This is a genomic window from Paraburkholderia sp. GAS38 (assembly GCF_050434965.1).
Lineage (GTDB): Bacteria > Pseudomonadota > Gammaproteobacteria > Burkholderiales > Burkholderiaceae > Paraburkholderia > Paraburkholderia phenazinium_A.
In genome coordinates, this window is the sequence record NZ_JBNDJO010000001.1 from 574,577 (window position 1) to 689,919 (window position 115,343).

Below are 115,343 nucleotides of genomic sequence, written 5' to 3' on the forward strand. Positions count from 1 at the left end.
TCGATTCGAGACCCGGCCCGGCCAGCCCCACTTCGAGGTGCAGGATGCCCGGGACGATGTCGCGGCAGCCTTCGAGCTTTTCCTTGAGCTTGGCAGCGTTTTCCGCGCGGCTCGCGCCTTGTGCCGATTCCTTCAGTTTCCACATGACGATGTGTCGAATCATGGTGTTGCTGGCGGTGCCCGCCAGTCCGTAAAGAGAGAGTTAAGGTGCTTGCCCGGCTTGCCTCGCGGCGTCGTTCAATACCCACGCTCCAGAGCAGGGCATTGACAGACGCATGGATCAGGCAGGCTGAGGCAACTTCCAAGCCTATCAAACTTACGGACTGAGGGGGTCGTTATGTTGAGGCGAAACTGGGGGACTTGAAGCGATGGTGGCGAGACGGTGGCGGCGGTACCCGCACCGGTACCGCCGCTCAGGCGCTGAATCAGGACGACATCACCATGGGATCGTTTCGTTTTCCCAGCGCGTGAACGTCCCGGTGGGACCGTCCGGACCCAGCAGCGCGACGCGCACCGCTTCGCGAGCGCCCTCCTCGACCGTCTCCGTGCCCGAATAGCCGTTGAGATTCGTCCGGGTATAGCCCGGCGAAACCGCGTTGACCTTAATGCCCTCCGGCTCCAGTTCGAGCGCCATGGCGACGGTCAACGCATTAAGCGCCGTCTTCGACGCGGGGTAGACAGGGCCGAAGATCGCCCGGTAGGCGAAGGCCGGATCCGAGTTCGTCGTGAGCGAACCGACGCCACTCGACACGTTGACGATGCGGGCAGCCGGCGCTTCACGCAGCAGCGGCAGCATCGCCTGGTACACGGCCAGCACGCCGAACACGTTGGTGTCCCACACTGCGCGCATTTCATCGAGCGAGACGTTGCTTGGACGGGTCGTCTTCGAGTACGCCTCGACGGACTGACCGGGCTGCTTCCTGGTGTTCGAGATGGCCGCATTCTGGATCAGCACGTCGAGGCGGCCAAATTCGTTGCGCACGCGTTGCGCCGCGGCCGCGATCGAAGCCTGATCCGTCACATCGAGCTGGAGTGCGTGGGCCTGCGGCCCGACCTCGGTGGCCGCAGCCTCGCCGCGCACGAGATCGCGCGACCCGACCAGCACCGTGAAGCCGTGGCCCACGAGATCCTTGGCGATCTGAAGACCGATTCCCTGATTAGCCCCGGTGACGAGAGCGACGGGTTTGTCCTGCATGGCAATCTCCTGGTGGTGTTGCTCTGTGTTGCTCGGAAGCCGGTTTTGCTTCTCGCGTCAAAGCGGTGACACCGGCCGCTCAGCGACGCTCGGCCGCCCATGCTTGCGCGTCGGCGCCGGCCGGAATGTGCAGCGGCGATGACGGGTCGGTCGCCGCCCGCCACACGGCTTCGGCGACGTCCTGTGCCCGCGTGACCGGGGCAGACGTGTCCCCTAAGTGCGCCATGACCTGCTTGACGAGCTCGGCGTAGGCCTCGTGGTCGAAGCCGTGCATGTGGGCGCGCGCGTTGTCGCCGAAGCGGGTGTCGGGCGCACGGCCCGGCAGCACGAGGCGCACCCGCACGCCGAATGGCTCCATCTCCAGCGCCATCGACTCGGTGAACGCGTTCACGGCCGCCTTGCTCGCGCGGTACGCGGCGATCAGCGGCAGCGCCCTCAGCGTCACGCTCGACGTGACGTTCACCACGACGCCGGCCCCGCGCTGCCGAAACTGCGGCAACACCGCTTGCGTCAGCGCGATCGTGCCGAAGGTGTTGGTTTCGAACAGATCGCGCACCGTCGCAAGCGGCACGAGTTCGGCCGGCGACGCCGCGCCGAAACCCGCGTTGTTGACGAGGACGTCGATCGGGCCCGCGGCCTCGACCGCCTCGCGAATGCTCTGCGGATTCGTGACGTCGAGCGCCAGGACGCGCAGACGCTCTGAAGGCGGCAGCAGGTCGGCACGGGGCGTGCGCATCGTGGCGATGACCTGCCAGTCGCGAGCATGGAAGTAGCGGGCGATCTCAAGGCCAAATCCGGACGAGCAGCCGGAGATCAGGACGGTTGGCATAGGTACTCCTGTGGGGGTGGATTGCGTATGCCCCTACGATAGATCGCCGAGTCCGTACTTGCTACAATCAATCATCCGAATTTCATTTGCAGGAGTCCGGCGATGATCGATCCACTGGCCGAAGTGGTCACGCTGCTGCAGCCGGGTGCCCGGTTCTCCAAACTCGTTCTCGGAGCGGGCGCCTGGCGCGTCAGCCGCTCCGATGCCGGCGAGCCGTTCTATTGCGCGATCCTCGAGGGCGGCAGCCGCATAGCAATCGACGGACACGAGCCGATCGCGCTCCAGTCGGGTGACTTCGTCCTGATTCCCGCGGCTTATGGCGTCGCGATGTCCAGTCTCGAGCCGCCGCCAGCGGACGTCGAGACGGCGGCGCCCGTCGCGCTGGGCAACAACGAATTCAGAGTCGGCGCCCCGGACGGCCCGGCCGACGTGCGCATGATGGTGGGCCACTGCAGCTTCGGTTCGCCCGATGCGTCGCTGCTGGTCTCGCTGCTGCCGCAATTCGTGCATGTCCGCGGCGAACAGCGGCTCGCCACGCTTGTGCAACTCGTGCGGGACGAGTCGCGCGAACAGCGGCCCGCGCGCGAGGTCGTGCTCGCACGGCTGCTGGAAGTGCTGCTCATCGAGGCACTGCGCTCTACAACCGGAACCCACGCGTCGCCGGGCCTCGCGCGCGGGCTCGCCGACGGCCGCCTCGCGGCCGCGATCCGCGGGATGCACGCGCACCCGACCCGCGCGTGGACGGTTGCCGAACTGGCGAAGGAGGCTGCGCTGTCGCGCTCGACCTTTTTTGAGCGCTTCAGCCGAGCGGTCGGCATCGCGCCGATGGAATATTTGCTCACCTGGCGCATGGCCCTCGCGAAGGACCTGCTGCGCCGCAATGAAGGCCGTATCGCCGAGATTGCGCAGCGCGTCGGCTATAGCTCCGCCAGCACCTTCAGCGTCGCCTTCACGCGGCACGTCGGCCGGCCGCCGACGCAGTATGCGCGCGAGGAACAGACGGTTGCCCCCACCTGAAACGCAAGCACGCTTTCGCCACCTTTGATACGCTCACGCCTGCCTGACCATCCGCTTACAACGACCCCGTCACACATGAACATCGCTATCGAAGATCCCGCCCAGCCCGACATCATCGCCCTGCTCGAACATGGCGACGCAGAAGCCGCGAAGCTTTATCCGGCGGAGAGCAACCATCTCTTGCCGCTCGATTCGTTGCGCGAACCTGGCGTGCTGTTTCATGTCGCCCGTGACGCCGCCGGCGAAGCGCTGGCGACCGGCGCCGTGGTCCTGAAAGGCGATTGGGCCGAGATCAAGCGCATGTGGGTGGAGCCGCAGGCTCGTGGCCAGGGACTGTCCAAAGCCATCCTCGCGAAGCTCGAGCATCAGGCGCGTGCGCACGGCGTGCGCTGGCTGCGTCTGGAAACCGGCATCGACAGCCATTCGGCGCTCGGTCTCTACGGCCGGGCCGGCTTCGTTGCCCGCGAGCCGTTCGCGGACTACCGGCCCGATCCGTTGAGCGTTTTCATGGAGAAGGATCTGCTGCAACGCTAACGCAGACCGCTTCCAGCCCATCCGCGTACCCACCAGGGGTCCCGCTCAGCGTCCGAGGAAAACATCCCGGTAGGCGCCGTAGATCGACAGCATCGGCACAGCGGTCAGAAGCGGCGTCAGCACCAGGGCGCGCAGCGCCAGCGGCACCATCGGTGCGAACAGCACGGCCACCGTCATCGCGGCGAAGTACATCAGCGTCACAGGCCAGTTGCGTGCGGCACCGCTCAGGCTTGCGATCATCGCGTCATGCGGGGTCATGTCGTGCAGCATCACCAGTGCCGGCGCAAAGCAGGCCGAAGCAATCGCGACCGCAAAGATCGACGCGCCGAGCAGCGATTCAAGCGCGCCGCGCACGCCGTGGTCGCCACCGTAGCTGATCGACAGGTTATGCACGCCGCTAGATGTGACCGAGGCGTTCAACGAAACATGGAACGTCGCCAGCAGGATCACGTAACCGACGGCAACGATCGCCGCGCCGTACAACCCGATCACGCACAGCGCGTTGCTGCGCCGCGCCAGCGCCGCGAACGCTTCGCGCAGCGACACCGGCTGGTCCTTCGTGGCGCCGTCCTGAATCACCATCAGCCCACCCACGACGAGCGGCGCCAGCAGCACCGCCAGCGGACGCAACAGCGGCAGGAACACCAGCGCGGTCGCGAAATCGGCGCAGATCAGCAACACGCTGAGCCACAGCACCGGCTGCACGCCGGCGGCACGCAAGCCGCTCATCAACCAGTCGGCAATCCGCAGAGGATTGACTTCTCTTCCACCGGAAAAAGGCAGTGCCGGGACACGATGGAGACGGGTTTCCTTAGAAACGTCGCTCGGATAATCGATGTTCATGACGATTTCCTCTTTTAAAGCGAAAAGTGGTTATACGGACTACTAAGGGTTCAGATATCCGGTACTTCGGTATTCGGGTACTTCCCGTGCTTCTTCAGGACGTCTGCTGGCGGTCGAGACTCGCCGAGACGACGTCGATTTGCCGCTTCACGTAGCGCGCCATGCCGCGCCAGGTAATCCGCGTCAGCCAGATGCAGAGCGCAAGACCGAGCAGACCGATGGGCAACATCACGATCGCGTAGGTGTACTTGCCGTCCGATCCCGCCACCCGGATCACGTTGTGACCGTCGTTGATGGCAACCTTGCCGTCGGCGATGTCCACCGTGTCCTGGCCGCTATGCGCCGTCAGGTGATGGGTCTTGCCCTGCTCGTCCTGCTCTAGCTTGACGTTGTCGCCGTCGTCGCTCGAGATGTCCCAGACGCCCGACTTGGGATCGGTGCTGGAACGCACGAACGATACTTTCTCGTCGTCGTCTTTCAACTCCAGCGTCACCACTTCGTCGCGAGCGATGCTCCACGTACCGTCGTCGCCCCTCTTCAGCAGATGCCGGGCAGCGTCGGACGAACTCTCGAAGCGGAAGTTGTCGCCGTCGTTATGAATCTCGATCGAGCCGGAGCGCGTCACCAGCTCCAGCTTGCTGTCGTCCTGCAGATTGAAGACGAAACGGTCGCCCACGATCTTCAGGCTCTTCAGATTGCCCGGCGTGTCGTCGTCGCCATCGTCGTCCGCATCCTTCGTCTCCGACGCGCCGGCCGCGGCAGCATTGGCGGGTGCGCTGGCGTTGGTGTCGATGTTGAACGACACCGTGCCATGTCCGGGCTTGCCGAAGAAGTGATGGCCGCTCAAGGCGAGCACCCCAACCAGCCCGGCGATGGTCAACCCCGTGGACACAACGTAGCCGACGGTGAGAATGACCAGGTACACCATGAACGGCACCAGCAGCAGAACGTTCAGCAGGCCCAGCGCGGAAATCGACATGATCACGCGAACCAGGTTGCTGAACGACCGGCGGTCTTGCCACTGACGGTAATTCGCCTGCGCCTTCAGTTCGCGAGCGAGCTTGACCGGGTCGCCGAGGGCCGCGACCACCTCTTCTTCGCGCCGCCCGGCGGCAAGCGCGTCGCCGATGTACTCGCGATAGTCCGCAATGATTTCATCGACCGCATGCTTCGGCAGACTGCTCAACTCCTGCCGTAGCGCTTCAATGAATACTTCCTGCTTCATGGGTTTTCCCCTGGGTTCATTTTTATGCCGGATTGTCCAAGCACGCCGTTGACCTCATCCACGAAACTGCGCCATTCGTCTTCCATCTCCAGCAGACTGCGGCGACCGGTTCCGGTCAGCGAGTAGTATTTGCGCGGCGGCCCGGAGCTCGATTCGACGAGGTAGGTCGACACCCATGCCTCGGCCTGCAGCCGGCGCATCAAAGGGTAGATCGTGCCTTCGCTGATTTCCATGGTTTCAGCGAGCGTCGACACCAGCTCGTACGCGTAGCTATCCCCTCGGGCCAGGACAGCCAGTACGCACATATCGAGCGTTCCTTTTTTTAACTGCGTTTTCATCACATTCCACGGATTGTAGTGTGCGTTGCAAGGTACCGTGCTATGCACTGTCACCGGGCGGACTGATGGCCTCGGTGACCATGGCTGAAATGTAGCAGGGTCTACTGTTTTATGCAAGGTACCGTTTTATACATATCTCCGGATCGTGGTTTTAACCCTGACACAACGCGATCATGCCCCATCAACTCTCGCCCAGCGCCTCGATCGTCGCGTCCAGCAAGGCCCGCAGGCGCGCCACCCGGCGCAGGTCGCGGTGGTAGCCGAACCAGACGTCCCGGCCCGGCGGCGCTTCGCCCAGATCGATACGCCGCAGTCCGGCGGTCGCGTCGCCGAGCAGGCACGGCAGCACCGCAAAACCGCCGCCCTCGGCACACATCCGCGCCTGCGCGCCACGGTTGTTGCTGCCGAACGCGATCCGCGCGTTCGGCAGCATGCGTTTGGCCCACGCCACGTCGGGCAGCGTCCCGAACGCGCTGTCCATCGTGACGAGCGTGTGGCCCTCGCCGTCGCCTGCTTGCGGGGCGACGAGATCCTGACGTCCGTACAACGCGTACTCCATATGCATCAGCTTGCGCTGGATGACGCCGGCCTCGTCGAACGGTGTGATGCGGAACACCAGATCCGCCTCGCGGCGCGCCAGGTTGTAGCGGCGCGAATCCGTCACCAGTTCGATCGACACCCCCCGCTGCCCGGCCAAAAAACGCGCGAACACCGGCGTCAACACGTGGATCCCAAACCAGTCCGACGACGACACGCGCAGCAAGCCCGTCAACTGGGCGTCCTTGCCGGCCAGCGCGCGGGTGAAGCCAAGCGCCTCCTCTTCCATTCGCTCGGCATAGGCTAGTACCGCCGCGCCCTCGTCGGTCAGGACGAAGCCGTCGCGGGTGCGCTGGAACAGCGCTTGCCCCGTCGCCTCCTCGAGCGCGCGCAGACGCCGGCCCATCGTCGGCTGGGTCTGGCCGGCTTGCCGCGCCGCCGCGCCCAACGTGCCAGCCCGGGCAATGGCCAGGAAGATGCGCACGTCGCTCCAGTCCATCTCGCGCCCAATCATTTTCGTTTGATTCCCATGCATCGATGTTGATTTACATGCTGTTTCGCATGGACGAGTATGGACTTTTCGCAGCGCCGACTCAACCGGAACGGAGATCGCCATGTCCATGCACGCCCTCGTACTCAACCGTTACCAAGGTCCCCTCGAACTGACCGAACTCTCCCGGCCGCGCCCGTCGCAGGGTCAGGTGCTCGTGCGGATTGCGGCGAGCGGGCTGAATCCGCTCGATACCAAGATCCGCGCCGGCACTGCCGAGCACGCGAAGCATCCGTTGCCGCTGGTGTTAGGTATCGACATGGCGGGCGTAGTCGAAGCAGTCGGGCCTGGCGTTAGCACGTTCAAGGTCGGTGACGAGGTGTACGGCATGACCGGCGGCGTGGGCGGCATCCAGGGCTCGCTCGCCCAGTACGCAGCCGTCGACGCCGACCTGCTCGCCCTCAAACCGGCGAACCTGTCGATGCGCGAAGCCGCCGCCTTGCCGCTCGCCTTCATCACCGCCTACGCGGGCATCGTGGACCGGGCGCGGCTGCAGGCCGGGCAAACCGTGCTGGTCCAGGGCGGTGCCGGCGGTGTCGGACATGTCGCCGTGCAACTGGCGCGTGCGATCGGCGCGCAGGTGTTCGCCACGGCGAGCACGCGCGATCTGGATTTCGTGGCGAACCTGGGCGCCACGCCGATCGACCATCGGGCGCACACCGTCGAGCAGTATGTGGCGACGTCGACAGACGGCAAAGGCTTCGAACTGGTGGTGGATACGGTCGGCGGCGCGACCCTCGATGCGTCGTTCGCAGCGGTCCGGCACTTCGGCCATGTGGTGAGCGCGCTGGGCTGGGGCACCCATGCCCTCGCGCCGCTGTCGTTTCGAGAAGCGAGCTACTCGGGCGTGTTCACCCTGTATCCGCTGCTCACCGGCGAGCATCGCGCCCATCACGGCGCCATGCTGCGCGAGGCCACGCGGCTCGCGGAAGCGGGCAAGCTCGTGCCGCGTCTCGATCCGCGCCGCTTCGATCTGGGCTCGGCCGAACTCGCCTACGATGCCATCACGAGCGGCACCGCCCGCGGCAAAGTGGTGGTGGAGATAGCCTGAGCGGGGCTTGGAGAACGCACGGCGAGTGGTGGACTGGATCCCAAGGGCGTCAGCCGTACTATCCCGGCGCCACCCGGATCAGATAACCAGCCGCGAAACCTTGGTCCCTTCGAGCGAGATGCCCGCCATCAGTCCAGCGTTGGTCAGCACGAACGCGACCACCGGGCTCATCGCCGTGGAGGTATCGAGATTGCCGTTCGCGCCGATCTTCGCCAGCGCGACGGTGGCGTCCGCCCCGGCCGCCCAGCCCTGGCTTTGCATGAAGCGGTCGAGCGCCTGCTGCGTCAGGAAGGCAAAGATGATGGCCTTGGATTGCGCGCCGATCTGCAGGCCGAACGAGCCGGCGACGGTGCTGTAGTAACCGGTCGTCTGCCCGTCGACGCGCAGGCCGCCCTGCCCGTACTGCCCACCGAACCAGAAACCGGCCGCAAACACCGAAGGAAACACCAGCACACCGCGGGCTTTGCCAAGGATCTCCTGCGAACCATGCACCGAGCTCTGCAGACGGGCGAGCGTCGAATCGATACCGGCGTTGATCGTGTTGCGCTGTTGCGTGTAGTCCTCGGCGGTCTCACCTGAGCCGAGCGGCGTGGTGGTGCAGCCTGCCAGCGTCAGGCCGCTCGACGCGAGAAGCACACTGGTACCGGTAATGAATTGACGTCGGTGCATTGTTGCGTTCCTATGAAGAGAGGGTTGCGCGATAACGGGCACGAATCGCGTTAGTACGGCATTGAAGTCGGTTTTCGATCCCTCTGCAACCGTTTCATTGCACGCGTGTTCCGTCAATAGGTGGTCACACCAGCAAACAGAGCTTGCCGGTAGAATACCGCCCAACCCCAACCCAACCCAGTCCGTCTCGAGGTGCCCGCTATGCCCTTCCTTCGTCTGTTGTGGTCCGGCCGCTCTGCCCGTCTCCTCGCGGCGGGCTTGCTCGCGGCGCTCACGCTCGGTGGCTGTGCCGGGTGGTTCGGCCACGACCCGCTGCGGGTGAGCGTGGCCGGCATCGAACCGCTCGACAACCAGGGGATGGAGATGCGCTTCAACCTGAAGCTGCGAGTCCAGAATCCCAACGAAGACGCGCTGAACTTCGACGGCGTCTCGGTGGATCTGCAGTTGAACGGCAACGCGTTCGCCAGCGGCGTCAGCGATCAGCACGGCACGGTGCCGCGCTACGGCGAGACCGTCGTGAACGTACCGTTGACGGTGCCCGCGTTTGCGGTCCTGCATCAGGCCTACTCGGTCGCCGGCAGCGATACGCTGCCCGGCCAGTATCCCTACATCTTGCATGGACGGCTGGCCGGCGGCCTGACGGGGGGCACGCGCTTTCTCGATCAAGGTGTGCTGTCGCTGCCGTCACTCGGGATAGCCGGGCAGTGATGCCTCGCGAGACCCGCATTTGCCAATCAACCGAACGTCCACGATGAAACTGCATTACATTTTCGATCCGCTATGCGGCTGGTGCTATGCGGTCGCGCCGCTGGTCGAAGCGGCCCGCGCACTGTCCGGGCTCGCCGTCGCGTTCCACGCCGGCGGCATGCTCGCGGGCAGCAACCGGCGTCCCATCACGCCGCAATGGCGCGACTATGTGATGCCGCACGACGCGCGCATCGCGGCGCTCTCCGGTCAGCCGTTCGGTGAGGCGTATTTCGAAGGCCTGCTGCGCGATACCACCGCGATAATGGATTCCGAACCGCCGATCACAGCGATCCTCGCCGCCGAGGCGCTCGACACGCGCGGCCTCGACATGATTCACCGCCTGCAGCGGGCGCATTATGAGGAAGGCCTGCGCATTGCCGACCGTGATGTGCTGACCGGACAGGCGGCCCAACTCGGCCTCGATCCTGTGGCGTTCGCCGCTGAATTCGAGCGGGTCGCCGGCAAGGCGACGCATGACCATATCGCAGCGAGCCGCGCCTTGTTGGCGCGTACCGGTGCGCGTGGTTTTCCGACGTTTGCGGTGGAGCCCGCCAATGGGACGCTCGCGGTTATCGATGCCGGCCAGTTTATCGGCCACCCGGATCAATGGGCCGCGATGTTGCAGCGCCTGCTTCAGGACGAAGCAGACGCCGCGCGCAGCGTGACGCAGCAAGCGAATCCCGCAGCCGACTGCGCCGACGGTAGCTGCGCGCTGCCGGACTGAGCGGCGCTCAGACCACTTCGAACAAGCCCGCCGCGCCCTGCCCGCCGCCGATACACATCGTCACGACCACCAGCTTCGCGCCGCGCCGCTTGCCTTCAATCAGCGCATGTCCGGTCAGACGCGCACCCGACACGCCGTACGGATGGCCCACCGCAATCGCGCCGCCGTTCACGTTGAGCCTGTCGTGCGGGATGCCCAGCTTGTCGGCGCAGTACAGCACCTGCACAGCAAACGCTTCGTTCAGCTCCCACAGGTCGATATCGCCCACTTTCAGGCCGGCCTGCTTGAGCAGCTTCGGCACCGCGAACACCGGCCCAATGCCCATCTCGTCAGGCTCGCAACCCGCCACGGCGAAGCCGCGGAAAATCCCCAGCGGTTGCAGCCCTTCACGTTCGGCCACCTTGGCGTTCATCACCACACAGGCCGACGCGCCGTCCGAAAACTGGCTCGCGTTGCCGGCCGTGATCACGCCGCCCGGCAGCGCCGTGCGAATCTTCGACACGCCTTCGAGCGTCGTGTCGGCGCGGATGCCTTCGTCGGCGGCAATCGTCACTTCCTTCGTAAAGAGCCGGCCGCTGGCCTTGTCGGCGACGCCCGCGAGCACCGTCATCGGGACGATCTCGTCGTTGAACCGGCCGGCTTCCTGGGCGGCCGCCGCACGCTGCTGCGAACGCACGCCGTATTCGTCCTGGCGCTCCTTCGAAATCGAGTAGCGCTTGGCCACGGTCTCGGCGGTCTGCAACATCGACCAGTAGATTTCGGGCTTGTTCTGGTTCAGCCAGCCTTCGGTCATCATGTGGCGGTTCATCTCGTTCTGCACGCACGAGATCGACTCCACCCCGCCCGCGACGAACACCTCGCCCTCACCGGCAATCACCCGCTGCGCGGCCAAGGCGATCGTCTGCAGGCCCGATGAGCAGAAACGGTTGACCGTCATGCCCGGCACGCTGACGGGCAAGCCGCCGCGCAAAGCGATTTGCCGGGCGATGTTGCCGCCCGTCGCGCCTTCCGGATTCGCGCAACCCATGATCACGTCTTCGACGCGAGCCGGATCGAGTTTGGCCCGCTCGACCGCGGCTTGCGTCACATGGCCGCCGAGCGTCGCGCCGTGCGTCAGGTTGAAAGCGCCGCGCCACGATTTGGCAAGACCCGTGCGGGCGGTCGATACGATTACGGCGTCAGTCATGCATGTCTCCTGCTTCCAATGTTGAATGTAGGTCCGCGGCCTGCACGCGCTTGACACCCGCTGCGTGCAGATGGCGCCATGCGGCCTCGAGCGAACCGTTGAGATCGATGGCGCGCGACGCGTCTTCGATCAGCGCAACCTCAAATCCTGCTGCCCGTGCATCGAGCGCGGACCAGGCGACGCAATAGTCCGTCGCAAGGCCACAGCACCAGACGCGCTTCACGCCCACTTCGCGCAGATAGCCCCCGAGGCCCGTCGGCGTCTTGCGATCGGCTTCGAGAAAAGCCGAGTAGCTATCGACGCCGGCGTGGTGCCCCTTGCGAATCACCGCACGTGCATGAGCAATGTCGAGATCCCGATGCAAGGCCGCGCCCGGCGTGTCCTGCACGCAATGGGTGGGCCACAACACCTGCTCGCCATACGGCAGCGTGAGCATGTCGAACGGCGAGCGGCCCGCGTGATTGGCCGCAAACGAGATGTGCGCAGCCGGATGCCAGTCCTGCGTCAGCACGACGTGACTGAACTCACGCGCCAGCCGGTTGATGACCGGTACCACTTCATCGCCGTGCGCGACCGCTAATGCGCCGCCAGGCATGAAATCGTTCTGCACGTCGATGACGAGCAGAACGTCGTCGGCATCTTTCATCGCGGCACCTCGCGTTACCTCGTTCACTTTGCCGTCAGCGGGCTGTCGCTCGCGCGCAGCCCGCCTCACCTGAATCCAGCACTCAGCCGTTGAACCCGCGGCCTTTGCCGGCAAGCTCGGCAATACTCGGCGCGAGTTGCCACGCATCGCCGTTCGGACGCGCGGCATAACCGCGAATCGCCCGTTCGACGTTGTAGAGGCCCACCGTGTCCGCGTACAGCATCGGGCCACCGCGCCACAACGGGAAGCCGTAGCCGGTGAGATAGACCATGTCGATGTCCGACGCCTTCGACGCGATCCCCTCTTCGAGAATCTTCGCGCCTTCGTTGGCGAGCGCGAACACCAGGCGTTCGACGATTTCCGCGTCGCTAATCTTGCGGCGCTCGGCACCCGTCTCCTTCGAGAAGGAAACGATCATCTCGTCGACCAGCTTCGACGGATAGGCCGTGCGGTCGCCTGCCTTGTAGTCGTACCAGCCGCCGCCGGTCTTCTGCCCGAAGCGCCCCGTCTCGCACAGACGGTCGGCGATCTTCGAGTAGTGCATGTCCGGATGTTCCAGATAGCGGCGCTTGCGGATGGCCCAGCCAATATCGTTGCCCGCGAGATCGCTCATGCGGAACGGGCCCATGGCGAAGCCGAATTTCTCGATGGCCTTGTCGACCTGCGCCGGCAACGCGCCTTCTTCGAGCATGAAGAGCGCCTGGCGGATGTATTGCTCGATCATCCGGTTGCCGATGAAGCCGTCGCACACGCCCGACACCACCGCGGTCTTCTTGATCTTCTTCGCCAGTTGCATGACGGTGGCGAGCACGTCCTTCGCCGTTTCCTTGCCGCGCACCACTTCGAGCAGCTTCATCACGTTGGCCGGGCTGAAGAAGTGCATGCCGACCACGTCCTGCGGACGCTTCGTGAAGGCGGCGATCTTGTCCACGTCGAGCGTGGAGGTGTTCGATGCGAGGATCGCGCCGGCCTTCGCGACTTCATCCAGACGCTTGAACACCTGCTCCTTCACACCGAGTTCTTCGAACACGGCTTCGACGATCAGGTCGGCGTTTTTCAGGTCGTCGTAGGACAACGTGGGGGTGATCAGCGCCATGCGCTGTTCGAGCGCCTCGGGCTTCAGCTTGCCCTTCTTGACGGTGGCTTCGTAGTTCTTGCGAATCGTCGCGATGCCGCGGTCGAGCGCTTCCTGCTTCGTTTCGAGCAGCGTGACCGGCAGGCCCGCGTTGATGAAGTTCATCGCGATGCCGCCGCCCATCGTGCCGGCGCCGATCACGGCAACCTGTCTGATCTCGCGTGTAGCGGTGTCCGAGGGCACATCGGGAATCTTGCTGGCTGCACGCTCGCCGAAGAACGCATGACGCAGCGCGCGGCTCTCCGGCGTCTGCACCAGTGCCATAAAGCATTCGCGTTCGAACGCGAGGCCCTTGTCGAAACCGTTCTTGACACCCGCTTCGACCGCGTCGATGCACTTGTGCGGCGCCGGGAAATTCTTCGCAATGCCCGCGACGCTATTGCGCGCGAACTGGATGAAGCCTTCGGCATTCGCATGCTCGATCTTGCGATCGCGCACCTTCGGATGCGGACCGGCCTGCGCACCGACCTTGCGTGCAAAGGCGAGCGCGGCTTCCGCCAGACTGCCGTCCACCACTTCGTCGAACAGGCCCGAGCCGGCCAGTTTCTCCGACATCACCGGCGCACCGGACACGATCATATTGAGCGACGCTTCGAGGCCAATGGCGCGCGGCAGACGCTGCGTGCCGCCCGCGCCCGGCAGGATGCCGAGCTTCACTTCCGGCAGCGCGATCTGCGCACCGGGCGAGGCGATCCGGTAATGCGCGCCGAGCGCGAGTTCCAGGCCACCGCCCATGGCGACGCTATGGATCGCCGCGACGACCGGCTTCGCGCTGCCTTCTACGGCCTTGATGACCGTATGCAGTGTCGGTTCCTGCGTCGCTTTGGGAGTATTGAATTCGGTGATGTCCGCGCCGCCCGAGAAGGCCTTGCCGGCGCCCGTCAGCACGATGGCCTTGATGGCCGGATCGTTCTGCGCGCGCTCGAGCCCTTCGACGATGCCGGCTCGCGTCGACAGACCGAGCCCATTGACCGGGGGATTGTTTAGCGTAATGACGGCGACGCCGTCATGAGTCGTGTAGTCCACTGCCATCTGCCTGCCTCCATGCGGTAAGGCAGCGCATCGCGCGCTGCCTGTGCCGGTTCATTGTCCGACATTCCGGGTCAGCAAGCAGAATACACAAAAAAAGCACGCTCGTTCAATTTATTGGGGGAGCGGGTTTGCCCTGGTGTGATGACGGGCCCCGGTTCGATCTCCGGGTCCGACCTTTGGGTCGGATGCTTGACTCAGACCGCGCCCTGCAGCGCCGAGGGCAACACGTGATCGCGATAGATCTCACGCAGCCTGAGTTTCTGCAGCTTGCCGGTGGCCGTGTGCGGCAACTCGTCGACGAACACCACGTCGTCGGGTATCCACCATTTCGCCACCTTGCCGTCGTAGAAGGCAATCAGCTCGTCGCGCGTCACCTCGGCGCCCTTGCGCTTGACCACCACCAGCAAGGGCCGCTCGGTCCACTTGGGATGCGAACACGCAATGCATGCCGCCTCGGCCACCGCCGGATGCGCGATCGCGACGTTCTCGATGTCGATCGAGCTGATCCATTCGCCGCCGGACTTGATCACGTCCTTGCTGCGGTCGGTGATGTGCAGGAAGCTGTCCGGGTCGATGGTCGCGACGTCGCCGGTCGGAAACCAGCCGTCGACGAGCGGCGAGGCGTCCTTGCGGAAATACCGGTCGATCACCCACGGGCCGCGTACATGCAGATCGCCGAACGCGACGCCGTCCCACGGCAGTTCGCCGCCGTCCGGACCGACGATCTTCATATCGACACCGTAGATCACGTGGCCCTGCTTCTCGCGCAGCTTGCGCTGCTCGTCAGGCGAGCGCTGCGACTGCTCCCATGTGAGTTTCGACAGCGTGCCGAGCGGCGACATCTCCGTCATCCCCCATGCATGGATCACCTCGACGCCGTAGTCGTCCTGGAAAGCGCGCAGCATGGCCGGCGGGCACGCCGAGCCGCCGATCACCGTGCGATTGAGCGAAGAAAAGCGCACGCCGGCCTGCTTCATGTAGGTGAGCAGGCCGAGCCAGACGGTCGGCACGCCGGCCGAATAGGTGACGCGTTCGGCCTCCATCAATTCGTAGAGCGACTTGCCGTCGAGGTCCTTGCCGGGGAAGACCAGCTTGGCGCCCGTCAACGGCGCCGCGTGCGGAATGCCCCAGGCGTTCACATGGAACATCGGCACCACCGGCAGCACGGAGTCGCGCGCCGACAGGCTCATCGCGTCCGGCAACGACGCGCCGTAGGCATGCAACACCGTCGAGCGATGCGAGTACAGCGCGCCCTTCGGATTGCCCGTGGTTCCGGACGTATAGCAAAGGTAAGAGGCCGCGCGTTCGTCGACCGGCGGCCATTCGTACGCGCCGTTCTGCGCCGCCAGCAGCGTCTCGTAGCTGAGCACCGGCGTCTGCATCGGCGGCAGGTGGGCGTCGTCGGTCAGCGCGATCCAGCCGCGTACCTTCGGACACTGCGGCGCGAGCGTATCGACCAGCGCGGCGAACGTGATGTCGAACAGCACGTAGCTGTCGTCGGCGTGATTGACGATGTAAGCGATCTGCTCGGGAAAGAGCCGCGGATTGATCGTATGGCACACGGAACCGAAGCCGGTCGTGCCGTAGTACGCCTCCAGATGGCGGTAGCCGCACCACGCGAGCGTCGCGACCCGCTCGCCCGGCTGCACGCCGAGCGCAATCAGGGCCTGCGCCAGTTGCTTCGCGCGTTTTTCGCAGTCGCGGTAGGTATAGCGATGCACGTCGCCTTCGATGCGCCGCGAGACGATTTCCGTGTCGCCGAAATGCCGCGCGGCATGCGCGAGCAGCGAAGACACGGTGAGCGGCATGTCCATCATCTGGCCCAGCAACGGCGTCGTCATAAGCAGCAGTCTCCTGGCGGTATTTCCGCCATCTCTCTCAGGTTCGATGCCGCGCGGCGCCGGGCCGGCGGCGCAAGCAACCGGCCAGCCAGCAGCGCCGCGGGCGCCGACTTACAATATCGGTTAATCCAGAGGCGCTCAACATGTCGTTTTCCCCAAGCATTTCCGGCCTGTCCGGGTCGATGGCGGCGCTCGCCGAGGCCCTCGGCACCCCGCGCGAAGGCACCTTCGCCCAGCTCGGCAACGTGTTTATGACCCGTCTGCCGGCGCAGCCGCTCAGCGCGCCCTATGTGGTCGGCTTTTCTGCCGGGACCGCCGCGCTGCTCGGTTTCGACGCCAGTCTGGCGCACGATCCCGCCTTCGCCGAGTTCTTCTCCGGCAATACCACACGTGACTGGCCCGCCGAGGCGATGCCGTATGCCTCGGTGTATTCGGGCCATCAGTTCGGCGTATGGGCCGGCCAGCTCGGCGACGGCCGTGCGCTGGGCCTGGGCGAAGTCGCGCACGACGGCGCCCGTTACGAGCTGCAGCTCAAGGGCGCGGGACGCACGCCCTATTCCCGCATGGGCGACGGCCGCGCGGTGCTGCGCTCGTCGATCCGCGAGTATCTGTGTTCGGAAGCCATGCATCACCTCGGCATTCCGACGACCCGCGCGCTGTGCGTGATCGGCTCCGACCAGCCGGTGCGGCGCGAGGAAATCGAAACCGCGGCGGTCGTCACGCGCGTCGCGCCCAGCTTCATCCGCTTCGGCCACTTCGAGCATTTCTATTCCAACGACCGCGTCGATGCGCTGCAAGCGCTCGCCGATCACGTGATCGAGCGCTTCTACCCGCACTGCAAGGAAGCGGACGATCCGTATCTCGCGCTGCTGAACGAAGCGGTTTTGTCCACGGCGGATCTGCTCGCGCAATGGCAGGCGGTCGGCTTCTGCCACGGCGTGATGAACACGGACAACATGTCGATCCTCGGCCTCACGATCGACTACGGCCCGTTCGGCTTCCTCGACGGCTTCGATGCGGGCTACATCTGCAATCACTCCGATTCGCAGGGCCGCTACGCCTACCGGATGCAGCCGCAGATTGCCTACTGGAACCTCTTCTGCCTCGCCCAGGGGCTGTTGCCGCTGCTCGGCCAGCAGCACGACGAAAGCGTGCGCGGCGAGGCAGCGGTGAAGGACGCGCAGGGTGTGCTCGAAGGCTTCAAGGACCGCTTTGCGCCGGCGCTCGAACAGCGCATGCGCGCCAAGCTCGGCCTGCAAACCGAACGCCCGGGCGACGACGTCCTGGCCAACCGCCTGTTCGAAGTGATGCAGGCAAACCGCGCGGATTTCACGCTGACCTTCCGCAACCTGGCGCGTGTATCGAAGCACGATGCGAGCGGCGACGCACCGGTCCGCGACCTGTTTCTGGACCGTGCCGCGTTCGATGTCTGGGTGAACGACTACCGCGCGCGGCTGTCCGAAGAAACACTCGACGATGCCGAACGCGCCATTGCAATGAACCGCGTGAACCCCAAATTCATTCTTCGCAATCACCTGGCCGAAACGGCGATTCGCCGCGCCAGGGAGAAGGACTTTTCGGAAGTCGAGCGGCTGGCGGCGGTGCTGCGCCGTCCCTTCGACGAACAACCGGAACACGAGGCGTATGCCGCGCTGCCGCCCGACTGGGCGAGTTCGCTGGAAGTCAGTTGTTCGTCATAAGGCATGCGGCCGCGCCTCTAACAAAGCTGGATAAAGACAGAACCCCGAGACAGGAACCGACCATGAACCCAGACGACACCCAAACCCCCGCGCCCGCCGTGCAGAAAGACGATGCCGAATGGCGCCAGCAGTTGTCCGATGTCGAGTACCAGGTGACCCGCCACGCCGCCACCGAGCGCCCGTTCACCGGCCGTTATCACGACCACTGGGACCGCGGCATCTATGACTGCGTCTGCTGCGGCACGCCGCTGTTCGAATCGGACACCAAGTTCGACGCGGGCTGCGGCTGGCCGAGCTACTTCAAGCCGATCAACGGCGAAGTGATCGCCGAGAAAACCGACCGCTCGCACGGCATGCTGCGCATCGAGGTGCAATGCAAGCATTGCGGCGCGCATCTCGGCCACGTCTTCGAAGACGGTCCGGCGCCGACCGGACTGCGCTACTGCATCAATTCGGCTGCGCTACAATTCGAGCCCAAGTAACGCAACGCGGGCAGCGCGGGTCCGGCGGCGTGGCTGGGCGGCGCGTGGCCGTCCGGCGATGCACACGCCAATCCGAACCCTTCAGCCCGCCTGCGAACCGGCCACCCGGCGCCGGCCGCCAGCCGGCCGCCGCGACGGTTACACACAGCACGCGTAGCATGGGCGCGAAGCGCCCTTCACTTTGCGCTCAACTTTCGCTCATTTCTCCAGATCCCCGCCCAGATAATGAAATTCCTGTTCGATCTGTTCCCGATCATCCTGTTTTTCGTCGCGTTCAAGCTGTGGGGCATTTTCACGGCCACGGCGGTGGCGATCGTCGCCACGCTGGTGCAGATCGCCTGGGTGGCGTTCCGGCACCGCAAAGTGGACCCGATGCTGTGGGTGAGCCTCGGGGTCGTCACGGTGTTCGGCGGCGCCACGCTGGTGCTGCACAACGACACCTTCATCAAATGGAAGCCGACCGTGCTGTACTGGGCGTTTTCGGTCGCGCTGATCGTTTCGCAACTGGCGTTCAACAAGAACCTGATCGAGGCGATGATGGGCAAGCAGATCACGCTGCCGCATCGCATCTGGAGCCAGCTCAGCATCATCTGGGCGGTGTTCTTCGTGCTGCTGGGCATTCTCAACCTGTTCGTGGCCTACCACTTCTCGACCGACGCCTGGGTGAACTTCAAGCTGTTCGGCGCGACCGGCTGCCTCGTGGTGTTCATTGTCGGCCAGAGCCTGTGGCTGTCGAAGTACATGAAGGAAGAAGAGTGACATGAGCGACGACACCTTCCTGCACGCCAACCCCGCCGAGCGCCTCGCGCTGATCGAAGCGCGTCTCGCCGCGGCGCTCGCGCCGATTGCGTCGATCAGCGTGCGCGATGACAGCGCGCAACATGCGGGGCACGCGGGCGCCTCCGCAGGCGGTCATTTCAGCGTCACGATTGTTGCGGTTGCATTCGCCGGAAAGGCACGCGTAGCAAGGCACCGCTTGGTGTATGATGCGCTGGCCGATGCCATGCAGCGCGGCATTCACGCCCTTGCCATCACGGCGTACACGCCCGAAGAATTCGATTTGCTGTCCCGTTAGGAAACTTCCGATGACCTTGAAGAAAACCCGCCTCTGGGTATTGCTGGCCGCTTTTGCGGCTGCGCCTGCGTTTGCACAGAACATCGCCGTCGTGAACGGCACGCCGATCCCGAAGGCACGCGTCGACGCGCTCGTCGAGCAACTCGTCCATCAGGGCCAGCAGGACTCGCCGCAGTTGCAGGCGGCCGTGCGCGAAGAGCTGATCAACCGCGAAATCCTGATGCAGGAAGCGGCTCGCCGCGGCATCCCGAACCGTCCGGACGTCAAGGCGCAAGTCGCCGTGGCTCAGCAGACCGTCGTGCTGCGCGCGCTGATCGAAGACTTCGTAAAGAACAACCAGCCGACCGACGCGGAAGTCAAAGCACGCTATGACACGCTTGTGAAGGACGCGGGCGGCAAGGAATATCACCTGCACCACATCCTCGTCGACAACGAGCAGCAGGCCCAGGACCTGATCGCCAAGATCAAGGCCGGCGCCTCGTTCGAAGACCTCGCCAAGCAATACTCGAAGGACCCGGGATCGGGCAAGAACGGTGGCGACCTGGACTGGTCGGATCCGAAGGCGTATGTGCCTGAGTTTGCCGCTGCGGCCGAGAAGCTGCAGAAAGGCCAGATGACCGACACGCCGGTGCATACGCAATTCGGCTGGCACATCATCCGTCTCGACGACACGCGCGACATCACGCCGCCGCCGCTCGAGCAGGTGCGTGCGCAGATCGTCCAGCAGATCCAGCAGGAAAAGCTGCAGGCGTTTGAAGAAAACCTGCGGAAGAACGCGAAGGTTCAGTAAGCACCTTCAGTAAGGACAGTTAGACGCTGGGGTTCGCTCTGGCGTTGCTGTTGACTGACGGGCCGGGTGACTTCACCTTCGCCTCGCCCGCAAACGACAAAGCCGCCCTCGGGCGGCTTTGTCGTTTCTAACGGCTTGGCTTAACGCATCAACCCAACCAGCGTCGCGCGTTCTGGAACACGCGCAGCCACGGGCTGCCGTCGTTGGCGCTCCAGCCTTCCGGATGCCAGCTCATCTGCACTGTGCGATGGACGCGCTCCGTGTGCGGCATCAGAACGGTGAAGCGGCCATCGGGCGTCGTCACCGAGGTAATGCCGTCCGGCGAGCCGTTCGGATTGAACGGATAGTGCTCGGTGGCCTGACCGCGGTGATCGACGAAGCGCATCGCGACCGCCACCTTCGAGGCGTCGCCTTGCTGCGAAAAGTCGGCGAAACCTTCGCCGTGAGCAACGGCCACCGGAATCCGCGAGCCTTCCATACCCGTAAAGAACAGCGACGGCGACTGCTGCACTTCGACCAGCGAGAAGCGCGCTTCGAATTTCTCCGACTTGTTGCGCGTGAACTTCGGCCAGGCCTCTGCGCCCGGGATCATCGACGCGAGGCTGCTCATCATCTGGCAGCCGTTGCAGATGCCCAGCGCGAACGTATCGCTACGACCGAAGAACGCAGCGAACATATCCGCCAGTTGTGCGTTGAAGCGGATCGTTTTCGCCCAGCCCTCGCCTGCCCCCAGCACGTCGCCGTACGAGAAGCCGCCGCACGCCACCGCACCGGCGAAGTCCGCGAGCGTGGCGCGACCGGCCAGCAGGTCGCTCATATGCACGTCGTACGCGTCGAAACCGGCGCGATCGAACGCGTACGCGGTTTCGAGGTGCGAGTTGACGCCCTGCTCACGCAGGATCGCCACACGCGGACGCGCGCCCTTGCCGATGAACGGCGCAGCCACGTCTTCAGCCGGATTGAAGCTCAGTTGCGGCGTGATGCCCGGATCGGCGGCGTCGAGCAGCGTGTCGTATTCGGCATCCGCACAAGCCGGGTTGTCGCGCAGACGCGAGATGCGCCAGCTCACTTCGCTCCACGCACGATGCAGTTCGGTACGCGGCGCTTCGTAGATCTTCTTGGCGTCGCGGTAGATTTCGATCGTATCGCGCTCGTTGATCTTGCCGACCACGTGCGAGCACGCCGACAGGCCATGTTCACGCAGCGCCGCCAGCACGGCATCGCGATCCTGCGCCCGCACCTGGATCACCGCACCCAGTTCCTCGTTGAAGAGCGCGCGGATCGTGCGGTCTTCGCGGCGGCCGCTGGTCTGCTTGGCCCAATCTTTGGCGTCGCCATAGTCGAATTCGTGGTTCGGATCGAGCGTCAGCATGTCGACGTTCAGCGACACGCCCACGTGACCCGCAAACGCCATTTCGCACACCGCCGCCCACAGGCCGCCGTCCGAGCGGTCGTGGTAAGCAAGCAGCTTGCCGTCGCCGTTCAGCGCCTGGATGGCGGCGAAGAAGCGCTTCAGATCTTCCGGATCGTCGACGTCCGGCGTGGTATCGCCCACCTGCTGCGTGACCTGCGCGAGGATACTGCCGCCGAGGCGATGCTTGCCGCGGCCCAGGTCGATGGCGATCAGCACGCTGTCGCCCGCTTCGTCGGCACGGCGCAGTTGCGGCGTCAGATGGCGACGCACGTCTTCGACCGGTGCGAACGCCGAGATGATCAGCGAGACCGGCGCGACCACTTCCTTCGCCACGCCCTGGTCTTGCCACTTGGTGCGCATCGACAGCGAATCTTTGCCCACCGGAATGCTAATGCCGAGCGCGGGGCACAGTTCCATGCCGATTGCCTTGACGGTGTCGTACAGCGCCGCGTCTTCGCCCGGTGCGCCGCAAGCAGCCATCCAGTTCGCCGACAGCTTCAGCTTGTCGAGCGACGCGATCGGCGCCGCGGCGATGTTCGTGACCGCCTCGCCGACCGCCATCCGGCCCGAGGCCGGCGCGTCGATCACGGCGAGCGGCGTGCGCTCGGCCATGGTCATGGCTTCGCCGCGGAAACCGGCGTAGTCCATCGTGGTGATCGCCACGTCGGCAACGGGCACCTGCCACGGGCCGACCATCTGGTCGCGCGCGGTCGTGCCGCCCACCGAGCGGTCGCCAATGGTAATCAGGAACGACTTGCTGGCCACCGTGGGATGGCGCAGCACGCTCACCGCGACTTCCGACAACGTGACGCCCGTGACGTCGACCGGCAGCAGCGTCTTCTCGACGTGCTTCACATCGCGATGCATGCGCGGCGCTTTGCCGAGCAGCACTTCCATCGGCATGTCGACCGGTTGGTGCGCGTTGTCGTCTTTCTGTTCGGTGTCGATCAGCTTCAACTGACGTTCGTTGGTCGCCGTGCCGATCACCGCGAACGGGCAGCGCTCGCGTTCGCAGATGGCCTGGAATTCGGCCAGATCGGCCGGCGCAATCGCCAGCACATAGCGCTCTTGTGCTTCGTTCGACCAGATCTCGCGCGGCGACAGACCGCTTTCTTCGAGCTGGATCTTGCGCAGTTCGAAAATCGCGCCCTTGCTTGCGCCGTCCACCACTTCCGGGAACGCGTTCGACAGACCGCCCGCGCCCACGTCGTGAATGCTGAGGATCGGGTTTTTCTCGCCCAACTGCCAGCAGGCGTTGATGACTTCCTGCGCGCGCCGTTCGATTTCCGGGTTGCCACGCTGCACCGAGTCGAAGTCGAGCTCGGCGGTGTTCGTGCCGGTCGCCATCGAACTGGCCGCGCCGCCGCCCATGCCGATGCGCATGCCCGGGCCGCCGATCTGGATCAGCAGCGAGCCTTCCGGCAGATCGTGCTTGTGGGTGTGCTGATCCGAGATGTTGCCGATACCACCGGCGATCATGATCGGCTTGTGGTAGCCGCGCACGACGCCCGCCACGTTCTGCTCGTAGGCCCGGAAGTACCCGCCCAGGTTCGGCCGGCCAAATTCGTTGTTGAACGCCGCGCCGCCGAGCGGCCCGTCGATCATGATCTGCAGCGGCGAGGCGATGCGATCCGGGCGGCCATACACGCCCTGGGCGTCGGCCGGGTTGCGGTGGCCGACCGGCTGCACGGCGTCACGAGCGTTTTCCCATGCTTCGCGCGCATCCGGCAAGTCGAGGTTCGACACGGTGAAACCCGCCAGACCGGCCTTCGGACGCGCGCCGCGGCCGGTCGCGCCTTCGTCGCGGATTTCGCCGCCCGCGCCGGTCGCCGCCCCCGGGAACGGCGAGATCGCGGTCGGGTGATTGTGCGTCTCCACCTTCATGAGCGTGTGCGTCAGCTCGGTGTGGCGGCCGTAGTGCTCGGCCAGCTCGCCTGCGCTATCAGTCTGCCCCGGCTTGCGCGGGAACCAGCGTTCGGCCACGCCGCCCGCCATGATCGCCGAGTTATCCGAATACGCGACGATCGTGCCTTGCGGATTGAGCTTCTCGGTGTTGCGGATCATGTTGAACAGGGAGATGTCCTGCTTCTCGCCGTCGATGGTCCAATCCGCGTTGAAAATCTTGTGGCGGCAGTGCTCGCTGTTGGCCTGCGCGAACATCATCAGTTCGACGTCGGTCGGATTGCGGCCGAGCTTCGTGAAGGCGTCGACCAGATAGTCGATCTCGTCGTCCGCGAGCGCGAGGCCCAGTTCCGCGTTGGCCGTTTCCAGCGCGCCGCGCCCGTGGCCCAGCACGTCGACGGTTTGCAGCGGCTTGGCCGGCAGTTCGTCGAACAGATGCATGGCGTGCTCGCGCGACGGCGCCACGCTCTCGGTCATGCGGTCGTGCAGCGCGGCCACCACGGCCTCGCGTGCTTCGTCGGAAAGGGTTTTCTTGCCGCCCAGCAGGCCGCTCTTGAGCGTGACCGTATATTCGACGCCGCGCTCGATGCGCCGCACCTGCGTGAGACCGCAGTGGTGCGCGATATCCGTCGCCTTGCTGGCCCACGGCGACACCGTGCCGAACCGGGGCACCACGAGGAACGTCTCGGCGGCGCCGCGCTCCTTCGCGTCGGCGAACGGATCGCCGTAGTGCATCAGCGCCTCGATCTTCGCGCTGTCTTCAGCCGCAAGCGGCGTTTGCGAATTGACGAAGTGCAGATACTGTCCGCGCACACCGGTGATGTTGGGATCGATGCGCGTAAGCGTCTCGAGCAGGCGGGTTTGACGGAAATCGGAGAGGGCCGAAGCGCCGGGGAAACACGAGAAGTGGGCCATGGACTTGACGTTGCGTCTATGAGTCGCGCGTGCAGGCGACGTGAGGCGAAAGGGAAGTCCGAGATTATACCCCGGGAAGACCCTCCAGCGCCCCTGCCAGAAGCGTCCGGGTGGCGTGTCCGTGGCGTTTTGGCGAGCGTCGGGACGCACGGCCGGCCGTTTTCGGGATACTCCCGCGCCTGCGCGCCTGACCTGTTTGACTGATATCATTCGGCCTTTCATCAGATCGGCGCAGAAGCCTTCGTCTGCGCCGCATGCCACGCCTACGGGGAACGCCTGCCACTCGTGTTCCGCCGGCAAATCGAATCAAACATGGATGTCATCGTCATTGGCGGCGGAATTGCGGGCGTCGCCACCGCTTATCAGTTGCGTGCTGCCGGCCACCGCGTATGCGTAGTCGAACGCTTTGCGACGGTCGCGCAAGGCGCGACCTACGGCCACGGCGGCACCGTGCTGCCCACGCCGCTCGACGTCTGGTTTGGCCCGACCTTCATGCACAGCCGCCAGGGCGCCAAAAGCGGCGTGATCCGCAAGACGGGGTTTAACGGCGCCGCGCGCCTGTTCGAAAAGCAGTTGTCCAGCTGGCAGGAACCGCAGGCCTTCAGCCGGCAATATGGGCTGCTGCGGCCGCTGATCGAGGCCTCGCGCGACGCGATGGCTGACGTGGAAGCCCGGTTCGGACTCGAATTCGAACAGTCGAACGGCGTGCTGTACCTCACGCGCTCGGCGCAGGAATGGCAGCAGACCCAGCCGGCGCTCGAGTCGCTGCGCCAATACGAAGTCCCGCACCACGTGCTGACGCCCGCCGAGTGCGCCGCGTTCGAACATTCGGTGCCGACCGACCCGGAGTTCGCCGGCGGCGTCCTGTTCGATCAGGAACGCACCGCGAACTGCCCGCTCTTCACCAAGCTCATCAAGCAGACGCTCGACACCCAGGGCGGCGTCCAGTTCATGCTGAACCGCGAAGTCGAGGCCATCCGGCTCGACGGGCAACGCGCCGCCGTCGAACTGGCGCCGCGGCTGGGCGAACTCACCTCGAGCCGCGAAGTCGACGTGATCAACGCCGATGCCATCGTGGTCGCGGCCGGTACCGGCACGCTGCCGCTGCTTGAGCGGCTCGGCTTGCGCGTGCCGTTGCATCCGTTGCGCCTGCATACGCTGTCCGCGCCGATTGCCCATGAGGAATGCGCGCCGCATGTGGCGATCGTCGATGCCGTGAAGCGCATCACCATCACCCGCATGAACCACCGGCTGCGCATCGCCGGCGGCGCGGTGCTGCAAGGCGCCGGCCAGGCCGACAAGCCGCTCTCCGAAGCGGTCACCAAGGATGCTCTGGCGCTGCTCGGCCAGGCCACGCACGACTGGATTCCAGGCGCGGCCAAAATTTCGGCGGCGCTGTCGTGGGATGGACTCAAGCTGCTGTCGCCGGATGGCTTGCCGCTGGTCGGCAATGCGTTGCATCCGCGCCTGTTCGTCAACGCCGGGCATGGACCGGCCGGCTGGGGACTCGCTTGCGGGGCCGCCAGGCTGGTGGCGGATCTGATCGGCGGCGTCACGCCGGAACTGCCGGCGGACACGCTCGCCGCGTTGCGGCCGGAGCGCTTCGGGCGCTGAGGCGAGGCTGGCGGGTTCAGGGTGGCCTGGCTGAAGGAAGCTCGGGCTGAGGCGGGTTTGGGCCGGCCCGCCTGGACTCACCGAGGCTCGTGGAGACTCCGACTGAGTTGAACGCTTGCCGAACCGCCCCACCACTGCGCACGCATTCATCTACCATGGCAGTTCCATACCGTCCGGGGACATGCCCTGGGTGAAGGCCTGGGTCAATGCCTCGCGGCAACGCCCGGGCTCCACGCTCGGAGTCGACGCCCCGGGCAACGCTCGAGACTGCCATGACTGAAGCCACCCCTGCCGCGCATGCCGCACCCGCCGCGCCCGCTGCACGCTCCCTTGCCTCCGAACTGCTGAACCCGCACGATCTCCCGCTCGCGCTTTATAGCGTCGCCGAGTTGCGCGCGATCGAGGCCGATGCCATGGCCGGCTTGCCGCCGCATACACTGATGGCGCGTGCCGGCCACGCCGCCGCCCGCTTTCTGCGCGAGCAGATCGCGCACGACAACGCAGCCGCAGCCGCAGCGTCTGCCACGGCCACGGTCTGGATCGCAGCGGGCCTCGGCAATAACGGCGGCGACGCGCTGGTGCTTGCCGCCGAATTGCAGCGCGCGGGCATCGCGGTAGAAGTCTGCATGCCGGTCGAGGTCAAACCGGACGACGCCCGCTGGGCACTCGCCGAGGCGCGCGCCGCCGGCGTAGCGATCACGGCTGCCCCGCCCGCATCGTTCGAACGCTACGGCTGGCTGGTCGACGGCATGTTCGGCATCGGCCTCGCGCGGCCGCTCGAAGGCATCTTCGCGAGCCTCGCGCACAGTCTGTCGCAACGCGCGAGGCAAGGCCGGGTGCTGGCGCTCGACGTCCCGAGCGGGCTCGACAGCGACACCGGCAACGTGGTCGGCGCAGGCGCCGCAGTGCGCGCCACGCATACCGTCACCTTCATCGGCGCGAAGCCGGGTCTCTTCATGGCCTCGGGACGCGACCTGGCGGGCATCGTGACGCTCGCGCCGATCGGCGTGGAACGCGTGACCAGCGCCGCCCGCACGGCGGTGCAACTGAATGCCCCGGCGCTCTTCGCCCGCTTCCTGCCGGCGCGCGATTTCTCGACCAACAAGGGTTCCTTCGGCAGCCTCGCGGTGGTCGGCGGCGACACCGGCATGTGCGGCGCGCCGATCCTTGCGGCGCGCGCCGCGCTGCACACCGGCGCGGGAAAAATCCACGTCGCGCTGCTCGGCGCGGGCGCCCCGCCCTACGATCCGCCGCATCCGGAACTGATGCTGCATCCCGTCGACGATCTGCCGCTCGACAAGATGGACGCGCTGGCGATCGGCTGCGGCATGGGCAACCGCGAGCGCGCCAGCCAGGTGCTCAACGACGTGCTGGCGCTCGATGTCCCCAAACTGCTCGATGCCGACGCCTTGAACCTGCTGGCCGTGGATGCCTCACTGGCGGCCCGGGTCGCGGCGCGCGGCGCGCAGGGCGACCCGTGCGTGCTTACGCCGCATCCGCTCGAAGCGGCACGCCTGCTCGGCTGCGACGCGCCCGCCGTGCAGCGCGACCGGCTGGCCGCGGCGCGCGCCCTGACGGCGCGCTTTGCCAGCGTGATCGTGCTGAAGGGAACCGGCACGGTCATCGCCGCGCCGGATGGCCGGTTTGCCGTCAATCCGACCGGCAACGCCGCGCTCGCGACAGGCGGCACGGGTGACGTGCTTGGCGGCATCATTGGCGCCTTGCTGGCGCAGCGCTTGCCGCCATACGAGGCGGCGTTGGCGGGCGTCTATCTGCACGGCCTCGCCGCCGACACGCTGACGGCGCAGGGCGACGGTCCGGCCGGCCTGACAGCGGGCGAACTGGCGCCGATGGTGCGCAAGTTGCTCAACCGGATGTTCTATTCGGGTTGAGCCGCGTGCGGTGGCGCCTCCCGGGAATGCCTCCGCCACCTTAAACCCCGCCGCCATCCCGCTATCTGGACGCGCCGCCCAACTCCCTGCCCGCTTCGCGCCAAGGCCGCTATACTGAATGACTGCGCTGACCGGCCGGGAACCGTTGCGAACCCGAAGCCCGACAGCGCGCCAGAGCATCCCCGCGGCCGCGCTTTGCGCACTGCCTTTCATTCGTGCCCCTTCGTTAGACGGACGATCCCATGACGTTGAACTCGCTCCCCGCCTGGTCCTCGCTGCAAGCCCATTACGAACAGATTCGCGATGCGCATATGCGCGACTGGTTCGCCCCGGCGAACGATCCCGCTCCGACCCGTGCCGAACGCTTCGCGTTTTCCGGCGCAGGTCTTACGGCCGATTTCTCGAAGCATCGCATCACCGACGCAACCCTCAAGCTGCTCGTGCAGGTGGCGCGTGAAGCCGGTGTCGAAAAACGCCGCGACGCGATGTTCGCCGGCGAAATCGTCAATCCGACGGAAGGCCGCGCCGTCCTGCACACCGCGCTGCGCGCGAGCGATCCGAAGGCGCCGTTTCACGCCGAGGTCATGGCGGAGCGCGCCAAGATGGCTGCGTTTTCCGACCAGGTGCGCAGCGGCGCCTGGACCGGCTATACCGGCAAGCGGATCCGCTATGTGGTGAACATCGGCATCGGCGGCTCGGATCTCGGTCCGAAGATGGTCGTGCACGCGCTGCACCACCTGGCCACGCCAGAGATCAAGAGCTACTTCGTGTCGAACGTCGACGGCGCCGATCTGTACCGCGTCCTTCAGGAGATCGATCCGGAAGAGACGCTCGCCATCATCGTTTCGAAGACCTTCACCACACTCGAAACCATGACGAACGCGCGCTCGCTGCGCGACTGGTTCATCGAGAAAGGTTGCCCGGAAAGCGCGCTGGCGAAACACTTCGTCGGCGTGTCGGCGAATCCGGCCGAGGTCGTCAAGTTCGGCATCGCGAAAGAGAACGTCTTCGAGATGTGGGACTGGGTAGGCGGGCGCTATTCGCTGTGGTCGGCGGTCGGCCTGTCGATCATGATCGCAATCGGCCCGAAGCAGTTCGACGAACTGCTCGCCGGCGCGAACGACATGGACCAGCACTTCCGCGACACGCCGCTCGAACGCAACCTGCCGGTGCTGATGGGCATGATCGGCATCTGGTATCGCAACTTCTTCGGCTCGCAAAGCTATCTGGTGGCGCCGTATTCCGAGGCAATGCACTATCTGCCGTCGTATCTGCAGCAACTGGAGATGGAGAGCAACGGCAAGTCCGCGCGGCTCGACGGCGCAATGGTCGACTACCCCACTTCAGCCGTGACGTGGGGCGAACCGGGCACGAACGGCCAGCACGCCTTCTTCCAGATGCTGCACCAAGGTCCGACGATCGTGCCGATCGACTTCGTCGCCGTGCTCACGCCCGAGCATCCGCTGGTCAGCCATCATCCGAAGCTGCTGGCTAACTGCTTCGCGCAAAGCGAAGCGCTGATGCTGGGCCGCACGCTGGAAGAAGCGAAGAAGGTGGCGGGTCCGGACAAGCCGGAACTCGCACCGCACCTGGTGTTCCCGGGCAATCGTCCCACCAGCACGCTGATCCTCGAGGCGCTCACGGCGCGTTCGCTCGGCGCGCTGATCGCGCTCTACGAACACAAGGTGCTGGTGCAGGGAACGGTGTGGAACATCAACTCGTTCGACCAATGGGGCGTCGAGTTGGGCAAGATCCTCGGCAAGGTAGTCGAGGCCGATCTGACCTCGGCGAGCGTCGACGGCGGCAAGCACGACTCGTCGACCTCGGCGCTGATCGCCCGGGCGCGTGCGGCTTTGAAGCGTTGAGTCTGTGAGATGCGCGGCGATGGCTTCCTGAGCGTCGCCCGCTGATTTTTTGCCATTGCAAAGCGGGCCGTCGACGGCCCGCTTTTCTTTTGCGCGGCTTCATTCAGCTCTCAGGCGAGCCGCCCCGCCTCGATCGTCACCGTGGTATCGCAACGACGCGCGAGTTCGATGTCGTGCGTGACCAGAATCAAGGTTGCGCTGTTGGCCCGGTTCATCTCGAACATCAGATCGATGACCGCGTGTCCGGTTGCGGCGTCGAGACTGCCGGTGGGTTCATCGGCAAACAGAATAGCCGGATGGGTGACAAAGGCGCGTGCAAGTGCGACACGTTGCTGCTCGCCCCCCGACAACAGCTTGGGATAGTGACGGGTGCGCTGTCCCAGTCCCACCTGTTCGAGCAGGCCACGCGCACGCGCGGCGGCATCGCGCGTCGTGATGCCGCCTTGCAACTCCAGCGGCAAGGTCACGTTCTCGAGCGCCGTCAAATGCGGCATCAACTGAAACGACTGGAACACGAAGCCGACCGAGCCGTTGCGCAACGCCGCGCGCTCGTCCTCGCTCAACTCGGTGAGTTCCTGGCCCAGCAGCCGAACCGACCCTGAGGTCGCGCTGTCCAATCCTGCGAGCAAACCTAGCAGCGTAGACTTGCCGGACCCGGATGCGCCGACAATGGCCACGCTGCTGCCGCCTTCGATTGAAAGATCGATATGATCAAGAATCGTTAGCTCGCCCGTTGCATCCTTAACCCTCTTGCACAACCCCCGCACTTCGATGACTGGATCAGTTTTCTTTTGCATGGTGAGGCGTAGGTTGAAAGTGCGCCTGACGGCGCCGCGCGCCGCCGCGTTGAACACAGCCTTCGGCATGGTCATGCTGGCCGCGACGCTGCCGCTCGCGGCTCATGCCGCCACGCCACCGGAGACGGCAAAACCCGTCATCATGGTGCTCGGCGACAGCATCTCCGCCGAGTACGGCCTGCCGCACGACACGGGTTGGGTAGCGCTCATGCGCGAGCGTCTGGCGAGTGAGCGCATCGATTATAGCGTTGCGAACGCAAGCATCAGCGGCGACACCACCAGCGGAGGACGCGCCCGCATGCCCGAGCTGATGCTGCGGCTCAAGCCCAGCATCGTGATTGTCGAGCTGGGCGCCAACGACGCGCTGCGCGGCGTCCCGCTTTCGACCACCGAAGACAACTTGCGCACGATCGTCGAAGAAGCACAACAAGGTCATGCGAAGGTCGTGCTGGTCGGCATGTACGTGCCACCCAATTACGGCCCGGACTACACCCAAAAGTTCCACGGTCTGTATGAACAGTTGTCGAAGGAACTCCACACGTCGCTCGTGCCGTTCCTCCTCGCAGGCATCGCGGACAAACCGGAAATGTTCCAGTCCGATCAGATGCATCCCACCCAGCAGGCACAGCCCGTGCTACTCGATAACGTGTGGACGACACTCAAACCCCTGCTGCACAGCAGCTCCTCACACTGACAAGGCTCTTACATCTTGTTGCGAACGAACGAGGAACGTGGCCGGGGAAGGTCGATCAGACACTTTCGCTAACCGCGAAATCCGGCTCGTCTCGAGCGCTTTTGTGAGGAGATAACGTGAAATACCTACCGCTTATCGCTTTGACCGTGGCCATTTCTGCCTGCGCCGCCCAACCGCCGGCTGGCGTGCAATCCGTTGGACAAAGCCAGCAACCGCCTAAAGTCGTCGCGCAATGTATTGCCCAGAAGTGGGCTGACGGCTCGCAACAACAGGTCGTCTCGCAGGACACCCTGGCAAACGATCAGGCACTCGACGTTTATGTGCCGGGCCAGCAACCACCTAACGGCGCAGCGGCTATCGTACGCCCGGCCTACACCGGCACGGGCTCATGGGTCGGTTTCCGTTCCGGCGGCGCTGCCGGAAGCGACGCAACCGGCGCGATCACCGGCTGCCTATAAGGCTGCCTTAACGCCCCCCTTCAATCCCTCTGGCGCTGCGTGCGCCGGATAAGAAAAAACCCCGCAAATTTGCGGGGTTTTTTGTACTCGCTGGCGGCGCACGCCGCTCATGCGACGGCGCAGCTTCGCTTAGTCGCCGCCCGCTTGCGCGCTATCCAGCGAGCCATAGAACTTGACCTTCGAGCGAGCGCGCAACGCCTGGACATAGGCTTCAACCTCGGACTGCGCCTCGGCCTGAGCGATCTGCTGTTGCGCGGCGACCAGACGCTGCGGGTCGATCGGCGCACCCGGCACCACGGCATTCACGCGATATACCGCATAGCCCGCATCGCCCAGATCCACACCCACGTAAGCCGGCAATTTTTGCGCATCGGCCTTGTAGATTGCGCTCAGTGCCGCAGGCGGCAAGCCTTGTGCGTCGTTGCGCGAGACCTTCAGCGGCGCCGAGAAGCCGGTGCTTGCATTCGACTTCTGCAACTCGGCGAGTTTCGCGATGCCGTCCTTATGCGCCAACTCGTCCGCCTGAACGGCGATAACCTTCTGGCGCACCGCGTCCTTGACCGTGTCGAGCGGAGGCACGGCAGCCGGCTTGTAGTCGGTGACGTGAGCTGCGATCAACGTGTTGTTGCCGACATCGATGGCTTGCGTGTTGTTATGCGCCTGAACCGAGTCATTCGCAAACACGGCGCTCAGGAACTTGGCGTTGTTCAGCGGGCTGCCCGGCGGCAACGCTGCGTTCGGTTGCGGCGTCACCGTGGCGGTCTGGATCTGCAGCTTGTATTTGTCGGCTGCCGGTTGCAGGCTCTTGGCCTGCTCATACACCACCGACGTAAAGCCATCCGAATCGTCGCTGAATGCCTTGCCCGCCAGTTGCGTCTTCAGATCCTTCGCGATAGCGTCCTTCACCGTGTCGAACGGCTGCGTGACCGACGGCTTCACGTCCGTCGCCTTCAGGATCAGATAGCCCACGTCTGTCGGCACGACGTCGCTGATCTCGTCCTTCTTCAGCTTGAACGCGGCGTCGTCGAACGCCTGGCCACCGGCCATCATGTTGCGGCCGAAGTAGCCGAGGTCGCCGCCCTTCGAGGCCGAAGCCGGGTCTTGGGAGCTCTGCTCAGCCACCTTCGCGAAGTCGTCCGGGTGCGCCTTGACTTGCGCCAGCAGCGCGTCCGCCTTCTGCTTCGCCTTGGTCTTGTCGTCCGCGCTTGCGTTCGGCGCAACCGCGACCAGGATCAGGCTCGCACGCATTTGCGCAGCGGTCTGATAGTGGGCGATGTTGTCGTCATAGAACTTCTTCAGATCGGCATCCGTGGGTTGCAGACCTGCGGCCAGCGCCGCCGGCGACATCACCAGATACTGAATGGTGGCCGTAGCGGGCGTAGCGAAATCGTTGCGATGCGCGTCGTAGTAGGCCTGCAATTGCGCGTCAGTCGGCTGCACCTTCGCCACGTAGTCGTGAGGATTGAATGCCAGCCCCTGCACTTCGCGCTGCTGCTCGGCAAGCACGGTCAGATTCTGCGCGAGCGTCTTCGACGTAAAGGCGCTGCCCTCGATGCTGCCCGGCAACTGCTGCGTGGCCAGCGTGTAGCGCACGCGCTCGTCATATTGATCGGGCGTCATGCCCTGCATGGCGAGCAGTTCCTTGTAGCGGTTCACATCGATGGAACCGTCAGGATTCTTGAGCGACGAGATGACCGGATCGCTCAGCAACGTGCGGCGCACCGCGTCGTCCGAGGCGGTCAGATGCAAACGCTGCGTTTCATCGGCCAGCACGCGCTGCTCGATCAGACTGTCGAGCATTTCCTTGCGGCGCTCGGGCGTATCGAACATCTTCGCGTCGAACTGTCCACCGAGCATCTGGCGCGCTCGATCCAGCTGCTGACGCATCGCGTCGTCGTACTCGGCCCGGGTGATCTTGTGACCGTTGACGCTGGCGACGTTTGCACTTTCGTCAAAGAAGCCACGGAAGCCTTGAATACCCACAAAACCCAACCCCGGTACGATGACCAGGATGAGCATGAACATCATCAGGCGTTTGTGATTGCGGAAGAAATCGAGCATGCGTTAAGGATGCCAAAAACGGAACGCCCGATCTTACAACAGCGGGCAATAAAAAAGGCGAACCGGAGTTCGCCTTTCAAGGATACTGGCGGAGTGGACGGGACTCGAACCCGCGACCCCCGGCGTGACAGGCCGGTATTCTAACCGACTGAACTACCACTCCTTATACAACTGTGTGCTGCTTGCCGAACCGGGAACTGGTGGGTGCTGAGAGGCTCGAACTCCCGACCTACGCCTTGTAAGGGCGCCGCTCTACCAACTGAGCTAAGCACCCGCTCCGCGATTCTGCCCGCTGCTTGATGTGGTGCCGCGCTTTCAGGCCGTTCAACTTTCGGGTTTCTCAACCCCAAGCTTTCCAGCCTTTAAACCGCGCCACCCTGAAGCAGCAAGTCGATTAGTTTAGCGCATCTTTTAGCGCTTTGCCAGGCCTAAATTTCGGCACCTTGGCCGCCTTGATCTTGATCGCGGCACCCGTGCGCGGATTGCGACCGGTGCGCGCCGTACGCTTGCCGACCGCGAACGTACCGAAGCCGACCAGCGTCACCGAACCGCCCTTCTTCAAGGTCCCTTTGACGCCACCGATCACGGCATCAAGCGCACGCCCTGCCGCCGCTTTCGAAATGTCGGCTTGCTGTGCGATGTGATCGATCAATTCCGTTTTATTCATTCCAACCCCCGAGAATATTATTGGGCAATCGTAATGGCGCTTCGTAGCGCCAGGTACCAACGCGGCACGGCAAGGACGCCGAGCCAGCCAATTAGAATTGGCCGAAACCCTTGTGTCAAGCGGGGTTGCGCCGGATTAGCAGGCACTTCGGCGCACCATTTGATCACCAAATCTTGCAGTCGCTGAATACGGGGGTAACTCATCGATCGAGTCCAGCGATTTTTGGCCCAGAGAATGGGAAACCAAAGGCAAAACGCGAGGCGCCGCATATGGCGCATTCAGCCCGGATAACAAAAAACCCGCGGGCTATGCCGCGGGTTTTTTGTTGATGCGAAGACTGCGTACGGCAGGGACTCGCTTAATGCTTCACCACTTCCGTTGCGGCGTCTTTGCCGGCCTCCGCCGCGACCGGCGCAGCAGGCTTCGGCTCTTCGTCCGGCAACGGTTGCGGCACACGTTCGAGTGCAAGTTCGAGCACCTTGTCGATCCAACGGACCGGCACGATCTCGATTGCATTCTTCACGTTGTCCGGAATCTCCGTCAGATCCTTGGTGTTTTCTTCCGGAATCAGCACCAGCTTGATGCCGCCGCGATGCGCTGCGAGCAGCTTTTCCTTCAGGCCGCCGATCGGCAACACTTCACCACGCAGCGTGATTTCGCCCGTCATCGCGACATTGGCGCGCACCGGAATACCGGTCAGCACCGACACCAGCGCGGTCGTCATCGCGATACCGGCGGACGGACCGTCCTTCGGCGTCGCGCCTTCCGGCACGTGAATGTGAATGTCCTGCTTCTCGAACGCTTCGTCCTTGACACCCAGGCGGCGCGAGCGCGAACGGACCACCGTGCGTGCCGCTTCGACGGATTCCTTCATCACGTCGCCGAGCGAACCTGTGCGAGTCACATTGCCCTTACCCGGCATCACCGCGGCTTCGATGGTCAGCAGATCGCCGCCCACTTCCGTCCACGCGAGACCCGTGACCTGGCCGACCTGGTTTTCCTTCGCTGCCAGACCGAAGTCGTACTTGCGCACGCCGAGGAAGGTGTCGAGATTGGTACCGTCGACCTTCACCGCGCCTTCCGCCTTCTTCAGCAGAAGCATCTTCACGACCTTGCGGCAGATCTTCGAGATTTCACGCTCGAGCGAACGCACGCCCGCTTCACGCGTGTAGTAACGAATGATGTCGCGGATCGCAGTTTCCGTGACGTCGACCTCGCCTTCCTTCAGGCCGTTGTTCTTCTTCTGCTTCGGCAACAGATAGCGTTGCGCGATGCTGACCTTCTCGTCTTCCGTGTAACCCGACAGACGGATCACTTCCATCCGGTCGAGCAGCGGCGGCGGAATGTTCAGCGAGTTCGACGTCGCCACAAACATCACGTCCGACAGATCGAAGTCGACTTCGACGTAGTGGTCAGCGAACGTATGGTTCTGCTCCGGATCAAGCACTTCCAGCAATGCCGAGGACGGGTCGCCGCGGAAATCCTGGCCCATCTTGTCGACTTCGTCGAGCAGGAAGAGCGGATTGCGCACGCCGACCTTGGTCAGGCTTTGCAGGATCTTGCCGGGCATCGAACCGATGTAGGTCCGGCGGTGGCCGCGAATCTCGGCCTCGTCGCGCACGCCACCGAGCGCCATACGCACGAACTTGCGATTCGTTGCGCGTGCAATCGATTGACCCAGCGACGTCTTGCCGACACCCGGAGGCCCAACGAGGCAGAGGATCGGCGCTTTCACCTTATCCACGCGTTGTTGGACAGCAAGATATTCGAGAATGCGTTCTTTGACTTTCTCGAGACCGAAGTGGTCTTCGTCGAGCACGCGTTCCGCATTCGAGAGGTCGTTGTTGACCTTGCTCTTCTTGCGCCACGGCAAGCCGATCAGCGTGTCGATGTAGTTGCGCACGACGGTGGCTTCCGCCGACATCGGCGACATCAGCTTGAGCTTCTTCAGCTCGGCGTCCGCCTTTTTCTTGGCTTCCTTCGGCATGCGCGCGGCGGTGATGCGCTTCTCGAGTTCCTCGAGATCCGCACCCTCTTCGCCTTCGCCCAATTCCTTCTGGATGGCCTTGACCTGTTCGTTCAGGTAGTACTCGCGCTGGCTCTTCTCCATCTGGCGCTTCACGCGCCCGCGGATGCGCTTTTCCACCTGCAGGATGTCGATCTCGGCTTCGAGTTGCGCGAGCAGATGCTCGAGGCGCTCGATGACCGGGAACATCTCGAGGATGTGTTGCTTCTGATCGAGCTTGAGCGGCAGATGCGCGGCGATTGTGTCGGCCAGACGGCCGGCTTCGTCGATGCCCGAAAGCGAAGTCAGAATCTCCGGCGGGATCTTCTTGTTCAGCTTCACGTACTGGTCGAACTGCGACACGATCGCGCGGCGCAGCGCTTCGGTTTCAGCGCTGTCGGCGTGGTCGGGTTCGAGCGGCATGACTTCGCACGAAAACTGCGTTTCCTGCTCTTCGATCGAGAGCGTCTTCGCGCGCTGCAAGCCTTCGACGAGCACCTTCACGGTGCCGTCCGGCAGCTTCAGCATTTGCAGGATGTTGGCAATACATCCTACTTCGTACATGTCCTTTTCGGTCGGCTCATCTTTCGCAGCCGTCTTCTGGGCGACGAGCATGATGTGCTTGCCGCCTTCCATCGCTGCTTCGAGAGCCTTGATCGACTTCGGGCGGCCTACGAAGAGCGGAATCACCATGTGCGGGAAAACGACTACATCACGCAGCGGGAGCAGCGGGAGCGTAGTGCGTTCCGGCGGAAGGAGTTGGGTTCCTGACATTTCATTTCCCCATGAGTGGTATCAGTTCGTTCGATAGGTGAGGCCTGCAAAAACGATTACAAGCCTCCGCGTGTGGGAAAAGTTCAGTGACTCCAAAGGAAACACAACCATCCTAACCCAAGATAAACAAAAAAGCCGTTCACGTTGCCATGAACGGCTTTTTTTGCAGAACTCGTCAAGCCGATCAATTCGAACCCGCGACCTTCGGCGCGTCTTCGTAGATCAGCAGCGGTTTGCCGTCGCCATCAATGACGTTGTCGTCAATGATGACCTTGCTAACGCCTTTCATGGCCGGCAATTCGTACATCACGTCCAGCAATGCCTGTTCCAGGATCGAACGCAGACCGCGCGCGCCCGTCTTGCGACGAATCGCCTTACGGGCCACCGCCTGCAACGCACCCGGACGAATCTCGAGCTCGACGCGTTCCATATTGAACAGCTTGTGATACTGCTTCACGAGCGCGTTCTTGGGTTCGACGAGAATCTTCATCAGTGCGGCTTCGTCGAGCTTGCCGAGCGTGGCGACCACCGGCAGACGGCCGATCAGTTCAGGGATCAAACCGAACTTGATCAGATCTTCCGGCTCCACTTCGCGCAGCACTTCGCCCGCATCGCGGTCCTGCTTGCTCTTGACGCTGGCGCCAAAGCCAATGCCGGTCTTTTCCGTACGGTCGACGATGACCTTTTCGAGGCCGTCGAACGCGCCACCGCAAATGAACAGAATATTGGTGGTGTCGACCTGGATGAAGTCCTGGTTCGGATGCTTACGGCCACCTTGCGGCGGCACCGACGCCATCGTGCCTTCAACCAGTTTCAGCAAGGCCTGCTGAACACCCTCGCCCGACACGTCGCGCGTGATGGACGGGTTATCCGACTTGCGGCTGATCTTGTCGATTTCGTCGATGTAGACAATGCCGCGCTGGGCCTTGTCGACTTCGTAGTTGCAGTTCTGCAGGAGCTTCTGAATGATGTTCTCGACGTCTTCGCCGACATAGCCGGCTTCCGTCAGCGTCGTTGCATCGGCAATGACGAACGGGACGTTCAGCAGGCGGGCGAGCGTCTGTGCGAGCAAGGTCTTGCCGGAACCGGTCGGGCCGATCAGCAGGATGTTGCTCTTCGACAGTTCGATTTCATCCTTCTTGTCGAGGTGCTTGAGACGCTTGTAGTGGTTGTAAACAGCCACTGCAAGAATCTTCTTCGCGCGTTCCTGCCCGATGACGTACTGGTCGAGAATTTCGCGGATTTCCTGCGGACTCGGCAGATCGGACTTGGACAAGCCCGCTTCAATGCCCGCACCTGCAGCCTCATCGCGAATGATTTCGTTGCACAGGTCGATACATTCATCGCAGATGAAGACCGACGGGCCCGCAATCAGCTTTTTGACTTCATGCTGGCTCTTGCCGCAGAACGAGCAATACAACAGCTTTTCGCTGTTAGAACCTTTTTTGTCCGCCATAGATGTGTGAGCCTCCGGACACTCGATTACATGATACGCCGTTTGCCCCTGCCTCGCAGTTGGGGCGAATGAGCAAAAGCAGTGACGGCGCTTGCCGCAGGCGTTTGGACGAATCTAATTATTTCACACCAAAAACGCGGTCGTTCTCGCCCTCAAAAAGGGCGAAAACGCGCCGGATCATGGACGCTTGTGCAGCACCTGGTCGACCAGACCGTACGCCTGAGCGTCATCGCCGGACATGAAATTGTCGCGGTCGGTGTCGCGTGCAATGCGTTCGACCGGCTGGCCCGTGTGATGGGAGAGCAGTTGGTTCAGCCGCTCCTTCAAGTACAGGATTTCACGTGCCTGGATCTCAATGTCCGACGCCTGACCGCGTGCGCCACCCAGCGGCTGGTGAATCATCACGCGTGCATTCGGCAGCGTGAAACGCTTGCCTTTCGCACCGGCCGCCAGCAGGAACGCACCCATGCTGGCCGCGAGGCCCATGCACAGTGTCGACACGTCCGGCTTGATGAACTGCATCGTATCGTAGATCGCCATCCCGGCCGAAACCGAACCGCCCGGGCTGTTGATGTAGAAGCTGATGTCCTTGTCCGGATTTTCGCTTTCCAGGAACAACAACTGCGCCACGACGAGGTTGGCCGTCTGGTCGTTCACTTCACCAACCAGAAACACCACACGCTCCTTCAGCAGACGCGAGTAGATGTCATACGAGCGCTCGCCACGGCCGCTCGTTTCCACGACGATCGGCACGAGTCCGAGCGCCTGCGCTTCGAGATCCCGCGACGACTGGGAGGTCAACGTGTCCAGCATTTGGGCGCGAAAAGTCATGCAATGGATCCTTGTCTGGGAATAGTTATTCGATGCCGGACAGGTGTGTACGACAGCGCCGTATTCAAGTGCGCAAAACCCAGCGCAACGCGATCAACACGACGTTCCAGAAAAAAACGGCGTGCGGGCCGTCGCTCCGACAGCCGGCACGCCGTTGCAGCGACGCTTACGCTTGCGCCGTTGCGCTTGCCAGTTCTTCGAAGCTCACTTCCTTGTCCGTCACCTTGGCCTTGCCGAGGACGAAATCGACGACGTTGGCTTCCACGACGTACGCTTCCATTTCTGCAAGGCGCTGCTGGTTGGAATAATACCAGCGGACGACCTCCTTCGGGTCTTCGTAGCTTTTCGCGAATTCGTCGACTTCGGCACGAATCTGCTCCGGCTTCGCCTGCAGGTTGTTGGCCTTGACCAGCTCGGCCAGCACGAGGCCCAGCTTGACGCGACGCTCCGCCTGTTCCTTGAACATTTCTACCGGGATCGGCGCGTCGGCGGCGTTCGGCACGCCACGTTGCGTCAGGTCCTGACGCGCCATTTCGACGAGGCGCTGCTGGTCCTGTTCGACCAGGGCGTTCGGCACGTCCAGTTCGGAAATCTTCAGCAGCGCGTCCATCACCTGGTTCTTGACGATGGATTGCGTGCGGCGCTTCGCTTCGCGTTCGAGGTTGTCCTTGATCTCCGCGCGCATCTTGACCAGATCGCCGTCTTCGATGCCGAGCGACTTGGCGAACTCAGCGTCGATTTCCGGCTGGTGCGGCCATTCGATCTTCTTCATCGTGATCGTGAACTGAGCCGTCTTGCCGGCCACGTCCTTGCCGTGATAGTCAGCCGGGAATGCCAGATCGAATTCCTTCGCTTCGCCGACCTTCAGGCCGAGCGCTGCTGTTTCGAATTCCGGCAGCATGCGGCCTTCGCCGAGCACGAACGCGAAATCATCGGCGCTGCCGCCCTGGAACACTTCACCGTCGATCTTGCCGACGAAGTCGACCGTGACGCGGTCGCCGTCTTTCGCTGCGGTGTCCGCACCGCCGTCGCCGTGCTCGCCCGTTTCGCCACGTGCGTGGAAATGCACGCGCTGCTTGCGCAGGATGTCCAGCGTGCGGTCGATTTCCGCTTCGCTGATGGTGGTCGTGGTGCGCTCGATCTCAGCCGTGGCGACGTCGCCCAGCTTGACTTCCGGGTAGACCTCGAAGGTCGCGTCGAAAGCGTAGTCGTTTTCTGCCGCGTCGGACTTCGGTGCGAAGCTCGGCTGGCCGGCTACGCGCAGGTTTTCAGCGCGGCTGATGTCGAAGAATTCCTTGCCGACCTTGTCGCTCAGCACTTCGGCTTCCACCTGGCCCGAATACTGTTGCGTGACCATCTTGAGCGGCACCTTGCCCGGGCGGAAACCCGGCATGCGCACGTTCTTCGCGAGTTGGCGGATACGCGAGTCCACTTCCTTCTGCACGGCGTCCTTCGGCAGGGAAATCGTTACGCGGCGTTCGAGCTTGCCGAGGTTTTCAACAACGTTAGCCATGGCTTCAATCGTCCTAAAATTATTCGAGCGAATCAGTTATCTTCTCGTGCTGCTTTTCGATGTCGCTTCGCTTCGAGCGTCACATCCATTCAGCGCCTGCGCCGCGGGCTTGCAGGCCACCGGCAGCACGGTTTGGGTCTAAAGAGCCGAATATTTTAGCAAACTATTCGCGCGCTTAGCCGGGATTCGATGGTTCGCGACCGTTTTTGTCCGCTTTCGGGCCGTTTTGGTGGTGCTTTGAGTCAACTTTGCGGCCGTCCTGGGATCGTTTGGGCGGCCTGCAGCCATCGCCGCCGCGGTTTGCCCGGGTCGCCGCGTTCGATGCCGGCTATGCCGTTCGACATATTCAGCCGCGCGCGGCATGCTGATAAGCTAGCGAACGCGTTCGGGCCCATGCCCGCCTGCACCGCCATCGCCTCGATTCCAACCATCCAGAGACACCATGCCGAACCCGTCGTCCGCGCCCATCGTCGTCATTGCTCCCGACTCTTTTAAAGGCTCGCTTAGCGCCGAACAGGTGGCGCTTGCCATTGCAACCGGCGTGACGCGCGCGCGGCCGGATGCCACGGTACGCATCTGCCCGATGGCCGACGGCGGCGAAGGCACGCTCGACGCCATGCTCACCGGTGGCGGCGAGCGCCGCGTGCTGACCGTGCGCGGCGCCGCGGGGCCGGTGCGCGAAGCGGCCACAGGCCTGCTCGCCGACGGCAGCGCGATTGTCGAGACGGCCGAGATCGTGGGCATTACCGACCCGGTCGGCATGGGCGTCCCGGTTGAAGCACGCAGCTCGCGTGGCATGGGCGAGGCGATTCGCGCCCTGCTCGATGCCGGCGTGCGGCGCTTTTTCGTCGCGCTCGGCGGCAGCAGCACCAATGACGGCGGCGCGGGCCTGCTGGCCGGTCTCGGCGTGAAACTGTTCGATGCCGAAGACCGGGAACTCGAGCCGACGCCGGAACAACTGGCCCGCCTCGCTCGCGTGGACGTCTCGCAACTCGACGCGCGGCTTGCCGATGCATCGTTCGTCGGCATGTCCGACGTGGACAATCCGCTCACCGGCGAACATGGCGCCACCGCGGTCTTCGGGCCACAAAAAGGCGTGCAGCCCGAGCAGATTGCAAGCGTCGACGCAGCCCTCGGCCGCTTCGCCGACCTGATCGAACCGGCGCTGCAGCGCACGGCGCGCAACCTGCCCGGCGCCGGCGCGGCCGGCGGCCTCGGTTTCGCGCTGCATATGCTCGGCGCGCAGTTCGAACCGGGCGCGGAGACGGTCGCACGGCTGATCGGTCTCGACGCCGCGCTCGCCGGAGCAGACTGGCTGATCACGGGCGAAGGCCGCTCCGACGTGCAGACGCTGCACGGCAAGGCGCCGTTCATCGCCTGTAGCCACGCGCGCGCCGCGGGCGTGCCGGCCACGCTATTGTCCGGCGGCGTCGACGCCGCCGCGCTGCCGCGCCTGTCCGAGCACTTCAGCGGCTGCTTCTCGCCGGCGCCCGGCCCCATCACGCTCGAAGTCGCGATCCGTGACGCGGCGCGGCTGCTCACTAACGAAGCCGAGCAACTGACGCGCCTGAAGTACGGCACGCGTTGACCCGTGCGGCGGTTGCGGCAACAATCACAGCGCCACTTCCGCCTCCACTCAAACTCGGGACGACCATGAAGGCCTCCGCCAAAGCCGGGCTCGAACAGTTTCTGACGTATCGCCTGCACGTCCTGAACAAGCTTGCCGAGCGCGGCATCGGCGAGCGCTACCAGGAAAAGCTCGGCGTGAGCGTGCCGGAGGCGCGCGTGATTGCGTCGGTGGGATCGTTCGGGCCTTTTTCGATCATGGATCTGGCGCGGCACGCCAACCTCGACAAAAGCCAGGCCAGCCGCGCTGCCGAAGCGCTCATCAAGCAGGGGCTCGTGCAGCGCGAGGCCAGCGAAGAAGACGGGCGCGTCGTACTGATTTCCCTGACGCCCGCAGGACGCGAGTTATATCGCAAGGTCATGCCCGTCGCCCGCAGGTGGAACGCCGATCTGTTCGATTGCCTTGATGAGGACGAGAAAGCGGCGTTCGGCGCGGCGCTCGACAAGATCATCGAGAGCGTGCAGACCCGCAGCGAGTAACGAGGGCCAACCCCGGAAGGCCGACCCCGGAAGACCAACCCCGCGAGCCAGTCCCATCAAGCAAAAAACCCCGCCAGTCATCGACTGGCGGGGTTCTCACAAATACATGGTGCGAGGAAGGGGACTCGAACCCCTACACCATTGCTGGCGTCAGGACCTAAACCTGGTGCGTCTACCAATTTCGCCATCCTCGCAGCCGGTCGAAGCGTTGGCACGCCGCGTCCGATGTCTGGCTAGCCCCCGTCTGCGCCCCGCCGGTCAAGCCGGTCCGGCACGTGTCCGAAAGCGTAAGCGCGAGATTCTAACCGATAGATTTGCGCTTGTCTGCATTTGCCGGACGTGGGTCGATGCTACAATTTTTGGCTAACGTACGCACGGCACGCGCGCCGTGCCGCCCCTGCTTCAGCCTCCCCACCACTCCATTCAAGTGAATTTCGACGAATATTGCCAGCAGAAGGCGGCGCCCCCCGGTTCGAGCAGCTACTACGCGCTCCGTCAGGCGCCCGCGGGACGCCAGCCGCTCCTGACCGCCCTGTTCGCGCTGCGCCGCGAATTCGAGGAGACGGTGAAGGAAACCAGCGATCCGGCCATTGGCCGCACCAAGCTCGCCTGGTGGCAGAACGAAATCGCCGCGCTGGCCGCGGGTACCCCTTCGCATCCGGTGTCGAAGGCGCTCGCGGCGCATCTGGGCGGCGGCGTGGAAGCGGCGTATCCGGCCTTGCAAACGCTGCTGGCGGGCTTCGAAATGGACCTCGACCAGGCCCGCTATCTCGACTACCCGAACCTGCGCCGCTATCTGCAAAGCGTCGGCGGCACGTTTGCCGCGCTGGTCGCACGCGCGAGCGCACGGCATCCCGCCGAGGCCGAAGCCTGGGCCGCGCCGCTCGGCCACGCGTTGATGCTGGCCCAGCTCGTCGCCGAACTCGGCAACGACGCGCGCCACGGGCGCATCTATATTCCGATCGACGAGATGCAGCGCTTCAACGTCACGGCGGCCGACCTGATCAACCGCAAATACAGCGAAGCCTTCACCGAACTGATGCGCTTTCAGACCAGCCGCGCACGCGATGCGATTCAAGCCGCGCTCGCCGCGTTGCCGGCCGGCGAGCGGCGCACGCAGCGCACCTTGCGCGCGCAAGGCGCGCTTGCGCTGGCGCAGCTCGACGAGATTGAACGAGACGGCTATCACGTGCTGCATCAGCGTATTGCGCTGACGCCTATCCGCAAGCTATGGATCGCGTGGCGCGCCGCGCGTCAGCGTTAGGCCGCTCCACTTAACCAGGCCGGTTGCGTGCGCAACATCCAACCAGCCCGCGACGCACCGCTCACGCACGCAGCAGCGGCACCGGCTCGAAGCGCTGTTGCAGGACAGCCGTAGCGTCGAGTCCCCACCACGGTCCGAGGATGGTCGCATAGAGCTGGCGGAAATCGACACCCACAGGCAAGTTGCCGCTTCCGTCCAGTTGCGTCAAAACGGGGGGCGCGCCGTACAGACCTCCGCGCACCCGTCCACCCATGACGAAATGCGGCGCGACGGTACCGTGATCGGTGCCGTTGCTCTGGTTCTCGCGCGGCCGGCGGCCGAACTCCGCATACGTCATCACCAGCGTATTGTCCCAGCGCCCCAGCTCGACCAGCGCCGACTTCATCGACGCGAATCCCTCCGCAAGCTGCTTGAGCAGCGCGGCCTGCTGGCCGGGCTGATTCTGGTGGGTATCGAAGCCGTTCAGCGTCAGCCGGATCACGGCCACGCCCTGCCCGTTCAGCGGCCGACCTTGCAGCGTGTCGCCGGCGGCGAGCACCTGCATCGCAGTCTTGATCGAGGTTCCGAACGCGCCCGCCGGGAAGTTGGCCTTCAGCGGGAATTGTCCTTCGCGCGGACGCAGACGGTCGGCGGCCTTCACGATGTCGTTCTCGACGTCGAGAATATGCGCCAGCTCGGGATTGCGTTCGTGCAACGACACCGGCGTCGCCAGCCGCGAGGCTTTGATGAACTGCGCCGGATTCACCAGCGCGATCGCCCGCGCGCCGTTGGCAAGCGGCCCCATCTCCGCACTGCCGATCACCACGCCATCCGCGACAAAGCTCGGCGGCACCGCGTGCTGGGCGAACGCGCGCGTCAGCCACCCTTCGCGCAGATATTGATCCGAGCGCGAGGCGGTGTCCCAGATCTCGATCGAACGGAAGTGCGACAGGTTCGGCTGCGTATAGCTGACGCCCTGGACGATCGCCAGTTGCTGGCTTTGCCACAGCGGCAGCAACGGCTGCAACGCCGGATGCAAGGCGGTGCGCTCGTCGAGCTGGATCATCTGTTCGCGCTTGATGCCGATATTCCTGCGCAACTGATAGTAAGTAGGATCGGCGTACGGAATCACCGTATTGAGGCCGTCGTTGCCGCCCTTCAACTCCACGAGAATCAGCAGATTGCCATAGCCGCCTCGCGCGAGCGCCGTGCCGTCGGCCTGCCCCGGAACCTGTGCCTGCGCGCCGAACGCCCGCGGCAGCCAGAGGGCGGCGCTTGCCGCGGTGGTCATCGAAAGAAAGTCGCGCCGCTTCATGCTGCACCTCGTTCGGTTATGGCGGCGCCAGGGACGCCGCCCGGCTCGCGCCGATTCAGTTCACCACGCATGGCGACTTATTTGAGCTGGTAAGCCGGGTCCATCAGCAGCGCTTCCAGGTAGGCGCTGGCGGTCGAATCGGTTTCGATCGCGTCGACCGGCGCAAGCGGCAGCACCGCGTGCTGCAACTGCAGTTCCGCCGACAGCCCCGCTTTGGCGGTCGGCGCGGTGTTGAACTGGGCGAGCCATGTGTCGATATCGAAGCGTACTCCGCCCTGACCCACTTTCGCCATGGCACGCTGCACCATCGCCGCCCCCTTCGGATCCTGGCTCATGCCGGTTTGCGCGTGATGCGGAGCGGCGGTCTCGGTGGCGCGAAACAGCTGCTCGACGAACTGCTTGCGCGCGAGCAGCGTCGAGCTGTTGATCCACGTCGTGCCGCCTGGCCAACCCTTGACGTTGGGCGGATAGAACAGGTTCTCGCCCAGGGTGCGAATCTCGCCGGCGAACGGCGCCGTGTTGTCGTAGCCGATATCGAACTCGCGCAACGCGCCCACCACGAACTCGGCCGGCGACTTCACCAGCATGCCGCGGTTGCGCTCGTCCCAGAACGCGTCGCTCAGGAACAGTCCGCGCAACGCGACTTTGACGTCATAGCGACTCGCGCGAAAACGCGCGGCGATCGGCGCGATCTGCGCCGGGTCCGGCGTATCGGAAACGAACTCGCGCCACAGCTTGGTCGTAACGAAGGTGGCCGTCTCCGGGCGGGCCAGCAGCATGTCGAGGACCTGATCGCCGTCGAACGGTCCGCTCTGCCCGAACACCGTCTTGATGCCGTCGTCATGCAGGTTGGCGCGCCACACGTAGCCCTGGGTATCCGGGTCGAGGGTCCATCCGGTATAGGCCCGCGCGGCCTCCGAGACGTCCTGCTGCGAGTAGTGCCCTTCGCCTAGCGTGAACAGCTCCATCACTTCGCGGGCGAAGTTCTCGTTAGGCTTGCCCTTGCGGCTGCCGGCGCCATCGAGATACTGCAGCATGGCCGGGTCTTTCGCGACGTCGTGCAGCAGTTCGCCGAAATTGCCCAGCGCATCGCGGCGGAACAACATGTTCTGTTGCGCCATCAACTGCGGATAGCCGACCTTGTCCTGCCCGGACGTAAAGTGGTTGCTCCAGAAGAGCGTCATGCGCTCGGTGAGCGGCGACGGCGTGGTCAACATCTCGCGTACCCACCATGCGCGTAACTCTTCGTAACGCTGGCCGCGCTCGCGCTGCTCGGCCTGGCGCTGGTCCTGGGTCCAGACCTTGCGCGCGTCGCGCGTCGGGATCGGCTCCAGCACCCAGGCGGGCATCGGTGTCGAGGCTTCGGTGTGCGCGGCGTCCAGCACCCGGTCGACCGCCTGCTCGCGCGTGAGCCCGACATATTGCGCGACCTCGGCGTTATCCGGCGCGAAGCCCACCCGGGTCAGGAAGAAGCGCGCGTCGTCGCCGTCGAGCAAGGCCTCGGCCGAGTCGTCCGCGGTTGCCACGGGTGCATGGTGTTTCGCGTGCGGGCTATGGGGCGTGCCGTCCTGGGCCACGGCCGGCGGCGTGCCCACAAGCGTGGCAAAGGCTGCAACAGCAAGCAACGGCGCCGACATGCCGCGCGTCAACCTGAACAGCGTTTTCATTGTCTGTCGTCCCTGGTCGGGTGGCGATGGCGGCGGCGCGAAAGCATCAGCCGTCCATACGCTTGTCCCCTCTGCCGACTCAACGGCAAATCAGGTGAGAAAGTTGACGGGGGAAGTGCAACGAAATTTTTCACCTCCATCGCGACACCTGCAGACAGACGCCAGGCGTTGGATGGGCGACCTAGCGCTTGTACAACTCGCGCACGGCGTCTTCGATATGCTGGCGCAGCAGACGCCGTTCTTCCGGCGTCATGTGACCGTCGCGGCGACGTTGATCGAGATCGGGGGGAACTGCAGTACGCATCATGGCGTCTGAAGCAGGGTGATCGACGGTGGGAGTGCGCGACTGGCGAGAGAGTTTGGAGCCCCGGAAATGAGGCGCGTGTGCGCTCGATGCCCGTTCGTCGGAAGACTGGGCATGGGCGAGCGTAGGGCCTAACGTGCCCGCGAGGGTGCCGGCCACTGCCAGCGCAATCACGCTTAGGCGCAGATTCGGCCAAACCCCTCCCTTCATCTTGTTCCCTTCGTGGTGCGGCAACCGGCTACCCTAAATGCGTGTACAAACCCCGGAAAGAAGCCGGGAGCGAGAATTTTAGTCGAGTGAAGTATCCACCGAACAGCCGCATTCAGTAAAGCAGTCTACCTGCCACCGCTTTACGTCGTGCCACAGTGCGGGTAAATTTTGTAACTGACTGTAACCCGCGAATTGATGCAAACTCGCACCACTTTGTAATCGCGCTAAGATGCCGACCATGGAAACCAAAAACCCTTCGAAAATCCTCGTCGTCGATGACGATCCGCGTCTGCGCGATCTGCTACGCCGCTATCTTGGCGAACAGGGCTTCAACGTCTACGTCGCCGAAAACGCGCCGTCAATGAACAAGCTCTGGGTGCGTGAACGTTTCGACCTGCTGGTGCTCGACCTGATGCTGCCGGGTGAAGACGGGCTGTCGATCTGCCGGCGTCTGCGCGGCAGCAACGACCGCACGCCGATCATCATGCTCACGGCCAAGGGTGAGGATGTGGACCGTATCGTCGGCCTCGAGATGGGCGCTGACGACTATCTGCCCAAGCCGTTCAACCCGCGCGAGCTGGTGGCGCGGATTCACGCGGTGCTGCGCCGCCAGTCGCCGTCCGAGTTGCCGGGTGCGCCGTCCGAGACCACCGAGGTCTTCGAGTTCGGCGAATTCGCGCTCAACCTCGCTACCCGCACGTTGACCAAGGCCGGCCAGGAAATTCCGCTGACCACTGGCGAGTTCTCCGTGCTGAAGGTGTTTGCCCGTCATCCGCGTCAGCCGCTGTCGCGCGAGAAGCTGATGGAACTGGCGCGCGGCCGCGAATACGAAGTGTTCGACCGCAGCCTCGACGTGCAGATCTCGCGTCTGCGCAAGCTGATCGAACCCGATCCGGGCAGCCCGCGCTTCATCCAGACCGTCTGGGGTCTTGGCTACGTGTTCATTCCCGACGGCGCAGCCTGAGCTTGTTCGCGCTTTCCGTTTCTGTTTTCAGATAAGAAGGGCCCATGCGGATCGACCGGCGCCTCCTGACGCTCGCGTTCGGCGGCCTTTTCTGGCGGACCTTTCTGTTGATCGCACTGTTGATCGCAGTCAGTCTCGCCGCCTGGTTCCAGAGCTTCCGGGTGATCGAACGCGAGCCGCGCGCGCAGCGCGTGGCCTTGCAGCTCGTCGCCATCGTCAAGCTCACGCGAACCGCACTCCTCTATTCCGATCCCGACCTGCGGCGCGCGTTGCTGCAGGATCTGGAGAGCAATGAAGGGGTGCGCGTGTACCCGCGCGAAACCACCGACAAGTACAAGCTGCAGCCTGACGAGTCGCTCAACCGGTTGATCGAACACGACATCCGCGGGCGCCTCGGCGACGACACGGTGATTGCGCAATCGGTCAACGACATCCCCGGCGTGTGGATCAGCTTCAAGATCGACGATGACGACTATTGGGTGGCGCTCGACCGCGATCAGCTCGACAACGCCACGGGCCTGCAATGGGCCGGCTGGGGGGTGTTCGCGCTGGCGCTGTCGCTGTTCGGCGCGGCCTTCATCACGAGTCTGGTGAACCGGCCGTTTGCGCGGCTCGCCATGGCGGCCCGCAAGGTGGGCTCGGGACAATCGCCCGAGCCGCTGCCCGAGCGCGGCATGGGCGTCGCCGCCGAAACCAACCGCAGCTTCAACCAGATGGTGCAGGACCTCGAACAGCTCGAGGCCGACCGGGCGCTCATGCTGGCGGGCATCTCGCACGACCTGCGCACCCCGCTTGCCCGTCTGCGGCTCGAAACCGAAATGAGTCCGTCGGATCAGACCACCAAGGACGCGATGGTCGACGACATCGAGCAGATGGACATGATCATCGGCCGCTTCCTCGATTACGCGCGCCCGGTGCAACGCGTCCCGGAACCGGTCGACCTCTCCGTGATCGCCCAGGAACTGGCGGCGCGCATGTCGTCCGAAGACGGCATGCGCCTGATCACGCGTCTGGCGCCGTCGGCGGTCATCGAGGCCGACGAAACCGACATGCGGCGCGTGATCGGCAACCTGCTCGAGAACGCGCGCAAGTATGGGCTGAGCGAAGGCGATGGCATTCCGCACGTGATCCTCGAGACGCGCGTGTCGCATTCGCGGGTCGAACTGTCCGTGGTCGACGAAGGACCGGGAATTCCGGAAGACCAGTTGGCCCTCGTGACCCGGCCGTTCTATCGGGTCGATTCGGCCCGTACCCAGGCCAATGGCACGGGCCTCGGCATGGCGATCGTGCAACGCCTGGTGGGCCGCTATCGGGGCGGTCTGCGCCTGCGCAACCGGACCCCCGGCCCGGGACTCGAAGTCACGATCGAGTTTCCGCTCGCCAAAGGCGCCTGAAACACCGGCTGCGGCTTCCGCGTCCCCAACGACGCATGCTGCAGCGCATGATCGCATTTTCCCGCCGCGCAACGGTCTTGCCGTGAAAGGTTCGGAAAGGGTGACATTTGAACCGGCTATCGGCGCAGTGAAGAAAAACTATCCGACTTGTTAGTTAAAAGCTATTGCTGCGATGCATCAATAGAGTTATAATTATGTGTGTGTAACGTATTCGTTACAGCGAGCAGGTAGCTTGAACAGGCTGTATTTCCAACTCATTGGCAACCTTTCACAGGAGTATTCCGCATGAAAACCGTTGGCGACAAACTCGAAGCTTTCACCGTCACCGCAGCCAAGCCGGGCTTCAACAATCACGAAGAAAACGGCGTGTCGGCGTTCGAAGAAATCACCGAACAGTCGTTCCCGGGCAAGTGGAAGATCATTTACTTCTACCCGAAGGACTTCACCTTTGTGTGCCCGACGGAAATCGTCGAATTCGGCAAGCTGGCGAACGACTTCGCAGAGCGCGACGCGGTCCTGCTGGGCGGCAGCGTGGACAACGAATTCGTGAAACTGGCATGGCGCCGTGAGCACAAGGACCTGAGCAAGCTGAACCACTATGCGTTCGGCGACGTCAAGGGCGAGCTGATCGACCAGCTGGGCGTGCGCGACAAGGAAGCAGGCGTGGCGCTGCGCGCAACGTTCGTCGTCGACCCGGACAACACGATCCAGCACGTTTCGGTGAACAACCTGAACGTCGGCCGTAACCCGGAAGAAGTGCTGCGTATTCTGGACGGTCTGCAAACGGACGAACTGTGCCCGTGCAACCGTGCAGTTGGCGGCGCAACGCTGTAAGCATTGCAGTCGGAAGCCCGCTAAGCTTGAAAGAGCCAGCGGGCTTTTTTATCGGCAACCTGATAGGAGATATCAATGGAATTCTTGTCTGCGATTAAAGCACTTGTTCCTGATTATGCTAAAGACATTCGTTTGAATCTGGACGGCACGATTGCGCGTTCATCGCTGGAAGGCACGGATGCGGTGGGTGTTGCGCTGGCGGCGGCGTTTGCGGCGAAGAGCGCGGTGCTGGTCGATGCGATTCGCAATGCGGGGGTGTTATCGGCTGAGGAAGTCAATGGCGCGATGACGGCTGCTGCCTTGATGGGGATGAACAATGTCTGGTATCCGTACGTGGAGATGACTGACAGTGCGGATCTGAAGTCGCAGCCGGCGGGATTGCGGATGAATGCTTATGCTTCGCATGGTGGCGTGGATAAACGGCGGTTTGAGATGTATGCTCTCGCCGCTTCTATTATTGGCAAGTGCCATTTTTGCGTTAAGTCGCACTTTGAGACGCTTGTTGCTGAGGGGATGAGTTCTACTCAGTTGCGGGATGTTGGGCGCATTGCGGCTGTTGTTAATGCTGCTGCTCAGGTTATTGTCGCTGAAGGGAAGTAAGCGGTTTTTCACTTTCAGTTGGGACGCTGCGCGGCTTCTCTTTTGCGTGGCGTCTTTTTTGGTTTTTATTTGGGTTTTTTTGCCTGTGCGGCGCTTTGGTTGTTCTCTTGAGGTGTTGGCCTTTCCTTGCTTTCTTATCGGTCTATTAGCTTCGCCCCTGTGCGGGGCGGCACTTACTTTCTTTGCCGCCGCAAAGAAAGTAAGCAAAGAAAGCGGGCTGCAACCGCTAGCCCCTAGTGAGCCGTCTCAATGAACCACGGGAAACGGCCCAAGACAAGACCCGCCCTCGCATTTCCCCCGCTCGTGACACAGCGCTCATCCATCCCACTCCGCACTCCGTGCGTCGCGGTTGGGTCTGCCTGGGAACCCCGCTTGTGCAGCAAAGGTCTTGAGCCAAGATGGTTAGAATACCTACAGAGTTTGCAGAAGGCGTCGTGCCCTGCGGCGGGGCGCGTAGCGCGACGCTGGAACGGATGACTGCTTTGTCACCGCCGTATGAGGTGCGAGAGAGCAACTTGTCTTGGGCCGTTTCCGGTGGTGGACCTAGATGGCTCACTAAACGCTGGCGGTGTGAGCCCGCTTTCTTTGCTTACTTTCTTTGCGGCGGCAAAGAAAGTAAGTGCCGCCCCGCACAGGGGCGAACCTAATAGACCACTAAGAAATCAAGGAAAGGCCAACACCCCAAGAGCACAACCAAAGCGCCGCGCAGGCAAAAAAAAGCCAGTCACTTCCTGATTAACAAAACAGCAGCCTGCGCCTCAATCCCTTCAGCCCGACCGAGATACCCAAGTTTCTCATTAGTCTTAGCCTTAACATTAACCTTATCAAGCGGCAGCTTCAAATCCTCAGCAATATTAACCCGCATAGCATCGATATGAGGCGAGAGCTTAGGCGCTTGCGCAATCACCGTACTATCCACATTCCCAATAGCAAACCCAGCCTGCGCAACGCGCGCCGCGCACTCACGCAATAAAACCCGCGAATCCGCCCCGGCAAACTTCGCATCAGTATCCGAAAAATGCCGCCCAATATCCCCCAGCGCGGCAGCGCCAAAAAGGGCATCGGTAATCGCATGCAACAACACATCCGCATCGGAATGCCCTAGCAAGCCCTTCTCGTATGGCACCGTCACCCCGCCAATAATGAGCGGCCGCCCCTCGACGAGCGCGTGCACGTCATACCCTTGTCCAATTCTGAAATCCATAGCGTGAAGTCCGGTTATCAACAATGAAACTCTTCAGGAAGCCGCCGGCCGGCTCAGGATCGCCTCGGCCAGGTCGAAATCTTCCGGATACGTAACCTTGAAATTGCGTAAGCTGCCCTGCACCAGTCGCGGCGCGTAGCCCAGCCACTCAATCGCGCTCGCCTCGTCCGTCAGGTCGTGACCGTCCTGCTGCGCCTGCAAAATCGCCTCGCGCAACATACCAATCCGGAACATCTGCGGTGTCTGCGCCTGCCACAAGCCGTCGCGCGGCTCGGTCCGCTCGATCCGCGCGCCGCTGTCCGGCGCAATCCGCTTCAAGGTGTCCGCCACCGGCAGCGCCATGATGCCGCCCACCGCGTCGTCCTTCAGCGCGCCGGTCAACGTGCGGATCAAGCCAGGCGTAATGCCCGGCCGCGCGGCGTCGTGGACCAGCACCCAGTCGTCGTCGCGGGCACCGAATTCGACCAGCGCGTGCAGGCCGTTCAGCACCGACGCCTGGCGCGACGCCCCGCCGCAGCGGCGCACCGCGAAACGCAGGCCGGCAAAGCGGCGGGCGTCGAAATGCTGGTCGTCTGGGGCAATCACCACCAGCGTCTGCGCGAACTCGCTGCACGCGTCGAACGCGGCCAGCGAATAGTGCAGCAGGTCGCGACCGGCTACAGTGCGATATTGTTTGGGCATCGCGGCGCCGGATCGGCTGCCGGTGCCTGCGCACGGAATCAGAGCAAAAAGACGTGAAGTCACTGGTGCGGACGCCGCGAAGTCAAAGTAAAGGACGGATTTTATAATAGGTCCTTCGCATCCACGCCATGACACGCGTAAACTTGCCGCTCACGTGTGACCCACCGGCCGCCTTTTCCCTTCTATGCCAGACATCGCCGCATCATCGCAGTCCTCTTCGCCCGTCGCGCTCGTCAAGGCCGGCCAGCGTTTCGCCTTCGACGGCACGCACGGCTCGTCCGATGCGCTGCTCATCGCCCGCTACCACCTCGCCTACCGCGATCAGGTGCCGCTCCTCGCCGTCGTCTGCTCGAGCGCCGTGGACGCCCAGCGCCTCGCGCAGGAAATCGGCTTCTTCGCGCCCGACGCCCGGGTGCGCCTGCTGCCCGACTGGGAAACGCTGCCTTACGATACCTTCTCGCCTCACCAGGACCTCGTCTCCGAGCGCCTCGCCACCCTGCACGACCTCGGCGAGGGCCGCTGCGACATCCTGCTGGTGCCGGCCACCACCGCGCTCTATCGCATGCCGCCCGCCTCCTTCATGGCGGGCTACACGTTCTCGTTCTCGCAAGGCGAGCGTCTCGACGAAGCCAAGCTGAAGGCCCAGTTAACGCTGGCCGGCTACGAACACGTGAGCCAGGTCGTGCGTCCGGGCGAATATTGCGTACGCGGCTCGCTGCTCGACCTGTTTCCGATGGGCTCGCCGCTGCCCTACCGGATCGACCTGTTCGACGATCAGGTCGACTCGATCCGCGCCTTCGACCCCGACACCCAACGCAGCCTCTATCCGGTGAAGGACGTGCGCCTGTTGCCCGGCCGCGAATTCCCGTTCGACGAAGCCGCCCGCACCGCCTTTCGCAGCCGCTGGCGCGAGGTGTTCGAAGGCGACCCGAGCCGCGCGTCGATCTATAAGGACATCGGCAACGGCGTGCCGTCGGCGGGCATCGAATACTATCTGCCGCTCTTCTTCGAGGAAACCGCGACGCTGTTCCACTATCTGCCCGAGCGCGCCCAACTCGCCTTCGTCGGCGATCTCGATGCGGCCATCAAGCGCTTCACGAACGATACGAAGCAGCGCCACAACTTCCTCTCGCACGACCGCGACCGGCCGATTCTCGAACCTCAGCGCCTGTTCCTCTCGGACGCAGACTTCTTCACGCTCGCCAAGCCGTTCGCGCGTCTCGTGCTGCCGGGCAATGCCGGCGGCGGCTGGTCCACGCCGCTGCCAAACCTCGCCATCGATCGTCACGCGGAAGATCCCGTCGAAGCGCTGCGCGGTTATCTGGAGAGCACGCCGAACCGCGTGCTGTTCGCCGCCGAATCCGCGGGCCGGCGTGAAACGCTTCTGCAACTGCTGGCCGACAATCATCTGCGGCCCACTTCGAGCGACAGCTTCAACGACTGGCTGACCGGCGACGAACGTTTCGCGCTCGGCGTCGCGCCGCTCTCCAGCGGCTTTGCGGTGCCGGCCGAAGGCATCGCCATCGTCACCGAAACCGAACTGTACGGCCCGCTCGCGCGCCGCTCCGGAAGGCGGCGCCAGGAACAGGCCAGCAACGTCGATTCGATGGTGCGCGACCTGTCCGAGCTCAAGGTGGGCGACCCGGTCGTGCATTCGCAACATGGCATCGGCCGCTACATGGGTCTGGTGACAATGGATCTCGGCGAAGGCGAAACCGAATTCCTGCACCTCGAATATGCGGGCGAGAGCAAGCTGTACGTGCCGGTCGCGCAGTTGCACGTGATCTCGCGCTATAGCGGCGCCGATCCCGAAAGCGCACCGCTGCACTCGCTCGGTTCGGGCCAGTGGGAAAAGGCCAAACGCAAGGCCGCCCAGCAGATTCGCGACACCGCCGCCGAACTGCTCAATCTGTATGCGCGACGTGCGGCCCGTGAAGGTCACGCGTTCAAGCTCGATCCGCGCGACTACGTGAAATTCGCGGAAAGCTTCGGCTTCGAAGAGACCCCCGACCAGGCCGCGGCGATTGCCGCCGTGATCGGCGATATGACAAGCGGCAAGCCGATGGATCGGCTCGTCTGCGGCGACGTCGGTTTCGGCAAGACCGAAGTCGCGTTGCGCGCGGCCTTCATCGCCGTGATGGGCGGCAAGCAGGTCGCACTGCTCTCGCCCACCACGCTGCTCGCCGAACAGCACACGCAAACCTTCACAGACCGCTTCTCCGACTGGCCGGTGCGCATCGCCGAACTGTCGCGCTTCAAGTCGACCAAGGAAGTCAACGCCTCGATCCATCAGATCAACGACGGCAGCATCGATATCGTGATCGGCACGCACAAGCTGCTGTCGTCGGACGTGCAGTTCAAGCGTCTCGGCCTCGTCATCATCGACGAGGAGCACCGTTTCGGCGTGCGCCAGAAGGAGGCGTTGAAGGCGTTGCGCGCGGAAGTCGACGTGCTGACCCTCACCGCCACGCCGATCCCGCGCACGCTCGGCATGGCGCTCGAAGGCCTGCGCGACTTCTCGGTCATCGCCACCGCGCCGCAAAAGCGGCTCGCGATCAAGACCTTCGTGCGCCGCGAAGAAGACGGCGTGATTCGCGAAGCCATGCTGCGCGAGCTGAAGCGCGGCGGCCAGGTCTACTTCCTGCACAACGAAGTCGAGACGATCGAGAATCGCCGGCAGATGCTCGAAGCGCTCGTCCCCGAAGCGCGTATTGCGGTCGCCCACGGTCAGATGCACGAGCGCGAACTCGAACGGGTGATGCGCGATTTCGTGGCGCAGCGCGCCAACGTGCTGCTCTGTACCACCATCATCGAAACCGGCATCGACGTGCCGAGCGCCAACACGATCCTGATTCACCGCTCCGACAAGTTCGGCCTCGCGCAGTTGCACCAGTTGCGTGGCCGCGTGGGCCGCTCGCATCACCAGGCGTACTCGTATCTGCTGGTGCACGACCCGCAAGGCTTGACCAAGCAGGCACAGCGCCGTCTCGAAGCAATCCAGCAGATGGAAGAACTCGGTTCGGGCTTCTATCTGGCCATGCACGACCTCGAAATTCGCGGCACCGGCGAAGTGCTCGGCGACAAGCAATCGGGCGAGATCCAGGAGATCGGCTTCCAGCTTTATACCGACATGCTGAACGACGCCGTGAAGGCGCTCAAGGAAGGCAAGGAACCCGATCTCACGGCACCGCTCGCGGCCACCACCGAGATCAACCTGCACGCCCCGGCGATTTTGCCGGCCGATTACTGCGGCGACGTGCAGGAGCGTCTATCGCTCTACAAGCGCCTCGCAAACTGCGAACATAACGACTCGATCGACAGCATCCAGGAGGAACTGATCGACCGCTTCGGCAAGTTGCCGCCGCAAGCGCACGCACTGGTCGAAACGCATCGTCTGCGGCTCGCCGCGAAACCGCTCGGCATTTCGAAGATCGATGCCGGCGAAACGGTCATCGGTCTGCAGTTCATCCCCAACCCGCCCATCGACGCGATGCGGATCATCGAGATGGTGCAGAAACACAAGCACATCAAGCTCGCCGGGCAAGACAAGCTGCGCATCGAAACGCGCACGCCGGATCTGGCGGTGCGGGTGGCCACGGTGAAGGAGACGCTGCGCGCACTCGGCTCGCCCACGCGGGGAACCGCTACTACCGCCGCGGCACGCTGAGCGGCGACAACGCGTGACCATGCTGCGGTGCGCAAGATACGCACCGCAGCATATTGGTGGTTTGGCCGGCCCAGCGTTTTTTCGGTATGATCGAAAGACTTAAAAGCCGGAGTCTTGTCATGTCTCACGTCGCTGAATCAGCACGTTCCGCACAAACGCCCGCATCGTCTGCCTCATCTTCTGCGCACGGTTCCTCCCCCGCTTCGCTTCCCTGGGTCACCCGCCTCGTCTCGATGGATACGGTGAGCCGCAATCCGAATCTCGGCCTGATCGAAACCGTGCGCGACGAACTGCGTGCCCTTGGCATTGAAGGCACGCTCACACACGACGCCAGCGGTAAATGGGCGAATCTGTTCGCCACCATTCCGGCGCACGACGGCGAGACCAACGGCGGCATCGTGCTGTCGGGTCATACCGATGTCGTGCCGGTCGACGGCCAAAGCTGGGACAGCGATCCGTTCAAGCCCGAAATTCGCGGCGACAAACTCTATGGCCGCGGCACCTGCGACATGAAGGGCTTCATCGGCGCAGCGCTGACGCTCGTGCCGGAAATGCAGCGTACGAAGCTGGCCAAACCGATTCACCTCGCGCTGTCGTTCGACGAGGAAGTCGGCTGCGTGGGCGCGCCGCTTCTGATCGCAGACCTGATGAAACGCGGCGTCAAGCCGGATGGCTGCATTGTGGGCGAGCCGACCAGCATGCGTCCCATCATCGCGCACAAGGGCATCAATGCGTACCGCTGCTGCGTGCGCGGCCAGGCCGCGCATTCTTCGCTGACGCCGAAGGGATTGAACGCCATCGAGTACGCCGCGCGCCTGATCTGCTACATCCGCGACATGGCGGACCAGTTCCGCGAACAAGGCCCGTTCGACGAGCTCTACGACGTGCCGTTCACGACGGCGCAGACCAGCACCATCGAAGGCGGCAACGCAATCAATACGGTGCCGGCCGAATGCCGCTTCCAGTTCGAATTCCGCAATCTGCCGACGCTCGACCCGGAGCCGATTTTTGCGCGCATCGATCAGTACGCCCGAGAAACGCTGCTGCCGAAGATGCTGCGCGAACATGCATCGGCTGCCATCGAGTTCTCGAAGATTGCCGCGGCGCCCGGGCTCGATTCGTCGGAGCAGGCGGCCATCACCCAGCTCGTGCGCGCCCTGACCGCGGATCAGGACAAACTCAAGGTCGCCTATGGCACCGAAGCGGGGCTCTTTTCGCTGGCCGGCATTCCGAGCATCGTGTGCGGCCCTGGCGATATCCAGCAGGCGCACAAGGCCAACGAATTCGTCGCACTCGAACAGCTCGCTGCCTGCGAGCGTTTCCTCGGCAAGTTCATTCACAGCATGTCGGTTGACGCACACACACGTTGAGTCTGCACGCCTAGGATTGAATCGAATCCGGTAAAGCTGAATGGACAAAATCGTACTGAACTGAACCAGGCTGCCCGACTCAAAACATCACAAAGGCTTTCTCCACACGCCATGTCCACCGCCACGCCGCAGCACACCGACCACACGATCGACGGCGAGCCGATTCCCACGCTCGACGACATCGCCTCGCAGCATTTTGCGTTGACGCCGTGGGTTGCACGCACGCCGGTGTTCGACAAGCTGGACTTCCCGTCGCTGGAAGGCACGGTGGTGAACTTCAAGTTCGAACTGCTGCAGGCGGGCGGCAGCTTCAAGACGCGCGGCGCGTTCACCAACCTGCTCGCGCTCGACGAAGCGCAACGCAGCGCGGGTGTCACCTGCGTGTCGGGCGGCAATCATGCGGTCGCGGTCGCGTATGCCGCCATGCGGCTCGGTATCGGCGCGAAAGTCGTCGTGTTCCGCTCGGCGAATCCGGCGCGCATCGCCTTATGCCGCCAGTACGGCGCGGAAATGGTGCTGGCCGAGAACGCCACCGAAGCGTTCGAGATCGTACGGCGCATCGAGGCCGAAGAAGGCCGTTACTTCGTGCATCCATTCAACGGCTACCGCACCGTGCTGGGCACCTCTACGCTCGGCTACGAGTGGGCCACGCAAACGCCGGATCTGGACGCCGTGATCGTGCCGATCGGCGGTGGCGGTCTCGCCGCCGGCGTCTCCACCGCGCTGCGCCTCGCCAATCCGCGCATCCACGTGTATGGGGTCGAGCCGGACGGCGCGGACGCGATGGGCAAGAGCTTCGCCGCCAACCATACGATCAGGATGGGGCACATGTACAGCATTGCGGATTCGCTGATGGCGCCGCATACCGAACAGTACAGCTATGAATTGTGCCGGCGGCACATCGACCGGCTCGTCACGGTCACGGACAACCAGTTGCGCTCGGCCATGCTGACGCTCTTCATGCAACTGAAGCTCGCTGTGGAGCCGGCCTGCGCGGCCGCCACCGCGGCCCTGCTCGGCCCCTTGCGCGAGACCCTGCAGGGCAAGCGCGTCGGGGTGCTGCTATGCGGCGCCAACATCGATCCGGTCAGTTTTGCGGCCCATCTCGAACGGGCCCGCGCACTCGAGTCATAGTTGCTCAAGTGATCGTTTCAAGGCTAAAGCACTACCCTATCCTCCTGACGTTGGCTATCATGGCGCCATCGACTTCAAGGAGGAATCCCAATGAGCATGGTCAAGGAGTTCAAGGAGTTTGCCCTCAAAGGCAACGTGATGGATCTTGCGGTCGGTGTGATTATCGGCGGCGCGTTCTCCACGATTGTTAATTCGATTGTCAAAGACCTGATCATGCCGGTCGTCGGTCTCGCCACCGGCGGTCTCGACTTCTCCAACAAATTCGTCCGCCTGGGCGACATTCCGGCCACCTTCAAGGGTAGTCCCGAGTCGTACAAAGACCTGCAAACCGCGGGTGTGGCCGTGTTCGGCTATGGCTCGTTCATCACGGTGCTGATCAACTTCATCATCCTCGCGTTCATCATTTTCCTGATGGTGAAGTTCATCAACAACCTGCGCAAGCCCGCCGCCGCGGAAGAGCCGGCACCTGCCCCGACGCCGGAAGACGTGCTGCTGCTGCGCGAGATCCGCGATTCGTTGAAGAACGCACCACGCTGAGGGATCGCTGCGCCTCACGGGGCGTTGCATCAAACAGACTCAAACCGGTTCAAACAAAAAGGCCTGCTGCGAGCGATTTCGCAGCAGGCCTTTTTGTTGCCGTCGGCCGTCGGCCGTGGCCGTGACCGTGACCGCCGGCGGCGGTGGCCGGCAACCGGAGGCTCGGCTCATGACCGGGCGCGACCTCCGTTAGCCAACGTTTCGCACTACGTGGAATCGGTGCCCGCGGTCTTTTCGGCCTTCAGGTTCGCCGCACTTTCAATCAGCTGTTCGAGCTGGCCGAAATTGACCGGCTTGGTCAGATGCGAGCTGAATCCTGCGCCGAGGCAGCGGCGTACGTCCTCATCGGTGCCGAAGCCCGTCAAGGCCACGGCCGGTACATCCGAATGCTCGCGGAAGGCCTTGATGAAGTCGAGCCCCGTGCCGTCCGGCAGACCGACGTCGCTCACGATCAGATCGAAGCTGGCCGACTGGGTGGCCGCCAGCGCGTCGGCGACAAGCCCCACCACCGTCACCTCATGGCCCAGGCCGCGGATCAGTTGCGCCATCACCTCGGCGGTGTCCACGTGATCCTCGATCAGCAGGATCGTCAGCAGACCGGCCGGATGGGCCGCCGCCGGCGCCGGCACGACCGCTTCTTGCACCGGCTTCGCCGCCGTCGGCAAGGTGATCGTGAAGGTTGCCCCACAGTGCGCGCCTGGGCTCTGTGCGGTCACCGTGCCGCCGTGCACGTCGGTCAATGCCTTGGTGATGGCCAGACCGAGCCCCAGGCCGCCGAACTGCCGGGTCATGTTCTGGTTGCCCTGCTCGAAGGCATTGAAGAGCTTGCCGATCTGCTCAGGCTCGATGCCGATGCCCGTGTCCTCGATCGAAATCTGCACCTGCATCCGCTCGTCGCGCGTGCGCACGTAGATATGGCCGCCGTCCGGCGTGAACTTGGCGGCGTTGCGAATCAGGTTCCACAGCATCTGCTGCAGCCGTGCGCGATCGGCCAGCACATAGTGGTGCTGCGCCAGCTTGTCGATGTGGACGTCCTGCTGCTTGACCTGAATCTCGCTGCGGAACAGATCTAGCACGCTGTCGATCACCTCATGCACGTCCACCGTTTCGAGCGACAGACGCAGCTTGCCGTTCGCGACCCGGGTGAGATCGAGCAGATCGTCGATCAGGCGTGCCTCGAGTTCCACGTTGCGGCGAATCATCAGCACGCACGAGCGCGCCTGGTCCGGCAACTCGGGTATCAGTTCGAGCACCCTCGCCCCGGCCAGCACTGGCGTAAGCGGCGTGCGCAGTTCGTGCGAGAGCATCGCCAGAAAGCGGTCTTTGGCGCGATTCGCCTCTTCCGCGGCGTGCCGTGCGGCCTGCTCCGAGGCAAGCAGCCGCTCGCGCTCTTCGATCGCCTCGCGCTGCGGATGGATGTCCGTGCAACTGCCGAACCATTTTCTGACGACGCCGTCGGAGTCGCGCATGGCGACGATCCGCGCGTCGAACCAGCGGTATTCGCCGTCATGACGACGAATCCGCAATTCATGCCGATAGTCGCCGGCGTCGCTCCTGACCGCCTTCAGCCAGGTCTGGCGGATTTCCTCGCGATCGTCCTCATGCACGGCCTCGAGCCACGCGAGACCAAACGAGTGGCCTTCGTCGAGACCGGTGTACTCCAGCCATTGCTTCGAGAGAAAGTCGCAATCGCCATTGGCCCCGCAGGTCAGCACAAGGTGCGGCAGCGCCTCGGACAAGGTCCGGTAATGCAACTCGCGGTCGCGCAACAACACAGCCTCGTCGGAGGCCTTTTGCAGGCGCACCTGGGAGAGCACGCGCTCGACGGCCTCCGGCAGATAGTCGAGGTAATCGCCGGACTTCGGCACCACATCCGACACGCCGGAGCGCAGCGCCTCGATGACGCGCGATTCGTCGGTAAAACCCGTGACGAGGATGGCCGGAATCCGCACGCCTTCGGCGCGCAGACGGCGGAAGAAATCGAGCCCGGTCTCCGGGCCGTTCAACTGGTAGTCGAGCACGAGCAGGTCCGGCGCGCCGCCGGCGATACGCTCGCGAGCGCTCTCGACGTCGGAACAGAGCGCCACCCGGCAACCGGCCCGCTGCAGCGACTTGCGCGCAAGACGCAGGATGCCCTCGTCGTCGTCGACGAGAAGCACATAAGCCGCGGGTGGCGTGGATACGTCTTCGGTCATGCTGGTTCTTTCTTTGGCTAGGTCCACTCTGGCAGACTTCCGGCGGCGCGGTTCTTACGATGCGGCCAAACGCTGGCCCTGCGGCAGCTTCACCACCTGCAGGAAGAAACCGAGGCGGCGCACCGCCTCGATAAACGCGTCATATTCGACGGGCTTCGTAATGTAGACGTTGCAACCGAGTTCATAGCAGCGTTCGATTTCGCGCGGGTCGTCGGTGGTCGTGAGGACGATCACCGGCACAGCCGCCGTCTGCGGCGCTTCTTTCAGACGGCGCAGCACCTCGAAGCCATCCACGCGCGGCATCTTCAGATCGAGTAGCACGACGAAGTTCGTCAGGTCCTGGCGCGGCGGATATTTGCCGGCCGCGTCCCCGCTCGGCGGGTCGCCGAAAAAATAGTCGAGCGCCTGCTGACCGTCGGCAAAGCGCAGGAACCCGTTCGAGATGCCGGCTCGCCGTAGATTGCGTTCGACGAGTGTCGCATGGCCGTCGTCGTCCTCGATCAGAATGATGCTGACCGTTTCCCCATTCTTCATATTGCCTCCGTGCCCACAAAGCGCAGGTGCGTGACCCTTTGTTTGTGTTTCATGCCATTCAGATAAACGTTGCGCCGCTATGCCGGTTCGACGGTCCAGGCGGCCCGGCTCACGCCCGGTTCACAATCGCGCCGGCTGTTCGGGCAGCACGACAAAAAACGTCGAGCCGGCCCCCTCCGCCGACTCCACCCAGACCCGCCCGCCGTGCCGCTCGACCATGCGCCGCACCAGTGCGAGCCCAATGCCGTCGCCTTTCGCCACCTCGCCGTGCAGGCGCTGGAAGGCACGGAATACCTTCGACATATAGGCCGCCGGAATGCCGAGTCCGTTGTCGCGCACATAGTACGTACGCGTGCGAAGCACCGGCGGCTGGCGCTCGTCCACCGGTTCCGGCTCGCACGCGCCGACCTCGATGCGGCCCACGCGGTCCGGATCGAGAAAGTTGAGCGCATTGCCGATCAGGTTGCTGAAGATCTGCTCGATCGCGCTCGGGTCCCCCCACGCAGGCGGCAACTCGCGCACCGTGACCAGCGCGCCGCGCGCTTCGATCGCGCCGGCCAGACCGTCCACGACACGCGCCACCACGCGCCCAATACTCACGCGCTGCCATTGATACTCGAGCCGGCCGGCCCGCGAGATGCGCAGCAGCGCCTCGATGATCGCCGCGGCGCGCGTCACGGCCGTGCGCAAGAACTGCAACGACTCGCGCACGTCGCCGTCGAGCACGCTGGTCAGACGGTGTTGCTCGTCCGCCGGCAACTGGGCCGCGTCGATGGTGGTGCGCAACTCATCGCAGGATACCTGCAGCTCCTTGGAAAAGCCTTGCAGGTTGACAAGCGGCGAACGCAAGTCATGCGAAACGCTGTAGATGAACATCTCGTTGTCCTGCGTTTCCTGGCGCAACTCCTCGTTGACCCCGGCCAGTTCTTTGGCGCGCGCTTCGAGCCGCGCCTTCAGCACCGCCTGATCCTGGTCGGCGGCGCGCAGACGTGCGCCGGTCTGGTGCAGGACCGCATCGAGCGCGGCGATCTCGTCGTTGCCCGAGAGCGGCGCACTCAACGGCCGGCCGTGGCCGAGCCGTTCCGCATTACCGGTCAGCACCTCGAGACGGCGGCCGATGCTGCGCGCAAACACCAGCGCGGTGATGCCCCAGATCAGCATGGAGCCGAGCACGGCGGCGATCAGTGCGTATTGCTGGCGAGCCCGCGTCTGCGCGAGCGACGCATTGCGCTCGGCATCGAGCCGCGACTCCTCGACGACGAAAGCATCGAGCTGGTCGCGAAACAGCGCGACCTGGCGCGGCACCGCGCCGCCCTCGAGGGCCGCATACGCGGTCATGTTGCGGCCTTCGTGCAGGCCTTGCGAGATGGTGTCCGCCTGGGTGCGGTAGGCGTCGACCATGGCGCGCATCTGCCGGACGCGCGTGGCCTGTTGGGGCGTGTCCACGACCAGTTGTTCGAGACGATCGAGACGGTCGGCGAGGTCGACCCATGCCGCCCGCCGGTCGATGAACGCGGGGTCGCCCACCACCATGCCCGTGCGAATCCGCGCGGCCTGACGCAGCAGCGGGTCGATCAGCGAAGACGACTGATACAGGATGTGCTTGCTATTGGCCACCCACAGCGCGGCTTGTGCCGCTTGCTGCTGGGTATCGAAGACGAGGCCGAGCAATGCCAGTTCGACGACGCTTGGCATCGCAATCAGCAGCAGACCCTTGGTGAAAAGTTTCATGTTCGCCTGGTAGTCTGTCCGGTCGCTGCACGGTCGAAGCGGTGGGCTGCGCGCCGCCCCCACGCGGCGCAGGCCGCCGAACCGCCGCAGCGGAACCGGGCCATTATCGACGTGAACCCAAGATATTTCAATCGGCCGCCCTTCAGGCGCTGGCCAACATAAAAATGTCTTTTTTTATTGGCGGGAGAGTCACCTACGCGGCCCGTGCGACTATTATGGAAACAGAAGTGTGGAGACATGTGCTGGGATGCGAATGCGCGCGGCAGGGCGATTCGGCACGATTCGTGCGGATGGGTGTGAGGCGGATTGATCGTCGAATCACCGTGAATCTGGCATTTTCGTATGCTATAAAAGATCGACGTGCGGCGGCGCGAAGCCGGGAGTGGTCGCATGAGGACGCTGCGTTTCTTGCAATTCTTTTTCAGGCGAATTTTTATGTCCTTCCCGAAAAAGCGTAGGCGCGCGAAGGTGGACGGCGATGAGTCGTTCCTTGCCGTACTACGGCATTTCAAACCGTTCGGCCAGCTCGACACCAAAATCGCGCGAGCCCGTGCGCAAGACGAGCCCGTGCTCTACGCTCACGTACTGCCTGGCCTCGACGTGCTCCTGTGCAGCGTGCGGGGTGCGCAGCCGCCTTATCCGGCGCCCGCGGAGTTGCGCCGGCGCTGTATTGAATCGATTGCCAATGCCCTGGAACAGCCGCTCGACGGCCTCGAAAACGGCGGCTACTGGTATGAAGCGGACGGCTTCGGGTTTCTGGTGTTCGCGAGCCGCGCCCGCGGCCGGATTCTGCCGGAGTTCGGCGCGACCCGTACGGTAGGCGGCGCACGCCGCGGCGTGCGGCGTCAGGACGCCGCCGGCGATGCAGCGCCGCGTTCGCTGCGCTGATCTCCCTTACCCACGGTTCTAACTGCCCTTGTAGCTAGCGGCATTCGCCGGCGCCACCACCGCCGGCCCGGCAGGCTTGCCCGCGCCGTTCGCTGCGGCCGGCGCTGAAGCCGCGCCATCCAGCGACAGCGGCGCACGGGTCTTTTCCTTCTGTCCCGGCGGCGGCGCGCTCGGCTTCGCGCGCACGGTCGCCAGCAGTTGCGCGCAGGGTAGCGGCTTGTTATTGCTCGGCGCGATCAGCGGAATCAGCGCGGCGAGCGGATTGATCAGCCCGAGGCCGACCATCGCGCCGCCGCGCAACGCCAGCGCCGTTGCGTTCACCCCCACATGCGGATCCTTGAACGTCCCCTTCACGTACAGCGGCGAGCGCAAGGAAAACACGCGGAAGCCCTTCGTATGCGGATGCACGCCGAGGTCCATGGACTCATCGCGCATATTGACGTTACCGTCGATGTCGATCACGGCGTCGTCGGTATCGAGTGCGAAGATCCGTGGGTCGAGCACGCCGTCGGTCACGACGAAGTCCGCGGCCGCGCAATTGATCTTCACATCGGCTGTGCCGAACAGCTTTTCGTAGACCACGTTCGCCACGTTCAGGCCGGCCGCTTCCATCAGCAGGCGGCTCACGGTGCCGTCGGTGACAAGCGCCTTCACCTCGCCGTTCGACGTAGCCGCCAGCGCCGCCGGCGAATTGCCGGTTGCGGAAATCGACGCATCGCCGTTCACTTCCCCGAGCGCGCTTTGCATCGTCTTGAAGTTCGGGAACAGTTGCTTGAGCTTGAGGTGGCGTGCCGAGGTCGCGAAACGGCCCTTCAAGGGCGTCGTGCTGCCGTCCAGATGAATGTCCGAGGCAAGCGTGCCGCCCGCCACGCCGAACGACAGCGGCACCAGCGACAGCACGCCGTCAGCCAGTACCACGTGGGTGTAGAGGTCGGTGATCGGCAGGTCCGGGTTCTTGACGATGCGCCGGGCGGTGAATTTGACGTCGGCGTCGATCGCTTTCCAGCGGTCGGTGCGGAACTGCTCGACCGGCAGCGCCTTGTTGGCCGGCTGCGCCGTCGCGTCGCCGCGCCTGGCCTTGCTGGCGTTGGAATCGGCGCCGATGATCGGGGCGAGATCGGAGAACTGCAGCAGGTTCGATACCAGATCGCCTTGCAGCATCGGCCGCGGTTCGCTCGCGGTATAGGTCAGCGAACCGTTCAGGTCGCTGCCGCCCACCCGGCCTGTAAAATTTTCATACTTATAGACGCTGCCGACCCGCTTGAACTGGCCCACCAGCCGGCCTTCGGTGGCGTACGGCGGCGTATCGGGCAAGGTCACGCCCGTCAGCCCGTACAGACGCGCCATGCTGGTGCCCTGCACCCATAGCCGCATGTCGATGGCGGCGAGGTGGGTGGGATCGGTGAGCGTGCCGACCACGGCCACATGCAGGTAGTCGCCGATCTTGATGTCCGCCTGGACCGGGAATGGCCGGTTGACGTCCTGCAGCGCGAGCACGCCGCCCAGCTTGCCGCTGCCCGAGACGGCCGTGCGGTTGTACGAACCCTTGACGGTCCAGCCGATCGCGTACGGCGGCACCGGCGGACGCGCACCGGCGCCCACGCTGCTGGCCGGGTTGATCGGCGCGGAGGCCGCGGACGTCATCGTTGTGTTGCTCGCGGGGTTGCCGGCTGAGGAAGCGTGCGATGCGGCGCTGCCGGATGCGGCGGCTTCGGCGGCGGATGCACCTGATGCACCCGCTACGTTCGACGTCTCGGACGCGCCCTCTATCCCCGAAGCGCCCGCCGCTCCGGAAGCTCCCGCTGCCCCCGACGCCCCCGATGCAGCCGCAGCCGCGGACGCCGCCGTGGCCTCCGATGCCGCAATCGCATTCGCCTGGGCCGTCAGCCGGCTCGCGCCCTGCTTGCCGACCACCTGCGCCGACGCGCTGCGCGACGAGGCTTCCTGCTGCTTCATCACATCGCCGATCGGAATGGCCTGGCCGAGCGTATCGATCACGACCTGCATGTCGGTCTTCTTCTGCTGGTCCGAATAGGCGATCGTGCCTTTGTCGAAGGCGATGTCGTGCAACTGCAGCGTCCACTCCGAAGGTCCCGCGGACGACGGCAGCTTGAAGGTCCAGTTATTGCGTCCGTCGAGCACCCGCTCGAGGTCGACCGAAGGATTCACCAGATTGATGGCCGGAATCACAATGTCATGCGCGAGCAGCGGCAGCACCGCCACCTCGAAGTCGATCTCGTCGAGCGTCGCGAAGTGCGGCTGTTGGGTCCAGTCGGGATTCGCTATCGTGATGTTGGCCGCCGAGAAGCGCGGCCAGGGCACCCAGGCGCGCCAGCCGGTCTCGCCCACCGGATGGCGCCAGCCCACTTCCAGATCGCCCTGGATCACGAACTGCCGGCCGATCGCCTCGCTCACTTTCTGATCGACGTAGGGACGCGCGCGGTTCCAGTCGAAGGTCAGAATAAAAATCGTCAGTGCGGCGATCAGGACGATGATGACCGCCACAATCCAGGCGATGATCTTGCCGATCCGTCCACCGATGCGCGACGCTGCCATGAGACACTCCGGTTCTTCGTGTTTGCGTATCGGACAGCAGATAGCATGCCCGGTTCACCGCGCGCGGCAGTCGCACCAGCGTGCGCGGGGCGTGCATTGTACCCATAACCCCATTCCAGCCATGACGGACACTCCCCTCGTAGAGGCCCTCGACATCGCCCGGCAGGACCCGCAAAGCGGGCAGATGCTGCTGCAACCCACCCGCTTTGCCCTGTATGCGGGCGACCGGGTCGCCGTCACCGGGCCGTCGGGCTCCGGCAAGAGCGTGTTCCTGCGCGCCCTTGCGCTGCTCGACCCGCTCGCCGGCGGACAGATGGCCTGGCACGGCCAACCGGTCGAACGCGCGACGATCCCGCGCTACCGGCGCAACGTCGCCTACATCCGGCAGCGTCCCGCGATTCTGGACGGCACGGTCGAAGACAACCTGCGCTATCCGTTCTCGCTGAAGGTTTATCGCGACATACGCTTCGATCGCGCACGGGCGGCATCGCTGGCGGTCCAGGCCGGCCGCGGCGAAGACTTTCTCGACAAGCGGGCGAGCGAACTGTCGGGCGGCGAGGCGCAGATCGCCGCGCTGATCCGCGTGTTGCAACTCGCCCCGGAAGTGTTGCTGCTCGACGAACCGACGGCCTCGCTCGACCCCGAGTCGTCCCACGCGATCGAAGGCCTCGTAGAAGCCTGGTTCAAAGCCGACGGACAAGCGCATGCGTCGGTGTGGGTGTCGCACGATCCGGCCCAGGCAAAACGCATGAGCGAGCGTCATCTGACGATGCGCGCCGGCGTGCTCGACGAAGCCGCGGCGGCCCTCTCTTCCACGCGCGACGGCGATCACCCGGAGCACACGCCATGACCCTGCAAAACCTCAGCCTGTGGGATGTCGGTATCGCCGCCTTGCTGATCGTCGTGAACGGTGCGGTCTCGTTGGCGCTGAAGCTCGATCTCGAACGCAAGCTGGCCTGGGCGGCCGTGCGTACCGTCGTCCAGTTGCTGGCCATCGGTTATGTGCTCGGCTGGGTGTTCCGCTTCGACCGCTGGTTTGTCGTGCTGCCGTTGATGGTGGTGATGACCTTGATCGCCGGTTTCGCGGGCGCGCAACGCGGCGCGCGCACCTACGCCGGTCAGCGCCAGGACAGCATTGTGTCGATCTGGGTCAGTTCGTGGCTGGTCGCGGCGGTGGGCCTGTTCGTCGTGATCCGCATCCGTCCGTGGTACGAGCCGCAATATGCGATTCCGATTCTCGGCATGATCCTCGGCAATACGCTTACCGGCGTGTCGCTCGGCATCGAGCGGATGACCGAAGAGCTGACCGCGCGGCGCGACCGGGTCGACATGGCGCTCGCGCTCGGCGCCACCCGCTGGGAAGCCGCCCAGGGACCGGCGCGCCAGGCCGTGCGGGCCGGCATGATCCCGACGCTCAACCAGATGGCGGTGGTGGGCGTGGTCAGCCTGCCCGGCATGATGACGGGTCAGGTGCTGGCCGGTCAGTCGCCGCTGCAGGCGGTGCGCTATCAGATCGTGATCATGTTCCTGATCGCGGCTTCGTCGGCGCTCGGCACGGTGGGCGCCGTGCTGCTGACGTACCGCCGGCTGTTTTCCGCCGACCACCGGTTTCTGGCGTCGAGACTCGTGGAGCGTGCCGCGGCCGGGCGCTAGTCAGCCACGCATGGCGTGGCGCGCCGGCCGCTCAGCGCTTCGCCGACACCGCCAGTTGGGTGCCGTCGTTCAAGGTCAGCGTCTTCGTGCTGCCGTTCGTGGGCATCGTAAAGCGCACGATCTGACTGACCGTCAGGCCGTTCGGACACTGGAGCGTCTTGCCCTTGTTCGTCACTGCCCTGGTGCCGTGCGGGGTCTGCGCCTGGAAGCTGAGCTGGACCGTGGCGGTACCGTCGCCGGCGACCACCGGCGCAAAGCGGATCTGCGTTTGCCGCAGCATCGCGCCGTTGGTATCGACCGGCAGCGATGCATCGGCCGGGCACTGATCCACGGCCGCGACCGGGCCGCCGGGCGGCACGGTCTTCCAGGTGAAGTCGTCGGACTCGCCGGAGCGGATCGTGCGCGTTTCCTGCGCATTGCCGAACTGCTTCGAAGTGACCTTGACGGTATAGCGGATCGGCCCGTCCGGCGCGGCTTGCGAGGTCACCGTGATGGGGGTGGCGGCGTACGCCGGCGGGACGAGTGTGCAGGCAAGCGAAGCAACCAGCGAAGTAACAAGCGAAACGGCGGAGCGGCTGAAGCACGGGCTCATGGTGTCACCTCCTCGTTGTGCCGCTGCACCCTCTCGGGGCGAGATGCGCGGCTATTTTTGCCTGGGAGCCCTGTCAGTCTACCGCCAAGCGGACCCGAGCGCGCTTCGCGCGGATCGGGTGTTAACCCGCTTGCGGTCAGGCAAAAAGCCGCCTAGAAACCGGTCAGCACCAGCTTGCCGATCGCCCGCCCTTCTTCCAGCAACTGATGCGCGCGCCGCACGTTCTGCGCGTTGATCTTGCCCAGGTCTTCGCCGACCGTCGTGCGCAAGGTGCCCGCGTCGATCAGGCGCCCCACTTCGGTCAGCAGCTTGTGCTGCTCGATCATGTCGGGCGTGCCGAACATCGAACGCGTGAACATGAATTCCCAGTGGAACGCCGCGCTCTTGGCCTTCAGCAGTTCGACCGGAACCGGCCTGGCATTTTCGACGATCGTGCAGATGCCGCCCTGCGGTTTGACGACGGTGGCCGCTGCCGGGAAATGCTTGTCCGTGTCGTTGAACATCAGCACGTAGTCCACCTGCTCGAAGCCGATCTGCTTCAGTTGCGCCGGCATGTCGCCGAAGTGATCGACGATGTGGTCCGCGCCGAGCTCGGTCGCCCATTTCGCCGACGCCGGACGCGAAGCCGTCGCAATCACGGTCAGGCCGGCAAGCTGTTTCGCCAGTTGAATCCCGATCGAACCGACCCCGCCCGCGCCGCCGATGATCAGCACCGAGCGGCCCTTATCGGCCCCCTGCGGCGACACGCCGAGGCGATCGAACAGCGCTTCCCACGCGGTGATCGCGGTCAGCGGCAACGCGGCGGCGTGGCTGAAGTCGAGCGAGGCCGGCTTGCGGCCGACGATCCGTTCGTCCACCAGGTGATATTCGCTATTCGCGCCCGGCCGCGTGATGCTGCCGGCGTAAAACACCGGATCGCCGACCTTGAACAAGGTGACCTCCGGCCCCACCGCTGCGACCGTCCCGGCCGCATCCCAGCCGAGCACGCGCGGCGCCTTCTCGACGGTGTCTTTCGGCGAGCGCACCTTGAAGTCGACCGGGTTCACGGAGATCGCCTCGACCTTGACCAGCAGGTCGCGACCGGTGGCTTCCGGTTGCGGAATCTCGACATCGAGCAGTGCTTCGGGATGGTCGATGGGCAAGTAACGGTGAAGACCGACAGCTTTCATGGCAACTCCTGATTCGTTCGTAAAGGATGCGGGATAACGGGCATGCATTCCGGCACTACGGGGCTGCAAGAGCCCTGTACGGCTCGGACGTGTGCTTATCTTAGGACGATCCTTACCCGCCCGGAACAGGCATAATGACTTAAACATTTTCTTGAAAATCAGAAGAATGGTTTCCACTGCGTCATCTACGCCCTCCCCGTCGCCGATGTTTCAGGAACGCGAACGGCTCGACCTGCTCGACGTCGCGCTGTTCGTGCGGGCCGCTCTGCTGGCGAACGTGTCGGCGGCCGGCCGCGAATTCGGTCTGTCGGCCGCGGTGGCAAGCGCCCGGCTCGCCCAGCTCGAACGGCTGCTGGGCGCGCGCCTGCTGCATCGGACCACGCGCCGCATCAGTCTCACGCAGGACGGCGAGATTTTCATGACGCGGGCGCAGACGCTGCTCGATGCCGCCGCCGCGGCGCGCGCCTCGGTCGGCCGGGCGCAAACCGAGCCGCACGGCCGCTTGCGGGTGGCGATGACGTCGTCGTTCGGACGCCAGCACGTGTCGCCGGTCATTCCCGAATTTCTGCGCCGCTATCCGGGCGTGAGCGTCGATTTGCGCCTCTCCGATCACCTCGTCGACCTGGTCGATGCCGGGGTGGATCTGGCGATCCGGCTCGGCGCGCTGAAGGATTCCACCCTGGTGGCGAAACGGCTGGCCGCGAACCCGCGCGTGATCTGCTGCTCGCCCGCTTATCTGGCCGGGCGAGGCGTGCCGCATCACCCGGCGGATCTCGCGCAACACGAATGCGTGATCCTCTCGGACCAGCACACGTGGGCGTTCGAAACGCCCGCCGGGCGCCTCGACGTGCGCGTGGGCGGACGCCTCGCCACCGATAACGGCGAAGTGATTCGCGATGCGCTGCTGGCCGGCTTCGGGATTGCGCTCAAATCGACCTGGGACGTCGCGCCTTATCTGCGCAGCGGCGAACTCGTGACCATTCTCGACAGTTATCCGCTCGCCGAAACGGTGGCGATCTGGGCGGTCTATCCGAGCCGGGCGTTCGTGCCGCCGAAGACCCTGGCGTTCATCGACTTTCTCGCCGCACACTTCGGCGATCCGCCGTATTGGGACGTGGCGCCTGGATGAACCGGCTTCACGCGCTTAATGCTTGCGATGCCGCTTGCGTGTGGTTTGCGTGTGGTTTGCGTGTGGTTTGCGTGCGGTTTGCGTGCGGTTTGCGTGCGGTCTCGACGCCGCTTGCCTGCGGACATGCGGGCGAGATCCAACCGTCTGCTCAATCGGTCTTCGCGCCATCCAGCCGCTTTTTCATGGCCGCCGTGATGCGCTGGCGCGTTTTTGCGTAAGCGGACCAAGGGTCCTCGTGCAGCGACTCAAGCCGTTCATGCAGATTGGCGACGGTCCATTGATCGCCGGCCGTCGTACCGTCAAGCTCGTCCCATGCGAGCGGCACCGACACGCCCAGCCCTGGCCGCGCCCGTGCGGAGAAAGCGACCACCGTGCTCGAGCCACGGTTGTTGCGCAGGTAATCGACAAAGATCTTGCGCTTGCGATTCTGCGGCCCCATCTTCGCGGCGAAGTGCTTGGGCAGCGTGGCCGCCATATGCTGCGCGACAGCCTGCGAAAACGTCTTCACCTCGTCCCAGCCTGCGTGTTTGGCTAACGGCACGACCACATGCAATCCCTTGCCGCCGCTCGTCTTGCAGAACGACGCGAGGCCGAGTTCTTCGAGCAGCGTGCGGGTGAGTTGGGCGGCTTCGATCATCTTGTCCCAGCCGAGCGCCGGGTCGGGGTCCAGATCGAACACCACGCGGTCGGGCTTCTCGATGTTCGAGACGAGCGCGTTCCACGTATGCAGTTCGATCGTGCCCATTTGCGCGGCGCCGATCAACGCCTTGACGGTATCGATCGTGATCAGCGGCGGATGACCGGCATCGAGCCCGGGATGCTGGGTGACATTTGGAATCGACAGCTTCTGGCTGTGCTTCTGAAAAAACAGCTCGCCGCCGATGCCGTCCGGCGCCCGCACCAGCGAAACCGGCCGGTCGTGCAAATGCGGCAGCAACCATGCTTCGATCGATTCGTAGTACTTCACAAGGTCGATCTTGCGCGTGCCGGTTCGCTTGTCGATCACGCGATCCGGATGGGAAATCCGCACACCGGCCACCGTCTCGGTGGAAGCGCCCTTTTTCGTCGCGCGTGCGCGGGCGGCGTGCGCCGCTGCTGGCTCGTCCACAGCCGGGGCACGCGAGGCAGACGCCTTAGTTGCCGGACCTTTCGCCGCGCGGATTTTCGCGGGCGCTTCCGTTGAACGTTCACTCGGATGGTGTTGCACATCGCCTCCTTCGCGCGGCGTTTCCCTGACGATCTGCCGCGCCGGTTTGTCGTGTCGCAGACTGACGAACGACGCCTGGCGCACGATGCGCTCGTCGGTCCACTCCGCGAAGTTGCATTCGCAAACGAGTTCTGGCTTGACCCAGTGAACCGGCGTGCGGCTGCGTTCGCGCGGTGTCTCGGCGAACGGCATGCGCGACTGTTCACGCGCGTCGAGCTCCTTTTTCACCGCGCGCAGCAACGCTGCATCGAAACCGGTGCCGACCCGGCCCGCATACCGCAGCTTGCCTTCGGCGTCGTACACGCCGAGCAGCAGCGCGCCAAAAGCGGCGCGGCTGCCCGCCGGCTCGGTGTAGCCGCCGATCACGAATTCCTGCCGGCGGCGGCACTTCAGCTTGATCCACGCCGCGCTGCGCCCCGAGGCGTAGCGGCTGTCGCGCCGCTTGCCGATGATGCCTTCGAGCGCCATATCGCAGGCGCTTTTCAGCAGATCGTCGGCGCTAAAGTCGAAGTCTTCCGAAAAGCGCAACACGCGGTTGTCCGCCCCTTCGAGCAGTGCGTGCAGAATGGCGCGGCGCTGCACCAGTGGCACGCCGTGCAGGTCGTAGCCATTTAGAAACGGCAAGTCGAACAGATAGATCACGATGTCCTGCGGCCGGTTGGCGTCGAACGCGTTTTGCAGCGCCTGAAAGTTCGGCACGTCGTTGTGATCGAGCACCACCGCTTCGCCGTCGAGCCATCCGCTATCGAGCTCGAGTTGCGCGAGCGCGCCGACCTGCTTGCTGAATTTCGCGGACCAGTCGTTGCCGGCGCGTGTATAGATCTGAACCGGGTTCTTCGCGACGCGACGATCGATACGCACGAGCACCCGGTAGCCATCGAACTTGATCTCGTACGACCATTCGTCGCCCGGCGGAGCGGACTCGACCAGCGTCGCCAGTTGCGGTTTGAACGTGGCGGGTAAGGCGGCCTTCTTTGCGCCCTCGATCGCCGGCGACGCAGCCAAAGTACGGAGCGACTCCGCGCTGCGGTTCGCGACGATGTCGGTCTTCTTCGGGTTGGTGCTGCGTGTGCCGCTTGTTGCCTTCGGTGCTGTCTTCGACGCTGCAGTCTTGCTGGAGCGCGTGGCTGGCTTACTTGCCGCCAGCTTTGTCGCGGCAGGTTTCTCGGCGACGCGTTTAGCCGCGGTTTTCCGCGCGGCCCCCTTGCCCGCGTTACCTACGCGGCGCGCGGCCGCCCCGTCGAGCACACTGCCGGGCCGCTCGGCGAGCACGTCGAAGTCGGCCTCGTTGCGCGCCGCCTCATCACGCTCCTTGATCAGCAGCCACTGCTCCTTGTCGCCGCTGCCGCGCATGTGGCTACGCACCAGCATCCAGCCACCGTGAAGCTTGTCGCCCATCAGCGAGAACTTGAGCTTGCCCGCCCGATACGCCTCACGCGCGTGCGCAGCCCCACCGTCCGGCTCCCACGTGCCGCGATCCCACACGATGACCGAACCCGCGCCGTAGTTCCCCGGCGGAATCTCGCCTTCGAACGAGCCGTATTCGAGCGGGTGATCTTCGACATGGACGGCGAGCCGCTTTACCGACGGATCCAGGCTCGGCCCCTTGGGCACCGCCCACGACTTCAGCGTGCCGTCGAGTTCGAGCCGGAAGTCGTAGTGCAGGCGACGCGCGTCGTGTTCCTGGATCACGTAGGCGAGCGCGTGCGCCGGCTTGCGCGATGGCATCTTGCCGGCCGCAGCCTTGCGGGCTGGCTTGCCGGACGGTTCGGGCGTCTCGTCGAAGCGGCGCTTGCGGTGATAGGGATCGAGCCGGTCGGTCATGGCCGTACTTTAAAAGCATCCTCAAGCGGCGCTGCGCTTGCGATGCGAGGCGTCCTTACTAGGCGAAGCGGCGGTACGAGCCGCGACCCCGCTGGCGCGGCGCGTCGTGCTGGTCTTGCGCGGTCGCGTCGTCGCGGGCGCCTCTGCGTCGTCATGGTCCGGCGCCGCACGCGACCGGCTGCCGGCTTTGCCCTTGCCGCGCCCGAGACTGCGCTTGAGCAGCTCCGACAGATCCAGAATCTCCGCGGACCGACGCGACTCGCGCGGCGTCTCGACCTCGACGATCTCTTCGGTCTTGCCCGCGCGAACCTTGCGGTCGACGAGCGCCATGATGTCGTCGCGGAACGTGTCGTGATAGGTGGACGGATCCCAGCCATCGCTCATGTCGTCGATCAGCTTTTTCGCCATATCGAGTTCGCGCGCGGTCACGCCCGCCTTCTTCGGCTCTTCGGACGGCAGCTTCAATTCGTTGTAGTCGCGCACTTCGTCGGCCCAGCGCAGCGTGTTGAGCGCAAGTACCGGCCCGACCGGAATGAGCGCCGCCAGATGCTGCTTGTTGTGCAGCACGACGTTGGCGATACCGATCTTGCCCGACGCCTTCAACGCCTCGCGCAGCAGCGCATAGACCTTCTCGCCCTTGCGGTCCGGTGCGAGAAAATACGGGGTGTCGAGATACAGAAACGAGATCTCGGGCGCTTCGACGAAGGCGAGAATATCGACGGTTTGCGTCGACTCCGGATTTGCCGAGCGGATCTCGTCGTCGGACAGCACGACGTACTTGTCCTTCTCATATTCGAAGCCGCGCACGATATCGTCGCGCGTGACTTCCTTGCCGGTCCGCTTGTTGATCTGCCGGTAGCCGATCGGGTCGATCGAACGCTTGTCGAGCAGATTGAAGCCGACTTTCTCCGACTGCGTCGCCGGATACAGTTGCACCGGGACGTGCACGAGGCCGAAGCTGATCGCGCCTTTCCAGATCATGTGTGACATCGTGCGCTCCCAAAGGCCGGGACCTTCGACGACGCATCAAGCGTGCCACGGCGGCCGCTGCCGCGGCGACAGCGCCATGCGCGGGTTATGAACTGAGCGCCCTGTAACTCTTGCGCCGTGTCGGCAAAAGCTACGGCCCGCGGGGAGTCCGCTTAGCCCACCTCGCACGGCACCGCGGCGAACCCGCGAAAGCGCGCCCGGCCGCCGCGCGTCGGCGCGCCGCTTAAGCGGTACGAAGGAAAGCGCTGCACGAAACGCCCGATCGCAATGCGCGCTTCGAGCCGTGCGAGCGAGAGCCCCGCGCACTGATGAATGCCGAAGCCAAAGGCCAGATGACGATTCGGCTCGCGACGAATCTCGAAGCGCTCGGGATCGGCAAACTGCTCCGGGTCGCGGTTGGCCGCGCCGATGCACAGCGTGACCGGTGTGCCGCGCGCCACGGCGTGTCCGCCAATCTCGGTGTCGACGGTGGCCATCCGGTTGCCGAGCTGGTTCGAGCTCTCGAAGCGCAGGCACTCTTCGACCGCACTGTCGATCAGTCCCGGCTCCTGCTGCAAGGCGGCACGCGCGTCGGGCCATTCGCTGAGCGTGACGAGTCCGTTGCCGATCAGATTGGTGGTCGTCTCATGGCCGGCATTCAGGATGAAGATGCAGTTCTGCAGCAGTTCCACCTCCGAGAGACGTTCGCCGTCCACTTCGCCTTCGATCAGACGGGTCAGGACATCGTGCTGCGGATCGCCCGGCGAACGACGTCGGCGCGCCACCAGATCCTGCAGATAGGCGACGAACTCGCTCACCGCACGGTTGCCGCGTTCGAGCTGCGCGGCGTTTAAGGCCGGTTCGAGCGCGCCGAGAATCGCCAGCGACCAGTCACGCAGCGGCGCGCGCTCCTCGTGGGGCACGACGAGCAGATTGCCGATGATCTCGAGCGGAATCGCGGCGGCGAATTCGCCGATCAGATCGAGGCGGCCCTGATCGGCGGCGGAGTCGAGCAATCCATCCACCAGCCGGATGAGGCCCGGCTCCATCGCCGCAATCGCCCGCGCCGTGAGTGCGCCCGCAATCAGCTTGCGCACCCGCGTATGCAGCGGCGGGTCGTTGAACACGAGGCTCGTCGTGTGATGCGCGTAGAGCGGCGACGCGCCGTACTTCGGCTTGAATTCGACGGTCTTGTCCGAACTGAACGTCCTGGGATCGCGGTAGACCGCCTGCACGTCCTTGTAGCGCGTGAGGAAGAGCGAGCCGTCGGGCATGCGCTTCACCGGCTCGTGCGTGCGCAGCGCGCGGTAGACCGGATAGGGATCGGCGTAGAACGCCGGTGTCAGATGCTGGAGATCGAAATCGCGCGCAAGGATATGAGGGTCGTCGGCGGTGGCAGGCAGGGTCATGGCGGTCTCCGTGATTTTGTATGGGCAGCGTGATGGGCGCTATGGGGAGCGCATCCGTTGATCATGCGTGGCTTTCGCAGGTTCAAACGGGTTATAGGCGCTGCTTGCCGGTTCCGAAAGTATGACCGGGCCGCCCGGCGGATGCATTGTGCTTACCCGTTACAATAACGGGATTTTCCGCGCGCGCCGCGCGCTCTTTCCTCGTCGACATGAACCTCGTCATCCAAAGCCCCGCGCCCCTGTCCGCCGACCACCATAAGACGCTCGTCGCGCTCGCGCGCGGCTCGCGCGCCACCGCCATCGACGCCCACGCGATCCGCATTGCCGACGCTAGCCCGTCCCAGCGCGCCGATCTGGACGTCTACTGCGGCACGCACGCCCTGGATTACGCGTTTGTGGAACCCAACCGGCAGTTGCGCGACTTCGGCCTGGTTGCCATGGACATGGACTCGACGCTGATCACGATTGAATGTATCGACGAAATCGCGGATTTCTGCGGCCTGAAGGCCGAAGTCGCGGCGATCACCGAAGCGTCGATGCGCGGCGAAATCAAGGATTTCAACGAAAGCCTGGTTCGCCGGGTGGCGCTGCTCAAGGGACTCGACGCGGGCGCGCTGGAACGTGTGTACGAGGATCGGCTGCGCCTGTCGCCCGGTGCGGAACAGATGCTGAACGGCGTGAAAGCGGCCGGTTTGAAGACCTTGCTCGTGTCCGGCGGTTTCACCTTCTTCACCGAGAAGCTGAAAGCCCGCCTTGGCCTCGATTTCACGCGAGCCAATACGCTCGAAATCGTCGACGGCAAGTTGACCGGCCAGGTCACGGGCGAGATCGTCAATGCGGAAGTCAAGGCGCGCACGCTGCGCGAGACCTGTGCGACGCTTGGCATCGAGCCCAGCCGGGCCATCGCGATGGGCGACGGCTCCAACGATCTGAAGATGATGGCCGAGGCAGGGTTATCCGTGGCGTTTCGCGCCAAGCCGGTAGTGCGCGAAGCGGCGAGTGTCGCGTTCAATCATGTTGGGCTCGATGGGGTGTTGCGGTTGTTTTGAGACCACTGCCGCGTCCCCACCCGCCCGCTGCAGACGCAAAAAAAGCCCATCGAAACCAGGTTTCGATGGGCTTTTTTCAACGACGCAAGCTGCAATTACACCAGCGTACCCAGACTCCGCTCCATATCCGCGCGCAGATCGGCCTCTTCTTCCAGCCCGATGTAGAAGCGCACCAGCGTACCCCGATGCGGCCACTGCGCTGCGGTACGCATCGAGGCGATGTCGTACGGCATCACGAGACTATGTGCGCCGCCCCAGCTCCAGCCGATCGAAAACAGCTCGAGCGACTCGCAGAACGTATCGATTTGCGCCGGCGTATAACGTCCATCGAACACCACCGAAAACAAGCCGCCCGCCCCCGTGAAGTCACGTTCGTAGAACTCGTGCCCGGGACAATCGGGCAACGCGGGATGTAGCACCGCAGCGATCTCCGGCCGCGTCTTCAGCCACTTCGCCAGCGCGAGCGCGCTGCGGTCATGCTGCTCGAAGCGCACCTGCATGCTCGGCAGGCTGCGCAGGATCAACGAGCAGTCGTCCGACGAGACGCCGATCCCCATGCGCATGCGCGCCGCTTTCAGTTTGACATGCAGCTCGCGCTCGACGGTAATCGTCGCGCCCATCAGCACATCGCCACCGCCCGATTGATATTTGGTCAGCGCCTGCACCGAAATATCGACGCCATGCTCGAACGGACGGAACGCGAGCCCCGCGGACCAGGTATTGTCGATGGCCGTGATCACATTGCGGGCTCGCGCCGCCGCGGTGATCGCGTCCACGTCCGGCACTTCCATCGTCACCGAGCCCGGCGCCTCGAGCCAGATCAGCCGCGTATTGGGCTGGATCAGATCGGCAATCCCGGCGCCGATCATCGGATCGTAGTAGCGCGCCGTAATGCCGAAGTCTCGAGCGAGCCAGTCGCCGTGCTCGCGGTTCGGCGAATAGACGTTATCGGGGATCAGGACATCGTCGCCGGCTTTGACGAGACCGAAATAAACATTGGAAATCGCCGACAGTCCCGAGGGTTGCAGCAGCGCATGATTGCCGCCTTCGATAGCCGCCAGCCGCTGCGCCAGCACGAGCGAGGTGGGCGTGGCGTGCAAGCCGTAACGCCATTGACCGTCGTTGCGCCAGTCGAGCGAGCGCATCGTCGCCAGATCCGGAAAGACGACCGTCGAGGCGCGCGCGACCGGCACCGCGAACGATTCGAAGCCCGGGGTCACCTGATCTTCAGCGCGCACGATACGGGTTTGCAGGCCGCGCCTGGGTTTGGATTGAGTCATGGTCAATTCGCGTAGAGCCAAAATGGAACGATGAGAGAACGCCAGGCGGATCGGCAGAGCGCGCGAGCGGCGCGCTTACTCGCCGATCGAGAGGTTGTTCACTCCGTTTACCGTATGCGCGCCGCTCGCTGCAGGCGCTGCGGGAGCCGACGGCGCGGTTCCGGCCGCCGGCGGCTGAGCCGGCGCACCCGGCGCAGGCACCGGTTGTCCGGCTGCGAGCGGACGCAGGTCGAACGGCTGCGGATCCGAATCGTCGACGTTCATCCGGTCCCCCGCCAACGAACCGTCAGCGGCAAACTTGCCGACCCAGTTTCCCGTGATGTGGGTGCCATCGTTCGACTCCTCGACTTCGAGCGTATCGCCGTCGCGGTCGCCCGCAATCAGGATCACTTCGCCCGTATCGGTGTACTGATATTCGCCGTGCACGCCGGACGGGTCGTCGGTCTTCGCGCCGAGCCGCAATACGATCTGACGCGTGCCGAGCGTGCCGGCGTAGCGCGGAAACTTCGCGAACTCCGGGCTCGGCTTGAGCGGCAACTGGATGGGGGGCGGCGCCGCCAGTTCCTTGACCGCATCGCTCTGCGCCCACGCTGCGCGGGGCGACAAGCTGCCTGCACCGGCCAGCAGCAGCACCGCTGCGGCACCGGGGATCCAGCCGCGCCAACGCGCGACACTCCTGATTGCTTTCGATTCCAGCATCCGTTTCCTTCCTGTTGCATGAGACGAGGCGCAGCGCGCCCGGCGTCAGATCCGTTCGAAGATCGCCGCGATGCCCTGGCCGCCGCCAATGCACATCGTCACGAGCGCATAACGCCCGCCGATGCGCTGCAGCTCGTACAGCGCCTTCACGGTAATCAATGCGCCGGTCGCACCGATCGGGTGGCCGAGCGAAATGCCGGAGCCGTTCGGGTTGACCTTCGCGGGATCGAGCCCAAGTTCCTTGCTGACCGCACACGCCTGCGCGGCAAACGCTTCGTTGGCTTCGATGACGTCGAGATCGGCCACCGTCAGGCCGGCCCGTTCGAGCACCTTGCGGGTGGCCGGCACCGGGCCGATGCCCATATAGGCCGGATCGACGCCCGCATGTGCGTAGGCCACCAGCCGCGCCAGCGGCTTCACGCCGCGCTGCTCGGCCACGCTGCGCTCCATCAGCACGACGGCGGCAGCCGCATCATTGATACCGGACGCGTTACCGGCCGTCACCGAGCCGTTTTCCTTGGCGAACACCGGCTTCAACTTCGAGAAGTCTTCCGCCGACGGGTTCAGACGCACGTGTTCATCCTGCTCGAACACGACATCACCTTTCTTCGATGAGATCGTGATCGGCAGGATCTGTTCCTTGAAGTAACCGCTGGCGATCGCATGAGCCGCGCGTCGATGCGATTCAAGCGCGAGCGCATCCTGCGCCTCACGGGAGATGCCGTATTTCTGTGCGACATTCTCGGCCGTCACGCCCATGTGAATGCCCTGAAACGGGTCCTGCAGCGCACCGAGCATCATGTCGACGAGACGCGCATCGCCCATGCGCTGACCGAAGCGCGCAGCCGGCATCATGTACGGCGCGCGGCTCATGTTTTCCGCGCCGCCGCCAATGGCGATGTCCGCGTCGCCGAGCAGCACGCTCTGTGCAGCGGAGACGATCGCCTGCAGGCCGGAACCGCACAGGCGGTTCACCGTGAGCGCGGGCGCATGCTGCGCGACGCCGCCGTTCAACGCGGCCACGCGGGCCAGATACATGTCCTTCGGTTCGGTGTGGACCACATTGCCGAACACCACATGGCCGACTTCGTCGCCCGTCACCTTGGCCCGCGACAGCACCTCGCGCACCACGCGGGCGCCGAGATCGGTCGGCGAGAAGTCTTTGAGGCTGCCGCCGAAGTCGCCGATTGCCGTACGCACGCCGCTTACCACCACCACTTCTCGTTGCATCGCTCGCTCCTCTTACTGTCTGACTCTCTGATCGCGATCTGGACGGCCACTCAGCGTGGGGGTTCGCGGGCCGCCTTGTGCGCCGGTGTCGAGGCGTGTGGTCCGTCGGGCGGACGCGAGGCCGCTCACGACAACCTCGCCCGCTCAGGCCGCCAACGCCTTCTCGACCGCGTTGCGCCCGGGAATCGGCGCGACCGCCCCGAAACCTTGTGTGGACAATGCCGCCGCCATATTCGCGTAACGCGCCGCCGCGAACGGATCGTCGCCCGCCACGATACGGGCGACGAACGCACCACCGAAGCAGTCGCCGGCGCCGGTCGCGTCGACCGCGTCCATGACGTGCCCCGGCACCTCGCGGCGCTCGTCGGGCGTGGCCACATAAGCACCCTGCTTGCCGAGCTTGAGCGCGACAACGCGCGGCCCGAGCGCCAGCAGGTAATCGACGATCTCGTCGCGGCCTGTGAGCCCCGTCAAGACAGTCACGTCGTCCCAGCTCGGCAGGCAGATGTCGGTATGGCGAATCGCTTCGACCATCACCGCACGCGCCCGCGCGAGCGGCCATAGCTTGAGGCGCAGATTGGTGTCGAAACTCACCCGCACGCCGTTGGCGCGCGCGTGGCCAATCGCAGCCAGGGCCGCGTCGCAGGCGCTGAGGCTGATCGCGAGGCTGACGCCGGACAGATGCAGTACCTGCGCGGCCGCAATCGCCTCGAGCGGCAGATCGTACGGCGCATAGCGGCTAGCGGCCGACCCTGCGCGCAGATAATCGAACTGGTGACCGTCGACGCCGTGCGAGACGAAATAGACGCCGGTCGGCGCGTGGCTGTCGACCTTCACCGTCGACGTATCCACCGTTTCGCGTTGCCACAGATCGAGCAGCAGACGCCCGAAATGATCGTCGCCGACCGCCGACACAAACCCCGCTGTCGCGCCCTGGCGGGCCGCCGCGACGCAGAAGTTCGACGTGTCGCCGCCGAAGCCCTGCAGGTAGCTGGACGGGTCCTTCGACGACTGGTTGAATTCGACCATCGCCTCACCAAGCGCGAGGATTGCCGGGCTCGCCGCCGTGGACATGGCTTACACCTCGCCCCACAGATCGTGGCCGTCCGCGCCGGTGATTTTCACGGACACGAAATCGCCCACCTTGTAGCGCTTCGACGCCTTGGTGGTGGGCGAGATGTACACGACGCCGTCGATCTCCGGCGCGTCTGCGGCTGTGCGGCCGATGCCGCCGTCGTCATTGATCTCGTCGACCAGCACCTTCAAGGTCTTGCCGACCTTGCGCGCGATACGCTTGGCCGACACTTCCTCAGCCACTTCCATGAAGCGCGCGCGGCGCTCTTCGCGCACTTCGTCGGGCAAGGCGCCGTCGAGTTCGTTGGCGGTGGCGCCTTCAACCGGCGAGTAAGCGAAGCAGCCGACGCGATCCAGTTCCGCCTCGCGAATGAAATCCAGCAGCGTCTGGAACTGCTCTTCGGTCTCGCCGGGGAAGCCGGCGATGAACGTGCTGCGGATAGTCAGGTCCGGGCAGATCTCGCGCCAGGCGCGCACGCGCTCGAGCACCTTCTCGGCATTGGCCGGACGCTTCATGCGCTTCAGCACTTCGGGATGCGCGTGCTGGAACGGTACGTCGAGATACGGCAGCACGTGGCCCTTGAACGGACCTTCGGCCATCATCGGGATAACTTCGTCGACGCTCGGGTACGGATAGACGTAATGGAGGCGCACCCACGCGCCGTATTGCGCGGCCAGTTCGCCGAGCGCGGCGACGAGGTCCGTCATGCGCGTCTTGATCGGCTTGCCGTTCCAGAAACCGGTGCGGTACTTCACGTCCACGCCGTACGCGCTCGTGTCCTGCGAAATCACGAGCAGTTCCTTTACACCGGACTTGAACAGGTTTTCCGCTTCGAGCATCACGTCCGCGACCGGACGCGACACGAGGTCGCCGCGCATGGACGGGATGATGCAGAACGTGCAGCGGTGGTTGCAGCCCTCGGAAATCTTCAGATAGGCATAGTGACGCGGCGTGAGCTTCACGCCCGCAGCGGGCACCAGGTCGACGAACGGATCGTGCGGCTTCGGCAGATGCATGTGCACGTGCTGCATGACTTCGCCCAGCGCATGCGGACCGGTCACGGCCAGCACCTTGGGATGGACTTCTTCGATCAGGCCCGAGCCGCTCGCGCTCTTCTTCGCGCCGAGGCAGCCGGTGACGATGACCTTGCCGTTTTCAGTGAGCGCCTCGCCGATCGCGTCGAGGCTTTCCTGCACGGCTTCGTCGATGAAGCCGCAGGTGTTGACGACCACGAGGTCAGCGCCGTCATAGGTCCCGGAGATCTCGTAGCCCTCGGCGCGCAGTTGCGTGATGATCTGCTCGGAGTCGACGAGCGCTTTGGGGCAGCCGAGGCTGACAAAGCCGACCTTGGGGGCGGCTGTGTTCGGCGAAATGGGGGAAGTAGCTTGCGGCATAGGGTCGGTCCGGCGGATGGCGGTAAACGTAACCTCACATTGTACCCCGCAGCACGGTCTGGGCCCCGCGTAAAGCGAAGGCCGTCCGCCGGACGTCGCGCGTGAAACGACCAGACTCACGACGCTAAGCTAGCGCAGGTGCGGCCGGTCTCCAGAAATGAAAACAGCCGCTTAAGCGGCTGTTTGGCGGCGTGGTGACCGTATTTGTCGCCAGGTTGCCCCGTTCGACGATCGATTAAGGCGTACCCTCATCGTCAGCAAACGGTAAGTATCCGACCCACCAATGTCAACCCCGTCAACACCAGCGCACGTCCATTTTCTTAACGCAAACTCCACCATTTCGGCATCTCGCGCAGGCGCGCGAACACCCGCCGGCGTCGACACCGGAGCATCCATTGCTCCCGCCCATCGGACTGCCCACGGTCAGCCCGCTGCGCCCTCTTTGCAGCAGTTTCGCCAGTCCGACCCTGAGCCGGACGGCGCACACTCATGCCGCCTTACTTCTTCTCCGGCTCCGGATCCGTCTGCGGATTGGCAGGCGTGAACGGGAAGGTGCTGAACATCGACTTCGCCTGGTTCTGCATCTGCTCCTGCATCTGCACGAACATGTTCTTCGACTGCTCGATGTAGCTGGTCATCATGCCCTGCATCATCGGCGCCTGCATGTTCATGAACTGCGACCAGACCTCAGGGTTCATCGCCTTGCCTTCATACAGGTTCTTCGACTGGTCGGCGAGCTTGGCCTGAATGTCGATAAACGCCTGGATGTTCTTCTCGAGATAAGTACCCATCATGCCCTGCATCGCGTGTCCGTAGAAACGGATGATCTGCGAGAGCATCGACGACGAAAACATCGGCAGACCGCCGCTCTCTTCTTCCAGGATGATCTGCAGCAGAATGGCGCGCGTCAGGTCCTCGTTGCTCTTCGCATCGATGACCTTGAAATCCTCCTGGTCCAACACGAGCTGCTTGACGTCCGTCAGCGTGATGTACGTGCTTGTCTCGGTGTCATAGAGCCGACGGTTCGGATATTTCTTGATGAGTCGTTCGGCAGTTTTCTTTGTAGTAGTGGTCATTTAACGCCTTTGAGCGCCATTGAAGCGCAGAAACGGCGTCCTGCCGCACGCGCAACCGGGCCCGATTGCAGGTACGAGACGCCGCCGGAAACACCTGAACCCTGTAGCGCCCTGTCTTGCGACCGGACGCTGCACGGATCAGCCCATGTGCAGACCGCCATTCAGCGAAAAATCCGCGCCCGTCGAAAAGCCCGATTCGTCCGACGCGAGCCACGCTACGATCGAACCGATTTCATCCGGCTGGCCGAGACGGCGCACCGGAATCGTCGCAACGATCTTTTCCAGCACATCGGGGCGGATCGACTTGACCATATCCGTACCAATGTAGCCAGGCGAAACGGTGTTCACCGTGACGCCCTTGGTGGCGACTTCCTGAGCCAGCGACATTGTGAAGCCGTGAATGCCGGCCTTCGCCGTCGAGTAGTTCGTCTGCCCGAACTGGCCCTTCTGCCCGTTCACCGACGAGATGTTGATCACTCGCCCGAAGCCGCGCTCGACCATCCCGTCGATCACCTGCTTGGTGACGTTGAACAGGCTCGTCAGGTTGGTGTCGATCACCGCCGTCCAGTCTTCGTGGGTCATCTTGCGGAACACGACGTCGCGCGTAATGCCCGCATTGTTGACCAGAACGTCGACCTCGCCGACCTCGGCTTTCACCTTGTCGAAAGCCGCCTTGGTCGATTCCCAGTCGCCCACATTGCCTTCCGAGGCGATGAAGTCGTAACCGAGGACCTTCTGCTCTTCGAGCCACTTGACGCGGCGTGGGGAGTTCGGGCCACAGCCGGCGACGACCTTGAAGCCTTCCTTGTGAAGACGTTGGCAAATGCTCGTGCCGATGCCGCCCATCCCGCCCGTTACATACGCAATTCGCTGTGCCATAAACCACACTCCATTATCGTTTTTCCGAGGCGCCGACCGGCAGCCCCTTCCCTCGCCTGTACTGCATCTCCGCTGCCGCCGGGCGACCGGCTGGCGAGGCCACTACACCGCACACCACGCACCGCTTCGACCCGGACCGCTGACGCCGCGGCGCGCGGCAACACTCAACTCATTCGTTCAGACTCAGGCGCGTTCGACAGCCAGCGCCACGCCCATGCCGCCACCGATACACAGCGAGGCCAAGCCCTTCTTCGCGTCGCGCTTCTGCATTTCGTGCAGCAGCGTGACGAGGATCCGGCAACCGGACGCGCCGATCGGGTGGCCGATCGCAATCGCGCCGCCGTTCACGTTGACCTTCGACGTGTCCCAGCCCATTTGCTGGTGCACGGCGAGCGCCTGCGCAGCGAACGCCTCGTTGATTTCCATCAGGTCGAGATCGGCCGGGCTCCAGCCCGCGCGTTCGAGACAGCGGCGCGAAGCCGGCACCGGGCCCATGCCCATCACCTTCGGATCGACACCGGCGCTGGCGTAAGCCTTGATGCGCGCGAGCGGCTTGAGACCCAGCGCTTCGGCCTTCTTGGCCGACATCACGAGCACCGCAGCCGCACCGTCGTTCAGGCCCGACGCATTGGCGGCCGTCACCGTGCCTTCTTTCGAGAAGGCCGGCTTCAGACCGGCGAGCGATTCGGCCGTCACGCCGTGGCGCACGAATTCATCCGTGGCGAAGCGTAGCGGCTCGCCCTTGCGTTGCGGAATCTCGACCGGCACGATCTCATCATCGAAACGGCCCGCCTTCTGTGCTGCTTCCGCCTTATTCTGCGAAAGGGCCGCGAACGCGTCCTGCTGTTCGCGCGTGATGCCGTATTCCTTCGCGACGTTCTCAGCCGTCACGCCCATGTGGTACTGGTTGTAGACGTCCCACAGGCCGTCGACGATCATGCTGTCGATCAGCTTGGCGTCGCCCATGCGGAAGCCGTCGCGCGAACCCGGCAGCACGTGCGGCGCCGCGCTCATGTTTTCCTGGCCGCCCGCCACCACGATATCCGCGTCGCCGGCGATGATGGCGTTGGCCGCCAGCATCACGGCCTTCAGGCCCGAGCCGCACACCTTGTTGATGGTCATGCCGGGCACCGCCAGCGGCAGGCCCGCCTTGATCAGCGCCTGGCGCGCCGGATTCTGGCCGGAACCTGCCGTCAGGACCTGGCCCAGGATCACTTCGCTGACCTGCTCGGGCTTCACACCCGCGCGTTCGAGTGCAGCGCGAACCACGAGTGCGCCGAGATCGGGTGCAGCGATTTTCGCCAGCGACCCACCGAATTTGCCGACTGCCGTACGCGCGGCCGATACGATCACTACATCAGTCATTTCAATTTCCTCCGGGCATCGCGGCCAGTCGCTCCGCCGCCCGTCAAGTTAAAAATCCAATCACCTGCTCAGTGCCGCCAACGCCGTCGGCTCACACAGCCGGCGTCAATCGTTCTGGTCGCATCCGCGCCTTCATCCGCGCCTTGTCTGCGCTACCCGCCATCGTTACTCGCGTTGCATCACATAGCGCCCAGGCGCCGCCTCGATCGCCGGATAGTCGGCCGAGCCCGCAGTGGCGCGCGCCTTGACCTTCTTGCCGCCGTATTGATCGAGCCAGCGGGTCCATTCCGGCCACCAGCTTCCCGGCACTTCCGTTGCCTGTTCGAACCAGTCGTCCGGACTCTCCGGCAAGTGCTTGCCCTCTGTCTGCAGCACCCAGTAATTGCGCTTGTTCTTGGCAGGCGGATTGATCACGCCCGCGATATGCCCCGACGCGCCAAGCACGAATTCCAGCGGTCCGCTCAGCAGCGGCACCGAGGCATAGGCCGTGCGCCACGGCACGATATGATCCTCGCGTGAACCGTAGATGAAGGTGGGCACATCGATCAGCGACAGGTCCACCTTCTCGCCGCACACGGTCAGCGCATTCGGCTCGCGCAGACGATTCTCCAGATACGTATTGCGCAGGTACCACACGTACATCGGTCCGGGCAGGCTCGTCGAATCGCTGTTCCAGTACAGCAGGTCGAACGGCGTCGGCGTGCGGCCCTTTAGATAGTTGTCGACGACATAGTTCCACACGAGATCGTTCGGACGCAGGAACGAGAACGCGTTGGCGAACTCGATGCCGCGCATCAGTCCCGGCTTCGCGCCGTTCTTGCCGCCGATGGTCTGCTCGCGCATCTGCACATGCGCTTCGTCGACGAACACGTCGAGCACACCTGTGTCCGAAAAATCGAGCATGGCGGTGAGCAGCGTCATCGAAGCTGCGGGATGTTCGCCGCGCGCCGCCGCAACGGCCAGCGCCGTGGCGAGCATCGTGCCGCCGACGCAGAAGCCGAGCGTGTTGATCTGCTCGCGCCCGCTGATCTTGCGCACGGTTTCGATCGCGGTGAGCACGCCTTCGTCGGTGTAGTCGTCCCACGTCTTATGCGCAATCGAGGCATCCGCATTGCGCCACGAAATCAGGAACACCTGATGCCCCGACTCGAGCCCATGAGCGACGAGCGAATTCTCCGGTTGCAGATCGAGGATATAGAACTTGTTGATGCAAGGCGGCACGATCAGCAAGGGCCGCTCGCGCACGCTCGCCGTGCGCGGCTTGTATTGGATCAACTGGATCAGGTCGTTCTCGAACACCACTGAGCCTTCGGTGTTTGCGAGATTCTTGCCGACCACAAAACGCGATTCGTCGGTCTGCGAAATCTTGCCGCGCTGCAGGTCGCCCAACAGATTGGCGACGCCCTGGCGCAGGCTCTCGCCGCGACTCTCCAGCAAGGTCTTCTGCGCTTCGGGATTGAGCGCAAGGAAGTTGCTCGGCGCGGCCGCCGCCGTCCACTGCTGGACCGCGAAGCGGATGCGTTCGCGCACCTTCGGTTCGGTATCGAGCGCCTCGACCAGCTCCTGCAGATAGCGCGCGTTCAGCAGATACCATGCGGCGGTGAACGCATACGCCGGCGTGGCGCTCCATGCCTCCGCGCTGAAACGACGGTCCTTCAGTTCGGGGATCTTCGGCGTCGACTCAGCCGATTGCTGGAGCAACTGCATCGCTTCGCGCGAGTAGTCGGCTTGCAGCTTCTGCAAACGCTCCGAAGGGATCGCCGCGGTGGGTACCTTCAGGCCGGCGAACGGCGCCATCGCGGCCGCAGCGTTGCTGAAGTCGGGCATGGCCGGCATGGAGGGCATCTGCGGCATCTGGAACGCCGCGCCGGCACCCGCGGCAGGCACGCCAAGCGAACGCCATGCGTTGATCCAGGCATCGAATAACTGCTGCGCTCCGGCGGGACCTGCACTGGTCTGCTGCTCCGTCGTGGAGTCCGTGCTTGAGGAAGTCGAGGAATGTTGTGATGCTGCCATACCTGCTTTTGACCGGTGAGTCCTGACGGACGGTTGAGAGGCAGGTTTCCGACGCACGTGGGCGATTGCTCGCGACCTCGTCACGCCCTGTCCCGTGTGTGGGGAACATTCTTGCTCCCCATCGCAAGGCATGTCAATGCTTGTTCCCGATTTTGCCGCAGTGCGATATTTTTTTAATTATCGTTTTCCCCATGTATTTCATCGCCTTAATGTGGCCCGCTAGAACGAATGGACAAGAAATGTAAAAGGCCCATATTTGCAGGGCCTTTTTTGCATTTAACACGGGAAATAGCGGCGCTTTTCGAGCCGCGCTATGGAGAGCCCGGCGGCCGGCGCGTTCGCCTTTGGCGGCGCAACAAAAATGCCCGCTGCGCCCCCGAACAAACCCTGACGATCCCCGCCTGTTATGGCCGCCAGCGGCATAAGCGGGCGTGCGCGCTCAGTCGGCAAGCCAGATCAAGGCGGCCATGCGGCCTGTGACGCGATCGCGCCGGTAAGAATAGAAACGTTCACGCTGAGTCACCGTGCATGTGTCGCCACCGGTAATCTGCGTCACGCCAAGACGTTGCAAACGCAAACGCGCCAGCGCGTGCAGATCGGCGAGATATTTGCCCGCCGCCTCGGGACGCGGCACGAACGCACGAGCCGTCGCCTCACGTTGCGAATCCTCGGCGCCATTCATGAATGCGTCGCGCACGTCTGCCCCCACCTCGAACGTGGCAGGTCCGATGGACGGTCCGAGATACGCGTGCAGTGAGCCGGGCTGCGTGCCCGCGAGATCGGCGACGCGCTGCGCGGTCTTCTCGACGACGCCCGCGGCCAGGCCGCGCCACCCTGCATGCGCGGCACCCACCGCGCGGCCATCGGCGTCGCACAGCAATACGGGCATGCAATCGGCAATCATCACGACGCAAATCGTGCCGGGCCGGTTGGTGACGCTGGCGTCGGCGCGCATGAGCGGCTCGCCCTTGCGGGCCCGCGCCAGCACCTCGTGCGCATCCACCACATCCGCACCGTGAACCTGCTGGAGCCACGCCGCTTCGGCGCCACCCGTCAAGCTCATCAGACGCGCGCGATTCTGCTCGACGCAAGCCGGATCGTCGCCAGCCAGCCGGCCGAGGTTCAGGCCGCCCGGCGTCTCGACGCCATCGTGCCAGCGGCCGAACGGCGGCAGGCTCACGCCGCCGTTGCGCGTGGTCACCAGCGAACGCACGCGCGGCGCGACACGCCAGGCGGGTTGCAGCACATCGGCGAGCGTCAACTCAGGCTGCGTAGCGGCGGGCTGCGTCATGCGTGGTCGTCCTCATCATCGTCGTCCAGCTCGTCATCGAAAGACGCTTCGTAACCTTCCCCTTCCTCATCTTCGTAATACGCCTCGTCGAATTCGCCCGCGTCGTCGCGGCCGAGCCCGAGCGCCGCCGACAGCGCCGCCATGTCCTCAGGCACCTCGGCGCGCCATTGCATCTCGCGGCCGGTCTGCGGGTGAATCAGGCCCAGGCGCCATGCATGCAGCGCCTGGCGCGCGAAACCGTCGGGCAGCGGCGTGACCGAGCGCTTGCCGCGTGCGCGTCCATAGACCGGATCGCCCAGCAGCGGATGACCGATGTGCGCGCAATGCACGCGAATCTGGTGGGTGCGTCCGGTTTCCAGATCGCAGTGGATCGCCGATACCGGCTGCCGTTGCCAGATGGCCGAGTCGACACGGCGGAAGTGAGTCCGCGCGGGTTTGCCCGAGGCGCTCGTGACCACCGCCATGCGGGTGCGTTCGCGCGGATCGCGGCCGATCGGCGCGTCGATCGTGCCCTCGTCCGGCATGTTGCCCCACACCAGCGCGAGATAGCGGCGCTTAACTGTGCGCGCCTGCAATTGCCGCACGAGATCGGTCTGCGCCTCGAGCGTGCGCGCCACCACCATCAACCCCGAGGTCTCCTTGTCGAGCCGGTGTACGATACCGGCGCGCGGCAAGCCCGACGCCGCTTCGCCGTAGCGATACAGGAGCCCGTTGAGCACGGTGCCGCTCCAGTTGCCGGCCGCCGGATGCACCACCATGCCGGCGGGCTTGTTGATCACCACGAGCGTCTCGTCTTCGTAGACAACGTCGAGCGGCACGGGTTCGGGCGTGAAGGCAAGCTGCTCCGGCAGCAGATCGGGAACGAGCTCGATGCTCGCGCCAAGCGGCACCGGCTGGCGGATCTTCGCGGGCACGCCGTCCACGCGCACGCGCTCCGCTTCGATCCAGCTTTGCAGCCGGTTACGCGAAAACTCCGGGAAGACTCTGGCCAGCACCTTGTCGAGGCGCTCGCCGGCCAGTTCGTCGGGGACGATGACCACGCGCGGCGTGTTGTCCACGGCCTTGCTGCTCACAGTAGGCACTTCTCCCGCGCTCTGCGGGGGCAAAAGCGCGTCGCTGTCGAGATCGTCGTCTAACGAATCCCTACCCAACGCGTCGGTGGGGTCAGCGCTTGGGCTATAATCTTTGTTGCTATTCCGGGCACCTGTAGAAGGAACCGGATTATTTGAACGGGTCATTGAGTCTGGGTCACCTGGACGTAAAGCTAGACTGGAAAATGCGAGCCTTGAACATCATTATCGAATCGGCCCAAAAGACGGTGGCCCGAAAGACAGCACTGCGGACAGCAGCCCGGGCCACACTCCGAAGCACGGCTAGCAGAGTGGCACGTTACTTCGCCTGCGTCGCGGCTATCGCCGTCGTGGCAGCCTGCCATGGCCTGCCGGAAAAGACCGATGAAACGGCTACATGGCCAAACAACAAATTATATACGGAGGCGCAAGACGCGCTGTCCGGCGGCGACTGGGGCAAGTGCGCGAAATATTTCGAAATGCTTGAGGGTCGCGATCCGTTCGGCCATTTTGCCCAGCAGGCGCAGATCAACGTAGCCTACTGCAACTGGAAAGACAGCGAGAACGACGCCGCCAATGAGGCAATCGACCGCTTCATCCAGCTGCACCCGGGTCACCCCGACATTGCCTACGCGTACTACCTGAAGGGCATGATCAACTTCAACGACGACCTCGGTCTGTTCGGCCGCTTCTCCGGCCAGGACATGAGCGAGCGCGATCCGAAGTCGCTGCGCGCGTCGTATGACGCGTTCAAGGTGGTGGTCGACAAGTATCCGAACAGCAAGTACGCACCGGATGCCGCACAACGCATGCGCTATATCGTGAACGCCCTCGCGTCGCACGAAGTTCACGCAGCGGACTACTACTACCGTCGTGGTGCTTACGTTGCCGCCATCAATCGTGCGCAGCTCGCCATCCGGGATTACCGGAATGCGCCGGCAATTGAGGACGCGCTGCACATCATGATGCTCTCGTACCAGAAGCTCGACCAACCGCAACTGGCCGACGATACGAAGCGCGTGCTGGCCGGCACCTTCCCGGACAGCCCCTACATCACCGGTCATGCACGGCCCGGTCAGCAGAAGTCGTGGTGGCAGTTCTAAGCCACACACAGGACGAGCGTTACTGGAACTGATCCAGCTCAACGCCTGATCGACGTCCAAGCAAACAAAAACGCCACGACTTTAAGGTCGTGGCGTTTTTGTTTGTGCGCTGTGCTTGAGCGTAGTCGCGGTCAGTCGCGCTCGAACAGCGCGATCGACTCCACATGCGACGTATGCGGGAACATGTTGACCACGCCCGCGCCCTTGAGCCGGTAGCCGGCTTCGTGAACGAGCAGACCGGCATCGCGCGCGAGGGTCGACGGATTGCAGGACACGTAGACAATCCGCTTCGGCAGCGGACCGTCGCCGCTCTGGGCGATCTCGGCCAGCGCTTTCGAGACAGCCAGCGCGCCTTCGCGCGGCGGGTCGATGAGGAACTTGTCGAAGTGGCCGAGCGCGCGCATGTCGTCGGCGGTCACCTCAAACAGGTTCCGGCAGGCGAACGAGGTGTGCTCCGCCACGCCGTTCTCCGCGGCATTGGCGAGCGCCCGCGTGGTCAGCACCTCGCTGCCCTCGATGCCCACCACTTCCTTCGATATCCGCGCAAGCGGCAGCGTGAAATTGCCAATGCCGCAGAACAGATCCAGCACGCGATCGCCGCGCGACGGCGCCAGCAGACGCAGCGCGCGGCCCACCAGCACCCGGTTGATCTGGTGATTCACCTGGGTGAAGTCGGTCGGCTTGAACGGCATGCGGATGTTGTACTCCGGCAGCGTGTAGTCGAGCCGGGCATCGAGCGGGTAAAACGGCGCCACCGAATCCGGCCCCTGCGGCTGCAGCCAGAACTGCACGTTGTGGGCATCGGCGAATTCGCGCAGCAGTTGCTCGTCGGCCGCGTTGATCGGCTCCAGAATGCGCAGCACCAGCGCCGTCACCGTCGAGCCGACCGCGAGTTCGATCTGCGGCATGCGCTCGCGAATCGACAGGCCTTCGACCAGCCGGCGCAGCGGCACCAGCATCGCCGAGACGTGCGGCGGCAGCACTTCGCACGAGGTCATATCGGCGATAAAGCTGCTCTTGCGTTCGTGGAAGCCCACCAGCACACCGCCCTTCTTGGCCACGTGGCGCACGGTGAGGCGCGCCCGGTAACGGTATCCCCATGACGGACCGTGAATCGGCCGGTACACGGTTTCGGGCCGCAGCTTCGCCAGATGAGAAAGATTGTCTTCGAGCACACGCTGCTTGACGGCAATCTGCGCGCGCACGTCGAGGTGTTGCATCGAGCAACCGCCGCAGGTGCCGAAGAACTGACACTGCGGCTTGGTGCGGATCACGCTTTCGCGCAGCACGTCGACCACTTCCGCCTGTTCGAAACTCGGCTTGCGACGGTAGCTCAAATAGGTGACACGCTCACCCGGCAAGGCGCCTTCGACGAAAATCACCTTGCCCGGCGTGCCGTCTTCGTTGACGGTACGGCCTACGCCGCGCGCTTCCATGTCGAGCGATTCGACTTCCAGAATCGGGGCTATAACGGACGCGGCGGGCGCGGCTGACGTAGCCGCTTCGGCGGACGCTTTTTTCTTGCGTCTGGACGAGCGGTTCGAGGCACGATGGGGGGCAATCTGAGACACCTGCGGCTTCCTGACAGACTGTTGGGGGAAGGCGAGATTGTAGACGAACCACAAGCGGCGACGAAGATTTGACGATGCGGCGGATCAACTGGAGCGTCGTCCGGCGGGGGCGCGACGCGGCGGACAACCTCGCCCCCGCGCGCACGCTCGACGACGCGCGGCCCGGAGCCGCCTACTTATCGAACGCTGCCAGATACTCCGCCCAATGCGGCGAAGGCTCGAGCGCCAGCGCGCTTTTCACCAGCGCGATTTCGTCTGCGTATTCTTCCGGCGAGAAACCGCCGCGCATCAACTGGAAGCGGCAGTACAGCAGGTAAGTGTTGACGACGTCGGTCTCGCAGTAATTGCGGATCTCTTCGATCTGCCCGTCCTGAAACGCGTGCCACACCTGGCCGCCGTCCATGCCGAGCTTGCCGGGGAAGCCGCATAGCTTGGCAAGCGCGTCAAGCGGCGCGTTGGCGCGTGCCTGGTACATCGCCAGCACGTCCATCAGATCCGTATGGCGCGCGTGGTAGCGGCTGATGTAGTTGTTCCACTTGAACTCGCGGTCGTCCTCGCCCAGATCCCAGAAGCGGCTCGCCGGAATCCCGTTGACCAGCGCCCGGTAGTTCAGCACCGGCAGATCGAAGCCGCCGCCGTTCCACGACACCAGTTGCGGCGTGTACTTCTCGATCACCCGGTAGAACGACTGCACCAGCGCCGCTTCGCCATCCTCCAGCGTGCCGAGCGAGCGCACGCGAAAGCCGTTGTTGTCGCGGAACACGCAGGAGATCGCCGCAATCCGTTGCAGGTGGTGCGGCAGGAAATCGCTGCCGGTTTTTTCGCGGCGCGCGGCAAAGGCATGCTCGGCGACTTCGGCGTCGCTGAGCGTGGCGGGCAAATCTTCGAGGCGGCGAATGCCGGCGACATCGGGAATCGTCTCGATGTCGAAAACAAGAATCGGTGTCATCGGCTTATAAAACGGCGTCCTTGCGTACACCGTTGGAGGCAAAGAAGCGCTTCAGGCGAACCAGCGCTTCCTGCTGGATCTGGCGCACACGCTCGCGCGTGAGGCCCATTTCGTCGGCCAGCTCTTCGAGCGTGGCCGGCTCGATATGATTGAGCCCGAAGCGGCGCTCGATCACGTGACGATGCTTGTCGGACAGGCGGGCGAGCCACGCGCGCGTCAACGTTTCCAGCTCGCGGTGCTGCACCTCGGCATCCGGCGACTGGCTCTGGTCGTCGGACAGCAGATCGAGCAGGCTGCTCGCCGGATCGAGATCGAGCGGCGCGTCGAGCGACGCCGTGTGCTCGTTCAGCGCGAGGATGTCGGTGACTTCGTCGGTGGTCTTGCCGGTCAGGTACGCGATATCGTCGATGCTGGCGTCGCGGCGGTCGGCCGCGTCGCCGGAATTCATGGAGTTCTTCTCCAGATGGCGCTTGGCGCGCAGCACCTGGTTGAGCTCGCGAATCACGTGCACCGGCAAACGTACGGTACGCGCCTGATTCATGATGGCGCGCTCGATGCTCTGACGGATCCACCAGGTGGCATACGTGGAAAAACGGAAGCCGCGCGTGGGATCGAACTTCTCGATGGCGTGCATCAGGCCGAGGTTGCCCTCTTCGATCAGATCGAGCAGCGGCACGCCGCGGTTCAGATAGCCTTTCGCGATACTGACGACGAGCCGCAGATTGCGCTCGATCATCACCTGGCGCGCTTCGAACTCGCCGGCCTTGGCCAGCCGCGAATAGCGCTGCTCCTCCTCCACCGTCAACAGCGGCTTCACGCTGATCCGGTTGAGGTAATGCTGGATCGTGTCAGCCGTGAGTTCGGCCTGCAGCAGCGCGCGGAAATCGTCGGCGTCGGGCGCGGCGTCGCTCGCGCTTTCGCGCGTTTCGCCGGCTTCCTCCGTACCGCTTTGGCGCTCGTCGAGATCGCGTGCGTTGTCCAGATCGTCAACGCTATCGTCTTCGACCTCCGAAGCACCGCCGTCCTCCACCGTAACTTGCGTGGCGCGACTGATCTTCTCAGACTCGGCTTGCGGCGGGCGGCGCTTCGATTTCGGCATGGTCGTATCGCTTATTGCGGCGGCAAATACTTCAGTGGGTCGACAGGCTTACCCTGCCGGCGAACTTCGAAATGCAACATCACACGGTCCGAATCGCTATTGCCCATTTCGGCGATCTTCTGCCCTTTGGTCACCGCGTCTCCCTCTTTTACCATCAAAGCGCGGTTATGTGCATACGCCGTAAGATAAGTTGCATCATGCTTGATGATAATGAGATTGCCGTAACCGCGCAGCCCATTTCCCGCATAAACGACGCGGCCATCGGCAGCCGCTTTCACCGGGTCGCCGGCAGCCCCGCCGATATTGACGCCCTTGTTGGTGGCGTCGTCAAACGTGCCGAGGATCGGGCCGCGCACCGGCCAGGCGAACGCGACGTTGCTCGCAGCAGCCGCGCCTGTGTCGCTCGCGCCGGTTTGCGGCGGGATCGTGGTGGCGCTTGAACCCGCACCGTAGACCGGCGGCACCGACGCCACGCCTGCCGTTCCGCCCGGCGGCGGAGGCGGCGCCGACGAACCGCCCAGCGGCGCCGTCTGCACGCCGCCACCGATCACCGGCGAGGTGGCCACGCCCGGCGTAAGCGCCGCGACGTTCGCGCCTGGCGGCGCCACCCGCAGCAGTTGATCGACTTCGATCTGGTTCGGGTTGGTCAGGTTGTTCCACGTCGCGATGTCGCGATAATTCTGACCGTTTTCCAGAGCGATGCGGTAGAGCGTATCGCCCGGTTTGACCCGGTAATAACCCGGAGGCGGCGGACCCAGCGGCACGGGTGCCGCCGGCGCCTGCTGCGCGGACTGGGTACCGAGGTCGCCGGATTTATCGACTACCGGCGCGTTATCGAGCCGCGTCGCACAGGCCGCCAACAGGGAGAGCGCGACCACGCACACGCTACGCTGGGCTACGGTCAGATGGACATTCAGGCTGTTTTTTTGCATCGCGCGCAACATACTCATCGGTGTCAAATCACTCCGGATTTTAAGGGTACAAAGAAAACGCGATCAAGCCGCGACTCGCGCCATTGCGCGGGCCCGGTCCGTTCGACGAGCGTGAGCACCTGCTGCGTCTGGCCATCCTGCGTGCCGACCGGCGCAACGAGGCGCCCGCCGATCGCAAGTTGCTCGAGCAAAGCCTGCGGGACGTCGAGGCCTGCCGCGGCAATCACGATCGCGTCGAACGGCGCGACCGCCGGCAAACCGATGCGGCCATCACCGTAGTGCAGCCGGATGTTCGGAATGCGCAGCGGACGCAAGTTGGTCTTGGCGCGCTCGTAGAGCGGTTTGATGCGTTCAATCGAATAAACATCGCGTGCAACCTGGCTCAGCACCGCCGCCTGGTAACCGCAGCCCGTGCCGATTTCGAGCACGTTCGTGAGGGTCCGGCCGGCGGCGGCCAGCTCGATCATCCGCGCGACCACCGAAGGCTTGGAGATGGTCTGGTGATGGCCGATCGGCAGCGCCGCGTCCTCGTAAGCCTGGGGGGCAAGCCCCGGGTCCACGAACATGTGGCGCGGCACCACCGACATCGCATGCACCACGCGCTGATCGGTAATGCCGTTTGCCCGCAGGCGTTCGACCATGCGCTCGCGAACCCGTTCCGAAGTCAGTGCAAGTGCACCGTTCAACGCGACATTCGGTGCAGCGCTGCGTTCGGCAGGCTTGGCGCTCGGGCGCGGCGCGACGGGCTTGGGCGCAGGCCGGTTGGCCAGCGGCTTCGCCACCGTCGCGCTTGCGCTTTGTTTCGTGACGACGGATGCCGAAGGTTTGGCCGCCGTTTTGACTGCGGGCTTGAGCGCCGGTTTAACTGCGGGTTTAACCGCGGGTTTAACCAAAGCCGCCGCTTTGGCCGGCTGGCTCGCGGTACGGCCGCCGGCGATCTCGCCGCGTGCCGAGGTCTTCGCGCGCGCGCCGGCCACACGGGCCTCGGTCGCCGCGGCGAGGTTCGCCGCGCGCACTTCGCCGGGGCGCCCTTCGGGCCGCCGTGGCTCGCGCACCAGATCCTCGAGGCCAAGCGGAAAGCGCTTTGCGCGCTCGTTGGTCATGAAGCGCCGCTCCCGGCGCGCAGCCAGTCGCGCGCCGCGGGCAACATGTCCGTGTGGGTCAGATCGAGCTGCAGCGGCGTGATCGACACCTGGCCGTTGGCGACGGCGTGGAAGTCGGTGCCCTCGCTCGCATCGCGCGCGCTACCCGACGGGCCGATCCAGTAGATCGGTTCGCCGCGCGGGTTGGTCTGGCGGATCACCGGCTGCGACGGATGCCGCTTGCCCAGACGGGTGATGCGCCAGTCGCCGAGCTGCTCGTACGGCAGGTTGGGAATATTGACGTTCAGCAACGGGTTGCCGGCCAGCGGATGCTCGAGGTAATGGGCGACGATTTCCGCTGCCACGCGCGTGGCGGCGTCGAGATGGACCCAATCCTTGTCGACCAGCGAAAACGCGATGGCGGGCACGCCGAACATGATGCCTTCAGTCGCCGCGGCGACCGTGCCGGAATACAGCGTGTCCTCGCCCATGTTCTGGCCGTTGTTGATGCCGGACACCACCAGATCGGGCGTGTGGTCGAGCATGCCGGTCAGGGCAATGTGCACGGAGTCGGTTGGCGTGCCGTTCACGTAATAGAAACCCGTCGACGAGCGCAGCACCGATAACGGCCGCGACAGCGTCAACGAGTTCGACGCGCCGCTGCAGTTCTGCTCGGGCGCCATCACAGTGACGTCGGCGAACGCCTTCAGCGCTTCGTAAAGCGCAGCAAGGCCTGGCGCCAGATAACCGTCGTCGTTGCTGAGTAGGATTCGCATGCGGCGATTGTAACCGAGGAAAGAAGACGCGCGAACGACACGCCAGGCATCGCGGATGCAGCGCCTGCGGCACGACAAAAACGCACGGTCGTTCGGCTTGCTTTACACTTCAGAATACCGAAGTGAACCCGATCGAAATGGAGACACGATGCGCGCGATTCGCTGCAATCAATATGGCCCGCCGGAGAGCCTGGTGGTCGAAGCGTTGCCCGACCTCACGCCGCAAGCCGGCGAGGTGGTGATCGACGTCAAGGCGGCCAGCGTCAATTTCCCCGACGTGCTGATCATCGAGAACAAATACCAGTTCAAGCCGCCGCTGCCCTTTACGCCGGGCTCGGAAGTGGCCGGCATTGTGCGCGCGGTCGGCGCCGGCGTGTCGCAGTTTCAGCCGGGCGCGCGCGTGGTGGCGTTCACCGGCCAGGGCGGCTTCGCGGAGCAGGCCGTGGCGCCTGCGGCCGCCTGCGTGCCGCTTGCCGACGGCATCGACTTTGCCGTGGCGGCGGCCTTCACGCTCGCCTATGGCACATCGCACCACGCGGTGGTCGATCGCGCGGCTTTGAAGGCGGGTGAAACGATGCTCGTGCTGGGTGCGGCCGGCGGCGTCGGCCTCGCCGCGGTGGAGATCGGCAAGGCGCTGGGCGCGCGGGTGATCGCGGCGGCGTCCTCGGACGAAAAGCTCGCCATCTGCGTGAAGCACGGCGCGGATGCGACGATCAACTACAGCACCGAAGACCTGCGCGAGCGCATCAAGGCGCTCACCGACGGCAAAGGGCCGGATGTGATTTACGATCCGGTCGGCGGCGTTTATGCGGAACCGGCGTTCCGCAGTATCGGCTGGCGCGGCCGTTATCTGGTGGTGGGCTTTGCGAACGGCGAGATTCCCAGGTTGCCGCTCAACCTCGCGCTGCTCAAAGGCGCGAGCCTTGTCGGCGTGTTCTGGGGCGACTTTGCGAAGCGCGAGCCGCAGCACAACGCGGCGGCATTCAAGCAGATGGTGGGGTGGATCGGCGAAGGTAAGCTGCAGCCGTATGTGTCGGCGCGCTATCCGCTCGAGGAAACCGGGCGGGCGCTACGGGAGATGGCCGAACGGCGGGTGGTGGGGAAAGTGGTGATTACGCCGTAGGCGCGCCGGCTCGCGTGGCCAGAGCGGAAAACGGCGTGTCGTCGCCTGACGGCATGCCGCTTTGGATTGGTCTGCCGGCGGGGCCCGAGGCGGCCGTCCAGGCGGGCAAGCAGTCCGCTACTCGACAGGCCCACGCCGAAAGAGTCGCCCACGGCACGCGACCCACTGCGTGCTACTCGCACCGCTTGAGCACGCGGCCAGGCGCACTCAACACTCACACCACCTGTTGCGCATGCAACGCGGCAATCTGCTGCGCGTCGTAGCCGAGCGCGCTCAACACTTCGTCGGTGTGCTCGCCCAGTTCCGGACCGAGCCAGCGCGTTTCACCAGGCGTCTCCGAGAGCTTGGGGGTGACCGAAGGCAAGGTGATTTCCTTGCCGTCCTGCCATTTGAAGCGCTGGATCATCTGACGCGCCATGAATTGCGGATCGGTGAACATATCCGCGACGCTGTAGATGCGACCCACCGGCACATCCGCGGCGTTCAGCACCTCGAGCGCCTCGTCGATGGTCCGCGTAGCGAGCCACGCGGCGATCGCGCCGTCGATTTCCTGAGTGCGCGGCACGCGGCCGTCGTTATGCGCCAGCGCAGGATCGTTAGCGAGGTCCGCGCGTTCGATGGCGAGCATCAAGCGCTTGAAGATTGGATCGCTATTGCCGCCTATCACGATGCTGCCGTCGCGGCACGGATAGGTGTTCGACGGCACGATGCCCGGCAGCGACGCACCGGTGCGCTCGCGCACCATGCCGTAGACGCCGTATTCGGGCACCACGCTCTCCATCATGTTGAAGACCGCCTCGTAGAGGGCGACGTCGACCACCTGCCCTTTGCCGCCATTCACCTGCTTGTGATGCAGCGCCATCAACGCGCCGATCACGCCGTGCAGCGCGGCGATCGAGTCGCCGATGGAAATGCCGATGCGCGGCGGCGGCAAATCCGGATACCCCGTGATATGCCGCAGCCCGCCCATCGACTCGGCAATCGCGCCAAACCCGGGCCGGTCGCGATACGGTCCGGTCTGGCCGTAGCCGGACAGGCGCACCATCACGAGACCGGGATTCTCGGCGGACAGCACGTCATAACCGAGCCCAAGCTTCTCAAGCAGCCCCGGGCGGAAATTTTCGACCACAATGTCCGCTTCTTTCGCCAGACCCCGCACGATCTCCTTGCCCTCCTCGGCCTTCAGGTTGATCGTCACGGATTTCTTGTTGCGCGCCTGGACGGCCCACCACAGCGAAGTGCCGCCGGCTTCCGGATACAGCTTGCGCCATTTGCGCAGCGGATCGCCGCCCTTGGGGTCTTCGATCTTGATCACTTCCGCACCGAACTCGCCGAGAAAGCGCGCGGCGAACGGGCCGGCGATCAGCGTGCCGAGTTCGAGCACTTTCACGCCTGCCAGCGGGCCGGTGGGACGCGTCGCGTCGGGGGTTACGCTCATGGTCTCGTGTCCTCAGCTACGTGTGCTACCCGGGCTACCCAGGTAAAAGTAAAGCACCGCGCTACAGCGAGCGCCGGTCGAGCATCGCGCGGGCGATCGTGCCGGCGTCGACATACTCCAGCTCGCCGCCCACCGGTACGCCGCGCGCAAGCCGCGTGACGGCCAGACCGCGGGCCTTGAGCGTCTGCCCGAGGTAATGCGCGGTGGCTTCGCCTTCGTTGGTGAAATTGGTCGCCAGCACGACCTCCTTGACGATGCCATCCGTGGCTCGCTTGACGAGCCGGTCGAAATGGATCTCCTTCGGACCGATGCCGTCGAGCGGACTCAGGCGGCCCATCAACACGAAGTACAGGCCGCGATAGGTCATCGTCTGCTCGAGCATGATCTGGTCGGCCGGGGTCTCGACGACGCACAGCAGCGCCGGATCGCGTTCCGCGTCGCTGCACACCTCGCAGATCTGCGCTTCGGTGAAGGTGTTGCACTTCTCGCAGTGCTGCAGATGCTCGGTGGCAAACAGCAACGAACGGCCGAGTTTTTCCGCGCCCTCGCGATCGTGCTGCATCAGGTGATACGCCATACGTTGCGCGGACTTCGGCCCGACACCGGGCAGCGCGCGCAGCGCTTCGACGAGCGCCGACAAGGCGGAAGGTTGTTTCATGCGGAATCGGCGATGTCGATGTGGGTAAGGCGTTGCGGTCTGGAAGCCGTCATATGGCAGCCGGCAGAGCGGTACGACGCTCGAGCGCGTTGCACCGCTCTGCCGTGTAGCGTTGCGGCCTTGCGGGGAAGCATTGGCGGACAGGGTCCGCGGCCTGCCCGCAGCGCCTCGGCCAGCCGGGGGTCTAAACGATGCGAACGATCAGAACGGCAGCTTGAAGCCCGGCGGCAGCGGCAGGCCCGAGGTCATGCCGCCCATCTTTTCCTGGGCGGTGGCTTCGGCCTTGCGCACGGCGTCGTTGAATGCAGCGGCGACGAGGTCTTCCAGCATGTCCTTGTCGTCGGCGAGCAGGCTCGGGTCGATCGACACGCGGCGCACGTCGTTCTTGCAGGTCATCGTCACCTTGACGAGACCCGCACCCGACTGCCCCTCGACTTCGATCTGCGCGAGCTGGTCCTGCATCTTCTTCATGTTTTCCTGCATCTGCTGGGCCTGCTTCATCAGCCCGGCGAGTTGGCCTTTCATCATGGACGTGCTCCTTCTTGATAGCGTGAAATTTGGGGGTATGGCGCTATGATGCGCCGTAAATCAATGCGTCGACGAAGGGCTGCCGGCGGCGTCCGGGGCGATCGGCTTGATGGAACCCGGCACGATGCTGGCGCCGAATTCGCGGATCAGCGATTGCACGAACGGGTCCGAGCCAATCTCGCGCTCGGCTTCCTTCTGACGCTGCGCGCGGGCGGCGGCGTCGAATGCGGCCGCAGTGCGGCGCGCCGGGCCCACTTCGACGAGTACCTCGACTTCCTTGCCGAGCCGTTCGGCCAGCGCGATCTTGAGCTTGGCGACCTGCGAGGCTTCAGCGTACTGCGGCACCGGTACATTGAGCTTGAGCGTGGCGCCTTCGAGCGCCATCAGTTCGCTGTTGAAGGCGAGCTGGTAGGAAATGCCTTTAAGCGACAGGCCGACGGCCAGCGCCGGCCAATCGCCGTTGAAGCCGAGGGCGTCGAGCGGTACGGCGGGCGGCAAGGGGCGCGTGTCGACCGGTGCCGGGGCGGATGCGGCGGCGGGCATGCGTACGTCGTCGGGGCCGGCGTCGAAGACCGGCATGTAGCCGTCGTCAGGTGGGCCGAAGTAGTCGTCTTCGGCCGAGAGCGGCACGAAATCGTCAGGCGGCATGTCGTCCCACGGCGGCACGGATGAGCCGCCCTGGCTGCCTTGACCGCCGTTGCGCGCTGCTGGCGCCGACGGTGCCGTAGCGCGGGCGGGCGCAGCTTCCTGCGCGCGACGCGGCGCGCCGGGTGTGGGCACCGGGACGGTCACGCGGGGGGCGGCAGGTTTCTGCGGGACTGTGGGGGCGGGCCTGGCTGCGGCGGCTGCGGCGCGGCCGCGATCGGATGACACTTTCAGGCCGGCGCTGCGCAACACATCGAGCGCGGCGCTGGCGCCACCTGCGCGACGCGGCGCGGCGTCATCGGCTTGAGCGTCGTCTTGCGAGGTCGAGGTGGGTGCGGGTGCTGGTGTGGCTTGAACGGCGGATTTGGGTGTCGAGGCCGCTGTGCCCGTCGCAGCCGTGGAAACCGGTGCAGCGGCCGTTACTGCCGGTGCCGTTGGAACCGCTGCCGTGGCTGTTACTGCCGATGCAACAGGAACCTCTGCGGCGACAGTGACTGGCGTTGCCGCCGGAGCCGGTTCGGCGGCTGTCGTTGCCGCCGTCGTTGCCGCGACCGAAGCCGATTCTGCCGAGTCCGTCGCCGGACTGGTGGTACCCGTCGCCGTGGTCGCCACCGGAGTCACATCGGCACTCGCATCTGGATTAACAACGGGGCTCGCTGCGATCTCCGCGGTAGGAGCCGGAGTGGCATTGCGATCGGCAACAACAGGCTCACCACCCTCTTCCGCCGATGCCGCAGCGGCAATCACCGCCACTTGCGCCGGCGCGCTCTCCGCATGCGAACGCGTGGCGACCGAAGCCGCATCTTGAACGACCGCCTGGCCAACGACCCGCTCAGCGTCCCGAGCAACCGTCGACCGCGCCGCCGAATCCATCTCCACGCGAGCCGTTTCGAATTGAGCGCGCGGACCGGGCTCACCGATACCGTCGCCACTCGGCGCAGCATTCACCGAGGCCGCCGACGGCGTCACCACAGCCGCCCGCACAGGCGCCGCCTGAGCTTGCGATGCCGCTACAGCCGGCGTGCCGCTACGCTTCACCCCGCCGGCGCCCGAGGCTCCAGCCGGACGCCCCGCGGTGGTTGCTCCGCCACCACCGGTGGGCGCCGGCTCGAACGCCAGCATGCGCAGCAGCGTCATCGTAAAGCCGGCGTACTCATCCGGCGCGAGGCCGAGCTCGCTCCGGCCAATCGTTGCAATCTGATAGAACAGTTGCACCTGCTCCGCGCTCAGCGCCTCCGCAAAGCGCCGCAAATCCGTCGCTTCGGGCCACTCGTCGAGCACTGACGACGGCGCGAACTGCGCCCAGGCAATCCGGTGCAGCAAGCTGGCCAGATCCTGCAGCGCCGTCGAAAACGACAGGCTGCGCAAGGACATCTCGTCAGCGACCGCCAGCACTGCCGGGCCATCGCCATCGGCGAGCGCATCGAGCAGGCGGATCAGGTAACTCTGGTCGAGCGCACCCAGCATGCCGCGTACCGCTTCTTCCGTGACCTGGTTGGCCGAATAGGCGATCGCCTGATCTGTGAGCGACAACGCATCGCGCATCGAGCCGTCCGCCGAGCGCGCCAGCAAGCGCAGCGCCTGGGCCTCATACGGCACGTGTTCCTCGCCGAGGATGTGCTCCAGATGCGACACGATATGACCGGCCGGCATCTGCTTCAGATTGAACTGCAGGCAGCGTGACAGCACCGTGACCGGAATCTTCTGCGGATCAGTGGTGGCCAGAATGAACTTGACGTGCGGCGGCGGTTCTTCCAGCGTCTTCAACATGGCGTTGAAGGCGTGGTTCGTCAGCATGTGCACTTCGTCGATCATATAGACCTTGAAGCGCGCATCGACCGGCGCATACACCGCCCGTTCCAGCAGTGCGGCCATTTCGTCGACGCCGCGATTACTTGCCGCATCCATCTCCACGTAATCGACAAAGCGCCCCTCGTCGATCTCCCGGCACGCACGGCACACGCCGCACGGTGTTGAGGTCACGCCGGTTTCGCAATTCAGCGCCTTGGCGAAGATGCGCGAGAGCGTCGTCTTGCCGACGCCGCGGGTTCCGGTGAACAGATAGGCATGGTGCAGGCGCCCGCCGTCGAGCGCATGCGTGAGCGCGCGCACCACGTGCTCCTGTCCGACGAGCGAAGCGAAATCCTTCGGTCGCCATTTGCGTGCGAGAACTTGATAGGTCATCGGGAAATTGTATCAGTAACGATAGCGCGCCAAGGCGATTCGACCGCATACGGATACACGTCGCCGCCTCATTGAAAATGGCAAGCGAATCGATAGAAAAAAATAGGGCGATGCGAGAGCGGCGAACCGGAAGTCGGACAGCCGAGCGGCCAGCAACTGATACGCGAAAAAACCGCGCAAAGTCGACTCAATGCGACTGGGAAACACTGGGGGGAACCGTTGTGCCAGCTTTGAACCAACCAGGCGGCGAGCAACGAACAAACGATGAAAAAAGGAAGGTGACGAGCCTGACCCTCGGCACTGGTGGAAAACGGCTGTGGCTGCTTCGTTCCCGACCTGACCAGGTTGACCGCCCCTCCATGCGAGGAGGCCCGTCACCAAAGATTCTACCATCGGTCGACAGGCCGCGCGACTCCTAATGCGAACAAAGTTTGATGAACGCCCACTTGCGTTCACGCCCGCAACCACCAGATACGGTGTGTCACCGACGCTGGCACCCTACCGGCAGCCCTTGTCCCTACTGCCTGTATGAGTACTATCACCACCGGCAACGCATAGCAATTTAGGCTAAACTGACGTACGAATGTCCCGTAAAGCCGAGCATTCTGCGCATTCCGGAGCGCTTCGAGAGGATCGCCCGCGAATGTTCCAGTGCGGCTCCCTTTGCGGCAACGCGAACGGAAGTTTTCTTAGTTTGGTGTATCGTGGCGAGCAATTCAGGCGGGCCTCGATCCGAGAGAGGTATTCATATATGAGCGAACAAATCAAACATATCAGCGACGCATCGTTCGAACAGGACGTCGTGAAATCCGACAAGCCCGTGCTGCTCGACTTCTGGGCAGAATGGTGCGGTCCGTGCAAGATGATTGCACCGATCCTCGACGAGGTTGCGAAGGACTACGCTGACCGCCTGCAGATCGCCAAGATCAACGTGGACGAACATCAGTCCACGCCGGTGAAGTTCGGCGTGCGCGGCATCCCCACGCTGATCCTCTTCAAGAATGGCGCAGTCGCGGCGCAAAAGGTCGGCGCCCTGTCGAAGTCGCAACTCACCGCGTTCCTCGACGGCAACCTGTAATACGCTGTAGCCGAAGCGCCGCTTGCGCGCTCAGTGCGCGCACATTGTCCGTGTTGTCAGCCGACAACACGGACAACAATTAGATGCTGTGACGCCACGCTGGCTGAAATTGGCGTGTGCTATGCTAGAATCCGCAAAACGTCGAAAAGACGCTTAAGTCCCTGAGCGGTTCCGCTCACTCTCCTCCCAGATTTCATTTCAGGTCGCACCTTCTCCTGCGGGTTCTCCGTATGCATTTATCCGAGCTTAAGACTCTGCACGTGTCCGAATTGATCGAGATGGCCAATGGCCTCGAGATCGAAAGTGCGAACCGCCTGCGCAAGCAGGAATTGATGTTCGCCATTCTTAAAAAGCGCGCCAAGACTGGCGAAACGATTTTCGGCGACGGCACGCTCGAGGTGCTGCCTGACGGCTTCGGCTTCCTGCGCTCGCCGGAAACCTCGTATCTGGCCAGCACGGACGATATTTATATCAGCCCGTCGCAAATCCGCCGCTTCAATCTGCACACCGGCGACACGATCGAAGGTGAAGTGCGTACGCCGAAAGACGGCGAGCGTTATTTCGCGCTGGTGAAGGTGGACAAGGTCAACGGCCAGCCGCCGGAAGCCTCGAAACACAAGATCATGTTCGAGAACTTGACGCCGCTGCACCCGAACAAGGTGCTGCTGCTCGAACGTGAAATGCGTGGCGAAGAAAACGTCACGGGCCGCATCATCGACATGATCGCGCCGATCGGCAAGGGCCAGCGCGGCCTGCTGGTCGCCTCGCCGAAGTCCGGCAAGACCGTGATGCTTCAGCACATCGCTCACGCGATCAAGCAGAACCATCCGGATGTCATCCTGTTCGTGCTGCTGATTGACGAGCGCCCGGAAGAAGTGACGGAAATGCAGCGTTCGGTGGCCGGCGAAGTGATCGCGTCCACGTTCGACGAACCGGCTGCGCGTCACGTCCAGGTCGCCGAAATGGTGATCGAAAAAGCCAAGCGCCTCGTCGAAATGAAGAACGACGTGGTGATTCTGCTGGACTCGATCACGCGTCTCGCGCGCGCCTACAACACGGTGGTGCCGGCTTCGGGCAAGGTGCTGACGGGTGGTGTGGATGCGAACGCGCTGCAACGTCCGAAGCGCTTCTTCGGCGCCGCACGTAACATCGAAGAAGGCGGCTCGCTCACCATCATCGGTACGGCGCTGATCGAAACCGGCAGCCGCATGGACGACGTGATCTACGAAGAGTTCAAGGGCACCGGCAATATGGAAGTGCACCTTGAGCGTCGTCTTGCTGAGAAGCGCGTTTATCCGTCGATCAACCTTAACAAGTCCGGTACGCGTCGCGAAGAGCTGCTGATCAAGCCTGAGATCCTGCAAAAGATCTGGGTGCTGCGCAAGTTCATTCACGATATGGACGAAGTCGAGGCGATGGAATTTTTGCTCGACAAGATCCGCCAGACGAAGAGCAATTCGGAGTTCTTCGACATGATGCGGCGTGGCGGGGGGAGTTAAGCGCTGTTGTATGCACTAAGGGCGCCGCTCTCGCGGTGGCCGAGAGACTGCCCGCCTTTGCGCGGGTTGTCTGATCGGACTAGGCGCGGTTTGCGCTTGTCGATTGAATCTGAAGTTGTCGTGGCCAGGGCTGCACAGCACCGCGTGCATCTCGTCGCTCAGCGCACCTTTGAGCCGGTTCCTTTCGAGTGCGCTCCCGTCTTCTTGTGGCCAATGGCTGGCTCAATTGTACTGCGCAAAGCGAATTGTGCAGGTCCGACGGGATCGTCGGCACCGCAACCGCGCTGGGGTGAACCGCACCGCCGAAGAGTCACCAACCCGATGTTCAAACGAGACAGGCGCCGCAGCCTGTCTCGTTTGCGCGCGGCGACCAGCCGGCAACTTTAACAATTGCTCTCGCCAAATCGTCCTGCATCTAGTGACTCTGTCGAGGTGCTGCGCGTGTAGTAGTTAAACCCGGCTACTCCACTGCCATCGGAAGGGGAAGGGACATCCGAAGCCTTGTAACCTTGCGGAATGTCAAGGTGTATTCTGCTTCGGTCCAGTTCCCTCGGGCTGCGTCCGGGGATGACCGCGCGAGATCGCCTAGGCGTACCCGGCCTGCCGCCACCGGCAAAGGGACTTTCGGTAGGGATACGACTTGCATAGAAATCGGACGCGGTTGCAGGGTGGAGTGCCGGCATCGCCCGGACTCTGTCAATGAGTCGGTCGACAGACTTGCCCATTAACTCGCGAGCCTGTTTTTTACCCTCGTGTGCGATGCTGTCACCCACTGCGCGATCGTCCACAACGTTGATCGTACCTTTCCCCACATGGCCGAGCGCGCCCTTTACTTTACGGATAGCTCTAGGTGTACCCTCGCTGATCCCGGCGCTGACAGCGTGGTCCAGCGCACTTACCCCGGCCCCTCCGACGGACGGGACTACTGCCGATGCAACTTGGTCCACGGCGCGAAAAGCCCCTGACACGCCCGAAGCCACCTGTTCCGCCGATTCGACAGCCGCAGCGCTCCCCGCCCCGTCACCCACAGCTTCCGCAATAACCTCTCCCGTCAACCCAAGCCATTTTAATAAACGATGGCCCGACGGATCGTCCGAGTTCACCGGGTCTCCGCCGCAGTACATATACCCGTTGGCGCCGCCCGCACCCAAGGGACTTGCACTGTCATACGCTGAAAATCGTCCCAGTGACGTGTTGTACCCTCGATACCCGTTTCCGAGCAGGTAGTAGTCAGTCACGCGACTTTGCTTCGCGCCGGTGTATCCCACCAAAACGTCTTCGAGTGCTTTACTCTCTCCCAGGCTGTAACCATATGGCGTATAGCATCGATCAGTCACGTTGCCCCCGCTATAGACTTTGACAACCGATCCTTGCTGGTCGACACCAAACAGTTGTACGACGCTACCGCTCGTGCACAATCGACCTTCCGATCCAAGCCAAGCTGCCCCCGCAGAACCTTGCGTCTCGTTGACCAGTTGATCTCCTGCGTAATACAGCATGACGGCGTTAGCCTCGCCCGAACATTTCTCGGCGACCTGCTTGCCGTTCGCGTCGTACCAGATCTGACCCGAAACCAGATTGCCGACGGTGTTTGTTTGTTGGAGCAGTTGACCGCGCGCGCTATAGGTCAGCGCAAGCCCTTGCTGGTCGGCGATCATATTGCCGTCCAGATCGTACTCGAGTGTCGCGTCCCACTCCGTGACCTTGTTGTTCAAAACCTGCATTAGCTGGGTAGGATCGTCCTCCGAATATTGAAATGTGCTCGTGTTGTTGATCGACTCCTGCTGCGCGTTTGTCAAATCGTAGTCGGCAGTAGCAAGATTCCCGCAGACGTCGAATGTGAAATCTACGGAATTCAGGCTATAGCCGTTGGGCATGTCGGGAAGAACGCTGCCGGTACACTGATACGAAGCCACGCGACCCAACGAATCATACTTATATTCTTCATTGCGGACGGACGCGCCATCTCGTGTCCAACTCCGGGATGTAACCCTGTCGTTTAGGTCGCAAACCAAGGTCTGTTGCTGCTTTACACCATCTGGAGTGCTAATCGTACGCGTTTCCTCGCGTCCCTGCGTGTCATAGGTGAGCACAGTTGTAAGGGTCTTACCTTGGCTATCTTGGGATACTGTTTGTGTAAGCCTCCCAGAGCCGTCATACATATAGGCGGAACTGACTTTATCACTCAAGTTATAGCCGCTTCTAAGGCCCGTCTTTGTATAGGCAATCTTGTGCGTATTGCCAATAACATCCGTACAACTGGTCACCTTTCCGCCGAGCGAATAGTTATAGAAGGCGGCGCGCGAACTCGACTCACCAGCAAAGCTGTAATCCATCGTTTGGGTTTTAATCTTGCCGCAAAGGTAGTAGGTGTTTATCTGTTTTGACTCGTCGCCACTGTCGGCTTGAGTCGAGGCCGTCAACAATGCCCCGGTCTTCGGATCATAAGTGTAGTCAAGAACACTCTCGCTTTGCCCTTCGACCGGGGGGCTTGCAAGATTGCAGTGGGTGATAAGGTATCCCAGTTCAGGCTGAGTGACGTAGTTGAATGTGTTTTTTGCAGGCGTAGTTGCCGATTGTGGCTTGGGTCCGCCATCAACATAACCGTACTGTGTACAACGCGTTCCTGTCTGGATTGACGTGATTCGGCTCAGTCCATCGAATGTTCGTTCACCTAGCAGCGTTCCGTCACCGTCGTCGCCATTGCCGAGACAGGTCAATGACTTGGTGAGTCTGTGTCGGGTATGCGGGGCATAGCTGATCAGTTCCCTCGACCCGTCGGCACAGACGGTTTGTATTTCCCTCGAGAAAAAATCATAGCTTGTCTGGGTCTCGTTCTTCAGAGGATCGATTTCGCTAATTTTCCGTCCAAAACCGTCATATACCCAAGTCGCTTCTGTGTATGGTGTCACGCCGTCGGCTTCGAAACGGGCCTGCGTTATCACGTTCCCAAACACATCGTATTGACTCTGTACTTGCTGTTCTGATACGCCGTCGACAACCACCGTGCTGAATACTGTCATAGCCACAGGATCGGTCTGCTGAGTGGTTTCGTACCCACTATCGTATTGGGTTGACGTCAGTTCGCCCCAGAGGTCATAGGCGTAGCTCGTGCAGTTTGAAATGGACGGTGAGTCGAGCGTGTCACCCGCCAGATAATCATAAGAAGTCTCCGATACTTTTCTGGAAAGTTGATCGTAGACATATTCTTCCGTAACGTAAAAGGCTGAGGTGTTCGAACTGACCATCGCATCAGCATCGCGGACTTCGCTCCGGATCAGCTTGCCATCGGCGTCGAACGAATCGCGCGACTGCGCACCGCTTACGTCCGTTGTGAGTTTCTGCTGCGGAGTATCGGCTGTCGCTTTCGTGTAGGCGCACTGGCGAGTTGCTTCGAACGAAGTCCCCGGACACATCGTCGTCGAAACAAGACGGTGCAGTTTGTCGTACGCGAAGTCCACCGCCAACGAATTGTTGTCCGTTGCCGAGTAATGGAGCCCTGAAAGATATGACTTGGTCCTTAAATGACGGCTTGTTTTCCCATCGAATCCCGTTTTGGTCGTTGTGATGGTCAGTCGTGCGAGAGTCTCATCTTGCGTATAGGTGAATGCATGGGCTGTGTCGAGCGAAGTTGAGGTTTCCGGTGTGATACAGGAGTCGATCACCTGTTTTTTTCGACCCGCGGTGAAATTGTCAGTGGAGTCGTAGTAACTGTGGGTGCGAACACTGTACGCGGTGCCGTCGTCGTCGGCTGCGGTCTCGGTCGCTACGACCAGGTAATAGGAGCCTGCACCGTCGAGCCGAGGTTGGCTGTCATATGTGAATGTTCGATGGCGAGCCGATACAGGCGGCAGGTCAGGTGCCGGAGCCACGACCATCTCTTTAAGATGAGTGGCAAAACCATTGGGATCGGCGGGACAGTTGTTTGCGTCTCCCTCTGCAGGATAGTAAGTGAGAGTCGTGGATACTTTAGTGTTGTCGGTTTTTGTCAACAGAACGCCGAAATTGTTGTCCCAAGTGTATGAGGTTACCTCCTCGCGGGATTTTCCTTCAGCGTCGTAGCGCGTCCTCTTCTCTTTGGGACGTGTATATATAGGTGACTGATTCGGATCATCGGCGCCGAGCGATTCGTCTGCGTAATAAGTCGCCGACTCTGTTTTTAAATGGACGCCACCGTCCTGGGTGGTGGTAAGTTCCACCTGGCGATGAAATTTGTCGTATGTGTAGACTTCAGTGATCGAACTTGCGTCGTCGACAGATTTCGTTACTCGATTACTGTAATAGTACGGTTCGGGGTAGTTTAAGAGTGTATCTGTATTGCTCGTGAAACTCACATTGGTATTGGCGCCGAGGAAATTATTTCCCAAACCGACCTCAGGATATCCACAGTCAATGCCAAATTCATAAGTAGTGGTCGATTTCGGCAGTTTCGGTCCAAGACTTCTGGTATATTTAGAAACAGAGAACATACTGGTAATCGGACCATCTTCCGGTAAAATCAGGGTGTTTCTATATTCGACGTTTTCCGTCAATCCGTTGGAATCGGCAAACGTTTCGACATACCAGGCTGATGCGTCTGAAACAAGTGACGTATAGGTAAATTTTGAGGTATATAGGTCGCTCGAAAAAGTGACGGTGTCGAGAAGGGACTGTAAAAGACTGAGATTTACCGAATACGAATCAGCGCTGGATTCGTCGGCTGTGGGGTTAAAATTGACCGTAGTATTCGCCGTAACGTATTCAAACTCGACAAGTTTTATTCCAGTATCATCGGTAATCGACATGAGTTGAATCACGTTGCCGGACTGATAATATTCGAAATGGATACTTCGACCGCTTCGTGATGTAATTGACTCGATCCATGCGTTGTTGCTGGCGGGATCGTAGACACGATAAGTCAGTCGCTCGCCTTTCGCATAAAGTACGACTATTGTTGTCGGGTCAGGGAGGCTTACCTTCATGTCCTGCAGCTTGTAGCCGTCGAGCGTCGGCGTCCTGCCGACGCTCGCATTCCTCATTACGTAAGTTTGGCCCTCCAGTAAGACCAGTTGTCCGCTGCTGGTGTTTGTGTCGTAGGTGTACCACGGCAACCCCAGGCTCCAACCGTAGCCAAACGGACCTACTGTCCCATCGGTGACACCAATCGTATCAAGAGGGTTGAACTGCAACTCCAGACTGAAATCTGGCCCCAGGCCGTAGTTTCCTTTAATCTTTCCCAGCGTAATCTTCTTCGGGAAAATTCCCGTGCATGGATCGGGTTCTCCGGAAATGGCACCGAGTTCATTGAACGCGGTTGAGTAGATCATTGACATGGTCGATATCCTTTTTCCAATAACAGCGAAAATTAAATGTCATTATTGGACGTGCTTAAATGGGTATTGAAAATTCAGCTAGGCCAGTAAACCGTGACCGATGAAATCGCTTGTTCGTGATTCCAGTAGTCGGTGCTGTCATTGTCAATTGTTATTGCCAGCGTTGTACCAAAACAATCAATTGCGTACAGATCGTTATATCTGTAATCGGAATCCGTACACCCATCGTTCCCGCCCGCATGAAAGTGGCCACCAAAAATACTCACCATAGGCACCCCGGGGATACCGCTAGGATTAAAGCCAGAATCGAACAGGCGCGACATCTCCACTGTCTGCCAGTTTGAGGTGGTCGGGTAGTGACCGGTAATGTCATCCAGAGGCTCCGCAGAATTGTAGGGGCTGCCGTGAGGTGGGTACTCGTACTTGGTATCAGATGGCCACAGCGCCGAATCGCTAGCGTTGAGTGCCAATATTGTGACGTCAGCAAGTCCCGAGGTGCCACCTTGCGTAAATAGGGAAATAACTGGGCTTCCCCCTGGATAGCCCATGTTTACCATTTTTCCCGAACCTTGGTCGGCAGGGCACTTTATATCGAAATCCCACTGAAGAATGGCCGGCACGACCTGCGCGGCTTTTTTTGCGGAGCTGTAATCAATATAATAAATATGAATGCAATCATGATAGCCAGATCCAGATACATATTTATCACTCATCGTGAAATCATCCTTGTCGGCCGTTGGTGTATTTACATTAAAATTGATTGTGCAGGTGTTATAGGTACTATACGGATTGCTTGGCTTTGTCGGATCTTGGTTTGTTGAATCGTCCGGTGGATAGAATGCATATATGGTG

Annotated in this window: 92 protein-coding genes, 3 tRNA genes and 1 other RNA gene (2 of these 96 running past the window's edge); 35 read left to right on the forward strand and 61 right to left on the reverse strand. The window is 63.6% G+C overall.

From position 1 onward, the window contains the following. The 3 genes from P3T42_RS02430 to P3T42_RS02440 all read right to left on the reverse strand — a co-directional run. Positions 1 to 163, reverse strand: the 5' portion of a protein-coding gene (locus P3T42_RS02430; RefSeq protein WP_429305083.1) for a Dabb family protein. The gene continues 140 nt to the left of window position 1, outside the view; only the first 163 of its 303 coding nucleotides appear in the window; its start codon is at positions 161 to 163; its stop codon lies off the left edge, out of view. A 273-nt stretch (positions 164 to 436) separates the two neighbouring features. Further along, a complete protein-coding gene (locus P3T42_RS02435; protein ID WP_429305084.1) occupies positions 437 to 1,195 on the reverse strand; it encodes an SDR family oxidoreductase in 759 nt (252 codons plus the stop codon). A 79-nt stretch (positions 1,196 to 1,274) separates the two neighbouring features. Then, the gene (locus tag P3T42_RS02440; RefSeq protein ID WP_429305085.1) at positions 1,275 to 2,024 is read right to left on the reverse strand and encodes an SDR family oxidoreductase; all 750 of its coding nucleotides are present in this window, start codon (positions 2,022 to 2,024) and stop codon (positions 1,275 to 1,277) included. Positions 2,025 to 2,126: 102 nt separating this feature from the next. Between P3T42_RS02440 and P3T42_RS02445 the strand changes: the two genes are divergently transcribed. Further along, positions 2,127 to 3,041 carry an AraC family transcriptional regulator gene (locus P3T42_RS02445; RefSeq protein WP_429305086.1) on the forward strand — a complete coding sequence of 305 codons (915 nt, stop codon included), beginning with the start codon at positions 2,127 to 2,129 and terminating at the stop codon, positions 3,039 to 3,041. Between the two features lie 75 nt (positions 3,042 to 3,116). Beyond that, positions 3,117 to 3,575 (forward strand): GNAT family N-acetyltransferase, encoded by a 459-nt coding sequence (locus P3T42_RS02450; RefSeq protein ID WP_074298774.1) that lies wholly within the window; start codon positions 3,117 to 3,119, stop codon positions 3,573 to 3,575. 45 nt (positions 3,576 to 3,620) lie between these two features. Here the strand turns inward: P3T42_RS02450 and P3T42_RS02455 are convergent, their stop codons facing one another. The 4 genes from P3T42_RS02455 to P3T42_RS02470 all read right to left on the reverse strand — a co-directional run bounded on the left by P3T42_RS02455 (position 3,621) and on the right by P3T42_RS02470 (position 7,017). Further along, the gene (locus tag P3T42_RS02455) at positions 3,621 to 4,418 is read right to left on the reverse strand and encodes a BPSS1780 family membrane protein (RefSeq protein WP_074298772.1); all 798 of its coding nucleotides are present in this window, start codon (positions 4,416 to 4,418) and stop codon (positions 3,621 to 3,623) included. Positions 4,419 to 4,512: 94 nt separating this feature from the next. Then, positions 4,513 to 5,643, reverse strand: coding sequence for a DUF1700 domain-containing protein (locus P3T42_RS02460; protein WP_074298770.1), 1,131 nt, complete (start codon positions 5,641 to 5,643; stop codon positions 4,513 to 4,515). After that, a complete protein-coding gene (locus P3T42_RS02465) occupies positions 5,640 to 5,981 on the reverse strand; it encodes a PadR family transcriptional regulator (RefSeq protein WP_074298769.1) in 342 nt (113 codons plus the stop codon). Before P3T42_RS02465 ends, P3T42_RS02460 begins: the two co-directional genes overlap by 4 nt. A 181-nt stretch (positions 5,982 to 6,162) precedes the next feature. Beyond that, positions 6,163 to 7,017: a LysR family transcriptional regulator gene (locus P3T42_RS02470; RefSeq protein WP_429305253.1), complete on the reverse strand. Its 855-nt coding sequence runs from the start codon at positions 7,015 to 7,017 to the stop codon at positions 6,163 to 6,165. Positions 7,018 to 7,132: 115 nt separating this feature from the next. Here P3T42_RS02470 and P3T42_RS02475 point away from each other — a divergent pair, with 115 nt between their 5' ends. Continuing rightward, positions 7,133 to 8,119 carry a zinc-dependent alcohol dehydrogenase family protein gene (locus tag P3T42_RS02475; protein ID WP_429305087.1) on the forward strand — a complete coding sequence of 329 codons (987 nt, stop codon included), beginning with the start codon at positions 7,133 to 7,135 and terminating at the stop codon, positions 8,117 to 8,119. Positions 8,120 to 8,197: 78 nt separating this feature from the next. Here the strand turns inward: P3T42_RS02475 and P3T42_RS02480 are convergent, their stop codons facing one another. Continuing rightward, the gene (locus P3T42_RS02480; protein ID WP_074298761.1) at positions 8,198 to 8,788 is read right to left on the reverse strand and encodes a BPSL1445 family SYLF domain-containing lipoprotein; all 591 of its coding nucleotides are present in this window, start codon (positions 8,786 to 8,788) and stop codon (positions 8,198 to 8,200) included. A gap of 201 nt (positions 8,789 to 8,989) precedes the next feature. On the opposite strand from P3T42_RS02480, the gene P3T42_RS02485 reads away from it, so the two are divergent. Next, positions 8,990 to 9,496, forward strand: coding sequence for an LEA type 2 family protein (locus P3T42_RS02485; protein ID WP_143788413.1), 507 nt, complete (start codon positions 8,990 to 8,992; stop codon positions 9,494 to 9,496). A gap of 43 nt (positions 9,497 to 9,539) precedes the next feature. Continuing rightward, entirely contained in the window at positions 9,540 to 10,259 is a 720-nt protein-coding gene (locus P3T42_RS02490) for a DsbA family protein (RefSeq protein WP_429305088.1), read from the forward strand. Between the two features lie 7 nt (positions 10,260 to 10,266). Here P3T42_RS02490 and P3T42_RS02495 read toward each other — a convergent pair whose 3' ends face one another. From P3T42_RS02495 to P3T42_RS02510, 4 genes are all read right to left on the reverse strand, one after another. Then, positions 10,267 to 11,445 carry an acetyl-CoA C-acyltransferase gene (locus tag P3T42_RS02495; protein ID WP_429305089.1) on the reverse strand — a complete coding sequence of 393 codons (1,179 nt, stop codon included), beginning with the start codon at positions 11,443 to 11,445 and terminating at the stop codon, positions 10,267 to 10,269. Then, positions 11,438 to 12,091 (reverse strand): bifunctional nicotinamidase/pyrazinamidase, encoded by a 654-nt coding sequence (gene pncA / locus P3T42_RS02500; protein WP_429305090.1) that lies wholly within the window; start codon positions 12,089 to 12,091, stop codon positions 11,438 to 11,440. Before pncA ends, P3T42_RS02495 begins: the two co-directional genes overlap by 8 nt. A gap of 82 nt (positions 12,092 to 12,173) precedes the next feature. Next, on the reverse strand, positions 12,174 to 14,258 hold the full coding sequence (locus tag P3T42_RS02505) for a 3-hydroxyacyl-CoA dehydrogenase NAD-binding domain-containing protein (RefSeq protein WP_429305091.1): 2,085 nt from the start codon (positions 14,256 to 14,258) through the stop codon (positions 12,174 to 12,176). A 194-nt stretch (positions 14,259 to 14,452) separates the two neighbouring features. Beyond that, entirely contained in the window at positions 14,453 to 16,099 is a 1,647-nt protein-coding gene (locus tag P3T42_RS02510; protein ID WP_429305092.1) for a 3-(methylthio)propionyl-CoA ligase, read from the reverse strand. Positions 16,100 to 16,242: 143 nt separating this feature from the next. Between P3T42_RS02510 and P3T42_RS02515 the strand changes: the two genes are divergently transcribed. The 5 genes from P3T42_RS02515 (at position 16,243) to P3T42_RS02535 (ending at position 20,146) form a co-directional block, all read left to right on the forward strand. Further along, positions 16,243 to 17,799 (forward strand): protein adenylyltransferase SelO, encoded by a 1,557-nt coding sequence (locus tag P3T42_RS02515; RefSeq protein WP_074298749.1) that lies wholly within the window; start codon positions 16,243 to 16,245, stop codon positions 17,797 to 17,799. Positions 17,800 to 17,861: 62 nt separating this feature from the next. Next, positions 17,862 to 18,281, forward strand: a complete 420-nt coding sequence (msrB, locus tag P3T42_RS02520; RefSeq protein ID WP_074298747.1) for a peptide-methionine (R)-S-oxide reductase MsrB — start codon at positions 17,862 to 17,864, stop codon at positions 18,279 to 18,281. A gap of 225 nt (positions 18,282 to 18,506) precedes the next feature. Then, positions 18,507 to 19,040 carry a septation protein A gene (locus P3T42_RS02525; protein ID WP_074298746.1) on the forward strand — a complete coding sequence of 178 codons (534 nt, stop codon included), beginning with the start codon at positions 18,507 to 18,509 and terminating at the stop codon, positions 19,038 to 19,040. A 1-nt stretch (position 19,041) separates the two neighbouring features. Further along, positions 19,042 to 19,356, forward strand: a complete 315-nt coding sequence (locus tag P3T42_RS02530) for a BolA family protein (RefSeq protein WP_429305093.1) — start codon at positions 19,042 to 19,044, stop codon at positions 19,354 to 19,356. 10 nt (positions 19,357 to 19,366) lie between these two features. Further along, positions 19,367 to 20,146 carry a peptidylprolyl isomerase gene (locus tag P3T42_RS02535; RefSeq protein ID WP_074298742.1) on the forward strand — a complete coding sequence of 260 codons (780 nt, stop codon included), beginning with the start codon at positions 19,367 to 19,369 and terminating at the stop codon, positions 20,144 to 20,146. Between the two features lie 148 nt (positions 20,147 to 20,294). On the opposite strand, the gene purL is transcribed toward P3T42_RS02535, so the two are convergent. Continuing rightward, a complete protein-coding gene (purL, locus tag P3T42_RS02540) occupies positions 20,295 to 24,377 on the reverse strand; it encodes a phosphoribosylformylglycinamidine synthase (RefSeq protein WP_429305094.1) in 4,083 nt (1,360 codons plus the stop codon). Between the two features lie 312 nt (positions 24,378 to 24,689). Here purL and P3T42_RS02545 point away from each other — a divergent pair, with 312 nt between their 5' ends. The 3 genes from P3T42_RS02545 (at position 24,690) to pgi (ending at position 29,748) form a co-directional block, all read left to right on the forward strand. Further along, positions 24,690 to 25,991, forward strand: a complete 1,302-nt coding sequence (locus P3T42_RS02545) for an FAD-dependent oxidoreductase (RefSeq protein WP_429305095.1) — start codon at positions 24,690 to 24,692, stop codon at positions 25,989 to 25,991. A 272-nt stretch (positions 25,992 to 26,263) separates the two neighbouring features. Further along, on the forward strand, positions 26,264 to 27,883 hold the full coding sequence (locus P3T42_RS02550; protein ID WP_429305096.1) for an NAD(P)H-hydrate dehydratase: 1,620 nt from the start codon (positions 26,264 to 26,266) through the stop codon (positions 27,881 to 27,883). A 242-nt stretch (positions 27,884 to 28,125) separates the two neighbouring features. Beyond that, complete coding sequence (gene pgi, locus P3T42_RS02555) at positions 28,126 to 29,748, forward strand: glucose-6-phosphate isomerase (protein WP_074298735.1); 1,623 nt, start codon at positions 28,126 to 28,128, stop codon at positions 29,746 to 29,748. Between the two features lie 110 nt (positions 29,749 to 29,858). On the opposite strand, the gene P3T42_RS02560 is transcribed toward pgi, so the two are convergent. After that, on the reverse strand, positions 29,859 to 30,545 hold the full coding sequence (locus P3T42_RS02560) for an ABC transporter ATP-binding protein (protein WP_429305097.1): 687 nt from the start codon (positions 30,543 to 30,545) through the stop codon (positions 29,859 to 29,861). Here P3T42_RS02560 and P3T42_RS02565 point away from each other — a divergent pair. Next, a complete protein-coding gene (locus P3T42_RS02565; RefSeq protein WP_074298732.1) occupies positions 30,544 to 31,239 on the forward strand; it encodes an arylesterase in 696 nt (231 codons plus the stop codon). The two genes, P3T42_RS02560 and P3T42_RS02565, sit on opposite strands and share 2 nt — an antisense overlap. 116 nt (positions 31,240 to 31,355) lie before the next feature. Further along, entirely contained in the window at positions 31,356 to 31,697 is a 342-nt protein-coding gene (locus P3T42_RS02570; protein WP_429305098.1) for a hypothetical protein, read from the forward strand. Between the two features lie 129 nt (positions 31,698 to 31,826). On the opposite strand, the gene P3T42_RS02575 is transcribed toward P3T42_RS02570, so the two are convergent. The 8 genes from P3T42_RS02575 to tig form a co-directional block, all read right to left on the reverse strand. Further along, positions 31,827 to 33,758, reverse strand: coding sequence for a SurA N-terminal domain-containing protein (locus P3T42_RS02575; protein ID WP_429305099.1), 1,932 nt, complete (start codon positions 33,756 to 33,758; stop codon positions 31,827 to 31,829). A gap of 86 nt (positions 33,759 to 33,844) precedes the next feature. Next, positions 33,845 to 33,921: transfer RNA gene (locus P3T42_RS02580), tRNA-Asp, on the reverse strand. A 35-nt stretch (positions 33,922 to 33,956) separates the two neighbouring features. Then, positions 33,957 to 34,032, reverse strand: a tRNA-Val gene (locus P3T42_RS02585). Positions 34,033 to 34,152: 120 nt separating this feature from the next. After that, positions 34,153 to 34,425 carry an HU family DNA-binding protein gene (locus P3T42_RS02590; protein ID WP_007585907.1) on the reverse strand — a complete coding sequence of 91 codons (273 nt, stop codon included), beginning with the start codon at positions 34,423 to 34,425 and terminating at the stop codon, positions 34,153 to 34,155. A 358-nt stretch (positions 34,426 to 34,783) separates the two neighbouring features. Continuing rightward, a complete protein-coding gene (gene lon / locus P3T42_RS02595; RefSeq protein WP_074298726.1) occupies positions 34,784 to 37,204 on the reverse strand; it encodes an endopeptidase La in 2,421 nt (806 codons plus the stop codon). A gap of 184 nt (positions 37,205 to 37,388) precedes the next feature. Beyond that, positions 37,389 to 38,660, reverse strand: a complete 1,272-nt coding sequence (gene clpX / locus P3T42_RS02600) for an ATP-dependent Clp protease ATP-binding subunit ClpX (RefSeq protein ID WP_074298724.1) — start codon at positions 38,658 to 38,660, stop codon at positions 37,389 to 37,391. A gap of 177 nt (positions 38,661 to 38,837) precedes the next feature. Continuing rightward, on the reverse strand, positions 38,838 to 39,491 hold the full coding sequence (gene clpP, locus P3T42_RS02605) for an ATP-dependent Clp endopeptidase proteolytic subunit ClpP (protein ID WP_074264769.1): 654 nt from the start codon (positions 39,489 to 39,491) through the stop codon (positions 38,838 to 38,840). Between the two features lie 166 nt (positions 39,492 to 39,657). After that, entirely contained in the window at positions 39,658 to 41,004 is a 1,347-nt protein-coding gene (gene tig, locus P3T42_RS02610; RefSeq protein ID WP_429305100.1) for a trigger factor, read from the reverse strand. Between the two features lie 442 nt (positions 41,005 to 41,446). Between tig and P3T42_RS02615 the strand changes: the two genes are divergently transcribed. Then, positions 41,447 to 42,592, forward strand: a complete 1,146-nt coding sequence (locus P3T42_RS02615) for a glycerate kinase (RefSeq protein ID WP_074298720.1) — start codon at positions 41,447 to 41,449, stop codon at positions 42,590 to 42,592. Between the two features lie 65 nt (positions 42,593 to 42,657). Continuing rightward, positions 42,658 to 43,110 carry a MarR family winged helix-turn-helix transcriptional regulator gene (locus P3T42_RS02620; protein WP_429305101.1) on the forward strand — a complete coding sequence of 151 codons (453 nt, stop codon included), beginning with the start codon at positions 42,658 to 42,660 and terminating at the stop codon, positions 43,108 to 43,110. A gap of 107 nt (positions 43,111 to 43,217) precedes the next feature. Here the strand turns inward: P3T42_RS02620 and P3T42_RS02625 are convergent. Further along, positions 43,218 to 43,304: transfer RNA gene (locus tag P3T42_RS02625), tRNA-Leu, on the reverse strand. Positions 43,305 to 43,537: 233 nt separating this feature from the next. Here P3T42_RS02625 and P3T42_RS02630 point away from each other — a divergent pair. Continuing rightward, entirely contained in the window at positions 43,538 to 44,374 is an 837-nt protein-coding gene (locus tag P3T42_RS02630; RefSeq protein ID WP_429305102.1) for a squalene/phytoene synthase family protein, read from the forward strand. Between the two features lie 61 nt (positions 44,375 to 44,435). Here P3T42_RS02630 and P3T42_RS02635 read toward each other — a convergent pair whose 3' ends face one another. The 3 genes from P3T42_RS02635 to P3T42_RS02645 all read right to left on the reverse strand — a co-directional run bounded on the left by P3T42_RS02635 (position 44,436) and on the right by P3T42_RS02645 (position 47,849). Continuing rightward, positions 44,436 to 45,668, reverse strand: a complete 1,233-nt coding sequence (locus P3T42_RS02635) for a DUF1501 domain-containing protein (RefSeq protein ID WP_429305103.1) — start codon at positions 45,666 to 45,668, stop codon at positions 44,436 to 44,438. A gap of 77 nt (positions 45,669 to 45,745) precedes the next feature. Beyond that, positions 45,746 to 47,245, reverse strand: a complete 1,500-nt coding sequence (locus tag P3T42_RS02640) for a DUF1800 domain-containing protein (RefSeq protein WP_429305254.1) — start codon at positions 47,243 to 47,245, stop codon at positions 45,746 to 45,748. Between the two features lie 271 nt (positions 47,246 to 47,516). Beyond that, positions 47,517 to 47,849 carry a hypothetical protein gene (locus tag P3T42_RS02645; protein ID WP_074298595.1) on the reverse strand — a complete coding sequence of 111 codons (333 nt, stop codon included), beginning with the start codon at positions 47,847 to 47,849 and terminating at the stop codon, positions 47,517 to 47,519. 229 nt (positions 47,850 to 48,078) lie between these two features. Here P3T42_RS02645 and ompR point away from each other — a divergent pair, with 229 nt between their 5' ends. The 4 genes from ompR (at position 48,079) to P3T42_RS02665 (ending at position 51,641) form a co-directional block, all read left to right on the forward strand. Continuing rightward, the gene (gene ompR, locus P3T42_RS02650) at positions 48,079 to 48,813 is read left to right on the forward strand and encodes a two-component system response regulator OmpR (protein ID WP_006048917.1); all 735 of its coding nucleotides are present in this window, start codon (positions 48,079 to 48,081) and stop codon (positions 48,811 to 48,813) included. 44 nt (positions 48,814 to 48,857) lie between these two features. After that, positions 48,858 to 50,207, forward strand: a complete 1,350-nt coding sequence (locus P3T42_RS02655; RefSeq protein WP_074298593.1) for an ATP-binding protein — start codon at positions 48,858 to 48,860, stop codon at positions 50,205 to 50,207. A gap of 285 nt (positions 50,208 to 50,492) precedes the next feature. Further along, the gene (locus tag P3T42_RS02660) at positions 50,493 to 51,041 is read left to right on the forward strand and encodes a peroxiredoxin (RefSeq protein WP_074298591.1); all 549 of its coding nucleotides are present in this window, start codon (positions 50,493 to 50,495) and stop codon (positions 51,039 to 51,041) included. Positions 51,042 to 51,116: 75 nt separating this feature from the next. Continuing rightward, positions 51,117 to 51,641, forward strand: a complete 525-nt coding sequence (locus P3T42_RS02665; RefSeq protein ID WP_429305104.1) for a carboxymuconolactone decarboxylase family protein — start codon at positions 51,117 to 51,119, stop codon at positions 51,639 to 51,641. A gap of 724 nt (positions 51,642 to 52,365) precedes the next feature. Here the strand turns inward: P3T42_RS02665 and ispF are convergent. Both ispF and ispD read right to left on the reverse strand, forming a co-directional pair. Then, positions 52,366 to 52,845, reverse strand: coding sequence for a 2-C-methyl-D-erythritol 2,4-cyclodiphosphate synthase (gene ispF / locus P3T42_RS02670; protein ID WP_074298586.1), 480 nt, complete (start codon positions 52,843 to 52,845; stop codon positions 52,366 to 52,368). Between the two features lie 33 nt (positions 52,846 to 52,878). After that, positions 52,879 to 53,589 (reverse strand): 2-C-methyl-D-erythritol 4-phosphate cytidylyltransferase, encoded by a 711-nt coding sequence (gene ispD, locus P3T42_RS02675; protein ID WP_429305105.1) that lies wholly within the window; start codon positions 53,587 to 53,589, stop codon positions 52,879 to 52,881. 121 nt (positions 53,590 to 53,710) lie between these two features. Here ispD and mfd point away from each other — a divergent pair, with 121 nt between their 5' ends. The 4 genes from mfd to mscL all read left to right on the forward strand — a co-directional run bounded on the left by mfd (position 53,711) and on the right by mscL (position 60,234). Further along, positions 53,711 to 57,193 carry a transcription-repair coupling factor gene (gene mfd / locus P3T42_RS02680; RefSeq protein ID WP_074298582.1) on the forward strand — a complete coding sequence of 1,161 codons (3,483 nt, stop codon included), beginning with the start codon at positions 53,711 to 53,713 and terminating at the stop codon, positions 57,191 to 57,193. 119 nt (positions 57,194 to 57,312) lie between these two features. Then, complete coding sequence (argE, locus tag P3T42_RS02685; protein ID WP_074298580.1) at positions 57,313 to 58,563, forward strand: acetylornithine deacetylase; 1,251 nt, start codon at positions 57,313 to 57,315, stop codon at positions 58,561 to 58,563. A gap of 111 nt (positions 58,564 to 58,674) precedes the next feature. Further along, entirely contained in the window at positions 58,675 to 59,697 is a 1,023-nt protein-coding gene (locus P3T42_RS02690) for a threonine/serine dehydratase (protein WP_429305106.1), read from the forward strand. Between the two features lie 90 nt (positions 59,698 to 59,787). Further along, a complete protein-coding gene (gene mscL / locus P3T42_RS02695) occupies positions 59,788 to 60,234 on the forward strand; it encodes a large conductance mechanosensitive channel protein MscL (RefSeq protein WP_074298576.1) in 447 nt (148 codons plus the stop codon). 206 nt (positions 60,235 to 60,440) lie between these two features. Here the strand turns inward: mscL and P3T42_RS02700 are convergent, their stop codons facing one another. From P3T42_RS02700 to P3T42_RS02710, 3 genes are all read right to left on the reverse strand, one after another. After that, positions 60,441 to 62,429, reverse strand: coding sequence for a hybrid sensor histidine kinase/response regulator (locus P3T42_RS02700; RefSeq protein ID WP_074298575.1), 1,989 nt, complete (start codon positions 62,427 to 62,429; stop codon positions 60,441 to 60,443). 54 nt (positions 62,430 to 62,483) lie between these two features. Beyond that, positions 62,484 to 62,963 carry a response regulator gene (locus tag P3T42_RS02705; RefSeq protein ID WP_074298573.1) on the reverse strand — a complete coding sequence of 160 codons (480 nt, stop codon included), beginning with the start codon at positions 62,961 to 62,963 and terminating at the stop codon, positions 62,484 to 62,486. 120 nt (positions 62,964 to 63,083) lie between these two features. Next, on the reverse strand, positions 63,084 to 64,694 hold the full coding sequence (locus P3T42_RS02710; RefSeq protein ID WP_429305107.1) for a sensor histidine kinase: 1,611 nt from the start codon (positions 64,692 to 64,694) through the stop codon (positions 63,084 to 63,086). Between the two features lie 390 nt (positions 64,695 to 65,084). Between P3T42_RS02710 and P3T42_RS02715 the strand changes: the two genes are divergently transcribed. Next, positions 65,085 to 65,582: a hypothetical protein gene (locus P3T42_RS02715; RefSeq protein WP_074298569.1), complete on the forward strand. Its 498-nt coding sequence runs from the start codon at positions 65,085 to 65,087 to the stop codon at positions 65,580 to 65,582. A gap of 18 nt (positions 65,583 to 65,600) precedes the next feature. Here P3T42_RS02715 and P3T42_RS02720 read toward each other — a convergent pair whose 3' ends face one another. Further along, positions 65,601 to 68,138 (reverse strand): AsmA family protein, encoded by a 2,538-nt coding sequence (locus P3T42_RS02720; protein WP_429305108.1) that lies wholly within the window; start codon positions 68,136 to 68,138, stop codon positions 65,601 to 65,603. Positions 68,139 to 68,259: 121 nt separating this feature from the next. Here P3T42_RS02720 and P3T42_RS02725 point away from each other — a divergent pair, with 121 nt between their 5' ends. Further along, positions 68,260 to 68,988 carry an ABC transporter ATP-binding protein gene (locus P3T42_RS02725; protein WP_429305109.1) on the forward strand — a complete coding sequence of 243 codons (729 nt, stop codon included), beginning with the start codon at positions 68,260 to 68,262 and terminating at the stop codon, positions 68,986 to 68,988. Next, on the forward strand, positions 68,985 to 69,791 hold the full coding sequence (locus P3T42_RS02730) for an ABC transporter permease (protein WP_429305110.1): 807 nt from the start codon (positions 68,985 to 68,987) through the stop codon (positions 69,789 to 69,791). Before P3T42_RS02725 ends, P3T42_RS02730 begins: the two co-directional genes overlap by 4 nt. A gap of 31 nt (positions 69,792 to 69,822) precedes the next feature. Here P3T42_RS02730 and P3T42_RS02735 read toward each other — a convergent pair whose 3' ends face one another. Together P3T42_RS02735 and P3T42_RS02740 are read right to left on the reverse strand one after the other, a co-directional pair. Next, on the reverse strand, positions 69,823 to 70,383 hold the full coding sequence (locus tag P3T42_RS02735; protein WP_074298562.1) for a DUF6013 family protein: 561 nt from the start codon (positions 70,381 to 70,383) through the stop codon (positions 69,823 to 69,825). A 152-nt stretch (positions 70,384 to 70,535) separates the two neighbouring features. Beyond that, positions 70,536 to 71,552 carry a zinc-binding alcohol dehydrogenase family protein gene (locus P3T42_RS02740; RefSeq protein ID WP_074298561.1) on the reverse strand — a complete coding sequence of 339 codons (1,017 nt, stop codon included), beginning with the start codon at positions 71,550 to 71,552 and terminating at the stop codon, positions 70,536 to 70,538. Positions 71,553 to 71,757: 205 nt separating this feature from the next. On the opposite strand from P3T42_RS02740, the gene P3T42_RS02745 reads away from it, so the two are divergent. Continuing rightward, entirely contained in the window at positions 71,758 to 72,681 is a 924-nt protein-coding gene (locus tag P3T42_RS02745) for a LysR family transcriptional regulator (RefSeq protein WP_143788534.1), read from the forward strand. A gap of 148 nt (positions 72,682 to 72,829) precedes the next feature. Here P3T42_RS02745 and ligD read toward each other — a convergent pair whose 3' ends face one another. The 3 genes from ligD to P3T42_RS02760 form a co-directional block, all read right to left on the reverse strand. Continuing rightward, a complete protein-coding gene (gene ligD / locus P3T42_RS02750) occupies positions 72,830 to 75,712 on the reverse strand; it encodes a DNA ligase D (protein ID WP_429305111.1) in 2,883 nt (960 codons plus the stop codon). Positions 75,713 to 75,733: 21 nt separating this feature from the next. After that, positions 75,734 to 76,702, reverse strand: a complete 969-nt coding sequence (locus P3T42_RS02755; RefSeq protein ID WP_429305112.1) for a Ku protein — start codon at positions 76,700 to 76,702, stop codon at positions 75,734 to 75,736. 152 nt (positions 76,703 to 76,854) lie between these two features. Then, a complete protein-coding gene (locus tag P3T42_RS02760) occupies positions 76,855 to 78,090 on the reverse strand; it encodes a cytochrome P450 (RefSeq protein WP_429305113.1) in 1,236 nt (411 codons plus the stop codon). Positions 78,091 to 78,299: 209 nt separating this feature from the next. On the opposite strand from P3T42_RS02760, the gene serB reads away from it, so the two are divergent. Continuing rightward, positions 78,300 to 79,139 (forward strand): phosphoserine phosphatase SerB, encoded by an 840-nt coding sequence (serB, locus tag P3T42_RS02765; protein WP_074298551.1) that lies wholly within the window; start codon positions 78,300 to 78,302, stop codon positions 79,137 to 79,139. A 95-nt stretch (positions 79,140 to 79,234) separates the two neighbouring features. Here serB and P3T42_RS02770 read toward each other — a convergent pair whose 3' ends face one another. The 11 genes from P3T42_RS02770 to P3T42_RS02820 all read right to left on the reverse strand — a co-directional run bounded on the left by P3T42_RS02770 (position 79,235) and on the right by P3T42_RS02820 (position 92,682). After that, a complete protein-coding gene (locus P3T42_RS02770; protein ID WP_429305114.1) occupies positions 79,235 to 80,419 on the reverse strand; it encodes a cystathionine beta-lyase in 1,185 nt (394 codons plus the stop codon). Between the two features lie 75 nt (positions 80,420 to 80,494). Continuing rightward, a complete protein-coding gene (locus tag P3T42_RS02775) occupies positions 80,495 to 81,118 on the reverse strand; it encodes a hypothetical protein (RefSeq protein WP_074298546.1) in 624 nt (207 codons plus the stop codon). A 45-nt stretch (positions 81,119 to 81,163) separates the two neighbouring features. After that, complete coding sequence (gene bktB, locus P3T42_RS02780; RefSeq protein WP_429305115.1) at positions 81,164 to 82,348, reverse strand: beta-ketothiolase BktB; 1,185 nt, start codon at positions 82,346 to 82,348, stop codon at positions 81,164 to 81,166. 144 nt (positions 82,349 to 82,492) lie between these two features. Then, a complete protein-coding gene (locus tag P3T42_RS02785) occupies positions 82,493 to 83,422 on the reverse strand; it encodes a sugar kinase (RefSeq protein WP_074298543.1) in 930 nt (309 codons plus the stop codon). A 3-nt stretch (positions 83,423 to 83,425) separates the two neighbouring features. After that, positions 83,426 to 84,817, reverse strand: a complete 1,392-nt coding sequence (rimO, locus tag P3T42_RS02790) for a 30S ribosomal protein S12 methylthiotransferase RimO (RefSeq protein ID WP_074298539.1) — start codon at positions 84,815 to 84,817, stop codon at positions 83,426 to 83,428. A 497-nt stretch (positions 84,818 to 85,314) separates the two neighbouring features. Continuing rightward, positions 85,315 to 85,893, reverse strand: a complete 579-nt coding sequence (phaR, locus tag P3T42_RS02795) for a polyhydroxyalkanoate synthesis repressor PhaR (RefSeq protein WP_074264803.1) — start codon at positions 85,891 to 85,893, stop codon at positions 85,315 to 85,317. A gap of 138 nt (positions 85,894 to 86,031) precedes the next feature. After that, a complete protein-coding gene (locus P3T42_RS02800; RefSeq protein ID WP_074298537.1) occupies positions 86,032 to 86,772 on the reverse strand; it encodes a 3-ketoacyl-ACP reductase in 741 nt (246 codons plus the stop codon). A gap of 183 nt (positions 86,773 to 86,955) precedes the next feature. Continuing rightward, entirely contained in the window at positions 86,956 to 88,137 is a 1,182-nt protein-coding gene (locus tag P3T42_RS02805) for an acetyl-CoA C-acetyltransferase (protein WP_074298535.1), read from the reverse strand. A 165-nt stretch (positions 88,138 to 88,302) separates the two neighbouring features. Further along, the gene (gene phaC / locus P3T42_RS02810) at positions 88,303 to 90,153 is read right to left on the reverse strand and encodes a class I poly(R)-hydroxyalkanoic acid synthase (protein ID WP_429305116.1); all 1,851 of its coding nucleotides are present in this window, start codon (positions 90,151 to 90,153) and stop codon (positions 88,303 to 88,305) included. Between the two features lie 439 nt (positions 90,154 to 90,592). Then, positions 90,593 to 91,444 carry a peptidoglycan editing factor PgeF gene (gene pgeF / locus P3T42_RS02815; RefSeq protein ID WP_429305117.1) on the reverse strand — a complete coding sequence of 284 codons (852 nt, stop codon included), beginning with the start codon at positions 91,442 to 91,444 and terminating at the stop codon, positions 90,593 to 90,595. Next, positions 91,441 to 92,682, reverse strand: a complete 1,242-nt coding sequence (locus P3T42_RS02820) for an RluA family pseudouridine synthase (protein ID WP_074298532.1) — start codon at positions 92,680 to 92,682, stop codon at positions 91,441 to 91,443. Before P3T42_RS02820 ends, pgeF begins: the two co-directional genes overlap by 4 nt. Before the next feature lie 38 nt (positions 92,683 to 92,720). On the opposite strand from P3T42_RS02820, the gene P3T42_RS02825 reads away from it, so the two are divergent. Next, complete coding sequence (locus P3T42_RS02825; RefSeq protein WP_074298529.1) at positions 92,721 to 93,617, forward strand: outer membrane protein assembly factor BamD; 897 nt, start codon at positions 92,721 to 92,723, stop codon at positions 93,615 to 93,617. 131 nt (positions 93,618 to 93,748) lie between these two features. On the opposite strand, the gene rlmD is transcribed toward P3T42_RS02825, so the two are convergent. From rlmD to surE, 6 genes are all read right to left on the reverse strand, one after another. After that, a complete protein-coding gene (gene rlmD / locus P3T42_RS02830; protein WP_074298528.1) occupies positions 93,749 to 95,188 on the reverse strand; it encodes a 23S rRNA (uracil(1939)-C(5))-methyltransferase RlmD in 1,440 nt (479 codons plus the stop codon). A gap of 172 nt (positions 95,189 to 95,360) precedes the next feature. Next, positions 95,361 to 96,137, reverse strand: a complete 777-nt coding sequence (locus P3T42_RS02835) for a 3'-5' exonuclease (RefSeq protein ID WP_074298527.1) — start codon at positions 96,135 to 96,137, stop codon at positions 95,361 to 95,363. Positions 96,138 to 96,141: 4 nt separating this feature from the next. Further along, on the reverse strand, positions 96,142 to 97,236 hold the full coding sequence (gene rpoS, locus P3T42_RS02840) for an RNA polymerase sigma factor RpoS (RefSeq protein ID WP_429305118.1): 1,095 nt from the start codon (positions 97,234 to 97,236) through the stop codon (positions 96,142 to 96,144). 11 nt (positions 97,237 to 97,247) lie between these two features. Then, complete coding sequence (locus tag P3T42_RS02845; RefSeq protein WP_429305119.1) at positions 97,248 to 98,186, reverse strand: peptidoglycan DD-metalloendopeptidase family protein; 939 nt, start codon at positions 98,184 to 98,186, stop codon at positions 97,248 to 97,250. Positions 98,187 to 98,191: 5 nt separating this feature from the next. Beyond that, the gene (locus tag P3T42_RS02850; RefSeq protein ID WP_429305120.1) at positions 98,192 to 99,271 is read right to left on the reverse strand and encodes a protein-L-isoaspartate(D-aspartate) O-methyltransferase; all 1,080 of its coding nucleotides are present in this window, start codon (positions 99,269 to 99,271) and stop codon (positions 98,192 to 98,194) included. Further along, positions 99,268 to 100,026 (reverse strand): 5'/3'-nucleotidase SurE, encoded by a 759-nt coding sequence (gene surE, locus P3T42_RS02855; RefSeq protein ID WP_429305121.1) that lies wholly within the window; start codon positions 100,024 to 100,026, stop codon positions 99,268 to 99,270. The genes P3T42_RS02850 and surE overlap by 4 nt, the downstream gene beginning before the upstream one ends. 148 nt (positions 100,027 to 100,174) lie before the next feature. Here surE and P3T42_RS02860 point away from each other — a divergent pair, with 148 nt between their 5' ends. Then, on the forward strand, positions 100,175 to 101,149 hold the full coding sequence (locus P3T42_RS02860; protein WP_429305122.1) for an NADPH:quinone oxidoreductase family protein: 975 nt from the start codon (positions 100,175 to 100,177) through the stop codon (positions 101,147 to 101,149). Between the two features lie 214 nt (positions 101,150 to 101,363). On the opposite strand, the gene P3T42_RS02865 is transcribed toward P3T42_RS02860, so the two are convergent. From P3T42_RS02865 to ffs, 5 genes are all read right to left on the reverse strand, one after another. Then, positions 101,364 to 102,587, reverse strand: coding sequence for a CaiB/BaiF CoA transferase family protein (locus P3T42_RS02865; RefSeq protein WP_429305123.1), 1,224 nt, complete (start codon positions 102,585 to 102,587; stop codon positions 101,364 to 101,366). 61 nt (positions 102,588 to 102,648) lie between these two features. Further along, positions 102,649 to 103,245, reverse strand: coding sequence for a recombination mediator RecR (gene recR / locus P3T42_RS02870; RefSeq protein WP_074298519.1), 597 nt, complete (start codon positions 103,243 to 103,245; stop codon positions 102,649 to 102,651). Positions 103,246 to 103,446: 201 nt separating this feature from the next. Next, positions 103,447 to 103,773 carry a YbaB/EbfC family nucleoid-associated protein gene (locus P3T42_RS02875; RefSeq protein ID WP_074298518.1) on the reverse strand — a complete coding sequence of 109 codons (327 nt, stop codon included), beginning with the start codon at positions 103,771 to 103,773 and terminating at the stop codon, positions 103,447 to 103,449. Between the two features lie 60 nt (positions 103,774 to 103,833). After that, complete coding sequence (dnaX, locus tag P3T42_RS02880) at positions 103,834 to 106,602, reverse strand: DNA polymerase III subunit gamma/tau (RefSeq protein WP_429305124.1); 2,769 nt, start codon at positions 106,600 to 106,602, stop codon at positions 103,834 to 103,836. 277 nt (positions 106,603 to 106,879) lie between these two features. Continuing rightward, positions 106,880 to 106,978: signal recognition particle sRNA small type (gene ffs / locus P3T42_RS02885), an RNA gene on the reverse strand. Between the two features lie 375 nt (positions 106,979 to 107,353). Between ffs and trxA the strand changes: the two genes are divergently transcribed. Then, on the forward strand, positions 107,354 to 107,680 hold the full coding sequence (gene trxA / locus P3T42_RS02890; protein ID WP_006048864.1) for a thioredoxin TrxA: 327 nt from the start codon (positions 107,354 to 107,356) through the stop codon (positions 107,678 to 107,680). Between the two features lie 230 nt (positions 107,681 to 107,910). After that, on the forward strand, positions 107,911 to 109,179 hold the full coding sequence (gene rho / locus P3T42_RS02895; RefSeq protein WP_074298516.1) for a transcription termination factor Rho: 1,269 nt from the start codon (positions 107,911 to 107,913) through the stop codon (positions 109,177 to 109,179). 383 nt (positions 109,180 to 109,562) lie between these two features. Here rho and P3T42_RS02900 read toward each other — a convergent pair whose 3' ends face one another. Both P3T42_RS02900 and P3T42_RS02905 read right to left on the reverse strand, forming a co-directional pair. Next, on the reverse strand, positions 109,563 to 114,491 hold the full coding sequence (locus P3T42_RS02900; protein WP_429305125.1) for an RHS repeat-associated core domain-containing protein: 4,929 nt from the start codon (positions 114,489 to 114,491) through the stop codon (positions 109,563 to 109,565). Positions 114,492 to 114,565: 74 nt separating this feature from the next. Next, positions 114,566 to 115,343, reverse strand: the 3' portion of a protein-coding gene (locus tag P3T42_RS02905; protein ID WP_429305126.1) for a hypothetical protein. The gene runs 452 nt beyond the window's last position; the window shows 778 of its 1,230 coding nt (coding positions 453–1,230); its start codon lies off the right edge, out of view; it ends in the stop codon at positions 114,566 to 114,568.

What these genes read in the sequence shown, in the direction of transcription:
- P3T42_RS02660 (WP_074298591.1), top strand. Translation starts at nt 50,493, where the DNA reads ATGAAAACCGTTGGCGACAAACTCGAAGCTTTCACCGTCACCGCAGCC.
- P3T42_RS02475 (WP_429305087.1), top strand. Translation starts at nt 7,133, where the DNA reads ATGTCCATGCACGCCCTCGTACTCAACCGTTACCAAGGTCCCCTCGAA.
- P3T42_RS02470 (WP_429305253.1), bottom strand. Translation starts at nt 7,017, where the DNA reads ATGGACTGGAGCGACGTGCGCATCTTCCTGGCCATTGCCCGGGCTGGC.
- P3T42_RS02745 (WP_143788534.1), top strand. Translation starts at nt 71,758, where the DNA reads ATGTTTCAGGAACGCGAACGGCTCGACCTGCTCGACGTCGCGCTGTTC.
- P3T42_RS02530 (WP_429305093.1), top strand. Translation starts at nt 19,042, where the DNA reads ATGAGCGACGACACCTTCCTGCACGCCAACCCCGCCGAGCGCCTCGCG.
- P3T42_RS02690 (WP_429305106.1), top strand. Translation starts at nt 58,675, where the DNA reads ATGTCCACCGCCACGCCGCAGCACACCGACCACACGATCGACGGCGAG.
- P3T42_RS02860 (WP_429305122.1), top strand. Translation starts at nt 100,175, where the DNA reads ATGCGCGCGATTCGCTGCAATCAATATGGCCCGCCGGAGAGCCTGGTG.
- P3T42_RS02655 (WP_074298593.1), top strand. Translation starts at nt 48,858, where the DNA reads ATGCGGATCGACCGGCGCCTCCTGACGCTCGCGTTCGGCGGCCTTTTC.
- P3T42_RS02445 (WP_429305086.1), top strand. Translation starts at nt 2,127, where the DNA reads ATGATCGATCCACTGGCCGAAGTGGTCACGCTGCTGCAGCCGGGTGCC.
- P3T42_RS02665 (WP_429305104.1), top strand. Translation starts at nt 51,117, where the DNA reads ATGGAATTCTTGTCTGCGATTAAAGCACTTGTTCCTGATTATGCTAAA.
- P3T42_RS02710 (WP_429305107.1), bottom strand. Translation starts at nt 64,694, where the DNA reads ATGAAACTTTTCACCAAGGGTCTGCTGCTGATTGCGATGCCAAGCGTC.
- P3T42_RS02900 (WP_429305125.1), bottom strand. Translation starts at nt 114,491, where the DNA reads ATGTCAATGATCTACTCAACCGCGTTCAATGAACTCGGTGCCATTTCC.
- rpoS (WP_429305118.1), bottom strand. Translation starts at nt 97,236, where the DNA reads ATGCCGAAATCGAAGCGCCGCCCGCCGCAAGCCGAGTCTGAGAAGATC.
- pgeF (WP_429305117.1), bottom strand. Translation starts at nt 91,444, where the DNA reads ATGACGCAGCCCGCCGCTACGCAGCCTGAGTTGACGCTCGCCGATGTG.
- serB (WP_074298551.1), top strand. Translation starts at nt 78,300, where the DNA reads ATGAACCTCGTCATCCAAAGCCCCGCGCCCCTGTCCGCCGACCACCAT.
- recR (WP_074298519.1), bottom strand. Translation starts at nt 103,245, where the DNA reads ATGAAACAACCTTCCGCCTTGTCGGCGCTCGTCGAAGCGCTGCGCGCG.
- P3T42_RS02560 (WP_429305097.1), bottom strand. Translation starts at nt 30,545, where the DNA reads ATGCAAAAGAAAACTGATCCAGTCATCGAAGTGCGGGGGTTGTGCAAG.
- P3T42_RS02755 (WP_429305112.1), bottom strand. Translation starts at nt 76,702, where the DNA reads ATGTCACACATGATCTGGAAAGGCGCGATCAGCTTCGGCCTCGTGCAC.
- P3T42_RS02440 (WP_429305085.1), bottom strand. Translation starts at nt 2,024, where the DNA reads ATGCCAACCGTCCTGATCTCCGGCTGCTCGTCCGGATTTGGCCTTGAG.
- P3T42_RS02875 (WP_074298518.1), bottom strand. Translation starts at nt 103,773, where the DNA reads ATGATGAAAGGCCAACTCGCCGGGCTGATGAAGCAGGCCCAGCAGATG.
- tig (WP_429305100.1), bottom strand. Translation starts at nt 41,004, where the DNA reads ATGGCTAACGTTGTTGAAAACCTCGGCAAGCTCGAACGCCGCGTAACG.
- P3T42_RS02725 (WP_429305109.1), top strand. Translation starts at nt 68,260, where the DNA reads ATGACGGACACTCCCCTCGTAGAGGCCCTCGACATCGCCCGGCAGGAC.
- P3T42_RS02435 (WP_429305084.1), bottom strand. Translation starts at nt 1,195, where the DNA reads ATGCAGGACAAACCCGTCGCTCTCGTCACCGGGGCTAATCAGGGAATC.
- P3T42_RS02730 (WP_429305110.1), top strand. Translation starts at nt 68,985, where the DNA reads ATGACCCTGCAAAACCTCAGCCTGTGGGATGTCGGTATCGCCGCCTTG.
- P3T42_RS02455 (WP_074298772.1), bottom strand. Translation starts at nt 4,418, where the DNA reads ATGAACATCGATTATCCGAGCGACGTTTCTAAGGAAACCCGTCTCCAT.
- P3T42_RS02770 (WP_429305114.1), bottom strand. Translation starts at nt 80,419, where the DNA reads ATGACTCAATCCAAACCCAGGCGCGGCCTGCAAACCCGTATCGTGCGC.
- clpX (WP_074298724.1), bottom strand. Translation starts at nt 38,660, where the DNA reads ATGGCGGACAAAAAAGGTTCTAACAGCGAAAAGCTGTTGTATTGCTCG.
- P3T42_RS02575 (WP_429305099.1), bottom strand. Translation starts at nt 33,758, where the DNA reads ATGCTCGATTTCTTCCGCAATCACAAACGCCTGATGATGTTCATGCTC.
- P3T42_RS02545 (WP_429305095.1), top strand. Translation starts at nt 24,690, where the DNA reads ATGGATGTCATCGTCATTGGCGGCGGAATTGCGGGCGTCGCCACCGCT.
- dnaX (WP_429305124.1), bottom strand. Translation starts at nt 106,602, where the DNA reads ATGACCTATCAAGTTCTCGCACGCAAATGGCGACCGAAGGATTTCGCT.
- P3T42_RS02515 (WP_074298749.1), top strand. Translation starts at nt 16,243, where the DNA reads ATGTCGTTTTCCCCAAGCATTTCCGGCCTGTCCGGGTCGATGGCGGCG.
- P3T42_RS02495 (WP_429305089.1), bottom strand. Translation starts at nt 11,445, where the DNA reads ATGACTGACGCCGTAATCGTATCGACCGCCCGCACGGGTCTTGCCAAA.
- P3T42_RS02525 (WP_074298746.1), top strand. Translation starts at nt 18,507, where the DNA reads ATGAAATTCCTGTTCGATCTGTTCCCGATCATCCTGTTTTTCGTCGCG.
- P3T42_RS02450 (WP_074298774.1), top strand. Translation starts at nt 3,117, where the DNA reads ATGAACATCGCTATCGAAGATCCCGCCCAGCCCGACATCATCGCCCTG.
- argE (WP_074298580.1), top strand. Translation starts at nt 57,313, where the DNA reads ATGTCTCACGTCGCTGAATCAGCACGTTCCGCACAAACGCCCGCATCG.
- P3T42_RS02805 (WP_074298535.1), bottom strand. Translation starts at nt 88,137, where the DNA reads ATGACTGATGTAGTGATCGTATCGGCCGCGCGTACGGCAGTCGGCAAA.
- lon (WP_074298726.1), bottom strand. Translation starts at nt 37,204, where the DNA reads ATGTCAGGAACCCAACTCCTTCCGCCGGAACGCACTACGCTCCCGCTG.
- P3T42_RS02490 (WP_429305088.1), top strand. Translation starts at nt 9,540, where the DNA reads ATGAAACTGCATTACATTTTCGATCCGCTATGCGGCTGGTGCTATGCG.
- msrB (WP_074298747.1), top strand. Translation starts at nt 17,862, where the DNA reads ATGAACCCAGACGACACCCAAACCCCCGCGCCCGCCGTGCAGAAAGAC.
- ompR (WP_006048917.1), top strand. Translation starts at nt 48,079, where the DNA reads ATGCCGACCATGGAAACCAAAAACCCTTCGAAAATCCTCGTCGTCGAT.
- clpP (WP_074264769.1), bottom strand. Translation starts at nt 39,491, where the DNA reads ATGACTTTTCGCGCCCAAATGCTGGACACGTTGACCTCCCAGTCGTCG.
- mscL (WP_074298576.1), top strand. Translation starts at nt 59,788, where the DNA reads ATGAGCATGGTCAAGGAGTTCAAGGAGTTTGCCCTCAAAGGCAACGTG.
- P3T42_RS02505 (WP_429305091.1), bottom strand. Translation starts at nt 14,258, where the DNA reads ATGGCAGTGGACTACACGACTCATGACGGCGTCGCCGTCATTACGCTA.
- P3T42_RS02760 (WP_429305113.1), bottom strand. Translation starts at nt 78,090, where the DNA reads ATGACCCTGCCTGCCACCGCCGACGACCCTCATATCCTTGCGCGCGAT.
- P3T42_RS02480 (WP_074298761.1), bottom strand. Translation starts at nt 8,788, where the DNA reads ATGCACCGACGTCAATTCATTACCGGTACCAGTGTGCTTCTCGCGTCG.
- phaC (WP_429305116.1), bottom strand. Translation starts at nt 90,153, where the DNA reads ATGGCAGCATCACAACATTCCTCGACTTCCTCAAGCACGGACTCCACG.
- P3T42_RS02835 (WP_074298527.1), bottom strand. Translation starts at nt 96,137, where the DNA reads ATGACACCGATTCTTGTTTTCGACATCGAGACGATTCCCGATGTCGCC.
- P3T42_RS02565 (WP_074298732.1), top strand. Translation starts at nt 30,544, where the DNA reads ATGGTGAGGCGTAGGTTGAAAGTGCGCCTGACGGCGCCGCGCGCCGCC.
- P3T42_RS02590 (WP_007585907.1), bottom strand. Translation starts at nt 34,425, where the DNA reads ATGAATAAAACGGAATTGATCGATCACATCGCACAGCAAGCCGACATT.
- P3T42_RS02535 (WP_074298742.1), top strand. Translation starts at nt 19,367, where the DNA reads ATGACCTTGAAGAAAACCCGCCTCTGGGTATTGCTGGCCGCTTTTGCG.
- P3T42_RS02635 (WP_429305103.1), bottom strand. Translation starts at nt 45,668, where the DNA reads ATGAAGCGGCGCGACTTTCTTTCGATGACCACCGCGGCAAGCGCCGCC.
- P3T42_RS02705 (WP_074298573.1), bottom strand. Translation starts at nt 62,963, where the DNA reads ATGAAGAATGGGGAAACGGTCAGCATCATTCTGATCGAGGACGACGAC.
- P3T42_RS02700 (WP_074298575.1), bottom strand. Translation starts at nt 62,429, where the DNA reads ATGACCGAAGACGTATCCACGCCACCCGCGGCTTATGTGCTTCTCGTC.
- purL (WP_429305094.1), bottom strand. Translation starts at nt 24,377, where the DNA reads ATGGCCCACTTCTCGTGTTTCCCCGGCGCTTCGGCCCTCTCCGATTTC.
- P3T42_RS02510 (WP_429305092.1), bottom strand. Translation starts at nt 16,099, where the DNA reads ATGACGACGCCGTTGCTGGGCCAGATGATGGACATGCCGCTCACCGTG.
- P3T42_RS02715 (WP_074298569.1), top strand. Translation starts at nt 65,085, where the DNA reads ATGAGGACGCTGCGTTTCTTGCAATTCTTTTTCAGGCGAATTTTTATG.
- bktB (WP_429305115.1), bottom strand. Translation starts at nt 82,348, where the DNA reads ATGCAACGAGAAGTGGTGGTGGTAAGCGGCGTGCGTACGGCAATCGGC.
- P3T42_RS02740 (WP_074298561.1), bottom strand. Translation starts at nt 71,552, where the DNA reads ATGAAAGCTGTCGGTCTTCACCGTTACTTGCCCATCGACCATCCCGAA.
- ligD (WP_429305111.1), bottom strand. Translation starts at nt 75,712, where the DNA reads ATGACCGACCGGCTCGATCCCTATCACCGCAAGCGCCGCTTCGACGAG.
- P3T42_RS02615 (WP_074298720.1), top strand. Translation starts at nt 41,447, where the DNA reads ATGCCGAACCCGTCGTCCGCGCCCATCGTCGTCATTGCTCCCGACTCT.
- P3T42_RS02620 (WP_429305101.1), top strand. Translation starts at nt 42,658, where the DNA reads ATGAAGGCCTCCGCCAAAGCCGGGCTCGAACAGTTTCTGACGTATCGC.
- P3T42_RS02785 (WP_074298543.1), bottom strand. Translation starts at nt 83,422, where the DNA reads ATGTCCACGGCGGCGAGCCCGGCAATCCTCGCGCTTGGTGAGGCGATG.
- P3T42_RS02850 (WP_429305120.1), bottom strand. Translation starts at nt 99,271, where the DNA reads ATGACCAACGAGCGCGCAAAGCGCTTTCCGCTTGGCCTCGAGGATCTG.
- P3T42_RS02460 (WP_074298770.1), bottom strand. Translation starts at nt 5,643, where the DNA reads ATGAAGCAGGAAGTATTCATTGAAGCGCTACGGCAGGAGTTGAGCAGT.
- rimO (WP_074298539.1), bottom strand. Translation starts at nt 84,817, where the DNA reads ATGCCGCAAGCTACTTCCCCCATTTCGCCGAACACAGCCGCCCCCAAG.
- P3T42_RS02735 (WP_074298562.1), bottom strand. Translation starts at nt 70,383, where the DNA reads ATGAGCCCGTGCTTCAGCCGCTCCGCCGTTTCGCTTGTTACTTCGCTG.
- P3T42_RS02645 (WP_074298595.1), bottom strand. Translation starts at nt 47,849, where the DNA reads ATGAAGGGAGGGGTTTGGCCGAATCTGCGCCTAAGCGTGATTGCGCTG.
- P3T42_RS02820 (WP_074298532.1), bottom strand. Translation starts at nt 92,682, where the DNA reads ATGACCCGTTCAAATAATCCGGTTCCTTCTACAGGTGCCCGGAATAGC.
- rho (WP_074298516.1), top strand. Translation starts at nt 107,911, where the DNA reads ATGCATTTATCCGAGCTTAAGACTCTGCACGTGTCCGAATTGATCGAG.
- P3T42_RS02865 (WP_429305123.1), bottom strand. Translation starts at nt 102,587, where the DNA reads ATGAGCGTAACCCCCGACGCGACGCGTCCCACCGGCCCGCTGGCAGGC.
- P3T42_RS02825 (WP_074298529.1), top strand. Translation starts at nt 92,721, where the DNA reads ATGCGAGCCTTGAACATCATTATCGAATCGGCCCAAAAGACGGTGGCC.
- P3T42_RS02800 (WP_074298537.1), bottom strand. Translation starts at nt 86,772, where the DNA reads ATGGCACAGCGAATTGCGTATGTAACGGGCGGGATGGGCGGCATCGGC.
- surE (WP_429305121.1), bottom strand. Translation starts at nt 100,026, where the DNA reads ATGCGAATCCTACTCAGCAACGACGACGGTTATCTGGCGCCAGGCCTT.
- P3T42_RS02775 (WP_074298546.1), bottom strand. Translation starts at nt 81,118, where the DNA reads ATGCTGGAATCGAAAGCAATCAGGAGTGTCGCGCGTTGGCGCGGCTGG.
- phaR (WP_074264803.1), bottom strand. Translation starts at nt 85,893, where the DNA reads ATGACCACTACTACAAAGAAAACTGCCGAACGACTCATCAAGAAATAT.
- pgi (WP_074298735.1), top strand. Translation starts at nt 28,126, where the DNA reads ATGACGTTGAACTCGCTCCCCGCCTGGTCCTCGCTGCAAGCCCATTAC.
- P3T42_RS02485 (WP_143788413.1), top strand. Translation starts at nt 8,990, where the DNA reads ATGCCCTTCCTTCGTCTGTTGTGGTCCGGCCGCTCTGCCCGTCTCCTC.
- pncA (WP_429305090.1), bottom strand. Translation starts at nt 12,091, where the DNA reads ATGAAAGATGCCGACGACGTTCTGCTCGTCATCGACGTGCAGAACGAT.
- P3T42_RS02465 (WP_074298769.1), bottom strand. Translation starts at nt 5,981, where the DNA reads ATGAAAACGCAGTTAAAAAAAGGAACGCTCGATATGTGCGTACTGGCT.
- P3T42_RS02845 (WP_429305119.1), bottom strand. Translation starts at nt 98,186, where the DNA reads ATGAGTATGTTGCGCGCGATGCAAAAAAACAGCCTGAATGTCCATCTG.
- trxA (WP_006048864.1), top strand. Translation starts at nt 107,354, where the DNA reads ATGAGCGAACAAATCAAACATATCAGCGACGCATCGTTCGAACAGGAC.
- ispF (WP_074298586.1), bottom strand. Translation starts at nt 52,845, where the DNA reads ATGGATTTCAGAATTGGACAAGGGTATGACGTGCACGCGCTCGTCGAG.
- P3T42_RS02550 (WP_429305096.1), top strand. Translation starts at nt 26,264, where the DNA reads ATGACTGAAGCCACCCCTGCCGCGCATGCCGCACCCGCCGCGCCCGCT.
- P3T42_RS02720 (WP_429305108.1), bottom strand. Translation starts at nt 68,138, where the DNA reads ATGGCAGCGTCGCGCATCGGTGGACGGATCGGCAAGATCATCGCCTGG.
- mfd (WP_074298582.1), top strand. Translation starts at nt 53,711, where the DNA reads ATGCCAGACATCGCCGCATCATCGCAGTCCTCTTCGCCCGTCGCGCTC.